Below are 87,309 nucleotides of genomic sequence, written 5' to 3' on the forward strand. Positions count from 1 at the left end.
GCGGGCGGCCGGGCGATTCCCCCGCAGGCGTGCTCCGCCCCTCCCCCGCGCGGGGGAGCGAGATCGGCGCTGCGGGGTGATCCGCGCCGGTCCCCGGAGCGGACAGGCTCGTCGGCATGACTGCTTCCCTCCTCCGGCGGCCGCGCCGCCGGGTCCCGACCGGATCGTCATCGTGATCCAGGTCCGCGGCCTCACCAAGAAGTACGGTGCGGTCTCCGCGGTCGACGACCTCACCTTCGACGTCCAGCCGGGGAAGGTGACCGGCTTCCTCGGCCCCAACGGCGCGGGCAAGTCCACCACGATGCGCATGGTCCTCGGCCTCGACCGGCCGACCTCCGGGAAGGCGCTGGTCTCGGGCCGGCCGTTCGCGGGGCTCGCCGAGCCGCTCCGGGTGGCCGGTGCGCTGCTCGACGCCGGGGCCACCCACCCCGGGCGCAGCGGCCGCAACCACCTGCGGGTCGCCGCCCGGTCCAACGGCATCCCACTGAGCCGGGTGGACGCCGTGATCGACCAGGTGGGCCTGGGCTCCGCGGCCGGGCGGCGGATGAAGGGCTACTCGCTGGGCATGCGCCAGCGGCTGGGCATCGCCACCGCGCTGCTCGGCGACCCGGAGATCCTGCTGTTCGACGAGCCGATGAACGGGCTGGATCTGGACGGGGTGCGGTGGATCCGGGGGCTGGTGCGCGACCTGGCCGCCGACGGGCGCACGGTGCTGCTGTCCAGCCACCTGATGAGCGAGATGGAGCAGACCGCCGACCACCTGGTCATCATCGGCCGCGGCCGGCTGATCGCCGACGCCCCGATCGCCGAGGTGCTGCGCGGGGCGCGCGCCGGCGGCACGGTGCGGGTGCGGACGCCGGCCACGGACGACCTGGCAGGGGCGCTGCTGCGCCGGGGCCTGCGCGTGCACCCCGCCGCCGACGGCGAGCTGCTGGTCGAGGGGACGACCGCCGAGACCGTCGGCGACGTCGCGCTCGAGCTCGGGGTGGCCGTGCACCGGCTGGCCGAGGAGCAGCACTCGCTCGAGGAGGTCTACCTCGACCTCACCGGTGACAGCGTGCAGTACAAGGTCTCCCCCGCCGCGGAGCTCACCGGGCAGGGTGCGCGATGAGCGCCGTGGACGCCCGCCCGGTGCCCGCTGCTGCCGCGACGGGCCGGCCGGGTACCGGCGCGGTGCTCGCGCGAGCGGCCGGGGCGGAATGGCTGCGGCTGCGCACCGTGCGGACGACGTGGTGGTGCCTGCTGGCCGCCGCGGTGACGATCGTGGGCATCGGGGTCACCGCGGCCATCGACGAGGCCAGCGGACCGGCCGACCCGCTGGCCGGCCTGCCCGCGACCTTCGCCGGCGAGTTCGGCGTGCTGCTCGGCCAGTTCGCGCTGCTGGTGCTGGCGCTGCTGGCGGTGACGCAGGAGTACGCCAGCGGGGGCATCGGGCCGACGCTGCAGTGGACCCCGCGGCGCGGGGTGCTGTTCGCCGCCCGGGTCGCCGTGCCGGTCGTCGTCGCCACGGCCGCCGGGGTGCTGCTCGCGCTGGGCGCGGACGTCGCCGCATGGGGCATCGCGGCGGACCTCACGCTGCCGGCCGGAGACCTGGCCGACAGCCTCGGCCGGGTCGCGGCGGTGCTGGCCTCCGGCAGCGCGCTGGCCGTGGGCCTGGGGTTCCTGCTGCGCAGCATCGCCGGGGCGCTGGCCGCCGTCTTCCTGCTGCAGCTCATCCTGCCCTTCCTGCTGCAGGGCATCGGCGTGGAGTGGATGCGTGACCTCGCCGAGCTGCTCCCCGGCTCGGCCGCGATCTGGACGCTGATCGGCGAGCCGGACATGACCGCCGGCCAGGCGACGGCGCTGCTGGTGGGCTGGCCGGTGGCGGCGCTGGCCGCCGGCGGCTGGTCCCTGCTGCGCCGGGACGCCGGATAGCCCGCACACGACAGCGCCCCCTCACCCGGAGATCCGGGGAGGGGGCGCCGGCGTGCGGTGCGCGGGTCAGCGCGTGCGGCTCTTGCCGCCGCCGCTGTTCTTGTTCTGGAAGTCCGAGATGAACTTCTTGATCTTCGCCTGGTTCTGCGGCTTCTTGGCCTCCTGGAAGACCTTCGCCGCGACGCCGGACGCGATGAGCTTGCGCATCATTCCCATGTTCGCCTCCTGGTTGTCGGTTCCGGATTCCCTGCCCAGCCGGGGGCCGCGCCAATCACGACGGTGCCGCGGCCGGTCCGACCGGCCGCGGCACCGTGTGTGCGGAGGGATCAGGGCGCCGCGCTGAACGCCCCGGACCCGACGCGCTGGACCTCACCGGCGCTCGGCATGCCGAGGAACCCGGCCAGGCTCCACGCCGAGGCGTAGAGGTGCCCGTGCGTCCACTCCAGGCCGGTCGGCATCGTCACCTGGGCGGTGGCCCGTTCGCCGTCGGGCGAGATGCGGGTGACCTCCCCGACCGTGGACGGGTCGAAGTCGTCCGGCGGCGGGCCCATGGGGAAGCCCTCGATGACGTTGGAGACGTAGACGTTCCCGTACGGGTCGACGTCCACGCCGGTCACCGAGTCCAGCCCGGTGATGACGTCGACGACGTCGCCGTGCCGGTCGAGGACGTACACCCGGCCGGCCCCCGGCGCCTCGGCGCCGAGCGTGCCGACGTAGATCAGCCCGTTGCGGCCCTCGGCGATCTCCGTGGGCACCGGGTCGCAGCCGACCGTCCCGGGGTTGTTCTCCGCCTCCGCGCACTCCGGGGTGTCGGTGACCACCGGCGGGACGAAGAAGGTGCTGATCTTCCCGGTCTGCAGGTCGATGGCGAGGACGGCGTTGGCGCCGGCGTCGCTGACCAGCAGGCGGTTGCCCTGGGCGAGCACCGCGTACGGGTTGGACAGCGTCTCGACCGGCACCTCCTCGCCGTCCACCTCCATGAACTGCTGCTGGCCGTCGGGGTTGTTCTCCAGCTCGTACTCCAGGAGGTCCCACGTGCGCAGCAGCTGCCCGTTCGGCTTGGCCTCGATGACGACCTGGGTGGGCGTGCCGGGCGGGGGCGGCGGAGCGCCGTCCTCGGCCGGCGGGGCCTCCCCGACCGCGACGAACAGGCCGCCGTACTTGTAGTCGACGCCCTGCGCGTTGCCGAGGCCGCTGAGCAGCGTCCGGACCCGGCCGTCGCGCAGGTCCACCGACGACACCTCTCCGGTGTCGGACTCGGCCACGACGAGCTGGTGGGCCTTGAACTCGCTCAGCTGACGCGGCCCGTCCAGGCCCGTCGCGACGGTGGTGATCCCGTCCTCGCCGCCGTCGTCGGCCAGCGCCGTCACCGGCGACACCGCCACCAGCGCCATCGCCGCGGCCGCACCCACGGCCGCCCTGCTACGCCTCATCTTCTTCCCCTCGTATCGGTATCCCCCGTGGACGCCGGGGAAGCTGCCAGGGATGCCACCGCGGGAGGGACACCTTCATCGCGCCGTGATCGGCACCGTCGCGTGCCGCTACCGGATGTAGTGACTACACCGAGGATTCGCGCACCGACGTCGTGGCCGGTCGGCCGGCGACCGTGACGACTCGGGCGCGGTGCGTGCTGGCCCGCCGACCGGCGGGAAGTAGTCGGCCGCTGACGCCGCGTCATGCGAGGGCACCCGGCGCTCGATGGCCGCCGCGCGTCCGCTCAGGTCGCACCGCGAGTCGCCGGCGCGCCGCTCCCCCGAGGCCCTGCTCCCGCCGGGTCGTTCCCGCGCGTGTCGGCCGTTCGGTGGAGCAGCGGGTGCCGACCTAGCGTCGGCGCCGTCCGGACGGGATCCCCCTCGTCACCGCTCCCGGTGACACCCGACCGGCGCCGCCGAACCGGGCTGCGGATCCCTCCGCTGCCCGGGCCGGGGACCCAGGGCAGTACTGGGGTGAAGCGCGGCCGGCAGGCCGGTCGCGCCGGGCGAGTTCCCCGCCCGAACCCGTCAGCTAACCCGGTAGGCGGTCGATGGAGAACAGGAGAACCGTCGTCCATGACGACCTTGCGCACGTCCACCCGCCACCGTTCCCTCCGCGCGGCGGGGCTCGCCGTCCTCACCGGCGCCGGCATCGCGCTGAGCCCGCTGACCGCGTCGGCCAGCACCACGACGCCGCCGATCACCGACCCGACCGTCGTGGCCCCGCTCCCCGCGCCGACCGCCGCCGCGCAGGTCGCCGTCGACACCGCCCTGGCGCAGCTCGGCGACTCCTACGGCTGGGGCGCCACCGGCCCCGACGTGTTCGACTGCTCGGGCCTCACCACGTTCGCCTACCAGGCCGCGGGCGTGCAGCTCCCCCGGACCTCGCGTGCGCAGTCGACGGCGGGCGTCCACGTCGACCGCGCGAACCTGCAGCCCGGTGACCTGGTCTTCTTCTACGACCCGGTGGGCCACGTCGGCATGTACATCGGCAACGGGCAGATGGTGCACTCCTCGACCTACGGCCAGCCGGTCGCGGTCGTGCCGGTGGATGCGGTGTGGGGGTACAACACCGCGCGCCGGGTCGTCTGACGCCTCAGGCGCAGCGTCCGGGGGGCCGGCGGCCGCCGACGAGGTCGTCGGTCAGCACCCAGGCCGGGGGGACGACGAGGTCCCCCTGCCACCGGGTCACCAGGACGTCGCGCTGGGGGTGCCGCCGGATCAGCGCACGCCGGTAGACGGTGGCCAGGCGGTCGACGTACTCGACCGTCCGGAGCACCCGCGACCGGTACGCGTGCGAGCGCTCCCGGCGCCGGTCCTCGAGCCACGCCTCCTCGGCGAGAGCCGCGTCGAGGGCGCGGCGGGCGCTGCGCCGCTCCGCCTGGGCGGCCGCGGCGGCCCGCCGGTGCTCGCGGGCGCGGCGGGCGCGGACCAGCACCGCCGGCAGGTGCCGCTCCCCCGGCCGCCGCCGGCCGAGCTCCTCCTCGGTCGGCGGCAGGGCGGCGCGCAGCGCCTCGTCGGTGCGCCGGACCACGGCGCGCTGCAGCTCCCCGAGACGGGCGTCGATCTCGGCCAGCCGGGCGTCGATGGCCGCGATGTCGGCGTCGCGCCGGCTGCGTTCGGCCTCGCACGCCTCGTCGCGGCCGGCGAGCAGGGAGTGCAGGACCGGGGTGGTGTCGGCGGAGAGCCCGCGCGGCAGCCCGGCCCGGCGGTCGGAGCGGGCGAGCCACCGCAGCCGCCAGCGGACGAGCCAGGTGACGGGCAGCGAGCGGTAGGACCCGCCCGGCCGCCCGGCCGTCCCCGTGCCTGCCGTCACCGCTCCACCCCCGTGGCGGGCCGCACCCCCGCCGGTTCTCCGTAGGGGCGCACGCGACGGTCGTGCCGCATCGCCGATCCCCGTGGACGCCCCCGTCGTGCGACTGATCCGACGCCTGCCGGAGCGGGTGCCGGTTACGGTGAGCAACGAAAGGCTAGGTCGATCGGGCGGGCGGATCGGTTCTTCGTCACGGAAAGTGCTGATCTCCCCCTCGTCGGGGTGAGAACGGGGGACGTCGGTCACCCTTACGCGCGACGCCCGCTCCCCCGTTCGGGCACGTGCCGCGGGCGGTCACACGAGCCGGAGGACCGCCCGCTTCAGGCGGATCATGAGCCGCATGCCGCCGGAGCGGGTCAGCTCGCGCTGCCGGTCCTCGAGCTGGCGACCGAGCTCCTCCAGGCGCTCCGCGCCGAGGGCGTGCGACTGGGGGAACATGCGCTGCTCCTCCTCCATCGTGTGGTGGCGCAGCGTCTTCTCCAGCATGCGGACCTCGACGACGAACTCGGGGTCGTCGGGCGCCGTCCGCATGACGGTGGCCAGCTGGTCGTCGATCTGCCGGTGCTCGGCGTGCGCGAGGGAGAGCAGCGGCGAGACGTCGACGACCGCCGGGTAGAAGAGCTCGTCCTCGATCTGGGTGTGGATCTCCAGCTCGCGCAGCAGCCGGTCGCGGAGCTGCTCCCGCCGCTCGAGCTCGTCCGCCGTGGTCTCGGCCAGGTCGCGGAGCAGGCCGCGCAGCACGTCGTGGTGGGCGGTCAGGACCTCGTCGGCCTTCACCGGGATGCCTCCTGGATCGCGGTGACCGCGGTGGGGGTGCGCCAGTCGGCCCGGCGGCGGACCTCGACCCGGCCGTCGCGGATGCGGGCGTCGAAGCAGGGCAGCGGCGCGGTGGAGGGGCCCTGCGTGGGCTCACCGGTCGCCAGGTCGAAGCGCGAGCCGTGCCAGGGGCAGACCAGCTCTCCGCGGTGCAGCCAGCCCTCGCCGAGGGGACCGGCCTGGTGGGGGCAGCGGCCGCCCACCGCGTGCACCGTGTCCCCCGATGCCACGAGCACGACGGGCATCCCGTCGACGTCGACCGGCAGCGGATCGCCGTCGCGGAGGTCGGCCGCCGCGGCGACGTCGGTGAAGCGCCGGGGCTCGTAGCTGCGTGCGGCGTGGTCGGTGCCCATCCCGTGCCGGTAGGTCAGGGCGCCGCCGAGCCAGGCGCTGCCGAGGGTGATGGCGTAACCGGTGGCCGCGGTGACGCGGGCGCGGGCGGCCCGGCCGCGGGCCCGGTCGGCCAGCGACCAGGTGTAGAGCGCGAGGGCGCCGCTGTTGAGGCCCGCGTGCACGAGCCCGACCCGGCGGGCCTGGTCGTGGGCGTGCTGCCAGTCGGTGAGCCCGGTGGCGGCCGAGGCGACGGCACCGGCGACGCCGACCCGGACGGCGGTGCGGGCGGCCGGCCGGGCGCCGGCTCCGCCGCGGCCCGTGGCATCGAGGACGTCGAGGACGAGCGCGGTCGTCCACGACCCGATCGGCACGGTGACCAGCGCGGGGTGCAGCGGGTGCCCGAGCCAGACCCCGTGCAGCACGTCCTGCAGCGGCCGGGCGTACCGGCCGGTGAGGAGGAAGGTCAGGGAGACGCCGTGCTCGACCGGATAGCTCGGCGCGTCGAGCACCTCCCAGCGCTCGACGGCCCGCAGGACCCGTTCGAACACCGCTCGCACGGTCACCGGCGCACGTCTCGTCGACCCATTCCATGCCGGTTCCCCACCCGCGCCGGGAGGAAACGGCAGGTGGCGGCCTCGGGCGCCCGGCGACTCAGCAGGGCTGCGGGGTGCCGATCAGGATCTCGGTGCCGTCGGGCCGGTAGGTGCGCCATCGGCCGCCCGGATCTCGCTCCACCCGGAATCCGTGGTGCACCAACGCGCGAGTGCCGCTCGCACAGCAGCGCGGAGTTCTCCAGCGAGGTCGCCCCACCGAAGAGCCAGTGGATCACGTGGTGGACGTCGCACCAGTGCCGCGGCGCTCCGCAGCCGGCGAAGACGCAGGCCTGGTCACGGAGTTCGACGGCCCGGCGGATGTGCGGTGGGACGACCCGCCTGGTGCGCCCCACGTCCAGCGGTAACCCACGGTCGTCGACCAGGACCGGGACGACACTGCCGTCGCAGGCGAGCTGGCGTGCCTTCGCGGCGGACAGGAGGGCATCGAACGCGGTGGTCGCGGCGGCCGGACCGGTCGCCGGGTCGAGCACCCCCTCGGCCGGGATGGTGACGACGACCGTCGGCTTCACCGTGCGCAGGACCGGCAGGTCCCCGGAGGCCAGCTGGTTGTCGGCGACCTGGACCAGCGCATCGGCGAGCTGCTGGGCGCGGGTCCGCCGATCGCCTCTCGGCCGATCGGCCTGCGCGACGGCCTCCAGTGCCGCGCGCAGCTTCTCCCCGCCGACCGCGTCCAGCTGCCCGCGGATCGCCACCGTGCCGTCGGCGAAGGAGGAGAGGGTCAGCGACCGCTCCTCGGTGGGGTCGGGCTCGGGGCCGTCGGGATCCAGCCGCGACAGGTAGTGCTGCACCGCGCGGGTCAGCTGCCGGATGTCGCGTTCGGCGGCGAGGCCGGCGAAGAGCCGGTCCAGCTCGGGGAGGTCGAGGCCCTGGCGGAGGGCGGCCGCGCGCCGCTCCTCCGACGCGATCGGCGCGACGACGGCCACCTGCTCCGCGGTGACGGCGCCGGAGGCGAAGGCGCCGGCGAGCGCGGGCAGGTGGTCCAGCGCCCGGCCGCTGCGCACCAGCTGCCCGGCGGCCGAGGCGCTCAGTCGGCCGCGCCCGCGGAGCCACGACCGCATGGTGGCCATGCCATCGTCCTCGGAGGCCTGCTGCAGGTCCGCCGCCCGCACCCGGCGGGCGAGCTGCGCGTCGATGCGGTTGCGGGCCTCGAGCAGCTCGGTGATCTCGTCCAGCTGACGTCGGGGCGGAAGGGTGGCGACGGTCGTCGGCGGCGAGCGCGTCGAGTGCCGACTGCAGCTCGCTCACCAGGCCTCCCATCCGTCGAACGCTTGTACGAACGATACCGCCGGACAGTGACAGCCCGGAGCGCGAATCCACAGGTCAGGCGCCCGTCCACAACGAGTCGTCGGGAAGCTGGAAAGGCCGTAGCGTCCGCCTCATGGCGACGCGATCGTTCCGGACGGTGCTGGAAGGCGGTTCGTACTTCGAGGGGCCGCGGTGGCACGACGGCGCCTGGTGGGCGTCCGACTTCTACCGGCACACGGTCAGCCGAGTGGCACCCGGCGGCGGCGAGACCGTGGTCGTCGAGGTGGAGAACCAGCCGTCGGGGCTGGGCTGGCTGCCCGACGGCTCGCTGCTGGTCGTGTCGATGAAGGACCACCGGCTGCTGCGGGTGACCGACGGGGAGGTGGCCACGCACGCCGACCTGTCCGGCGTCTGCGGCGGGCACCTCAACGACATGGTCGTCGACGGGTCGGGGCGGGCGTTCGTCGGCGACTTCGGCTTCGACCTCATGGGCGGCGGCGCACCGGCGTCCGCCTCGGTGAAGCGGGTCGACCCCGACGGCTCGGTCACCGTGGTGGCCGAGGACCTGCGCTTCCCCAACGGCTCGGTCATCACCCCGGACGGCACGCTGATCGTCGGCGAGACGTGGGGCAACCGGTTCACGGCCTTCGACATCGCCGCCGACGGCTCGCTGGGCAACCGGCGGGTGTGGGCGGCGTTCGGGCCCGAGCCGGTGGGCGGTTCGGTCGAGGAGCTGCTGGGTCAGGTCGTGGTCGCGCCGGACGGCTGCGCCCTGGACGCCGAGGGGCACGTCTGGGTCGCCGACGGGCTCGGGTCGCGGGTGCTGCGGGTCGCGGCCGGCGGCGGGATCGTCGACGAGATCGCCGCGCCGGACGGGATGGGCGTCTTCGCCTGCGCCCTCGGCGGCGACGACGGCCGCCAGCTGCTGCTGTGCTGCGCGCCGGACTTCTACGAGCACACCCGCGCGCCGGTGCGCGAGGCGGTGCTGGTGAGCACGGAGGTCGCCGTACCGCACGCCGGGCTGCCCTGATCCCACCGCCGGTCCCCTGGCGGCTGCCGCCGGACCGTGATCACATCAGGCCGTCGGGGACCCACCGCCCCGACCCGGTTCCGGAATCGAGATCCACGTGATCATCCTGCACGCGAGCATCGCCATCCTGGGCGTCCTGCTCCTGATCATCGCGCTCAAGGTCGAACCGGTCATCGCGCTGGTGCTGGGCTCGCTGTACCTCGGCATCGCCGGCGGCATCGGCCTGGCCGGGACGGTGGAGACCATCGCCGTCGGCTTCGGCGAGATCATGGCCGAGGTCGGGCTGCTGATCGGCTTCGGCGTGCTGCTCGGGGCGCTGCTCTACGCGCTCGGCGCGCTGCAGAAGTTCGTCGCCCTGCTGCTGCGGCTGCTCGGGGCGAAACGGCTGCCGTACGCGATGAGCGCCGCGCTGACCACGCTGTTCCCCTCGATCTACGTCGACGTGCAGCTGGTGCTGGCCTCGCCGCTGGCCCGCTCGGCGGCCCCGCACATCGGCCGGGGCGGGCTGCCGCTGCTCGCCGGGTCGCTCACCGCGGGGATCCTCGTCGGCTACGTGTTCGTCGTCCCCGGGCTGGGCACGCTGTCGATCGCCGGCCTGCTGGACATCCCGCTCGGCACGATGCTGATCTTCGGCCTGGTCGTCGGGCCGGTGACCGCGGTGGTCACCACCTTCCTGTTCAGCCTGGTGCTCAAGCGCGGCTTCTGGACGCCGGCGAACGACGAGCACGAGACCCAGGCCCTCCAGGACGCCGAGCAGGCAGCCGACGAGAAGGACGCCGAGCACGAGGCGGCGATGCCCCCGCTGGCCGTCTCGCTGCTGCCGGTCATCGTGCCGCTGCTGCTCATCGCGAGCGGGGCGATCGCCTCGGCCGCCGGGGTCGAGAACTCGGTCATCGCGTTCGTCAGCAACCCGGTCTTCGCCCTCTTCCTCGGCATGGTCGGCGCCTACGTGCTGGCCCGGCGCACCCTGGGCCGCGAGCGCACCGACGACGCCGTCACCACCGGGCTGAGCACCACCGGGCAGATCCTGCTCATCACCGGCATCGGCGGCTCGCTGGGCGCGGTGATCGGCGAGACGACGCTGGACCAGGTGCTCGGCGACCTGTTCTCGGCCTCGACCGGTACCTCGGTGATCCTCACCCTGCTGCTCGCCTGGCTGATCGCCGCGCTGCTGCACTTCGCGATCGGCTCGATCTCGGTGGCCGCGATCGCGGCCGCCGGCATCCTCGCGCCGGTGCTCGGCTCGCTCGACGTCGCGCCGGTGGTCGTCGGCCTGGCCATCGGCGCCGGCGCGCTGTTCGCGCTGCAGGTGAACAGCAACTTCTTCTGGATGTTCCAGAGCCTGCTGGGCATCTCCACCCAGGGCGCGCTCAAGGCGCTGACCTTCGTCACCGCGCTGGCCTCGGTCGTGGCGATGCCGATCATCATCGTGCTCGGCTTCCTGGTGCCGGCGTGACGGCGCTGCTGCTCGACGGCGTCCGGGTCCTCGACCTCTCCACGATGATCGCCGCGCCCACCACCGCGACGATCCTCGGCGACTACGGCGCCGACGTCGTCAAGGTCGAGATGCCCGGGACGGGCGACTTCGTCCGCCGCTTCGGCCGGCAGGTGGACGGGCAGGGCCTGTACTGGAAGACGCTGTCCCGAGGCAAGCGGTCGGTGGCGCTGGACCTCCGCCGGCCCGAGGGCCGCGACCTGGTGCTGCGCTGGATCGGGCAGTTCGACGTCCTGGTGGAGAACTTCCGCCCGGGCACGCTGGAGCGGTGGGGGCTGGCCCCGGCCGACCTGCGGGCGGTGAACCCGCGGCTGGTCGTGCTGCGGGTGACGGCCTACGGGCAGGACGGCCCGTACCGGGACCGGCCCGGCTTCGGCACGCTCGCCGAGGCGCTCGCCGGGCTGGCGTCGGTCGCCGGGTACGACGACCGGCCACCGCTCCTGCCGGCCTATCCGCTCGCCGACATCATGGCCGGCAACCTCGGCGCGACCGCCGTCCTTGCCGCGCTGATGCGCCGGCAGGCCACCGGCACCGGCGACACGATCGACCTGGCGATCTACGAGGCCGCGCTGAAGCTCGTGGAGATCAACGTGCTGGAGTACCAGCAGACCGGCGCGGAGCACGGCCGCACCGGCAACCGGTACGGCCCGGCCGCACCGCGCGGGAGCTACCAGTGCCGCGACGGGCTGTGGATCGCGCTGTCGGGCAGCACCCAGCCGATGGCCCAGCACGTGCTGCGGACCATCGGCGGCGAGGAGCTGGTGGTCGACCCGCGGTTCGCCACCAACGCCGACCGCGTGCAGCACGTGCAGGAGCTGGACGACCTGATCGCCGCGTGGTGCCGGACCCGCGACCGGGACGACGCGATCGCCGAGCTCACCGCGGGCGGCTGCGCGGTCGGGCCGCTGGAGAGCGTCGCGACGATGCTGGACAACCCGCAGGTGCGGCACCGCGGCTCCATCGTGACCGTCGACGACCCCGACCTCGGCCCGCTGGCGATGACCGGCGCCTACCCGTCGTTCTCCGACGGCGGCACGCGGATCGGCCGCCCCGGCCCCGCCGACGTGGGCGCGGACACCGACGCGGTGCTCGCCGCCGACCTGGGGCTCGCGGCCGACGAGCTCGCGGCGTTGCGCGCCGCCGGGGTCACGGCCGGGCCGGCCGCCGTCCCACCGGAGGAGCCGCAGGACGCGCTGTGACCTGCGGCGGCGTGCCTCGCCGCCAGGTCACCAGGCCGCCCGGTCACCAGGCCGCCCGGTCACCAGGCCGCCGGAGCGCTCCCGGGAACCGCGCCGCCGGAACCGGCGCCGCCGACGAGCTCCGCCCGGCCGCGGCCGAGGACCTTGGCGTCGTAGAGCGCGCGGTCGGCGCTGCGCATGAGCTGCGAGGCGCTCTCGCCGAACGAGTAGCCGGCCACCCCGCAGGACAGCGAGATGTCGGGGTGCAGCGTGCAGACGGAGCGCACGAGGGCGAGCGCCTCGGGAGGGTCGATCCCCGGGAGGAGGAGGGAGAACTCGTCGCCGCCGTGCCGGGCCAGCACCGACCCGTGCGGCAGCGCCTCGCCCCACACCTCGGCGACCCGGCACAGCACCCGGTCGCCGGCCTCGTGCCCGTGGGAGTCGTTGACGGACTTGAAGTGGTCGACGTCGATCAGCACGGCCGAGAGGGGCTCCCGGGTGCGGGACGCCTCGCCCATCAGCTCGCGCATGGCCTCGTCGAAGCCGCGCCGGTTGCGCAGCCCGGTCAGCGGGTCGCGGCTGGCACCCGACGCCCGGATCACCAGCCGGCGGATGACCATTCCGAGGCCGATCAGCACCAGGTCGACGCCGAGCGCGGTCCCCAGGGGGACGCCGGACAGCAGCAGGGCCCCCGTGACGGCCACGACGGCGCCGACCAGGTGCGCGAGCGCCTGGCGCCCGGAGAAGAACAGGTGCGCATCGACGACCACGAAGGCGATCAGCACGCTGGCGCCCAGCGCGGTGAGGGAGTCGGGGCTGATCGCCACCGCGGTGGCGATCAGGACGGTCGCCACGCCCACCGTTCCGTGGAACACCGGCCGCGGCCAGCGGGCGCCCCAGCGCGCGACGACGGCGGCCGCCGCCAGCGCGACCAGCGAGAGGACGACGAGCGCCGACCGGCGCGCACCCGCCGGAGCGCCGGCGCAGATGCACAACCCTGCCGCCCCGCCGAACGCGTAGAAGGTGGCCAGCGTGCGCGCCATGACGCGGACCGTGGCCACCTCGGGCGCTCGGGAACGGCTCACCTGCTGGACGTCGGCCGATCCGGCGCCGTCCTTGAGGGTCGGCCGGGCATCTCCGTCCGGATTTCCCCCGCGTGGGGGACGCCCGCGGCGGACGGTGGGCGGTGTGCTGGGTGGTGTGGGGGCGGGGTCCTCACAGGTTGCCCCCCCTACCCTGGCGACCTGACGCCGACCAGAGGAGCACCGCTTCATGGCCAACGTCCCGCCCGATTCCCGGACCACGCGGTGGCTGCGCCGGGGCCCCGCGCAGCCGCGGCAGCAGGACGAACCGGCCCGCCGTCCCCGGTTCGACCGCCCGCCGCCCGCGGGCAACGACTGGTACGGCGCGCCCCCGGCCGCCGGGAGCCCGCCGCCCTACGGGCAGCCGGAGCCTCCCTGGCCCGGCGAGGACGCCCGCTACCCCGGCCCGTCGGCCCGCCCGGCGGATCCGTTCCCGCCGCCGCCTCCCGGGCGCCCGTTCCCGCCGGCGCCGCCCGGGCGCCCGCTCCCACCGGAGCGCGGTCGCCGGGGCTTCCGGAGCCGCCGGCCACGGCGGAGCCGCAGGCTGCTCGGCCGGATCTTCCGGGTGCTGGCGGCGCTGGCCATCGTGCAGGCGCTGGTCGTGCTCTCGCTGCGCTGGGTGGACCCGCCGACGACGGCGTTCATGGCGGCCAACCCCGAGGGCGCGATCCAGGAGTCGGTGCCGGTCGAGCACGTCTCCCGGAACGTCCTCGCCGCGGTCATCGCGCACGAGGACGCCGAACTCCCCTACCGCTCGGGCGCGTTCGACTGGGATGCGCTGTGGAGCCGCGCGACCGCCCATCTCTCCGGCGAGGAGGACCCGTCGGGGTCGACGATCCCGCAGCAGGTCGCGAAGAACATGTTCCTGAACCAGGAGCTCAGCGCCTGGCGGAAGGCGGTGGAGGCCGCGCTGTCGGTCGAGCTCGCCGCGTTCGTCGACGACCGCCGGATGCTCGAGCTGTACGTCAACTACGCGCAGTTCGGGCCGACGATCTACGGCGTCTGCGCGGCCGGCTGGTACTACTTCGACTCCTCGCCGGCGGAGCTGACCGCCGAGCAGGCCGTGATGCTGGTCGGCCTGCTGCCCTCCCCCGGGCACGTCCGCCGCGCACCCGGCGGTGGCATGGACTTCGAGGTCGAGGACGGCCTGGGCTGGCTGTCCCGCTCGCACGTGCTGAACGCCCAGGCCCGGGTGCCCCGCCACCTCGACCAGCTCGGCTTCACGCCGGTCGAGGATGCCGGCGTCGAGGGCCTGGCGTCGGAGCAGGAGCCCTCGGGCGACGACTGCTCGACGGCGCCGGAGGAGGTCACCGACCTGATCGCCGAGGAGGGCACCGCCTGACGGTGCGCCCGGCGATCAGGCCGGTACCGCTCAGCGGGCCTCGGGGTAGCGGCTGCGCTGCGGGTTCGGCACGGGGCGCTGGGTCGAGAACCCGGCGTCGAAGCGCTGGGTCATCTCCAGCTCGTCGGTGTCCGGAGCGGCGTGCCGGCCGATCCGGGGCATCTTGAACTCGGCCGTCTCGTCGAGGAGGTGCTTGGTCACGGGAGGAATCTTGCGTGCTCGCGCGTCCTGATCGCGGATTGCGCCCGGCCTGTCGCCGGCGCGGCGGAAAAGTGCAGTTCGCCTGGGACCGGCGTGACGAATGTGGCGGAAACGGTCAGCCGGCGAGGTGCGCGGCCAGCCGGTCGAGGAAGGGCAGCTGCGCCTTCACGAGCTTGGTGCGGGCGGTGCCCACGTCGAACCAGGCGGCGCGGTCGATCTCCGGAAACTCCTGCACCCGGCCCGAGCGCGGCGGCCACTCCAGCGCGAAGGTGTTGCTGGTGATCGCATCGGCGTCCAGGTCGCCCTCGGCCGCCCAGACGGCGAGCAGCTTGCGCCCCCTCACCTCGCCGAGCGGGTGCAGCGTCGCGGCCGGCACCGGGCAGCCCAGCTCCTCGGCGAACTCCCGGCGCGCGGCGGCCTCGCCGTCCTCGTCCGGATCGTGCTCGCCCTTGGGGACCGTCCAGGCGCCGTCGTCCTTCCTCGCCCAGAACGGCCCGCCCATGTGGCCCAGCAGCACCTGCGGCTCGCCGTCGGCGAAGCGGTACAGCAGGACGCCGGAGCTGCGGACGGGCGGCACCCGGTCAGCCTGGCAGGCGCGATCAGCCTCCGGACGGGCGGGCGCCGAGGGGCTCGACGAGCTCGGCCAGGCCGACCGGGCCGTCGTCCCCGTCGTACAGGTAGTCCAGCCGGCCGTCGGTGAGCACCGGCCGCCCGAGGATCGGGCGGATGCGGCGCGGGGCGGCCATCGCCGAGGCCACGTCGGGGTGGGCGGTGAGGTCGCGCAGGGTGGCCGCGGTGGCGTTCATCATGGTCAGCGAGCCGTCGCGGAAGCCCTCGAACGCCTCGGCGACCGGCAGCCAGGCGACCCGGTCGGCCTCGCCGCCGACGTCTCGGGTGCGCTGACCGGCCGGGAGCGCGGCGAGGAAGAACCGGGTGTCGAACCGGCGGGTCTGCCACTCCGGCGTGATCCAATGCGCCCAGGCGCGGAGCAGGTCGGCGCGCAGCACGAGGCCGCGCGCCTCGAGGAAGTCGGCCAAGGCGAGCTCGCCGGCGATCAGCGCCAGCCGGTCGCGCTCCCAGTCCTCCCCCGTCGTGTCGGTGACCGGAGTGCCGTCGGCGCGCGCGGCGAGCAGGACGCCGGACTCCTCGAAGGTCTCGCGGACGGCGGCCGCGACGAGCTCGGTGGCCAACTCGGTGTCGCAGGAGAAGGCCGCGGCCCACGCGGCGGGCGGCGGGCCGGCCCAGTGCGCGGCGGCCTCCCGGTCGCGGGGGTCGACCGAGCCGCCCGGGTAGACGTGCATCCCGGCGGCGAACGCCATCGTCGGGCGACGGCGGAGCAGGTAGACCTCCGGACCGGCCGCGCCGTCGCGGAGCAGGACGATGCTGGCGGCGTCCCGAGGCGGCACGACGTCGGTCTCCCCGCGCAGGTACCGCTCGACGAGCTCCTTCTGGTCGGCACGCATGGCGGTCATGCTTCTTCAGCCGAGCAGCAGCCGCCAGGTGGCGTAGCCGTCGTCGGCGGCGGAGCCGAGCCGGCGCCACTCGGGAGCGTCCGGATCGCCGAGCACCTCGTCGAGGCGCTGCAGCCGCTTGCGGTCGCTCCCGGCGAACCGGTCACGCTCGGCGAGCGGATCGGATATCAGACCGGCCAGGAACGCGGCGTCGCCGCTGTGCCGTTCCCGGTCGCGGGTATCGGTCGCCCAGGCCGCGGACTTGAGCACCAGGGCGCCGAGCGGGTCCGGCACCGGGACGAGCGCCGTCCGCTCCCCCTTGGTCACGTGCACCGGCATGGCCCGCCGGAGCGCCTGCGTGCCGCCCTCGATGCGGATCGTGTCCCCGCCGACCGTGCGCAGCCGCCGCCGCGGAGGCGTGTGGTCGGGGGCGAGGACGTCGGCGCGGGCCTGGTCCCTGGCGCGGACGAATCGGTACACCTTCCCGGCGGCGTCGGGCTGCGGTTCCAGGTCGAGCTCCCGCACCGCGCGGACGCAGCGCACCAGCCCGGCGTCGTCGGTGAGCAAGTCGGCGAGGACGTCGACGTCCTGGCTGGCCCGGGTGGCCACCCGGCCGGCGAGCAGGCCGTGCAGCATCACCATCTGGCCGCCGACGAGCACCCAGCCGGTGGGCGGGAGCTGCTCGGCGAGCTCGAGGACGAGGTCCCACAGCGTGTCCAGCGGGCCGGTCAGCGGCGGCAGCTCGACGCGCGGCTCCGCTCCCCCGGCCGCGGTCACCGCGGCAGGTCGCCCAGCGCGGCGGCGAGCAGGTCGAGGCCGGCCCGCCGGGTGCGCACGTCGGGTGACTCGGCGAGGTCGACGGCGACGACCGCGGCCGGCATGTGCGCGCGGCCGGTCAGCGTCAGCTCGTCGTAGCGGGGCACGCGCACGACCAGATTGGGCTCCCCACGGTCGGAGACGCCCAGATCGCCGCGCAGCCCGTCCAGCGTGTCCTGGCTGCTGTACACCTCCACCGCCGCCTCCCGAGCGACGATGTCGGCGCCGACGGCGGCCGCCGCGGTCAGCCCGGAGGGGACGACGCCGTCGGTGTCGAGCAGCCGCTGCCGGTAGGCGGGCAGGACCCGCAGCTCGTGGCGCTCCGCCCGGTCCCGGCAGGCGGCGACCAGCTGGTCGGGGTCATAGCCGCGCAGCCGGGCCAGCAGCCGGGAACGGTCCGCCGGCGGCAGCCAGGCAACGTCCTCCCCGGAGAGCTGCCAGAGGGCAGCCCACGCAGTGTGCGGGGCGAGGGCCCGCCCGGCGGTGATCGGCAGCCGAGCCCGGCTCTCCACGGCGTCCTCGTCGAGCACCAGCGTCCGGCCGACCCGGCGGGCGGCCAGCTTTCCGGCGCGAATCAGTCGGCGGACCTGTTCCGGCTCGACACCGAGACGCTCGGCGGCCTGGTCGACGGTCAGCATGCCGGTCCCCTCGTTGGCACAAACAGGCGTATTACACGCCCTATTGTGCAAAGGGTCGGTGGCAACCGTCCATGCCACGCCGGACGACGACGGCATTCGATGCCGTCGACCGGCTGGTCTGCCCGGCGCTACCCAACCGGGGAGCCCCCTGGTGAACGCCGATGGCGACGGGGCGACACATCCGGCCACCACGACCCCGGGCACGTCGCCCGACCACGCGCCGGGGTATCGCATGCGATTTGCATGTAAGCTCGGTCGGGTGAGCAAGATGCTGCAGGTGCGGCACGTTCCTGACGCCGTCCACGCCGAACTGGTTCGCCGCGCGGCGGTAGCCGGCGTCTCGCTGTCCGAGTACGTGCTGCGGGAGCTCGAGCGGGTCGCCGCCCGGCCGCCGGTAGAGGAGGTGCTCGCCCGCTCGGCCTCTCGACGGCTCGATCTGTCGGTGGCCGAGGTGGTGGACACCATCCGTGCCGAGCGCCCGGACAGGTGATCGTCCTCGACGCCTCGGTCGTCGTGACCGGGCTCCTGATCGGCGACCCGGTGGGGAACGCAGCCCGGGAAGTGCTGCGCTTGGGGCCGCTGCACGCGCCCCACCTCCTCGACGTGGAGGCGACGTCCGCGATCCGACGCTGGGTCCTGTCCGGCCGGCTGACCGCCGAGGACGCCCGGATGTCCCTGCGGGATCTCCAGGACCTGGCCGTCGACCGGCACGCGCACGAGCCGTTGCTCGACCGGGTGCTGGAACTCCGAGACGCCGTCAGCGCCTACGACGCCGTCTACGTGGCGCTGGCGGAACTCCTCGGAGCCCGCCTCGTCACCGGCGACCACCGACTGGCACGGGCGTCCGGGGTCCGCTGCCCGATCGATCTGGTCGGCTGACGTCCGAGGCCGACACCGCATGGTGCGACGTCGGGGTGCCCCGATTCGCCGGTATTCTCCGCGACCCATGCAGCACTACGACGTCCTCTCCTGGGTCTACGAGTACGGCACCGAACTGCTGCACGGCGGGCACCGACGCGAGGCGATCGACCTGCTGCGCCTGGAGCCCGGCGCGACCGTCCTCGACGTGGCGGCCGGAACCGGCGCGAACTTCCCGCTGCTGATCGAGCGCATCGGCGCCTCCGGGCGGATCTGCGCCATCGACTACTCCCCCGGCATGCTCGCCCGCGCGGCTGCGAAGGTGCGGAAGACCGGCTGGGACAACGTCGACCTGATCGAGGCGGACGCCCGCACCCTCGACGCCGAACTGGTGGGGCTGCCCCAGGTCGATGCCGCGATCTGCGTGTTGGGCCTCAGCGTCGTGCCGGATTGGCGCGAGGTGTTCGAGCGCATGTTCGGCCTGGTCCGCTCCGGCGGTCGCGTCGTCGTGATGGATCTCAATCTTGACGGCAAGCGCACCAGCGGCGTCGCGAACGCCTACTACCGCCGGCTGGCGCAGGCCGATTCCCGACGTCGCTTCTGGGAGCCGCTGCAGTCGCAGGCGGACGACGTCGAGCTGATCGACCACACGTGGTTCGGCGGCGTCGCGAGGATCGCCGGGGGGACGAAGCCGCCTCGGGTGGTATCACCTGCGGTATCGTCGCCGCATGGCCATGACCCTGCGCCTTGACGACCAGGAGACGGAAGCTCTGCGACGCAGGGCGGAACTCGAGGGGCGCTCGATGCAGGAGGTCGCTCGGCAGGCGGTGCGTGACTACATCGAGCGGACCAGCAAGCGCGAACTGCTGGGCCGGGTTCTCGACGAGGAGTTGCCTCGGTACGCGGAAGCTCTCGAGCGCCTCGGCCGGTGATCCACCTCGACCTGGACGACCTGCTGCACGTGGCCACCCGCACGCTGGGTGAGGTACAGGTGCGGGATGCCGGGTTGCTCGAGTCCGTGCTGGCCCGGCCACGCGCCACCGCCTTCGGCGAGGACGCCTACCCGTCGATCCACGACAAGGCTGCGGCCCTGCTGCACTCGTTGGCCCGCAGCCATGCCCTCGTGGACGGCAACAAGCGACTGGCGCTGGCGGGGACGATCGCCTTCTACGGTCTCAACGGCCTCCGGCTGACCCTCTCGAACGACGAGGCGTACGACCTCGTGATCGCCGTGTCCGCGGGAGATCTCGACGAGATTGCGCCGATCGCCGCGCGCCTGGCCGCAGGCACCCGCCCCTGGGCCTGACGTCCGCGCCGCGGTGGGCGACCACGTCGGCGCTCCCGCGCTGGCGCCGCTGCCTTGATCAGCCGGCCGACTGGTGGAAGCGACGGAGCAGATCGGCCGGTATCCGGCCGCGGTCGCTGACGTCGATGCCCTGCGTCCGGGCCCAGGCGCGGATCTCGGCGGGTGACGCGGGACGGGGCGGCACCGGCCGGCCGGGAGCGAAGGAGTCCTCGACGGCCTCCGTGGCACGCTGGGCACCCAGTTCGGCGAGGCAGGCGCCGAGCCAGCGGTAGGTCCACTCCTGGGCCAGGGGCCGGGTCTCGCAGAAGACCACCGGCACGGAGGGGAACCGGGCCTGGGCTTCGGCCAGGGCCTCGGCGACCCGGGCGCCGGGCGTGTGCGGCAGCTTGAAGAGCCGGCTGTAGCGGTCCTCGACCACCACGGCGGCGCGCGGCAGCGCCGTCAGCTCGGCGAGGGCGTAGGTGAGCTTGCCGGACATCAGGCTGCCGGCCAGGTCCTCCAGGGTCTTGCGCTCGACGGCGGCGACCACCTCGCCGTCGAGCTCGACGGCATAGTCGCCGGCGGAGAGCCGCTGCCGCCGGGGGGTGGCCTGCTGGGCCCCGAACGCGTAGGGGTACTTCTCGCCGGTGTCGACGAGGATGTCGAGCACCTGGCCGTGCGCGCGGGCGGTGGGCAGGTGCACCCCGGGCCGCGCCTGCTTCGTCGTCCGCGGGGACTGCCAGAAGATCATCTCGCGGCCGCGCGCCTGGGTGATGACCAGTTGAGAGCGGTTCTCCCTGGCGCGGGCCAGCACGAGGTCGATCGCCGGGCCACGCCGGGAGCAGGAGCGGACGGCGTGCCGTCCGATGATCTCCGCGTCGGCCGGCCACTCCTCGGCCCGGTGGCAGTACACCTTGGCCGCCCGCGGCCACGGTTCCTTCGCCTTGACGACGACGCCGGCCGCACCGAGCGGGATGCGCACCAGGTAGGGCAGCGTCGAGCCGGGGTCGGGGTTGCGCGCCACGAGCAGGTCGTCGACCACGGCTCCAGCCTGGCACGGCCCCATCACGCGGACGGCCACTCCTCCCGGTCGGCGTAGGCCGACACGCACCGTTCGCACGAGCCCTGGGAGGCGACGAACGACTCCGGCGCGGTGGCCCGGCGGCAGGTGCGGCACCAGCGGATCGAGCGGCGCCGCCGGGAGGCGATGTCCTCGGCGACCTGGCTGACGTACCAGGGGTCGTGCAGCAGCTCGTCGCGGGTGAACCGCCCGCCGTCGGTCAGGAGCGGACCGGGCCGGCGATCTCCCGGCGAGGTTCGCGGGCGGTCGAGCACGAACCACGGGCCCTGGACGCCGACCGCGAGCTGCACCGGCTCGCCGCTGACGAACCACCGCACGCCGTCCGCCCCGTCGGCGGCGCTCTCCCGCCGCCAGCCGGCGCCGAGTGCCCGGACGAGGTCGCCGAATCCGACGTCGAGCAGCCCGGCCAGCTCGGCCTCGCCGGCGGTGGGGTCGGCCTCGCTTCCCCACTCCAGGCCGCACGTGCGGCAGCGGAACGCCGCCTCCTCCCCCGGCATGATGCAGCCGCCGAGGACGACGTGCCCGTGCTCGGCCTGCTCGAAGGCCTCGGCACCCGGCAGCCCGTAGAGCACCGGCACCGAGTCCTCCTTACCGCAGTCCGGGCACACCCGCCCCGCCTGCACACCGACCGATCCGCCCATGCCGCTCCCCTGGTCCGTGCCGTCCCCGTGACGGCAGGGGCGGACGATGGCAGGCACCACCGACAGCGAGCGGCGGCCCGGGCGGGCATCGGCCGCAGCGCCACCCGTACGGGCGACGGCAGGTCCGCCCGGTGGCCGACCGACCGCCTCGGCCAGACTGCGACGCATGGAGTTCGAGGCCTTCTACCTGCCGCTGGGCGACAACCGGTTCGAGCCCACCCGGGCCACCGAGAGCCCGTGGGACCACAGCGCCCAGCACGGCGGGCCGCCGTCCGCGCTGCTCGCCTCCCTCGCCGCCGATACCGCCCGGGCCTCCGGGGTGGCGTCCCGCCCGGCCCGGATCAGCGTCGACTTCTTCGGCGCCATCCCCCGCCGCGAGCTGGCCGTCGAGGTGTCCCCCCTGCGCCCGGGGCGGCGGATCGACCTGACCGAGGCGGTGATGACCGTGGAGGGGCGCACCGTCGCCGTCGCCCGCGTGTGGTCGCTCGCCACCGGCCCGACGCCGCCGGTGGTCACCGAGCTCAGCCCGCCGCCCGCCGTCCCCGACTCCTCGCCCGTGGAGCTGTTCGGCCTGCCCGACTGGGGCTACGGGCAGGCGATCGAGTGGCGGTACACCGCCGGGTCGCCGCAGGAGCCGGGGCCGGCCGACGTCTGGACCCGGGTCCGCGTCCCCCTGGTCGACGGCCGGCCGCTCACCGGTCTCGCCCGCGCACTCGTCGCCGCCGACGCCGCCAACGGCATCTCCGTGGAGTTGCCCATCGACAGCTGGTGGTCCATCCCGCCGGGCATGACCACCCACCTGACCCGCGAGCCGGACGGCGAGTGGGTGCACCTGGCCTGCCGCACCCGGATCGCCGCCGACGGCATCGGGCTGTGCCACGGCGAGCTGTCCGACGAACGGGGTTCGATCGGCGAGGTCGCCCAGCCGCTGCTCGTGCAGGCCCGCTGACGCAGCCGGCGGCGTCGCCCGCACGGGCGTTCCCGCCGTCGGCCAGGATGCCGGGGTGACCACGCGCATGCACCGCTCCCACCGCGTGGCCGGCGCGCTCGTCGGCTCCGCCGTCGGCGACGCCCTCGGCGCCCCGTTCGAGTTCGGACCGCCCGGGCAGTTCTCGAAGCGCTTCCCGGTGCCGGCACGCGGGTCGAGGACGGAGATGTGCGGCGGCGGCTCGCTGGGCTGGGAGCCGGGCGAGTTCACCGACGACACCCAGATGGCGCTCCTGTTGGCCGGGTCGCTGGCGGAGCGCGGCGGGCTCGACGAGGCCGACGTCTTCGAGCGGTTCCGCACCTGGGCGGCGGCCGGGCCACCGGACATCGGTAACCAGACGCGCGCCGTCCTCGGCTCCGGCCGGCCGTGGGACGTCGCCGCGGCCGAGCACTTCGCCCTCTCCGGGCACGCGGCGGGCAACGGCTCGCTGATGCGGACGACGCCCGCCGCGATCCGGTTCTCCCGCGAGGGGCGGGAGGTGACCATGGACGCCGCCCGGCGCATCTCGGCGCTCACCCACGGCGACCCGTCGGCCGGCGAGGGCTGCGCGATCCATCACGAGCTGATGCGGGTAGCCCTCGACGGCGAGGACCCGCTGGCGGCCATTCCCCCCGCGCTGGAGGCGGTGGCACCCGAGCACCGGGAGCGGTGGGCGACGGTGCTGGCCCCGGACTGGACGCCTGAGGACGCCACCGAGTCGAACGGCGCGGTGTGGCCGACGCTCGGCCAGGCGGTGTGGGCGCTGCGGCACGGGCACGACTTCGCCGAGGTATTGCGGCTGGTCATCGACCTCGGTGGCGACACCGACACGGTGGCGTGCGTCGCCGGCGGCCTGGCCGGGGCCGTGTACGGGATGGGCGGGATCCCGAGCCGGTGGGCGTCGGTGGTGCAGGGCCGGGTGCCCGGCCACGGTGACAAAGTGTGGCGGCTGCCCGACCTGCAGCAGCTGGCGGCAGCGCTCGACGGCGGGGTGCAGCAGAACTACGACCCCGGCGTGATCCCGCGGATCGGCCCGACCGAGGTCCTGCCCGGCATCTGGGCCGGGAACCTCGACGGCGCCCGGTACAGCGACGAGGACTTCGCCGTCATCTCACTGTGCCGGCTGGGCGAGCCGTTCGCGCACCCGGTGCACCGGATGGCCTACATCGCCGACAACGAGCACAACGCCGACCTCGACGTCATGCTCGCCGACGTCCTGGACGACATGGTGGCGCTGCAGGCGGAGGGGCACCGGCTGCTGGTGCACTGCCACGGCGGCGCCTCGCGCACGGGGCTGGTACTGCGGGGCTATCTCATCCGCGAGCAGGGCATGTCGGTCGAGGAGGCGACGGCACACGTCGCCGAGCGCTGGCCGCACCTCGGCCTGTGGAACGACAGCTTCACGACCGCGCTCGAGCGCCTCGCCGGGCGGTCCGATGACAACGGAGGAAAGCGATGACTGCCATGGACGTCGACGAGATCCGCCGGCGCGTGACTCGGCGGTCGTGACGTGTGACGACGAGGATCCGCGGCGGTGAGCTGCGCAGCGTCGGGCTCGTCGGCGGCCGCGACCGCGACGGACGTCATCCCCGCGACCGCGGCCGCCCGGGCGATGCGGAGGGCGATCTCCCCCGATCGCCGATCAGCAGGCGGTGAGGATCCAGCCGCCCGGCGATGCTCGCACGCGAGCCCGCACGGCCCGCGACGGCTGTCACCCGGCGTCGGGCCGCCGCGGGCCTCGGGCGGGCGGGCCTATCCGAGCCGCAGCCAGCCCGCCCGCGAAGGAACCCCCCCGTCGTCCACAGCGAAGACCATGTACCAGCCGGGTGGCGCCAGGGCGGGGTCGTCCGGGAGGACGACGGCGAGCTGCCCGCCGGCCTGCGCGGTGAACGTGAGATCGACGAGCCGCTGCTCGTTGTCCGACGAGTGGGTGGTGGCGCCCGGGCGCATCAGGCACAGAGAGCCCAGCGCCCGCTCCCCCTCGACGGTGGCGGTCACGGTCGCGCCGTAACCGGCCGTGTCCGTGGCGAGGCTGAGCACCGGCCGGGCGCCGCGGAACAGGTAGGGCGGCCGGTAGACCTCGATGCGGAGCTCCTCGACCCCGCGCGCCGGGTTGGCCCCCGTGGTGAGCACCGTGCCGTCGGGGGCGAGCAGCGCCACGGAGTGGTAGAGGCGGGGCACCCGCGACCGGGCGACGACCGTCCAGGTCTCGGTGACCGGGTCGAACACCTCGGCGTCGAGCGCGGCCATCGCGGCGTCCTCCTCCATGGCCGCTCCGCCGTTCACCAGGACGGTGCGGTCGGGCAGCAGCGTGGCGCACAGGTGCATGCGGGCGGAGTGCATGGGAGCCACCGGCCGGAAGGCCGGGGCCGCCTCCGTCAGGTCGGCCACCGCGGCGGCCGCCACCGCAGGCGCGTGGCTGTGCACGTCCCATGCGCCGCCGCCGGCGATCAGCACGCGCTGCGCCTGGGCGGGCGGCAGCAGCACACTGGCCGACTGGTTGCGGCTCTCCGGCGCGTTGAGCCCGGGCACCTCGATCGTCGCCCCCGAGGCGATATCCCACACGGTCGGCCGGACGCCGTTGTCGCCGCCATACCGGCCGCCGGTGAAGAAGATCCGGCCGCCGTCGAGCAGGACCAGGTGGGCGTACATCGGCCACGGCCCGGGGGACGCCACCACGGTCCAGTCGCCGGTGTCCGGGGACCAGACCTCGGGGACGAGGTTGAGCAGGCCGTCCTGCCCGAGCCCCGAGACAGCCAGGACCCGGCCGTCGGGGAGCGTCAGGAGGGCGGGGTACCAGCGGCCGCCGGCCATCGGCTGCACCGCCGTCCACGCCGAGGTTGCCGGATCGAACACCAAGGCGTCGCGCAGGCCGTGGAAGGGGTCGTACTGCTCGGTGCCGCCGGCGATGAGCAAGCGACCGTCGGGCAGGAACGCCTGCCCGCAGCAGAACAGGTCGATCGGGGTGTCCGGGGCGTCGAGGACGGGCGAGGGGTGGCGCCACACCCGGGTGCGGTAGTCGCGTGCGGTGAAGCGCACGTCGTCGTTGCCGGAGCCGGCGAACAGCAGGACGTCCCCGGTGTGCAGGAGAGCGGCGTGCACGGGGTTGACCTCGGCGTCGAAGTCCAGCAGCCGCCACGCGCCCTGCTCGGCCGCGGTCTCGAGGCCGGTCTCCAGGTCGGTGACGTGGAGGTAGCCTGCGTTGGGCCCCTCCGGGGCGTCCACGAGGACGACGGCGAGCCGGGGGGGTCCACCGTCCGCACCGGGCAGAACCGCCACGGAAACTCCCGCGTTCTCCCAGAACGGCCAGTCAGCCAGCCGGGTCCACGGGCCCCAGCCGTCGACGGCCCGTCCCGATCCGTCGAGGCCCCAGCCGATGGTGCAGAGGCCCGCGTTGTTCCCGGCCGGGTTGTCGACGGAGAAGACGACGAGCTCGGGGCGGCCGTCGCCGTCCAGGTCGGTGACGGCCAGGCCGGCGCCCTGGTTCTCCCAGACGTTCCACTCCGGGATCGCGATCCACGGCCCCCAGGCGTCCACCGCGCCGTCGGCGGCCAGCCCGCGGCCGACACGGTAGTAGCCGATGTTGGGCCCCTCCGGGGCGTCGACCATGATCAGGACCAGGTCGAGGGAGCCGTCGCCGCCGATGTCGGCCACCGCGACGTCGGCGCCCTGGCTCTCCCAGACGTCCCAGCCCGGCACCTGGACCCACGGGTCCCAGCCGCCGGTCACCGTGCCGTCGGCACCCAGCCGGTGACCGATCCGGTACCAGCCCGCGTTCGGTCCGGGCGGTGCGTCCACCATGAGGACGACGAGGTCGGGCTGCCCGTCGCCGTCGACGTCCGCCACGGCCACCCCGACGTCCGCGGTGGACTCGGAGAACCAGTCCGGAACCTGCTGCCACGGTCCCCAGCCGCCGGTGACCGTGTTGTCGACGAGCCCGCGGCCGACCCGGTAGAAGCCGGCGTTCAGCCCCGCGGGGGCGTCGACGGTCAGGACCACCAGGTCGGGCACGCCGCTGCCGTCGAGGTCGGCGACCGCCACCCCCGCGCCGGCGTTCTCCCACCAGGACCAGTCCGGGATGCTGCTGAACCCTTCCGGCATCGCGCGCTCCCCCCGCCGCCGCGGTCGCATTGCGCTCGCCGGGGCGTGGGCTGGACGTCCGGTCGCCCCCAGCGGGCGCTGTCTGGCGTGCGGAGCGTCCCACCGCGGGCGGGCGGGCGGGAAGGGGCGGCGGCGTGTCGGAGCCGCGCCTCGCGTACGCCCGGTCGGCTGGCACGGATCGCTGGCCGGGGCTCTCGGTGGGCCGAGGCGAGGCGGCGGTCGCCCCCCTTGGTGCCGTGCCTGGAAGATCGGGCCGGTGAAGAGCTCCGGGCCCGACGAAGCCTCATGCGCCAGGGGCAGGATTCTTCGGGCTCCGGCGGTCGCGGAGCAGACAGTCGTGGAGCAGCTCGCCGCTTCGCTCGACGGCGGGGTGTGGCAGAACTACGACCTTGGGGCCATTCCGCGGATCGGCCCCACCGAAGTCCTGCCCGGCATCTGGGCTGGGAACTTGGATGGCGCCCGCTACAGCGAGGAGGACTTCGCCGTCACCTCGCTGTGCCGGCTGGGCGAGCCGTTCCCGCACCCGGTGCACCGGATGGCCTACATCGCCGACAACGAGCACAACGCCGATCTCGACGTGATGCTCGCCGACGTCCTCGACGACATGAAGGCGCTCCAGGACGAGGGCCACCGGCTGCTGGTGCACTGCCACGGCGGCGCCTCCCGAACCGGGCTGGTGCTGCGCGGCTACCTAATCCGCGAGCACGGGATGTCGGTCGAGGAGGCGACGGCCCACGTCGCCGAGCGTTGGCCCCACCTGGGTCTGTGGAACGACAGCTTCGCCGCCGCGCTCGAGCGCCTTGCTCGACGACCGTGATCCGCCGTCCCGTAGACGTTTCCGCTGGTGACCATGCAATGGGCCGTGCGCCGCAACACCGGGCGACCCCCACGACAGCAGCCTCCATTGTCTCGGTAGCACGCCTGGCCCCATGTGCCGACCTACCGGGTTGGTGTCACTGCGTAGTTGCGCTTTGTGACTACCCTCGCCTCGACGCACCTACGGAAGGGGGCTCGTGGTGACAGCCGCGGGGGTCACGCAAGAGCAGGTAGACGAGCTGTACCAGGTCTTTCAAAAGATCACACAGTCGATGACGCCGCACGAGGCCGTGAAGAACCTGCAGCTGTTCGGGGCGAACGACGGGATGATCCGCGCGGTCCGGGCACGTCACGAGACGGAGAGCCTGCGCATCCGGAATCTGGATGAGCCCGCATCGGTGTACCTCGACGGGCGTCAGACCTGGTACACGGGCCCCGACATGGAGAACGACCGCAACTGGCCTGCGCTGGTGGCGTCGATGAGGCGTAAGGACTTCGGCGAGGACAACATCACCTCGATCGACAAGTCCTCCACCAAGATCGTGTCCTTGCTGGACCATCCGAAGCAGGACCGGTACCGGACCCGGGGCCTCGTCGTGGGCTACGTCCAGTCAGGCAAGACGACCAACTTCACGGCCGTCATGGCGAAGGCCGCCGACAAGGGCTTCAAGCTCTTCATCGTTCTCTCCGGCATTCACAACACCCTTCGCCGGCAGACCCAGATCCGACTGGTCAAGGACCTCGTCGACACGAACCCCAGTCAGTGGCACCAGGTCACCAACGAGGTCCACGACTTCACACCCCCGCCGAACCCGAAGGCCTTCTTCGCCGCCAAGGACCAGCACCTGCTCCTGGTCGTGAAGAAGAACGCCGCAGTGCTGCGAAAACTGCGCAACTGGCTCGCCTCGGCCGGGGAGTACCTGGACCAGTGCCCGACCTTGATCATCGACGATGAGGCCGACCAGTCCACGGTTGCGACCGCGAAGATAAACCCGTTGCTCTTCGAGGTCCTCGACAAGTTCCCCAAGGTCGGCTACGTGGGATATACGGCGACCCCGTTCGCCAATCTGTTGATCGACCCGTCAGCGGACGAGAACTTCTATCCGCGAGACTTCATCGTCAACCTTCCGAGACCAACCGGGTATCACGGTACCGAGATTCTCTTCGGCCGCGACCTGTTGGACGGTGAGGATCCGGCGGATCTGCCGGGCGGCTACGACATGGTGCGGCTGGTGCCGGACGACGAGGTCGACGACCTCAAGCCGCGGAACAAGAAGGAGGCCGCCACCTTCCAGCCGGCATTAACCCGATCGCTGCAGGCAGCGGTGGAGTGGTTCTGGCTGGCGACCGCGGCACGCCGCGCGCGGGGAGGCGGTAACCCCCATTCGACGATGCTCGTCCACACGACGACCGAGACCGCCGTGCACGAGGCCTTCAAGGAGCCTCTGGAGCACCTGCGGCAGTCACTGCTCGAACGGCTGCACCTTTCGGAGTCCCGCACCGTGGAACGGCTACGGACGACGTGGGAACGCGAGACCAACCTGGTGCCGGCTGCCGATCTCGGCGAGGCGAAGGTCCCGTTCGAGACGGTGATGACTCATCTCCCGAAGGTCGTTCGCGAGACCAGGGTCGTCATCGACAATTACCGCAGCAGCGACCGGCTGAACTATGAGTCGGGGCCCGTCACCGCCATTGCGGTGGGCGGCAACACCCTGTCTCGCGGGCTGACGCTGGAAGGTTTGGTGTCCAGCCTCTTCGTGAGAGCCGTGTCCGCGTACGACACGTTGCTGCAGATGGGTCGCTGGTTCGGGTACCGCAACGGCTACGCCGACCTCCCTCGAATCTGGATGACCGAAGAGCTGGGCATGTGGTTCAGCCACCTGGCGACGGTTGAGGCGGACATGCGTCGCGACATCGATCGCTACATGCACAACCCTGCAGAGACGCCGCTGACGTTCGCCGTGAGACTCCGGTCTCACCCGCAGATGGCCATCACGTCCAAGGCCAAGATGAAGTCGGCGGTCCTCGCGCACGCGAAGTATGGGGGAACGCTCGTCGAGTCCCGGTTCTTTGACGTGACCGAGCGCGGCCGCGGCGTCCTCGAGGCGAACGCGAGTGCTGCGCGGGATTTGATTCGTGCAGCACGTCAGCACGGCATCGTGGGGCCAGCTCCGCGACCAGAGACGGCCCTGTTCACGGCGGTGCCCACCGACGACGTGGTTGCCTTCCTGCAGACGTATGCGTTCCACGAACGCTCGGAGGAAGGGAACCGAGATCGGCTGGTCGACTACATCACGAAGCGGGCGCGCGATGGCGGGCTCAACCGGTGGACCGTCGCGGTTATCGGGAACTCGCAGGCAACCTCGGACACTCCTTCTTGCGATCTCGGCTCGGGCGTCGACGTGCGCATGGTCAAGCGCGCCCGGCTGGGCCAGCCGTCGGAGACCGCTTTCGACGGCGTCGCCGACATCAAGACGCTGTCCAGCCGCAGGGACGAACACGTCGACCTGAACACTGACGGCGCCGACACCAGCTCCCGGCAGCGCATCCTCGATCTCCGTCAGGAGCAGCGGCCGGGTGAGGGGCTTGTCCTGGTGTATCCGATCGAACCCGAGTCCGACACGGGCAAGGGTGGCCGGCTACCGCTGCGCGCACCGACCGAGGACGTCGTAATCGGCGTGGCCCTGCTGTTCCCCACCCCGCCCTCCGGCGGCCGCGACTCCGAGGTCGAGTACTACAGCGCCGACCTGTCCAAGGTGAACGTGGAGGTGGAGGACACGTCCATCCTCGACTACGACGACGAGGCCGCGTGACCGTCAGCACCCGGGACCTCGATCTCATCTGGAACGCCGCAGCCGGTCGCCCAGCGGTCACCAGCTTCCGCACGGCTCCCGTCGGAGTCGAGACGCCGCAGGGGCCGGTCCAGGCGGGCCTCGACGCCCAGGGGCACCGACACCTGCTCGTGCCCCTTGCGGCGAGGCACACGCTGCAGGAGGTCCTCGACGGTGACGCCGTCGTCCTCCGACGGCGAGCTCTGGAGGACGAGAACAGGTATCAGCCCTACGCCTCCCTGGAGCTCGTCGACGAGGGACTCGGGGACCTCTTCAAGGCGCTGTGCGTGGAAGTGGTCGAACGCATCGCCGCGACCCCCGACCGGGCCGTCGCTGCACTTCGCGAGGTGCTGAAGGAGTGGCGTGCGCTGCTTGCCGGCAACAGCCGTCCTCTCAGCGCGACGGCACTGGCCGGCCTCTTCGGGGAGCTTCATCTACTTCGGACCGCGCTCCGTCGTGACCCCGGCGCCGTCGCCTTCTGGACCGGTCCCAGTGGTTCCGCCCAGGACTTCCACCACGGCCGCCACGCCGTGGAGGTCAAGACGACGACTGCTCCCGAGGGCCGGTCGATCCGCGTCCACGGGGCGGACCAGCTCGACGTGGAGGCACCGGGCCGACTCCTGCTTCGCTGGCTGAGAGTCCGATCCGATCAAGGCACGTCCGTCCCGGACCTGGTGACGGAGATCCTCGGCCTGACGGACGACAGCACCGCCTTTCGTCTGCTGCTGCACAAGGTCGGCTATCGCGAGGCGGATCGGCAGGTCTACGACCGCACGCGATTCGAGGTGCTCGAGGAGCGGGTGTACGAGGTGGGCCCCGGTTTCCCACGTATCACGCCGTCGGGGCTCACCGGCGACGCCGCGGCTCCGGGCCTCGGCCCCATCGACTACACACTCGACCTGGACGCCCCCTCTGCGGACGCGAAGCGCGTAGATGTGGACCCTGCGGACTTTCTCTTGGCGGGCCCGTGATCACACCGCGCTGGTGGTCCCAGCCGTTCCCTCCCACCGGCGCAATTGCGTCGGAGGGCATTCGTAACCAGCTCGGCCGGCCACCGGTCGATCCCCTGACGGTTTTCGTCCGAGAGACCGCACAGAATTCCTGGGACGCCCGACTGCCGGACGTGGAGACGGTTTACCGCCTTGAGTTGACGACGGTCGCGCCTACCCACCGTCCGACATGGGAGCGACTGCTCACCCCGCCAGCCGGCGTGCAGGAACACCTGGGCGTCGGACGTGCCGTACGGACGCCCAACCTGCGACTCCTGTCGGTGGTCGACCGGGGCACGAAGGGGCTTGGTGGCCCGACCAGGGCGGACCAGCTCGCGGACGGGCGACGCGACTGGATCTCGTTCGTGCTCAACGTCGGCGAGAAGCGAGACACCACCCAGGGCGGCGGCACGTACGGCTACGGCAAGGCCGTCCTCTATCGGCTCTCCCGTGTGGGCACCATCCTCGTCTACACCCGCACGGCAGACGAGCACGGAGGACTCTCCTCCCGTCTCATCGGGATCGCGCTCGGCAGCTCCTTCGACAACCGCGGCCGCGTCGACACCGAGAGCCGGCCTTTCACCGGGCGGCACTGGTGGGGGGACGTCCGTGACGACCACGTGGAACCGCTCCTCGGAGAGGACGCCGACGAGGTCGCCCGGTCGCTGGGACTCACCCCCTTCGGCCCCGGGGAGTCCGGTACGACCCTGGTCGTCATCGACCCCGACCTGGACGAGTTCGACGACATGGACCACGCGGCACGCCACCTGGCCGACACGATCGCGTGGCAGCTCTGGCCGATCATGCTTCCCGAGCGCGGTGCTCAGCGCCTGACCCCGGAGGTCGTGTCCTCCGGGGTTCCTCACCCGGTCCCCGACCCGGCCCGTACCTATCCGCTGCGAATGTTCGTCGCGGCGTATCGCGGCCTGAAGTCGGACGCCGCGACGACTCTCGAGAGCGGCAACCCCAGGAAGCGCCTCGGCCGCTTCGCGCTCGAGCGCGCGGTGGTCGTGCCGATGACTGCCGGGGCCGCGTCGATGGCCGCCGGATTCGCCGGGGTGGAGGGCGATCCGCACCACGTGTGCCTGATGCGTTCTCCCGAGCTCGTCGTCCGCTACTACGAGGGACCGACCACCAGCTCGGTGCACAGCGTCTATGCGGGCGTCTTCCGCGCCGACGACGACCTGGACGAGGTCTACGCCGCCTCTGAACCCCCAACGCACGACAACTGGGTCTACGAGCAGTTGACCGGCCCCGACCGGACTTTCGTCCGGGTCACCTTCACCCGCCTCCGGGAGCAGCTCACCGTCTTCCGGGCGCCGGTACAGGCGGCAGTCTCCACCAGGTCGCGCACCGCTCTGGGCGCCGCCAGCAGCTACCTGGGAGGCCTCGTCGCGGCAGCGTTCGCAGCAGCGCCGGAGAACTCGACCGCTTCGGCTGGCGTCCGCCGTTCCCAGGGCGCTGCGACGGCCGGAGGCACACGGCCCGAGTCCTCCGGTGCGGTCGACGACCGACGGCCGGCCGCCGCTGGCAGGGCGCGGGTGACGACACTCGTGGAGCCCCACCTCGAAGAAATTGAAGGAGCACTCGTGGTGGTCGCTCGGTACGGCATCGACGCCCTCGGCTCTGTCCGGTTGGAGGCCCGCCTGGCCGTCGCGACGTGGGAGGGGCGTGAGGACGAGCCCCCGGCAGGAGCCGAGCGGCCCCGCGTCAGGCACTGGAGCACCCCCGACGGCGTCGTCGCGGGGGACTCGTGCACGCTCGTCGGGCCGGCCGAGGTGGACCTCGTGGTGACTCCCGTGCCGGACACCGCGACCGAGATCGGTCTGGTCGCGACGCCCGCGACCGAAACCCTTCCTGCGAGTGCCACGTGACGCGCGTCTTCCCGTTCCTGCGTCCGCCCGGCGACGTCGTGACCGTGGGCCCGTGGTCACGCCTCACCCCCGACGGAGGGGAACCGCTGCCCGAAACGCTCACCGACTGGGACTACAGCACCACCCTGTCCCTGCACCGACCGCTGAAGGTCGACGGTCTTCGCCTGCGCCGGCTCAGCGGCCTGCCGGAGGACGCGGCCGTCGACCTGAGCGTCCAGTGGTTGGCCACCAGCTCGGCGCTGCGCGGGCGGGCCTGGCACGCGGAGCTTCCTGCCGATGACGGCTCGGACGTCACCATCGACTTCTCGCTCCCCGGGGACGACCTCGGGGGGACCCTCGAACTCATCACCAGCATCACGCTCCGGCGTCCAACTCCAGGGGCATCCATGGCGGCGGCAACGCGGCCGGGCAGTGTGCTCTGGGCGGACCGGCAGCGCGTGCTCCTCGAAGGCGAGAACACCCTCTTCCCCATTGCGACCGCCGACTTCCACGACCTGCCGTATCCCACCGGCGCAGGCTGGTACCTCCACATCGAGGAGGACCTCGAGGCAGCCGCCCTCGGTTCGATCCTGCTGGTGGTGAACGAGCGTCACGAAGTCGTCATCCGCGCGGTGGAGGCGGCCTCCTCGCCCACGGAGGCCGATATGAGGGTTCTGTCCGCGCTGCGTTCCGACGTCCTCCGAGTCCTCGTCGAACGTGCCCTCACGAGCGAGGACCTGACCGAGGAGAGCGACTACCCGATCGGCTCGCTCGGCGCCCTGCTCGTCACCGTGGTCCGTAACGCCTTCCCCGCCTTCTCCATGGAGGCACTACGGCGAGAGCGACAGGCAGCGCCCGCGCTGTTCAGCAGCCGGATCCAGGAGACCTCCCAGGTGATGGTGGGCCCGTGAGCGTCCTGTACCCCCGGCTCCTGGGCGATGCCGCGAAGAGGCTCCACCAGGAACACCTGCAGTCCTCGATATCCGCGCTGAGCGCCCGACACGCGCTCCGCCATCCTGCGGCCGTCTTCGCTGCCACGGGCGGCCGACGCATCACCCAGGACGAGCTTCAGCAGCTGCGCGACGACGTCCTCGAGGTCGCCCGCCGCGCCGGCTTCCCCGACGAAGGCCGGCGGCAGGACAGGGTGTCGTTCGACCTCGAGATCGCCCGACTCCTGCACGAGAGGTGCGGCCTCGTCGCCGGCGAGGCCGCCGTGCGACCGATCTGGGCGTTCCTGGCCCTTGTACTGCTGCCCGACGTCTCCTACTGGCGCTACCCGCGGCCTCCCGGGGACCGCGTCCTCGGCACGGACATCACGCGCCACGTCTGGGGACGACTGTGGTGGCGCGCCCACCTACTGGCCCTTCCACGGGAGTACGACCGGTATCAACTGCTCGAAACCTTCGGCGAGGCCGCCTTCGACCAGATCTTCGCCCGCCGGCGTTCGATCGGCGGCAGCCGAGCACTCGTCCGCACGATCGCCGAGATCTGGCCTGCGGTGGACCACGGTCGAGTGCCCGAGCGAGAGGTGCTCATCGACGTGCTGAAGCGCCTGTCCCGTTGGGGGGCCGTCGTGGAGTTCGAGTCGCTGGACGACGACGAACTGCGACGTCAGGTACTGGACGCCGCGATCGAGTCGGCCGCGCGCCTGCGCGCACAAGCACCAGACGCAGGCCCACGGCACGCCGGCGTCTGATCAGCGGCACGGGGCTCTCCGCACCGCGAGTTCGATGACGTCGACTGCAGCACCTGGGTCCTCGTGTTCCCAGAAGCGGAGCACAGTCCACCCCAGGGCTCCGAGGTGCTCGTCGGTGTGCCGATCGCGCTGCTCGTTCCGCTGCAGCTTGGCGACCCACCATTCGCGGTTGGCGGTCGGAGTAGTGGCGTGCACCGGACAGGAGTGCCAGAAGCACCCGTCGACGAACACGGCGACCTTCCGGCCGAGGAAGACCATGTCGGCCCGCCGTCGTGGCAGTCCGGGAAGCGCGGCATCGACCCGGTACCGCAGGCCCCGCCGGTAGGCCTCACGACGGATGGCGACCTCGGGAGCCGTGTCCCGACGTCGGGCCCTACTCATGCGGGCGGCCACCTCAGGGCTGGATGCCGGCGGCCTATCGGTCACGCTGCCCACCCCCGTCCCGGCTCACCGCTCGATCTTCCGCCAGCTTGGTGCCGCGAAGCACGCGTGAACGTATGTTCGACGCAGGAACTGTCAGTCGGCGCGCTTAACGTCACCTCCGAGTTGCGATCGATAGGGTCGAGCGAAGGTACGCGGGCGCCATGGCACGGCGGTCGCGCCGGCTGAACGGTGGGGGCAACGTCGGTGCACGAAGCTGATCGCGGAGCAGGTCCCGAACCCTCAGAGGCTCGACCGTTACGGGTGATCGACCTCTTCGCCGGCTGCGGAGGCCTCACGGCCGGTTTCGCGTCGACGGGTCGATACACCCCCGTGGCCGCTGTCGAACACGACCTCGCAGCAGCGTCCACGTACGCCGCCAACTTCGGCGAGGACCACGTGTACTGGGGCAAGATCGAGGACTGGGTGACGGGTGACCTGCCCGAGGCGGACGTCGTCGTCGGCGGGCCTCCATGTCAGGGTTTCTCAAACCTCGGCAAGCGAAGCCCTTTGGATCCGCGCAACGAACTGTGGCGCCACTACATGGAGACGCTAATCGCCGTCCGCCCGAAGGCGTTCCTTATTGAGAATGTCGATCGCTTCGGTGCGAGCGATCAGTTCCAGATGCTTCGGCAGGAGACCCTCTCTGGGGGCCTGCTCGAGGACTATCAGATCGACGCGCGAGTCGTTCGCGCCACCGACTTTGGGGCTGCACAGCTCCGACGCCGGTTCATTGTTATCGGAACCCATCGGGATCTCACCAAGATCCCAGTTCCCACCGGATCGGTGCCGAAGGACGAGTGGAAGACGGTGCGACGGGCCCTGGAAGGGCTCGCGCCGGACGTGGACCCTAGGGATCAGCTGCTGCCGTCAGCGACGACGCAATACTTTGGGAGAATCGTTCCGGGCGTCTTCAAGTCGCCCGACCTGCACATCACCCGCAACTACACGGACAAGTCGCTGGAGCGCTTTGGGCACATCCGCCCTGGGGGTAACCGGCTCGATCTACCGGACCGCCTCAAGGCACCCTGTTGGATCACCCACGACAAGGGCTCGATGGACGTCATGGGCCGAATGCACTGGGACCGCCCCTCGGTCACCATCCGCACGGAGTTCTTCAAGCCCGAGAAAGGCCGCTACCTGCACCCCGATAGGCACCGTGCGATCACGCACCATGAAGCGGCACGCCTTCAAGGGTTTCCTGACGAGTTCCAATGGTGCGGCTCAAAACTCGACATCGCACGACAGATCGGTAATGCCGTACCGGTCGAGCTTGCGCGCGAGCTGGGAGCACATTTCGCGGCAGCGCTGGGGCGATAACAAACCTACTCCGGATACGACCTTATCCCCGAGCATTTTCAACCGCGACGCACTCCCCCTATTTCACAGCGGCGAACGAGTCATGGCCTGGGTGCACGGAGCTGTCCGAACCGGAAAGGGAGGCGTAGATCTTGCCTTCGTTGGCAGGGGGCGCCGCCGGGCCCTTGCCGGCCGAGATCAGCGTCGAGACGTCGCCGCCCGCGCAGACTTGCAGACGCCGCGAACGACGAGCGCTCCGACTCCCGGCTTGGCGTCCACCTCGTCGAAGGTGGCGATCAGCTCCTCTGCCATCCCTAAGGTCAGCGCGTTGCGCCGGGCCGGCGCGTTGAGCGTCAACGATCGCCACGCCACCGGCCACCTCGAGCAGAACCGCACCGGAGCCAGCCACCAGCCCACCTTCCTGCCGAACGGGCCGACTCCGATGACAGCCACGACCACCTGACAGGCATCAGGCCACGACCGACTCCAGGTTGAGCCGGCACCCTGATGAGGCGAGCGCTCAGTCCAGCCACCCGCAGAATGAGTTGTGCTCCGCGAGCGCCTCGCGCAGCGGCACATGCCCCGCATCGATCGGCCGTCTGATCTGCCGCTCGTCGAACTCCTCGTACTCACTCCCGCGGAGATCCGGCGCGACCCGCACCGTCCCGTAAGGCAACACAGTGACCAGGCCCAGGTCGAACAGCGTGTGCAGATCCGCCCGCAGCAGCACCCGTTCCCGGCCACTTGCGAGCCGGTCCCCCGGTACGGGCGGATGTGCGCCGCCTCCAAGGTCGCCTCCACCCGGGACCCGGAGATGCAGCAGGTCCGGTCGAAAGCCCGCAGCAGGCCCTGCCGGAATGCCTGCTGCCCGCGACGGACCGCGATCAGCCGCTGGGCGTAGTCGCGTTCATCGCCCGTCGGCGGCACGTCGATGCCCGCGGCGCGCAGGAAGTCGGCGAGCGCCTGCTCCACAGTGCTGGCCGGCGGGCCGAAGACATCAGCGACCGCCGCCGTCGACACGTCGTCCAGAGCCGGGAACTGCCCGAGCCGGATGGTCGACCGCCGTCCAAGACCGGCCAGCTCTGCAGCGTCCGCTCCAGCCATCACGACGGGCGTGGGCGGCTCGTTCAGCACGGCGACTGCGAAGAGATAGCGGTACCGCTCTGGATCCGGCCACGGCACCTCGTCGACACTGCGCGGCGCCCACGCGTCTGTCGTCGCCCGGCAGTGCGCCAGCCAGCCTTCGCCGCTCTTCCAGAGGAACAGGTCGTCGCCGCGCCGCACTCGGGCGCCGCTACCGGACGGCGTGCCCCACAGCGCATTCGCCTTGGCGATGTCCCAGTTCGATTCCGTACCCACGGCGATAGCGCCGATCCAGCCCGTCAACGGTCATGACCTCACCCGTGATCACCGGGGTGAAGGCATGTCCTGGCCGGAAGCCTGTTGGGCCGCGGTTCGCTACCGCCGAACGGCGGCCCAGCCATAGTGCGGAACGGTCACCGCCGATCAGGCGCGACACCCCGATGGCCATCAACAGGGAAGCGGGACTCGTTCGTCGCGAGCTTCTTCGTCGCCTCGGCGCCGAGGTCGACTCCGACAACGTCCGCCAGCCGCACGAGATACAGCAGGACGTCGGCCAACTCGTCCCCCAGCCGCTCGCGCAGCCGGGCATCGATGTCCCCCTCCGCGGCCGAAGCTGGCAGCCACTGCACCAGCTCCGCCACCTCCCCGACCTCCCCGGTCAACGCCAGGGTCAGCGACTTGAGGTCGTGAAATCGTCGCCAGTCACGCTCCTCGGTGAAGGTCCGCATGCGCGCCGTCAGCTCCGCCAGGTCGTTCACCGGTCGAGTATCGATGTCGGGATATCGAGCCTGCCCCGGCTAGGGTGACCGGAAAGCGGACCGACTGGCTTCCGGACCTTGGACATGCCCCCACCGCACGTTGATTCGTGCTGCCCGGGGACAGGTTCGTGCCACTCCTTCGTACGTCCGGCAAGGGTCTCGCCGACTTCGCGCGAGCCGGCCGCATCGGCTCCACACTGGCCACCCAGATGGCACACCGGATGAGCCGCTCGCCGTCTGCCGCCGAGGTTCGCTCCTGGGACGCCAGCCTCGCCGCGCTCGCCGCCGATCTCGAGCAGGCCGGCCTCCACGGTGTCGAAGTGCTTGCCGAGTACCAGCTGCCGCTGTCCAGCAAGCGCATCGACGTCGTCCTGGCCGGCGAGCACCCCCGCCGCGGTGGCCCCTCGTACGTCGTCGTCGAGCTGAAGCAGTGGACGAAGGCCTCGTTGTTCGAGGACGAGCCGGAACTCGTGCTCCAGCCCAGCTACGGCAACCGGCCGGTGCTGCACCCGGTGGCCCAGGTTCGCGGCTACGGCGAGTACCTGCTCGACTTCCTCGGCGTCCTCGAAGGAGCGCAGGACGTCCTCGCCGGCGCCGCCTACCTGCACAACGCCACCGACGATGGCGTCGCCGCCCTACGCGGCTACCCGCAGGACGAGCTCGGCCGCTTCTTCACCGCCCAGGACCGCGGAGACTTCCACGCCTTCCTCCGCAGCCGCCTCTCCCCCACCAACGCGTCCGTCCACGCCGACCGACTGCTGCGGTCCTCCGTCGCTCCCAGCAAGCAGCTGCTCGCGGTCGCCGCCGAGGAGCTGCGTACCCGGGAGCAGTTCGTGCTCCTCGACGAGCAGCGCGTCGCCTTCGACCTGGTGCTACACGAGGTGGAGAAGGCCCGCAGGGGCGACCACAAGAGCGTCGTCATCGTCTCCGGCGGGCCCGGGAGCGGTAAGAGCGTCATCGCGCTGTCCCTTCTCGGTGAACTCGGGCGCCGCGGAATCCGCGCCGCGCACGCCACCGGGTCCCGGTCATTCACCCAGACACTGCGTCGGGTGGCCGGCCATCGCGCGCCTCGCACGGCCGCGCTGTTCCGCTACTTCAACCAGTTCATGGACGCCGACCGCAACGGCCTCGACGTCCTCATCGCTGACGAGGCGCACCGACTGCGCGAGACGTCGGCCAACCGGTGGACCAAGACCGAGCACCGCACCGGCAAGCGTCAGATCGACGAACTGATCGACGCCGCACGGGTGCCGGTCTTCCTGCTCGACCAGAACCAGGTCGTGCGCCCGGGCGAGATGGGCACCGTCGAGGACATCGAGAAGCACGCCCGCGGACGCGGCCTCGACGTCCACCAGATCGACCTATCGACCCAGTACCGCAGTGGCGGCAGCGGCCAGTACATCGAGTGGGTCGAGCGGCTCCTCGGCCTGACACCCGGCGGCCCGGCCTCCTGGACCGGTGACGAACGGTTCGAGGTCCGCACGGCACCCTCACCGTCCGCCATGGAGACCCTGCTGGCCGAGAAGCTCGCCGATCACCAGAACGCACGTATGGCGGCGGGCTACTGCTGGACCTGGAGCGACCCCCGCGCCGACGGCTCACTCGTGCCCGACGTACGGATCGGCGACTGGTCGCGCCCGTGGAACCTCAAGGGCGATCGCTCCGTCGGCGGTGCGCCACCCGCCGCACTGTGGGCCAGCGACGACCGCGGCTTCGGCCAGGTCGGGTGCGTCTACACCGCGCAGGGGTTCGAGTACGAGTGGAACGGTGTCCTGATCGGCCCCGACCTGGTGTGGCGCGGCGACCGGTGGGTCGCCGTCCGTAGCGCCAACCGCGACCCCGACTTCCGCAACACCAAGAAGGTCAGCGACGCCGACTTCGACCTGCTGGTGCGCAACGTCTACAAGGTGCTACTCACCCGCGGGCTGCGCGGCGTGTACCTGCATTCAACTGATCCGGAGACGCAGCGGTTTCTGGAGCGCCTCGTCGGCTGACACAGTCGGCCGCGCTTGTCCTCAGCACGAGGCCACATGAGGACATGCATCGGCCCGGCGCTCGTTCACTGAACGACCTCCGGGCCGATGGAGCAAACGCCTGGTCTACCGGCTACTCGCAGCCGACGCCGTCCCCATCCCGGTCGAGGTGACCGGCGTAGCCCGGGTCTCCCGTGCGCACCGGAGCTGCACCGGCGGCTCGCGCGGCGTCACAGTTCTTGTAGTAAGTACTCGTTGCCTGCGGCGCCGGTGCTACCGGCGCGGGTGCGGGCGCCGTCGACCGCGGGGCAGCCTGGGGAGCGGGCGCGGCCGGGACAGCCGCCGACTCACGGGCCACCAGGGCGCGCTCCCGCTCATCGAGCTGCGTGGTGCGCTGGGCCAACTCGGCCGCCTGTGCGGCGAGGCGCGACTCACCCTCGGCCGTGGCCTGCCGGATCCTGTTCTCGGCGTCCGCGACTTCGGCCTCGAGGTCGGCCGCCTCCTCCTGGGTGTCCGTCAGCTCGCTCTTGAGCGTCATGTACGCGGGAGAGGCCTGGACATCGGTGTCCTTGCCGGCACCCCCAACACCGACGCCGATCAGGAAGGCCAGGAGCGGGATCGCCCACTTCAGCCAACGCTTCGGGCTCTTGCCGGACTCGGCCGGCACAGCAGCGGAAGCACCAGACAGGACAGCGGTATCAGACACGATCGTTCTCCATTCCCCGTAGTGGCACGGGACGGTATCGCTACCTCTGCCGAGCCGGTGGGGAAAGGGAGCACGCTGCTTCCTGGGTGATCGCTGTTACGAACGAGGCGCAGAAATGCGCAAGGTCCCGCATGACGAGCATTCGGAAGCCGAGTAGCGACGAGTTCCGCCGCCAGCACCACAGGTCAGCCACCGAGGTTGCAGCGCCGGGCAACCGACAGCCCGGCGCGTGAGCGTCGCGGTGGCGACGCCGTCGACCCCGCGCTCGTGGTCGCCGCCGCCGTGGCGTACACGGTCTCCGCCCGCGCCACGGCAGCACGCGAGGTCCAGACGAACGCCCCCCTGGAGCTCGCCGCGCCCTGAGGCGGTTTCGCTCCCCTGCGCACCAGGGCAGTGCCACACCCATGGCCGCACATGACGTCGTGATCATCGGCAGCGGGATCAACTCCCTCGTCGCCGGCGCCACCCTCGCCAAGGCCGGCCGGGACGTCGGCATCTACGAGCGCGCACCCCGCCTGGGTGGCGCGATCCGCACCGAGGCCGACACCCCGGCGCCCGGCTTCACCACCGACCTCTTCTCCTGCTGGCACCCGCTGTTCGTCGGCGGCCCCGCCTACCCCTCGCTCGCCGACGACCTCGCCGCCCGCGGCGTCGTCTACCGCAACACCGACCTCCCCGCCGCCGCCGCGCTGCGCGACGGGTCGACGGCGGTGCTCTCCACCGACGCCGACGTCACCGCCGCCGACTTCGACCGGCTCTCCCCCGGCGACGGCGAGGCCTGGCGCACCTTCCTCGAGGAGTTCGGCAGCAGGGCCGGCATCGCGTTCGGCGCGCTGGGCACCGAGCTGCTGTCGCTGGACGGGCTGAAGCTCGCCGGCCAGGCCTTCCGGCAGCTCGGCCCCCGCGGGCTGCAGCAGTTCGGCGCCGAGGGGCTGGAGTCCGCCCGCAGCTGGCTGTCGGGCACGTTCACCTCCCCCACCGTGCACGGCCTGCTCTCCCCGTGGGTCGGGCACGAGGGGCTGGGGCCGGACGACGCGTTCAGCGGCTTCATCAACAAGGTGATCGCGCTGGCGCTGGCCCAGGGCGGCTGCCCGGTGCCCGAGGGCGGCGGCGTGCGGCTCGTCGAGGCGCTGGCCGGCATCGTCACCGACGCCAGCGGCACCACCCGCACCGATGCCGACGTCGTCGCCGTCGAGACCTCCGGCGGGCGGGCCACCGGCGTCCGGCTGGCCGACGGCGAGGTGGTCACCGCCCGCGAGGCGGTGCTGGCCAGCGTCACCCCGCAGCAGCTGTACCTGGACCTGCTCGACGGCGTCGCGACGGTGCCCGACCGGGTGCGGCAGGCGGCCCGCGGCTACCGCTACGGCCGCGGCGACATGCAGATCCACCTGGCGCTCTCCGAGCCACCTCGCTGGGCCGAGGACCACGACCGGATGTCCCAGGCGGCGATCGTGCACGTCAGCGACGGGCTGGACGGCGTCAGCCGCGCGGTCAACGAGGCCCAGCGGCACCTGCTGCCGGTGCACCCGACGATCGTCGCGGGGCAGCCCGCGGCGCTGGACCCCACCCGGGTGCCGGACGGCGCCGGGGTGCTCTGGCTGCAGCTGCAGGAGACCCCGGGCCGACCGCAGGGGGACGCCGCCGGGAGCATCGACGTCGGCGACGGCACCTGGACCGAGGATCTCCGCGAGCGGTACGCCGACCGGGTGGTGCACGAGCTCTCCCGGCACGTGACCAACCTGGACTCCGCGCTGACCGCGCGCCGGGTGCTCTCCCCGGCCGACCTGCAGTCCTGGAACCGCAACCTGGTCGGCGGCGACCCCTACGCCGGCGCCTGCACCATCGACCAGTTCCTGCTCTGGCGGCCCACCCCGCAGACCCGCGGGCACCGCACCGCCGTCGACGGGCTGTGGCACATCGGCGCCTCCACCCACCCCGGCCCCGGCCTGGGCGGGGCGAGCGGGCTGCTGGCCGCGCAGCAGGTGATCCGGGCGGCGCAGCCCGGCCTGCTCGCGGCCGGCCGGCGGGCGCTGGGCGGCTGAGCGGCGGCCCCGACGACGGCGACCTCAGGCCCGCACGGAGCCCCGGTACGTGCCGCCCGCGCCGGCGCTCGCCTCGACCCGCAGCAGCCCGTGCGCGTCGCCGTGCAGCGCCATCAGCCCGCGCACCTGCCCGCCGGCCCGCGTGACGCCGCTGTAGACCAGCCGCGCGCCGGCCTCCTCCCCCGCCACGGTGCCGGTGAACGTCCCGGTGAAGAGGAAGGCGTCGGCGTAGGTGCCGGGCGGAACGGCGAACGCGACGTCGCACGCCGCATCGACGGCGACCCGGATCGTGCCGGGGGCCGTCCCCTCGAGCGTGCCCGCGAAGCCGAGGGTGACCGGAAGGGTCGCCAGGCACCGGCCGCCCGGCAGCGGCTGGAGCGCCGGTGCCCCGGTGACGGCGACCGTGAACGTCCCGTCCGCGGCGACCCGGGCGGACGCGGCGGCCGGAGTGGCCCCGACCCCGACGAGCCCGGCACAGAGCAGCACGGCGAGCAGCAACCTGCGCATGGCGGAACGGTAGGAGCGGTTCGCTCCGCACCCCAGGGGCCTTGGACCCGCCGGTGTCCGCCGGGCCCTTCCGGCGGACGGCTGCTAGGCATACCGGCATGCCCTTCATCCAGATCACCATGATCGCCGGCCGCACCGAGCAGCAGAAGCGCGACCTGCTCGCCGCCGTCAGCCAGGCCACCACCGACAGCATCGGTGCGCCGCCGGAGACGGTCCGGGCGTGGATCGTCGAGGTGCCGCCGACCGAGATCTCGGTCGCCGGCGAGACCGTCGCCGACCGTCGCGCGAAGGCCGACCAGGGCTGAGCCGCGGCGGGCTGCCCGCATCCGCCCGACGACGTACCGTTCCCAGTGACCGTCGTCACACGGGGGCGCCATGACACTGCTCCGCCGGCTCGCCCGGGCCGGCAGCACCGCCCACGCAGCCGCGCGCGAGGCCACCTCCCTGGCGACCGGCGTCGCCGCGCTGGCCACCGTTCCGGTGGTGTTCGGCGCCGGCCTGCTGGGCGGCACCGCCTCGGGCACCACCCGCGTCGCGGCGGCCGGGATCAGGACCGGGGCGCACCTCGCCAAGAACGCGGCCACGCAAACCACCCGCGCGGTCGGCACGCTGGTCACCGGCGCCGACCCGCTCCCCGGTGGGCACCTGCACGACCTGGTCGACGCCGCCAAGGGCATGCTCGAACCTCCGCTGGCCCGCCACACGCGCCGCGTCTGGGGCGACCGCGACCGCCTGCAGATCGAGGTCGAGGCCCCCACCGACGACGACGCCCCCGCCGCCCGCTCCGCCCTCCGCAGCCGGCTCGAACGGCTCGAGGGCGTCGAGTGGGCCACGGTCAACGACGTCGTCGGTCGGGTGATGGTCGCCGTCGACGCCCGCCGGGTCGGGGTCGAGGACGTCGTCGGCGTGGTCACCGAGATCGAGCAGGCCCGCGGCGGCACCGGCGTCTACCCGCAGCGCCCCGACCACCCGGCCGACCTCGAGCCCCTCCTGGCCGCGGTGCTCGCCGCCGCCGTCGACACCGCCGCGTTCGGCGTCGCCACCGCCGCGAAGTACCTGCCGATCCCCGCGGTGCACCGGCACGCCACCCTGCTCATGGCGCTGCTCGACACCCAGCAGTGGCTCAAGAACGCGATCTCCGGCCGCATCGGCCCGGTCGGCACCGACCTCGTCTTCGAGGGCACCAGCGCCCTGCTGCACGCCCTCACCCAGAGCCCCACCGTGCCGGCGCTCAACGCCGCCGCCGCGACCCAGCGGGCCGTGGAGATGCGCGCCCGCCGCCAGGTCTGGCGCCACCGGGAGCGCGAGCTCTGCCGCCCCGGGCCCGAGGACGACGAGGCCACGCCGGAGCAGCCGCCCGGCCCGCGACCGGCGCCGCTGCGCAACGGCCCGGTCGAGACCTACCGCGACCGCCTCGCCCCCAGCGAGCTCGCCGCGGCGCTCACCGTCCTCGCGCTCACCCGCAGCCCCGGCCGCGGCGCCGACCTGCTCAAGGCGCTCACCCCCAAGGCCGCGGTCCAGGGCCGGGAGTCGTTCGCCGCCACCCTCGACCTGCTGCTGTGCCGCCGCGGCATCCTCCCGCTCGACGGCTCGGCCTACCGACGGCTCGACCGGATCGACACCGTCGTCGTCGACTCCGCCGCGCTCTGCACCGGCCCGCCGGTGGTCGTCGAGGCCACCGGCGAAGCCGATGGCTGGGACGACGCCGCCGTCTGGTCGGCGGCGACCCGGCTGCTCACCGGAGGGGAGGACGACGACGGCGCCCGCATCCGCCTCGGCCCGCCCCGCAGCAGCGACGACGCCCCCGGCGGCGAGGTGCGCAGCCTCCTCCGGGGCCGCCGCAGGGTCGGCACCGTCACGATCGCCGCCGAGCTCGACCCGCACGCCGAGGCGCTGCTCAGCACCGCCACCGACGCCGGCCTACGGCTGGTGCTCACCCCGCACGTCGGCGCCCGCGAGATCACCGGCCTCGCCGACGACGTCATCGACGCGCCCCTGGTCGACACCGTCCGGGACCTGCAGGACGACGGCCGCGGCGTGCTGCTCGTCTCTCCGGTGAACGGCCCCGCACTGCTGGCCGCCGACATCGCGGTCATCCCCGTGCTCGACGGGCGGGCTCCGGCGTGGGGCGCGGACCTGGTCACCTCCCCCGGCCTCGCCGACGCCTGCCGGATCGTCGCCGCCGTCCCGGTCGCGAAGGCGGTCAGCCGGAGGTCGGCCGGCACCGCGCTCACCGGCAACGTGCTCGGCGGGCTGCTCGCTGCCGTCGGCAGCCCCCGCTACGGCCAGCGCCGGGCGACGACGCCGGGCAAGTGGGCGACCGTCAGCACCATGACCGCCGGCACCTGGGCCGCCGCCCGGATCGCGAGCCGACCCGTTCCGGCGCCCACCGTGCACACCCCCTGGCACGCGCTGGAGCCCGACGACGTCCTGCGCCGGCTGGCCGACCGGCCGGACGAGGCCGAGCAGCGGCCGCACCGGGTGGCGGCCATGACCCGGCGGGCGGCCGCGCTCCCGCCCGCCCGCTTCGCCCGCACCGTCGCCGCCGAGCTCGCCGATCCGCTCACCCCGATCCTGGTCACCGGAGCCGGCGCCACCGCGGTGCTGGGCGAGGTGACCGACGCGGTGCTGGTCGGCAGCGTCACCGCGATCAACGCCGTGGTCAGCGGGCTGCAGCGGCTGCGCGCCGAGACCGCGCTGGAGTCGCTGCTGCTGGAGCAGGACACCTGCGTCCGCCGGGAGACCGACGGCGGCACCGAGGAGGTGCCGGGCAGCGCGCTGCGGGCCGGGGACGTCGTGGTCGTCGAGGCCGGCGACGTGCTCGCCGCCGACGCCCGGCTGCTGGACGCCGAGGACCTGGAGGTCGACGAGTCCGGCCTCACCGGCGAATCGCTGTCGGTCGGCAAGTCGGTGACCGCGACGCCGGGCGCCGAGGTCGGCGACCGCACCTGCATGCTCTTCGACGGCACCACGGTGGTCGCCGGGCGCGGGCGGGCGGTCGTCGTCGCCGTCGGCGCCGCCACCCAGGCCGGGCGGGCCGCCCGCGCCGCCGGGGGCGCCGCTCCCCCGGCCGGCGTGCAGGCGCGGCTGGCCGAGCTCACCCGCTCGGTGCTGCCGATCACCCTCGTCGGCGGCGGCGCGGTCACGCTGCTCTCGGTGCTCTGGGGTCGGCCGCTTCGCGAGTCGGTGTCGGCGGGAGTGGCGATCGCGGTCGCCGCCGTCCCCGAGGGGCTGCCGCTGGTGGCCACGGTCGCCCAGCAGGCGGCGGCCCGGCGGCTGTCCCGGCGCGGCGCGGTGGTGCGCAGCGCCCGGGTGCTGGAGGCCCTCGGCCGGGTCGACACCGTCTGCTTCGACAAGACCGGCACGCTGACCGAGAACCGGCTCCGGGTCACCCGGCTGGTCCCGCTCGACGGCACCGACGACGACCTGCTCCGGCTGGCCGCCGCCGGCATGGGCAACGGCGACGACACCGCGCACGAGACCGACCGCGCCGTGCTCGACGCCGCCGGCGACGCCTGGGACGACGCCCCCGACGCGAGCCTCGCCTTCGCCGCCGGCCGCGGCTTCTCCGCCGCCGTCCGCGACGGCCGGCTGGTGGTCAAGGGCGCCCCGGAGACCGTCCTCCGCCGCTGCGCCGACGCGCCAGACGTCCGCGACCGCATTCGAGCCCTGGCCGGCGAGGGGCTGCGGGTCCTCGCCGTCGCCGACCGCGCCGTCGACGGCGTCCCCGACGACCTCGACGAGGCCGCCACCGGTCTCGGCCTGCGCGGGCTGATCGGGCTGGCCGACACGCTGCGCGGGTCGTCGGTGCGCGCGGTCGAGCAGCTGCGGGCCGCCGGGGTGCGCGTCGTCGTCGCCACCGGCGACCACCCGGAGACCGCGAGCGCCATCGCCGCCGAGGCCGGCATCCCCGACGCCGACCGGGTGGTCACCGGCGCGACGCTGGCCCGGGCGTCGGACAGCGAGCGCGCCCGCATGGTCGCGGAGACAGCGGTGTTCGCCCGCCTCTCCCCCGAGCAGAAGGTCACCCTGGTCGCCGCGCTGCGCAAGGCCGGCGCGACCCTGGCGATGACCGGCGACGGGGTGAACGACGCGGCGGCGATCCGGCTGGCCGACGTCGGCGTGGGCGTCGAGGGCGCCGAGTCACCGGCCGCCCGCACCGCCGCCGACCTGGTGCTCACCGACCTCGATCTCACCCGGCTGGTCGACGCCATCGCCGAGGGGCGGGCCATGTGGTCCCGGGTCCGCGACGCCGTCTCCATCCTGGTGGGCGGCAACGCCGGCGAGGTCACGTTCACCGTGCTCGGCACCGCCGTCGGCGGCCGGGCACCGCTGGGCACCCGTCAGCTGCTGCTGGTCAACCTGCTCACCGACATGTTCCCGGCGCTCGCGGTCGCCGTGGCGGCGCCGCGGCAGGTGCAGCCGACCGACGACGACGGCCCGCTCGCCGGCCACCCGCTCGCCGCCGTGCTGTGCGCCGGCCCGCACCGCGGCTTCGCGCGGGAGGTGAAGCGCATGGTGCTGGTGCGGGGCGCCGCGACGACCGCCGGCGCCACCGGCGCCTGGGCGATCGGCCGGGCCACCCCCGTCCTCCCCGGCCGGGCCAGCACGATGGGCCTGGCCGCGCTGATCAGCACCCAGCTGGCGCAGACCGCGTGGTCGGGACGGCGCAGCCCGCTGGTGCTCGCGACCGTGGCCGGGTCGCTGGCCGCCCTCGTCGCGATCGTGCAGACTCCCGGCGTCAGCCGCTTCTTCGGGTGCACGCCGCTGGACCCGGTCTCCTGGTCGGTCGTGCTCGGCTCGGCCGCGGCCGGCGCCGCGGGCGCCGAGCTGGTTCCGCGGCTGGTCGGCCGACGGCCGGCGTCAGGGAGTGGCTCGCCGGCTCCCGCGTGAGCGGCACCCGGCGCGGCTCAGCTCCCGGTGCGCAGGGCGGCGAGGCCCGGCCAGTCGGCCCCCGGCCGGAACGTCCCGCGGCGCAGCGGCGCGGGCCGGGGCACCTCGACCGGAGCGGGCACGACGCGCAGCGCGGTCCGCACCGGGCGGCGGGGCAGGGTGTCCCGGCACCAGCGCTCGCAGTCGGCCAGCAGGTTGCCCGTCGACATCGGACGCAAGATGGCATCGGGCGACATGCCGGACAACGCTGCTGAGCTCCCTGGATCGGACCGGATGGACGCCTTCCCCAGGGCTCACGGGCGCGGACAGCAAGGCCCACGACGGCCGGGGAACGACCGTGGAACCAGTGCGCCGGGAGCCGGGGAAGCGCGCGATGCCGACCGTAGGCGACGCCCGCGCCGCGGTCCGCGAGCGGCACGCCCGCCGACCGGCCGGGGTAACGGAGAACACCGCGACCGCATCGTGATGAGCCGCCGCGTGCTCCGGTCGGCGGCTGCGGTTACCTTCCAGTGGAGTGACGCCGGTCACTCCCCCGCCGACTCTGCGACAGGCAGGCCGATGCTCTACACCGCCTACGAGATCAACCGCCGAGCCGGTGCACCCGTCGTCGCGGCGTCCGAGCTGACCGCGCGAGCACTGCACGCCCTCCCCGCCCCGTTGGCGAGGACGCCCGGCGTCCGGCACGTGCGGGCCGCCTGCGACATCCTCGCCAGGGCCCGGCCCACGCACCACCGCCCGGCGTACGACATCGACGTCGTCCCGGTCGACGGCCGGGACGCCGAGGTCGTCGAGCACCCGACGCTGCGCACGCCGTTCGCCACCCTGCTGCACTTCGCCAAGCCGTCGGCCCCGCCCCAGCCCCGGGTGCTCGTCGTCGGCCCGATGTCCGGCCACTTCACCACGCTCATCCAGCCGACGATCCGCACCCTGCTGTCCGACCACGACGTACACGTCGTCGACTGGCACAACGCCCGCGACATCCCGGCCGAGCACGGCCCCTTCGGGCTCGACGAGTACATCGAGCACGTGATGCAGGCGCTGCGCTTCCTCGGCCCGGACACCCACGTCGTCGCCGTCTGCCAGCCCGCCGTCCCGGTGCTCTCCGCCGTGGCGCTGCTCGCGGAGGCCGACGACCCCGCGCAGCCGCGCAGCGTCACGCTCATGGCCGGCCCGGTCGACACCCGCGTCAACCCGAACCGGGTCAACACCTCGGCCGCCACCAGGTCGATCTCCTGGTTCGAGCGCCGCGTCGTCGACACCGTGCCGAGGTGGTACCCCGGCCACGGGCGGCGGGTGTACCCCGGCGTCGTCCAGCTCACCGCCTTCATGTCGATGAACCCGACCCGCCACCTCACCGCCCACGCCCGGCTCTACCGCGACCTGGTGGCCGGCAACACGGCCGCGGCCGCCACCACCCGCGCCTTCTACGACGAGTACGGCGCGGTGATGGACGTCCCCGCCGAGTTCTACCTGGAGACGGTGGCCCGCATCTTCCAGCAGCACGACTTCGCCCGCGGCCGCTTCACCTGGCGCGGCCGGCGGGTCGACCCCGGCGCCATCCGGAACACCGCGCTGCTCACCGTGGAGGGCGCGAACGACGACATCTGCTCCCCCGGCCAGACCGAGGCGGCGCACGCGCTGTGCACCGGTATCCCGGCGGAGCACAAGCGGCACCACCTGCAGGCGGGCGTGGGCCACTACGGCGTCTTCAGCGGCTCCCGCTGGGAGGCCGAGGTCCACCCCGTGCTGCGCGACTTCATCGCGTCGGCCGGCTCCGGCGAGCGGACGGCGTCGACCGGCTGATCCACGGGTGGCCGCGGCCGTCGGACCGCGCCGCGCGCGCAGCCGTTGACACCGGACGGCAGCCGGGAACCATGACGTCCGTCGGCGACGCCGCAGGGGCGCCGCGCGCCTGTCCCCCGGAAGGGAGGGCGTCATGCACGCCCGCAGCACCACTCTGATGGCCGATCCCGACCACCTGGACGCCGGGATCACCGACGTCCGCGACTCCGTGCTGCCCGCCGTGAGCGAGATGGACGGCTGCGTCGGCCTGTCCATGCTGTGCGACCGCGACTCCGGCCGCTGCATCGTCACCACCGCCTGGGAGTCCGAGGCGGCGATGGCCGCGACCTCCGAGGCGATCCGCCGGATGCGCGAGCGCGCGGCGGAGGAGTTCGGCGCGACCGCACCCGAGGTGCGGGAGTGGGAGATCGCCGCCATGCACCGGCTGCACGCCCCGGGCGACGCCGCCTGCGCCCGGGTCACCTGGTCCCGCGTCGACCCGGCCACCATCGACCGCGTCCTCGACGTCTTCCGCACCGACCTCATCCCGCGGATGGACGAGATGCCCGGCTTCCGCAGCCTCAGCCTGCTGCTCGACCGGCAGACCGGCGACAACTCCCTCACCGCCGTCTACGCCGACCGCCGGGCCATGGAGGCCTCCCGCCAGCGGGCCATGTACATCCGCGACGAGTTCCGCCGGCGGCTGCACATGTCGGCCACCGAGGTGGCCGAGTTCGACGTCGCCCTGCACCACCTGCGGGTGCCCGAACTGGTCTGACCACCGGTCAGCCGCCGGGCCGCACCAGGCCCGTCTCGTAGGCCAGCACCACCGCCTGCGCCCGGTCGCGCAGACCGAGCTTGGCGAACACCCGGCTGACGTGCGTCTTCGCCGTCTGCTCGACCACGAACAGCGCATCGGCGATCTCCCGGTTGGACAGGCCCCGGCCCACCAGCGTCAGCACCTCGGTCTCCCGTGGGGTGAGCGCGGCCAGCTTCGCCGGGCGCCGCTCGTCGGCCGGCGTGGGGCCGGTGGCCAGGTAGTGCGCGATCAGCCGCCGGGTGACCTCCGGCGCGAGCAGCGAGTCTCCCGCCGCCACCACCCGCACCGCGTGCAGCAGCTCCGCCGCCGGCGCGTGCTTGAGCAGGAAGCCGCTCGCCCCCGCGCGCAGCGCCGCGTGGACGTGGTCGTCCAGGTCGAAGGTGGTCAGCACCAGCACGCGCGGCGCCGGCTCCACCCCACCGCCGAGCAGCGCCCGGGTCGCCTCGATGCCGTCCAGCCGCGGCATGCGCACGTCCATCAGCACGACGTCCGGTCCGCGGCCCTCCGCGGCCAGCGCCGCGGCCAGCTCCACGCCGGCCTGCCCGTCACCGGCCGTTCCCAGCACCTCGATGTCCGGCTGCGCGGACAGGAGTGCGGCGAACCCCTCGCGCACCATCGACTGGTCGTCGACGACGAGGACGCCGATCACCGGCCGGCCACCGGCAGCTCGGCGGCCAGGCGGAAACTCCCGTCGGGCAGCGGGCCGGCGTCGACCGTTCCGCCGTGCAGCGCCGCGCGTTCCCGCATGCCGGGCAGCCCGTTCCCGCCGCCCGAGGCGGCGGAGGGCGCCGTGCCCGGACCGTTGACCACCTCGATCCGCAGCACCCCGTCCTCCCCGGTGACCCGCACCTCCACCGGCGCGCCCGGCGCGTGCTGGGCGGCGTTGGCGAGCCCCTGCTGGACGATCCGGTATGCCGACAGTCCCAGCGCCGCCGGGGCCTCGGGCAGGTCCAGCTCCCACTCCAGCGGGGCACCGGCGGCCCGCGCCGAACGCAGCAGCTCCTCCAGGTCGCCGAGACCCGGCTGCGGAGCCCGGTCGGCGCCGTCCTCGGAGCGCAGCACGCCCAGGAGGCCCTGCATCTCCGCCAGCGACCGGCGGGCCGCCGTCGCCACCTCGGCGAACTCGGTCCGCACCGGCGGCGGCACGTCCGGGAGCCGGTAGGGCGCGGTCTCCGCACGGACGGCGATCATCGACATGTGGTGCGCGACGACGTCGTGCATCTCCCGGGCGATCCGCGCCCGCTCCGCCAGCGCACCCTGCCGGGCCAGCGCCTCCTCGGCCCGCTCCTGCTCGTCGACCAGCGCGGAGCGGGCCCGCTGCCGGGCGCCGAGCGCGCTCCCGAGCACCAGGGGGGCGCCGAGCCACACCAGCGCGGTCGACCAGGAGCCGGCGTCGACGGCCAGGGGGTCGACGATCGCGCACGCGATCAGGGCGGCCAGCGAGATCAGGGCGACGCCGAGCAGGGCCCGGCCACGGGCGGCCCAGGCGGCGAGCAGCAGGACCGGCAGCCAGAGCAGCCAGTGCCAGGTCTCCATCACCGGGAGCTGCTCGGGCGCCGCGGGGACGAGCAGCCGCAGCACGACGAGCCAGCAGGTGACGGCGAGCCAGCCGTCGAGCGGACGACGCGGCGCGACGGCGAGGCCGAGGACCGCCGGTAGCAGGTAGAGGAACGCCACCCCGCCGAGCAGCCCGCCGCGCCCGTTGAGCACCGCGCTCGCGGTCGCGATCGCCACCACCAGCCCGTACAGCCCGAACAGCGCCGGGACGACCGTCGAGGCCCGCGGCAGCCTCGACCATGGCGCCGACCACGCCTGGTGCTCCGGCCGGACCGCCGCGAGCACCGCCGACCACGCACCGGAGGCGCCGGTGGCGGACATGCTGCGCAGGGTGGTCGGCTTCATGGCGGAGCGAGCCTAGCCACGCGGGACGACGACCGGCGTCCCTCCGGAAGGGCAGATCCGCCCCCTACCGCAGTAGCACGGCGCCCGACGGACGACGCCGGTAGCGCCCGAGAACGGCTCCGCGGCGTGACGACCGGCGGGCGGCTCCGGGCTTCGATCGATCGGCATGCGCACCCCGCAGTTCGCCTTCCTCGTCGGCCTGTTGTCCCTGGCCGGCAGCCTGACCCTGGCCGCCCAGCCGCAGGTCTCCTCCCCCGCACCGCCGCTTCCGTTCGATGCCGGTTGCGCCGCCGAGCTCGTCGCCCGGCTGACGCACGGTTCCGACGACGCCGTCCACGTGCTCGGCTGCGACCCGGCCGGACGGGGCCGTGCGGTGGTGGCGGTCGGCGATCCGGCCACCGCCGACCACGTCGCGGTCCTGGTGCCGGGCTCCGGCATCGACCTGACCACCCTCGACGACGCCCCCGACCCGCAGCACCGGCCGTGGGTCTGGGCCCGGTCGCTGGCGTCCGCGGCGGGGCCGGCGACCTCCGTCGTGCTGTGGGTCGGCTACGAGACGCCGCACGGTCCGGGCGTCGACGTGGCCACCGGCCGGCTCGCGCGGGCGGCCGCGCCCGCCCTCGTCGACACCGTCGCCGGGCTCCGCTCCCGGCCGGGGACGCCGCCGCACCTCACGGTGATCGGGCACAGCTACGGCGCCGTCGTCGTCTCGCTGGCGGCACCGGAGCTGGCTGCCGAGGACCTGGTGCTGCTGGCCAGCCCCGGCGCGCGGGCCTCCGACGTCACCGACCTGCGCACCTCGGCACGGGTGTTCGCGGCCCGCGGCCCCGGGGACTGGATCCGGTTCGTCCCGCACCTCGCGGTCGGCGACCTGGGGCACGGCGCCGATCCGGCGTCGCCCGGCTTCGGGGCGCGGCTGCTGCCCGGCGACGACGTCCGGGGGCACGACGGCTACTTCCGCCCCGGCTCGGCGGCGCTGGCGGGGCTCGCCGGCGTGGTCACCGGCGCACCGTCCGGGGGAACGGCGTGAGGCGGCACCCGGTGGCGGCGGTGCTCGCGACGTCCGCCGCCGTCGTCTGCGTGGTCACGCCGTGGCTGGTCGAGCCGCCGCTGGAGGTGCGGCTGCTCGCCGGGCTGCTCACCGGCCTCACCTGGTGGGCCGCCGCGCGGCTGGCCGGCGCCGCGGCCGCCGGCGTGCGGGAGGTGCTGCGCGGGCGGGCCCGGCCGGCCGGGCTGGCGGCCGGGATGGCGGCGGTGCTGGTGCTGGCCGGATGCGGCGGGGCGCCCGCGAGCCCACCGGCCGCGGCGCCCGCATGGCGGCCGGTCGTCGGCGCGGCGCCCGAGCTGCCGGGCGGCACGCCCGTCCGGGTGCGGATCGGCCTGGGCGACGCGCCGACCGACGAGGCGCGGGCCCGGCGAGCCGTCGAGGAGCTGGTGCGCGGCGGTGGGCTCACCCGCTCGACGCTGCTGATCGCCGTGCCCACCGGCTCCGGCTGGCTGGACGACGACGCCGTCGCGGCGCTGGAGGAGCTCACCGGCGGCGACCTGGCCACGGTGACGGTGCAGTACGCGCAGCACCCGAGCTGGGTGGAGTACCTGCGCGGCACCGACCGGGCGGCGCGGTCGGCGACCACCCTCCTGGGGGCGGTCCGCGCCCAGCTGGCGACCCTGCCGGCCGCGGAGCGCCCCCGGCTGCTGATCTTCGGCGAGAGCCTGGGGGCGACGGCGGCAGCGGCCGCGGTGACCGCGGTCGGCGACGTCGACGGCTGCCTGCTGGCCGGACGGCCGGGCTCGGCCGGCGCGGCGCCCGTCCCGGGGTGCACCGACGTCGGCAACGACGACGACCCCGTCACCCGGTGGCGGCCCGGGCTGGTGGTCGCGCCGCGCGGCGGCCTGCCCTGGCTGCCGGCGGTCACGTTCTGGCAGGTGACCGGAGCGCTCGTCGGCGCCCTCGACCAGCCGGAGGGTTCAGGACACCGCTACGGCGCGACCCTGGCCGACGACTGGGCGCGGCTCGGTGCGGAACCGCCCGGAGGCGGGCCCGCACCCGGGCCCGTGGGACCGCTCCGCGCGCACAGCCGTTGACACCGGACGGCAGCCGGGAACCATGACGTCCGCCGGCGACGCCGCCCGGGCGCCGCGCGCCTGTCCCCGGAGGGGAGGGCGTCATGCACGCCCGCAGCACCACTCCGATGGCCGCGGCCGGCGGGCCGTCGCCGGTGCCGTGGGAGGCTCGACCCACCTGGCCGGCGTCCTCGACGGCGAGGCGCACGAGACCGCGTTGCTCGTGTGCGGAGACGACGGAAGAACGAGGACCTGTGATGGCGCTGATCGCCTGCCCGAACTGCTCGAGTGAAGACATCAACGGCACGCCTCAGGCCGACAGCCGGCTGCTCATCCACTGCAACGACTGCGGCACCGAATGGCTGCGCGGCGATGCCCGCCGCGACCCCGGTCGCCCCGCCCTGCAGACGATCGACTCGCTGCACGCCGATTTCCCCACGCCGGCCGCCGTCCGCCACGAGATCCGCGAACGGGTCGCCGCGCTGCAGGCCGAGTTCCTGCTCGACCGGCCCGAGCCCGACCCCGAGGTCGCGGGGTACCGCGCCCGCTACCAGGAGCTGTTCACCCGGGACGGTCTCGCGACCGCGCCGGCCGAGGACCTCCTGCACTTCGCCACCTCGAGCACCCTCGCCTCGCCCGGCAACATGTCCGGCCTCAACCGGGCCTGGAAGACCCTGGGCGCGGACGAGGCGGCGGACAAGGTCCGCGAGTCCATCGGCCACCTGCTGCACGGCCCGGAGACCCTGCGCCTGGAGGACCGGCTCACCCAGCTGATCGGTGGCCGGGCCATCGGCCTCCCGTCGTTCAACAAGGAGCCGCTGCTGACCAAGGTGCTCTGCGTCGTCGAGCCCGACCGCTGGCTGCCGCTGCTGACGTACTCGGCCGCGACCGACGGCAAGAAGGAGATCGCCAAGCTGGTCTTCGACCTCGACCTGCCCCCGGTCGCGAAGACCACGTGGACGATCGGCCGCCTGGCCACCTGGAGCAACGACCTGCTCCGCTCCCTCGTCGGCAACGACATCCCCGACCTGCAGGAGGCGGCGAGGTTCCTGCTGTGGGCCCGGAGCCAGCCGGCCGCATCCCGGACCTGATCGCCGGTCCGCCGCCGGCGGACCGCTACGCCCGGACGGCGGCCGTCGTCCGGGCGAGCTCGGCGACCAGCTCCGCCACCGGCGCCGGCCGGCCGTACAGGTAGCCCTGCGCCAGCGGGCAGCCCAGCTCCCGCAGCGCCCGGGCCTGCTCCGGCGTCTCGACGCCCTCGGCGACCAGCACCAGCTCCAGGGCGTCGGCCAGCGCGACGACGCTGCGCAGCAGCCGGGCCCGCCGGCTGGACGTGGTGATGGTGGCGACGAAGGAGTTGTCCAGCTTCAGGTAGTCGGTGGGGAGGGTGTCCAGCCGGGACAGCGCCGAGTAGCCGGTGCCGAAGTCGTCGATCGCCACCCGCAGCCCGTGCTCGCGCAGCACGTGCAGCGCCGCCACCGACCGGGCGGTCTCGGCCTCGACCAGGCTCTCGGTCACCTCGACCACGGTCCGCGCGGCCGGCCAGCCGGCGGCCTCCAGGGCGGCGAGCACCCGGTCGGGGAAGCCGGGGTCGTACAGCTCGAGGCCGGAGACGTTGACCGTGAGGAACAGCGCCCGGCCGGTCGCCTCGGACAGGGTCCGGGCGTCCCGGCAGGCCGTCGCCCACACGAATGCACCGAGGGCGCCGACCAGCCCCTCCTGCTCGGCGACCGGCACGAACTCCGCCGGTGGCACGGCACCGCGCCCGGGGGAGGTCCAGCGCACCAGCGCCTCCACGCCCGCGAGCCCGCCGTCGTGCGTGGTCACGATCGGCTGCAGGTGCACCGCGAGGCCACCACCGGGGCCGGCAGCGAGCGCGGCGGCCAGGTCACGGGCGAGCGGGCTCTGCCCTCCGGCGTCCAGCTCACTGCGCCCCCGGCCGAGGGTCTTGCCCCGGTACAGCGCCGCGTCGGCCCGCCGCATGAGGTCCGAGGGCGCGTCACCGACCTCGAGCTGGGTGACGCCGACCGACGTGCCGATGCCCGGCAGCGCCGCGCGGAGCTCCTCGGCGCAGCGCAGCGCCCGGTCCCCGTCGAACCCGGGCAGCAGCAGGGAGAACTCGTCCCCGCCGTGCCGCGCGAGGACGGCGCCCCGTGGCAGCCGCGGCCGCCAGGCGTCGGCGACCGAGCGCAGCAGCTGGTCGCCGGCGGCGTGGCCCGAGGTGTCGTTGACGGCCTTGAAGTGGTCGAGGTCGAACAGCGCAGCCGACAGCGGCTCCCCGCGGTACAGCGCCGTCCGGACGGCGGCGTCCAGCGCCTCGTCGAAGCCGCGCCGGTTCACCAGGCCGGTCAGCGCGTCCTCCTCGGCGCTGGCCGCTCGCCGGCCGAGCACCCCGATGGCGCCCGCGGACCCCAGGACGAGCACCGCGAGCACTCCGGCGGTACCGGCCGCGATGTCGCCGCGGAGGACGACCACGACCGCGCCGATGACCAGCAGCTCGGCGAGGAACCCCAGCCCCCAGGCGAGGGAGAAGAACAGGAACGCGGCCATGGCGGCGAACACCGCCAGCGCCAGCACCGCCACCGCGCCGCTCACCGTGGGCGAGTGGTGGGCGAAGACCCCGATGCCCATGACGCCGACGGCGAGCAGCACCTGGAAGAACCCGCGCGGCACGAGGTGCCCCCAGCGGATCACCGCCAGGCCCAGCAGCGTGGTGAGCGGCCCGAGGACGGCGACGCCCGGGTGCACGTGGTCCAGCCCGCCCGGCGTCCCGAGCACCAGCGCGACGGCGGCCAGTCCGCCCATCGCGGTGAGCAGACCGGTGATCCGGGCGACGACCCGGGGGGTGGCCAGGTCCGGGGCCGTCCGACTCATCCGCACCCACAGGTGATCGGTTGCGCGCGATCGGTTCTGGAGCCCACCTCACCCGTCAGGACGGGAAACGCGTCCGCAGCTCGCTCAGCGCCGACGGCCGGGAGAACAGCCAGCCCTGCGCGTACCGGCAGCCGATGGCCCGCAGCGCCTCCCGGTGCTCGTCGGTCTCGACGCCCTCCGCGGTGACCACCAGGCCGGCGCCCTCGGCGAAGTCGACCAGCAGCTGCACCAGCGCGCGGTCCCGGTCGTCGGTGAGGATGCCCTGGACGTAGGAGCGGTCGATCTTCAGCCCGTCGGCGCGTACCTCGCGCAGGTGGCGCAGCGACGTGCCACCGGCGCCGACGTCGTCGAAGGTGACCTTGTAGCCCGCGGCGCGCAGCTCCTCCAGCGGCTCGGTGGCGGCGTGCAGCTGGTCGACGAGCAGCGACTCCGGCACCTCCACCCGCACCAGCGCCGGGTCGAGGCCGGCCGCGCGGGTGGCCTCGACCAGCACGGCGCCCAGGCCCGGCGTGAGCAGCCGGTCGGTGCTGACGTTGACGTTCAGCGCGACGTCCGCCGCCTCCGGTCCGCCCGCGCGCTGCCAGGCGGCGAACTCCCGGGTCGCCGCGCGCAGTACCCAGTCGTCGAGCTCGCTGAGCTGGCCGGCCCGGGCGGCGGAGGCCAGGAAGGTGTCGGGGGTCAGCAGGCCCAGCCGCGGGTGCTGCCAGCGGACCAGCGCCTCCACGCTGCCGAGCCGGCCGTCGGCCAGCCGCACGATGGGCTGGTACAGCAGCTGGAACTCCCCGCGCGCCACCGCCTCGCCCACGCTGGTGCCGACCAGCGGGTCGGCGTCCACCGCCGTCGTCACCAGCACGGGGCCGGTCACCTGGTCCCCGCCGTCCCGCTTGCCGGTGTACATCGCCAGGTCCGCCGCCCGCACCAGCTCGCCGGGGTCGACGCAGCCTCCCACGCTGACGGCGATCCCGGCGCTCACCCGCACCCGCTGGGCCACCCCGTCGGTCCGGCTGATCGTGGCCACCGCCTCGTGCATGCGGGCGGCGATGGAGCGGGCGATGTCGGTGTCGGGCGCCCCGTCGCGGCGGGCCAGGGCGGCGTCGATGTCGAGGCACACGGCGAACTCGTCGCCGCCGAGCCGCGCGACCAGGTCGGCCGGCCGCGCCGCCTCGGTCAGCGCGGCCGCGACCTCGCGCAGCAGGGCGTCGCCGCGGTCGTGCCCGAGGTCGTCGTTGACCAGCTTGAAGCCGTCGAGGTCGAAGTAGACGACGGCGGTCTGGTGGCCCGGCTGGGTCGCGCTGCGCCGGCAGGACTCCTCGACCCGACCGAAGAACGCGTGCCGGTTGGCCAGCCCCGTGAGCGGGTCGCGCAGCGCCTGGCCGGCGAGCGCGCGGGCCAGCGCGGAGAGCAGGACCGGCATCGGGACGGCGCGGAAGCCGCCGGCACCGTGCACCAGCACGTGGTCCTGCACGTGCTCCGGTGCGCGGGTGATCGCCCGGCTGGCGGCCTCGACCACCGTCGTCCCCGAGGGCAGCGTCAGCGCGTCCCACTGGGCGACGTCGGCCAGCCCGCGCCGCCCGTACAGCGAGCGGCCGTAGCCGTAGGGCCCGCTCATCAGCGCCTCGAAGCGGCCGCGCTCGACCAGCCCCACGAGGCCCTCGACGTCGGGGTGGGTGACGACGGCGCAGCCCGTGTCGTGCGAACGTCCGAAGACGCGGTCGAGGTCCTCGCAGCTGCTGCTGCCCGACAGCACCGGCACCGACCGGGCGAGGCCGTCGAGCGTGAACGCCGCGCCCGCCTCGCCGTCGGGGTGCAGGGCGCCCAGCTTGTCCTCGACCGTCGTCAGGTCAGTGATCACGGGATCACGTTCGGCACCGGCCGGGCCGGACCCGAGTTCCGACCGCCCGGACTCACCCCGCCGGGTGGGCTGACCTGCGCATTTCCCCCGCGAACCGAAGTCCGGCGGTCAGACGCCCAGGTGCGCCAGCGCCTGCAGCAGCAGCGTGCTCTGCCCGTTCATCAGCTCGGCCAGCACGGCCGGGTCCCGCGCCTCGAGCGGGGAGAACCAGGTGAGCTCCAGCGCGTCCTGCTGCGGCTCGCAGTCGCCCTCGACGGGGACGACGTAGGCCAGGGACACCGCGTGCTGGCGCGGGTCGTGGAACGGCGTCACCCCGGGGGTCGGGAAGTACTCCGCCACGGTGAACGGCTGCGGCGCCGGGGGGATCCGCGGCAGCGCGAGCGGGCCGAGGTCCTTCTCCACGTGCCGCAGCAGCGCCGCGCGCACCCGCTCGTGGTACAGCACCCGCCCCGACACGAGCGCCCGCTTGATCTGCCCGTCCTCACCGGCCCGGAGCAGCAGCCCGACCGAGGTCACCGTGCCGGTGTCGTCGACCCGCACGGGCACCACGTCGACGTACAGGATCGGCAGCCGCTCGCGCGCGGCGTCCATGTCCTCGCGGGAGAGCCAGCCGGCACCGGTCGCCGTCGTCACGTCCGTCATGGGCACTGTCTATCCGACGCACCTCGCGAACACGACGCGAGCCCCACTTCCGGGGTGGATGCGAGGCTCGCGGCGGACCGGGAGATCAGTCGCCGACGTAGGCGCCGATGCCGAACTGCTGCTCGCCGTCCTCGTCCACCTGGACCAGCACGGTGTAGGCCTGGCCGCCGATGATCGCCGCGCAGGTGTCGCCGTCGCACTCGACGCTCTGCACCTCGCCGCCCTGCCCCGCGATCGCCTCGACCACCGCCGCCTCGGTGGCGCGGTTGTCGTCGTCGATGCCGCCGCGCCACAGGATGAGCCCGGCGATCGCGATCGCCACCACCACGACCGCGATCATCGCCGCGACCAGCAGCCCGCTGTTCTGCTTCGCCCAGCCCGGGTCGCCGCTCGGCGCGCCGGCGACCACACCCGGCTGCATCCCGTAGCCCACGCCGTCGGTCGGCGTGGCGGCCGGGAACACCGGGGGGACGACGGGCTGCCCGGGGGCCGGCTCGCCGGAGCCGCTCGCGCTGCTGCCGGCCGGGTTCGGGCTGTCGGTGCTCATGACGGTGCGTCCTTCGGTTCGGTTCGGGCGGTCGTTCGCGCAGCGGGCGGGGCCCGGCGGTCAGCGCGACAGTGCCACAGCGCCGGCGGGCCCCGGACCGGCAAGCCTCGGGCCGGCAAGCCTCGGGCCGGGCAAGCCTCGGTCCGGCAAGGCCCGGTCCGGCAAGGCCCGGTCCGGCAAGGCCCGGTCCGGCAAGGCCCGGTCCGGCAAGCCTCAGACCGGGGTGGGTTCCCGGTCGGTCGGCCGGCGGCGCACCGAGCGCACCGTGCGGACGGCGGCGCTGCGGGCCAGCTCGCGGATCGGGCCGGTGTCCCACATCTGCCGGGCCTGCTCCGCCTGCACCTCGGCCGCCACCTCCGGCTCGGCCCGGAGGGCCTCCGCGCGGGCGGCGACCTCGGCCAGCGCCGCCCGGCGCCGGGCCAGGATGGCCTCCTTCTGCCGGTCGACCCGCTCGCGCTCGGCGAGCACCAGCAGCTCCTCCCGGGCCTGGGCCACGGTGCGCCGCGACTCCTGCGCCATCTCCTCGAGGTCCACGTCGCCGGAGTCGCGCAGCGCGGCCAGCCGGTCGTAGGCGGTCGGGGGGCTGAAGTTCAGCAGCAGCTTCATGAGCACGGGCAGCACCTCGACGCACATGAACAGCAGCGAGAGCATGAACTGCGCGGCGGCCAGGGTGGCGTTCCCGTCCCCCAGCCGGTCCAGCGCCTCCAGGCGCAGCAGGATGCCGCCGGAGCCCTCGTTCTGCTCGTCGAAGGCGGCCTGCAGCCGGTCCTGCTCGGCGGTGAGGCGGGCCAGCTCCGCGCGGTCGCCGTCCAGCGACGACGCGGCCAGCGAGGCGCTGCGCCCTTCGGCGGCGCCGACCGCGGCGACGGCGGCGGCGAGGTCGGCCCGCGCCGTCTCCACCACCGCGGCCTGGGCGTCGGCCGCGGCCCGGGCCTGGGCGTAGGCCTCCCCGGTTCCGGCGTCACCGGTGCCGCAGGTGCCGTCCAGCTCGCACTGCGCCTTGGCCTCCAGCTCGCGGGCGGTGGCGACGGCGGCGTCGAAGGTCACCTGCTTCCCGGCGACCGCGTCGCGCACGACGGCGAGGCCGGCGTCGGCCGCTCCCCCGCTGGCGATGATCGCCTCCTGGGCGGCGATCTCCTCGGTCAGCTCCGGCAGGTGGGCGAACCGCGAGTCGGTGGCGAGCGTGGCCTGGTAGGCGTCGGCGGCCTCGGCCTGCATGGTCACGATCTCGGCGTCGATCTCCTTGTGGAAGACCTGCAGCGTCAGGGGCGTCGCGACGACGACGCCCAGCACCAGCGCCAGCCCGACCCGCGGCACCGCCATCACCAGGTTCCGCTTCAGCGAGGCGTCGTGCGCCATGCCGACCAGCAGCATCCGGTCCAGGTTCACCACGACCGTGCCCCAGCCCAGCCCGACCAGCACCGCCAGCGGCCACCAGACGCCCAGGGCCATGGCGACGGCGAAGGCCGCCGAGACGGCGGCCAGCGCGCCGGTGCTCAGCAGCACACCGCCCAGCGCGACGAACCGCTGCCGGGCTCCCGGTGCGGCCGCCAGCACGTCCGGACGGGCGCCGGCCAGGACCGTCAGCGCGTCGCCGATCCGCCGTCGTCGCTCGCTCATGCAGTGCACCCCCGGGCGACGGGGATCGCGAAGGACCGTCACCCACGAGTGCTCATCGGCAGCTGGCGGCCACCCCGGCACCGTGACCGATCTCGCGGACTACGCCGGGGTGTCGGCGCGTCAGTCGACGGCGCCGTCCTGGTCGACGTCGTCCGCGTCGCTGCCGCCGACGACGTCGTCGTCGTCGTCGATGCCACCGGTGCCCGGGTCGACGCCGTCCGCGTCCTCGTCGCCGCCGTCGACGCGGTCGGGGCCGCCGACCTCCTCGCTCTGGAAGACCTCCGGGACACCGGTGCCGTCGAGGTCGGCCTCGTCGCTGCCGAAGGCGCAGCCGCCGAGGCCCAGGCCGGCGGCGAGCAGCGCGCCGGCGAACGTCCGTGTGGTCGTGCGCATGACTCTCCTCGGGTCGTCGCGATGTCCTGTTCCGCGTGCCCGGCGGGGTCGCCGGGCACGCGGTGCGGGCCGGAGTTGACACGGCTTCGACATCTGCCCGCCGGGTGGTGCGGACCGTCCCGCCTGCCGGCGAGCGCGGCTACCGTGCGAGGGTGGCCACCGCGCGCGACGCCGAGCTGGTCCTGGACAGCGCCGGGCCCGGGCCCATCGCCGTCGGCACCGCGCTGGCCGCCGTCGTCGGGTACGCGCGGGGCCGGCGGCCGCTGCACTTCCGCGCCCCCAACGCCCGGACCGGCCGGTGGGTGGAGATCCCCGCGTTCGGCTACGAGCGGTTCGACGCCCGGCTCCCGGCGACCGGCCCGCTCGGCGAGGCGGACATCCTCACCGCCGAAGGTCTGCACGGCCGGCTCGACCCGGCCGCGTGGTCGGCGATGAAGGCGGTGCTGGCCGACGTCGAGCCGCTCGCCGCGGCCGCGGTCGGCCGCGCGGCGGGCCGCCCGCTCTGGGAGCTGCCGGAGGAGGAGTTCTCGGTGCTCGCCGAGCCGGGCACCGTCGGCGCCGCCCTCCGGCGGATCGACGAGCTCACCGCCGGGACGGTCCCCGCCGCGCACGTCACCGCCGCCCTGCACCACCGCCACCCCGAGCTGGTCCCGCTGCTGGTGCGCGTCACCCGCTGGCAGCTGCTGCCGCACGTCCGCGAGGGCGACAGCGGCGTCGAGGCCGTGGTGCACCGCGAGCTGCGCGCGAACGCGGCGGCCTTCTCGGAGCTGGGGGCCGGGCTGGCGCGGCACGGCTTCGCGCTCACCCGGCTACGCGTGCACGACGTCCTGCTGTGGCTCAGCAGCACGCTGCGGCTGAGCCACGCCGTCGTCCTGGGTCAGGCCCTCCTGGAGACGGCGGCCCACTCGGGATCCCGGCCGGTCTGACCGAGCAGCCGGTCCAGCTCCGGGGCGTCGCCCCGTACCGGCACCACCGGACCGAACAGGCCGTCGGGTTCGGCGGAGGTATCGGCGCGCTCGCCGACGAACTCCCGGCAGGCCCGCACGGCGGCGGGATCGGGGCGGTAGGGCTGCCCGGTGGCGACGGCGAGGTCCCAGCCGTGGACCAGCACCTCGTCGAGCGCGACCAGCGCCATCGCCGACGCCGGCATCCGGACGTCGGCGACCTCCGCCACGCCCTCGTGGGCGGCCGGGTTCCGCCAGGCGGCGGCCAGGGCCGCCAGCCGCTCGGGCAGCAGGGTCCGCCAGTCCGCCGGCAGGTTCGCCGCGTCCGCCGACGGGCCGCCGGCGAACGGCGTCTTCTCCGCGCCGTGCCGGAAGGCCAGGGCCAGCCCGGCGAGGTGGTCGAGCAGGGCTGCCACCGGCATCCCGTCGCAGGGGGCCGGATCGCCCAGCTGGTCGTCCCGCACGCCGGCCACCACCCGCGCCGTCTCCGCGGTCGTGGGGCCCAGATCCACAGCAGTCGTCTCCATGCATCTGGAGACGGGTTCGCGGTGTGGAACTCATCGCCTGGGGCAGGCTGCGGGGGTGAGCGATCCCCATGACCTCCGCCGGTTCGTCGATGCCCAGGCCCACACCTACGACCAGGCGCTGGCCGAGCTGCGCGCCGGCGCCAAGCGCACCCACTGGATGTGGTTCGTGTTCCCGCAGATCGCGGGGCTGGGCCGCAGCGGCATGGCGCAGCGCTTCGCCATCGCCGACCTCGACGAGGCCCGCGCGTACCTGGCCCACCCGGTGCTCGGCCGGCGGCTGGTCGAGTGCGCCCGCGCGCTCACCGCGCTGGACACCGACGACGCCGGCGCCGTGATGGGCGGCATCGACGCGCAGAAGCTGCGCTCGTCGATGACGCTGTTCGCCCACGCCGACCCGGCCCAGCCGGTGTTCCGCGAGGTGCTCGAGCACTACTTCGGCGGGGCCGAGGACGAGGCGACGACGAGCCGGCTCTGAGGCGGCCCCCGTGACGCCATCTCGCGCGCCCGCCCCAGGTCCGGGAAAGTTGAGAGGTGAGTGAGAACAAGAGCGGCAGCGGCTACGTCGAAGCAGAATTCACGCGCGACTCCAAGTACATCTCCGACCGGATCACCTCCGACGGCTCCGGCCGCTGGCCGGTCGAGCGGGGGCGGTACCGGCTGGTGGTCGCCCGCGCCTGCCCGTGGGCCAACCGCTCGGTGATCGTGCGCCGGCTGCTGGGGCTGGAGCCGGTGATCTCGATGGGGATGACCGGGCCGACCCACGACGAGCGCAGCTGGACCTTCGACCTCGACCCCGGCGGCCGCGACCCGGTGCTCGGCTACGAGCGGCTGCAGGAGGCCTTCTTCGCCCGCGACCCGGACTACTCCCGCGGCATCACCGTACCGGCGATGGTCGACGTCCCGAGCGGCGCCGTCGTCACCAACGACTTCCCGCAGATGACGCTGGACTTCTCCACCCAGTGGACCGCCCACCACCGGGCCGGTGCGCCCGAGCTCTACCCCGAGCACCTGCGGGACGAGATGGACGAGGTGATGGAGCGGGTCTACACCGAGGTCAACAACGGCGTGTACCGGTGCGGGTTCTCCGGCTCGCAGCGGGCCTACGACAAGGCCTACGACCGGCTGTTCGGCACGCTGGACTGGCTCAGCGAGCGGCTGGAGAGCCAGCGCTTCCTGATGGGCGGGCAGATCACCGAGGCCGACGTCCGGCTGTTCACGACGCTGGCCCGGTTCGACACCGTCTACCACGGCCACTTCAAGTGCAACCGGCAGAAGCTCGCCGAGATGCCGGTGCTGTGGGCCTACGCGCGCGACCTGTTCCAGACCCCCGGGTTCGGCGACACGATCGACTTCCCGCAGATCAAGGAGCACTACTACGTGGTGCACGCCGACATCAACCCGACGCAGATCATCCCGAAGGGCCCTGACACCTCCGGCTGGCTGCTCCCCCACTTCCGCGAGCAGCTCGGCGAGCGGCCGTTCGGCGACGGGACGCCGCCCGGGCCGCCGCCGGCCGGCGAGCAGGTGCCGGCCGACCACGGCCCCGGGGGCATCGGCCACCGCCTCTGACCAGCCGTCGGCCGGACGGCGGGCGCACCAGACCTGGCACGGAGCGCGGGAGTGACGGGATGCTCCTCCCCTCGACTCCCCCTCCCCCAGGAGCGCGCCATGCCGGTCGCCCGTCCGTCCGCCGCCGATCTGTCCCGGATCGCCGAGCAGTTCCACTTCACGCTCGACGCCGACCAGCTGCAAGCCTTCGGCGACCTCCTGGAGGCCGGGCCGTGGGTCGGCTACGACGCGCTCGACGAGATGGAGACCCCGGCCCCGGAGGTGCGCTACGCGCGCGGCCCGGCCGAGCGGCCCGACGACGCCGACAACCCCTACGGCGCCTGGTACGTGAAGAGCCGGATCGAGGGCGCCGCCGAGGGCCCGCTCGCCGGGCGGACGCTCGCGATCAAGGACAACGTCTGCGTCGCCGGCGTCCCGATGATGAACGGCACCGTGACGCTCGAGGGGTACGTGCCCGAGCTCGACGCCACCGTGGTCGAGCGGGTGCTCGCCGCCGGCGGCACGATCCTGGGCAAGTCGGTCTGCGAGGCGCTGTGCTTCTCCGGCGGCAGCCACACCTCCGACACCGGGCCGGTGCGCAACCCCTACGACCTGACCCGCTCCGCCGGGGGCTCCTCCAGCGGCTCGGCCGCGTTGGTGGCCGCCGGGGAGGTCGACATGGCCATCGGCGGCGACCAGGGCGGCTCGGTGCGCATGCCCGCCGGCTGGACCGGCATCTACGGGCTCAAGCCCACCTGGGGCCTGGTGCCCTACACCGGCGCGATGCCGATCGAGCCGACCGTCGACCACCTCGGCCCGATGGCCCGCACCACCGCCGACGTCGCCCTGCTCCTGGAGGTGATCGCCGGCCCCGACGGGATGGACCCGCGGCAGGGCGGCCCGCAGTCGGCGCCGCCCCGGCAGGCCTCGTACGCCGACGCGCTGACCGGGGACGTCGCGGGCCTGCGGCTCGCCGTCGTCCGCGAGGGGTTCGCCATCGAGGGCCTCTCCGAGCCGGAGGTCGACGCCCTCGTGCGGGCGGCGGTCGCCCGGTTCACCGAGCTCGGCGCCGTCGTGGAGGAGGTCTCCATCCCGTGGCACGAGGCCGCCATGCCGGTGTGGAGCGCGGTCGCCAGCGAAGGCATGGCGAACACGATGATCCGGGGCAACGGCATGGGCACCGGGTGGCGCGGCCGGTACACGACCGGCCTGCTGGAGCACTTCGCCCAGGGCCGGCGGGAGAAGGCCGACCAGCTCTCCGCCACCGTGAAGCTGACCCTGCTCGCCGGCCAGTGGATGCTCGAGACCTACGGCGGCGCCTACTACGCCAAGGCGATGAACCTGGTACCCGTGGCGACCGCCGCCTACGACGCGGTCCTCGCCGACGTCGACCTGCTGGTGATGCCGACCCTGCCGATGGTGGCCACCGCGCTCCCCCCGGCGGACGCGCCCGCTGCCGACGTCGTCGCCCGCGCGCTGGAGATGATCGTCAACACCGCGCCGTTCGACGTCACCGGGCACCCGGCCATGAACGTGCCCTGTGCGATGTCCGAGGCCGGTCTCCCGGTCGGGATGATGCTCGTCGGCCGGCACGGGGACGAGCGGACCATCCTGCGCGCCTCGCACGCGTTCGAGCAGCAGGTCTTCGCCCCGCCGCCGCCGCCCGCGCGGGGCTGACCGGGCGGCGGACGGGCCACGCCGGTCCCGTCCGCCGCCTGTGGACAGCGCGCCGGCCGACCGGCCGGAGCTGCCACGGTGTCGGGCATGACGACGCCGCTCGACGCCGCCCCGATCCGGTCCGCCGCCGACCTCGCCGACCGATGGCGGTCGCTGCTCCATCCGCTCGCGTTCGCCGGGCGCAGCCTGTGGCTGACCTGGATCGGGCGCGACGGCCGCCGGCTGCCGGTGGTGGTGCCGGTCGACGACCTCCCCCGCACGCCGGATCCGGTGCTGCTGGTCAGGCTGTGCGACGTGCACGCCGGGGTGCTGCACGGCCAGCTCGGGGGCGCCGGCCACCTCGCGCTGGCGCTGTGCCGGCCGGGGCCGGCGGAGGTCACCGGGGACGACGACGCGTGGACCGAGGCGCTGCGGTCGGTGCTGGACGGCGACGCGTGGAGCCTGCACCTGGCCGCGGCCGGCCGGGTGCTGCCCGTGGTGGACGGGCGGTGGTGACGACGCCCGGGATCAGTCCATGCCCTTGAGGTCCTCGATGGCGCGCACCCGGTCGGCGTGCTCGGCGGCCAGCGGCACCACGTTGAGCGTGGTCACCCCGGCGTCGCGGAAGGCGGCCAGCCGTTCGGCCACGTGCCCGCGCGGCCCGACCAGCGCGACGCCGCGCACGAAGTCCTCGGGCAGCGCCGCGGCGGCCTCGTCCTTCTTCCCGTCGAGGTAGAGGTCCTGCACCCGGGCGGCGTCCTCGGCGTAGCCGTAGCGCACCGCCAGGTCGTTGTAGAAGTTCTTGCCGCGGGCGCCCATGCCGCCGATGTAGAGCGCGAGCTTGGCCCGCACCTGGTCCAGCGCCGCGGCCTGCTCGGCGGCGTCCTCGGTGATCAGCAGCTGGGTGTCGGCGGAGATGTCCAGCGGCCCGAGCTCCGGGTCGCGGCGGGCCTTCCCCTCGGCGAGGGCGTCGCCGAAGGCCGCGTCACTGCCCTCGGGCAGGAAGAACGCCGGCTGCCACGCCTCGAACAGCTCCGCGGCGAGGGCGACGTTCTTCGGCCCGATCGCGGCCAGCAGCATCGGGATCCGCGGCCGCACCGGCTGGTTGATCAGCTTCAGCGGCTTGCCGAGGCCGGTTCCGCCGCGCTCGGGGGTGAGCGGGACGTCGACGTGCTTCCCGTGGTGGTCGACCTTCTCCCGGCGCCACACCGCGCGGCAGACCTCGACGACTTCGCGGGTGGTGGCCAGCGGGGCGGTGTAGGGCACGCCGTGGAAGCCCTCGACCACCTGCGGGCCGGAGGCGCCGATGCCCAGGGTGAACCGGCCGCCGGAGAGGAAGTCCAGGCCGGCGGCGGTCATGGCCAGCAGCGTCGGCGTCCGGGAGTAGATGTTGAGGATGCCGGAGGCGATCTCGACCGTCGTCGTCCGCGCGGCCAGGAAGCCCAGGTGGCTGACCGCGTCGAAGGAGTAGGCCTCGGCGACGTAGACGGTGTCCAGCCCCGCGCGCTCGTAGTCGGCGATGACCGCCGTGGTGCGGTCGAAGCCGCCGCTGTACGAGATGGGCATGCCGATGCGCACGGGGGCTCCTGTCGCCGGGGACGCGGTCACCGGCAACGTAGCCCTACCGCGGGACGGCGACCCAGCCCTCGGCGTCCCGGAGCGGGGCCTTCAGCACCTTGCCCCCGGCGTTGCGCGGCAGCGGCCCGTCGATGACCCGGACGAACTGCGGGCACTTGAAGTCGGCCAGCCGCTCGCGGGCGAAGCCGCACAGCGCCGGCACCAGCTGCTCGGCGGTCACGCCCGGCCGCGGCAGGACGACCGCGCCGACCTTCTCCCCCATCACCGGGTCGGGCACGCCGACGACCGCGACCTCGAGCACGTCGGGGTGCTCGGCCAGGGCGTTCTCCACCTCGACGCTGTACACGTTCTCGCCGCCGCGGTTGATCATGTCCTTGGCCCGGTCGACGATCCGGACGATGCCGTCGGTGATGGTCGCGAGGTCACCGGTGTGCAGCCAGCCGTCGACGAACGTCCCCGCCGTCCGCGCGGGGTCGCCCCAGTACCCGGCGACGACGTTGGGGCCGCGCACCAGCAGCTCGCCGACGCCGGTGACCGGATCGGGCCGGTCGAGCCGGACGTCGTTCACCGGCGTCGGGAAGCCGACGGCGTCGGCGTGTGTCCCGGCGTACTCGTGCGGGAGGAAGGTGGCCAGCGCGGAGGTCTCGCTCAGGCCGAAGCCGTTGCCGAGCCGGGCGTTGGGGAAGGCGGGGCCCAGCCGCTGCACGAGCTCGGGGGCGATGGGCGCGCCGCCGTAGCTGAGCGTGCGGACGGTGCTGACGTCGGTGGTGGCCAGTGCCGAGTGGCGCAGCACCAGCTCGTAGATGGTCGGGACGCTGGTGAGCAGCGTGATGCCGTGCTCGGGGATGGCGGCCAGGAAGGCCGTGGCGTCGAAGCGCGGCATGAGCACTGACGTGCCGCCGAGGGCGACCTGGGTGAGGAACTGGGAGTTGCAGCCGGTGACGTGGAACAGCGGCACCGAGATGAGGGTGGCGTGGCGGACGGCCCGGTCGCGGCTGAGCTCGCGGCAGCGGAGCACCGACTCGATGTTGCTGAGGAAGTTCTCGTGCGTGGTCATCGCGCCCTTGGGGCGGCCGGTCGTGCCGCTCGTGTAGAACAGCGCGGCGACGTCGGTGTGCGCCGGGTCGGGCAGCTCGCCGGGCTCGCCGTCGGGCAGCGGCTCCCCCGGGCGGACGACGTGGGCGGCGCCGCAGTCGGCGAGGATGAAGTCCGCCTCCGCGGGGGCCAGCCGGGTGTTCATCGGGACGACGATCGCTCCGGCGAGCTGGGCGCCCCAGAAGGCGAGCACCCAGTCGACGCCGTTGGGCAGCTGCACGGCGACCCGGTCGCCGGTGCCGACTCCGGCGTCCCGCAGACCGCCGGCGACGCGCATGGCGCGCTCCCACAGCTGGCCGTAGGTCAGCTCACCGCCGCCGAGCTCCACGATCGCGGTGCTCTCGGCGCGCGTGGCTGCCTGGGCGAGGAGGACGCGGACGAGGTTGACCGGGAGGTCGGTGTAGCGCCGGATTCCGTCCGCGCCGGCCGCGATGCCACTGGTGTCGAAGGGGTACTGCTCTGCCGTTGTCTGCGTGCCCATGCGCTCCCCCATCTCCGGTGCTGCCGGGTCCGGATTCTGCGCTCGTGAGCCAGGTCTCGGTGGCGGTGGGCGGTCACCCGATCCGTGGCTGTCCACAGTTACGGAACCGGATACGTCCCCACCCTGCGTAGTCTCCCGCTGTGCGTGATCTCCGTGGGGGCCTGGTCCGGACGTCGCTGGCTCTCGCACTGGGGGCGCTCGCGCTCACCGGCTGCTCGGAGAAGCAGGAGGCCAGCACCTCGCTGCCCACCCCCTCGGCCAGCGAGACCACGCCGGAGCTGCCGCCGCTCGGGCCCGAGGACATGCCCATGCCCGACGAGGCCCGCACCCAGGACGCAGCGGGGGCGGAGGCCTTTGTTCGGTACTACGTCGATCTCATCAACCGGACGTCCAGGGTCATGGACGCCGAACCGCTCCGCCAGTTCAGCGATGGCTGCCGCGACTGCAATCGCATTGCCGACAACACCGAAGAAGCAAGCGCGGCCGGTCGCGCCTACCGCGACGGCCAGATCACAATCACCGAGTTCGCACCACCACTTCTCAACGGAACAGTCGCGTCAGTGGCGATCACCTTTGACCAGGCAGAACTGACAGTCGTCGACTCAGCCAGCAATCGCGTTGAAGATGGCAGCTCGGAAGCTTATCCCGGTCTACCAGGCGGTATCGGGCTGCGGTGGGATGACCGCCTTCAATCATGGCTGATCACTGACTTCACCGTCGGATGAACGTGATGAGAGCGTTTGGGCTGCTTGCTCCGGTCAGCCTCATTGCCTTGGTGTCAGCAGCGTCTCCAGCTGCGGCTGCCGATTGCGGCGCCCGGTTCTGTCCAGATGTCACCACGGGCGAGGGAAACCTGACTGCTACGTACCTGGAGCAGGCGCCGGGTGGGTCCGGGCTCGCCTCCAACAACGCTCCGATCCATCACCCCTATACCTACCGCCTGTCGCACCCGTGCGTCATAGACGACCGGGAGAACGGCGGTTGCCGGCCCAGCGACTTCCGCGAGTGCCCCGCACCACCGGGCCGCGTCGTCGAAGACCTGGTTCCCGAGCAGCGACGTCTTGTTATTCCTGGCCCTGACAACACGACCACCACCATCGACGGGTACCCCCCAAGGGATGCTCCGGTAGGCGCTCCCGTCGGCGAGTGGATCGTTGGCGAACGCGGGTGCATCGACATCACGGCACTCAACCCACCGCCGTCGCCGGCCGAGGTGTTCCGCTACTTCGAGACGCTCCCCCTGCCGGAGCTGACCACCCGGCACCAACCCCCCGGCGATGGCCTGACCGGTCTGCCGGTCATCTTCTACACCGACTCCCTCACCACCCAGACCTTCACCGTCGACATCCGCGGCTTCCAGGTCGTCATCCAAGCCACCGCCGAACAGTTCACCTGGCACACCGGCGACCCCACCGGTCAGATCACCACCACTGACCCCGGCCGGCCGTACCCCGACCAGACCATCGAGCACGACTACCGAACTGGCACCTACACGGCGTCCTTGACCGTCACCTGGAGCGCCACCTTCACCGTCAACGGCAGCACCCCAGCCGACGTCCCCGGCACCACCACCACCGACGGACCACCCGTCACCTTCGACGTCCGCCAAGCCCGCATCGTCCTCACCAACCCCTACGACTGAGGCCATGCGTGACCATCGGAACGGCCTGATCCATGCAGCACTCGGCTGCATCCTCCTCGCGACGGTGACCCTCACCGGGTGCTCGGAGCAACACGAGACCCGCATCACCAGCCCGACGTCATCAGCCGGCGAGACGCCGCCGGAGCTGCCGCCGATCGGGCCCGAGGACATTCTGATGCCCGAGGAAGCCCGCGAGAAGACCCCCGACGGTGCGGAGAGCTTCGTCCGCTACTACTTCGATCTGGTCAACCGCATGTCGACGACGTTGGACGCTCGGCCGCTCCGTCAACTGAGCGCCGACTGCCAGGGCTGCGACCGCATCGCGTCCAACGCGGAGCTGAGCGCCCGATCGGGATACCGGTACGAGGGCGGCGAGATCACGCTCACCGAGGTGGCACCGCCACTGGTTACCGGCGACCAGGCGGAAGTGACCCTCCGCCTCGACCAGACAGCCCTGGCGGTGCTGGATGCCTCGGGTGCTCGCCTGGAGAGGGGGAGTTCCGACGCGTTCGTCGGCGTCCCAGCCGACGTCACCCTCGCCTGGGATCCCACCTCCACGTCGTGGCGGATGACCTCCCTGACGTTCGGCTGATGCAGCACCGCCATCTCGCGATCCAGCGTTGACGTTCGACGCGCTCCGGGCCGGGCGCGGTCTTCGCCATCTGGCCGGCGAGAACGTGGGCCGGTCACCCGATCCGGCGGCGAATCGCTGTCTGTCCACAGTTACGGAACCGGATACGTCCCCACCGTGCGTAGTCTCCCGCTGTGCGTGATCTCCGTGGGGGCCTGGTCCGGACGTCGCTCGCCCTGGCCGTGGGGGCGCTCGCGCTCACCGGCTGCTCGGAGAAGCAGGAGGCCAGCACCACCCTCCCGACGCCTTCGGCAACCGAGACCACGCCGGAGCTCCCGCCGCTCGGGCCGGCTGACTTCCCGGTTCCTCAAGAAGCGCGTGCGGAGACGCCCGATGGTGCTGTTGAGTTCGTTCGTTACTACGTCGCTCTCACCAAGCACCTGGCACTCAACTCCGCAGATCCGACGCCCCTGGTGGATTTGAGCCAGGACTGTCGCACGTGCATCCGTATCGCTCAGTCGTTCGAAGCGGACCTCGCTGCCCAGTACAGCTACCGGGACTACGAGTACGAGTTCGACGAGTACGGCCCGGCCCTGATCAACGGCGATACGGCCGAAGTTGGGTTCGCGTACGTGCAAGGCCCGATCACCGCGGTGGACCCTGCCGGGCAGGTCGTCCCGGACCGATCAGCGGCGACACCCCAAGAGCTGCGGTCGGGAGCGACCCTTCTCTGGAAGGACGACGTCCAGAGCTGGGTGATGACCGGTCTGACGGTGGGCTGAGATGCGAAGGCTGGCCATCACCCTGTGTGTCTTGGCAGCGTGGATCGTGGTCAATGCATCGGTCGCTCAGGCCTGCGTAGGACTCGACTGCGACGACCCCGTCGTGACGACGGGCCAGGGCGCGCTCACGGCGGCCTACCTGGAGCAGGGGCCGGGCGGATCCGGGGTTGCCTCGAACAGCCCTCCGCCCAACCACCCCTACACCTACCGGCTGTCGCACCCGTGTGTCGTCGATGACCGGGAAAACGGCGGTTGCCGGGCCAGCGACTTCCGCGAATGCCCCGCGCCACCGGACCGCGTCGTCGAGGATCTCGTTCCCGAGCAGCGACGCCTGGCGCTACCTGGCCCGGACGTCGACGGCGACGGAAACCCGGACGGCGGCACCGTGACGACCGACGGCTTCCCCACCGACGGCGCGCCGGTGGGGACGCCCGTCGGACCGTGGATCGTCGGAGCGCGAGGGTGCATCGACATCACGGCACTGAACCCACCGCCGTCACCGGCCGAGGTGTTCCGCTACTTCCAGACCCTGCCGCTACCTGAACTGGTCACCCAGCACCAGCCACCCGGCGACGGGCTGACCGGCCTGCCGGTCATCTTCTACACCGACTCCCCCACCACCCAGACCTTCACCGTCGACATCCGCGGCTTCCAAGTCGTCATCCAGGCCACCGCCGAACAGTTCACCTGGCACACCGGCGACCCCACCGGCCAGATCGTGACCACCGACCCCGGCCAGCCCTATCCGGATCAGACGATCGAGCACGACTACCGAACCGGCACCTACACGGCTCACCTCACGGTCACCTGGGGCGCCACCTTCACCGTCAACGGCAGCACCGCAGCCGACGTCCCCGGAACCACCACCACCGACGGACCGCCCGTCACCTTCGACGTCCGCCAAGCCCGCACCGTCCTCACCAACCCTTACGACTGACCTGCGAAAACTGTCAGAGGTCGGTCCTACGGTGCAGGTGTGTTGGACCTGGGGCCCCCTCGCGAGCCGGATGACGGCGACCGCATCCAGGTCGTGCCCGACCCGGCTCCGATGTCGAGCGACCTGGAGCTCGTCGCCGACATCTGGGCCGCCGACGCCCGCGAGTCGCGGCACGCGGCCCAGCGCGCGGAGGCCATCGCGGCCCTCGCCCGACGCCGCTCGATCGAACGTGACCGCGAGTTCGGTCGGGTCGGCGGCCCCGGCCTGGACAGCCGCCTCCGGCAGAACCCGGTGCTGACCCAGGTCAGCGACACCTTCGTCTCCGAGCTCGCGCTCATCCGCGGCTGCACCGAGACGGAGGCCGAGTTCCTGGCCGTCGAGTCGATCCTGCTCACCACCACTCTCGTCGGCACGTGGAACGCCTTGTACGCCGGCGAGATCGACGTGCGGAAGATGCGGGCCCTGGTCGACCTCCTCGGCAGGGTCAAGCCCGCGGTGGTGGAGGAGGTGGAGCGGCGAGTACTTCCGGACGCCGGCCGGCTCACCGTGCCGCAGCTCCGCTACCGCATCCGCCGCGCGCTCACCGAACTCGACGCCGAGGCGCTCGAGCGGCGCCGGCGCGAGGCGGCCCGCCGGGCCAACGTCACGGCGCGTCCCACGGGCGACGGCATGAGCCAGGTCGTCGTCGACCTCCCGGTCCCGCAGGCCGCCGCCTGCGTCGACGCCATCGACCAGTACGCCCAGCTGCTGCGTGCCGACGGCGACCAGCGGCCCATCGGCGTCATCCGCGCAGCCGTTGCCGCCGACCTCATCCTGCGGCCCTGGGACACCTCCCGGCCACCGGTCACCGCCCAGCTCACGATCCATGCGCCGCTAGCCGCGCTGGCCGACCAGGAGCCGGCCGACCCCTCGCCTCAGCCGGCCGCCGAGATCGCCGGGGAGGTCGTCACCGCGGCGCAGTGCCGGGAACTCCTCCGGGAGCTCGGCATGCTCGGGATCGGGGCCGCGCCCGCCGGCGGCTGCGTCCGGGTGGCCGTTGAGGACCCGGTCACCGGCCGGCTCGTCGCCGTGGCCACCCGCAGAGAGCTGCAGCGGGCCGGCGGAAGCCGGCGTCGGCGCAGGCGTCGCGGCGGGCCCGGCGAACCGGCCACCGACGGCCCGCCGACCGACGACGCGACCACCGACGGACCGACCACCGACGGCCCCGGCATTCGCCCACCCCCGGGCGTCTCTGCCTACCGGCCCGCCGCCGGCCAACAACGGTTCGTCCGCACGCGTGACCGGCACTGCCGGATGCCGGGATGCCGTCGCCGGGCCGGTCGCTGCGACATCGACCACGGCATCGCACACGCCGATGGTGGGCCGACGGACTGCTGGAACCTCTGCTGCCTTTGCCGCCGGCACCACCGCATCAAGACCTTCGCCCGCGGCTGGCACTTCGAGCTGCTCGACGACGGGCGGCTGGTCGTCCGCACGCCGAGCGGCGTCTCCCGGGTCACCCGGCCACCGGGCTGGTGCCACGATCCGGAGCCCGACCCACCCTGGCTCGACGAGCAGCACCCGCCCGACCCGCAGTACTGCTGACCGAGGGAACGGCTGAGCCACGGCCTGCTGAGTGACGGACCTGCCGAGTGACGGCGCTCCCGAGCGACGGAACCAGCGCGTCCGGAACCGGTGACAACGAGTGGCCGAGCGAGGAGAGTGAGCGGGGCGGCGATGCCGTCCGGGGCTCGCCTGCTCGCGAGAGGAACCGTCGCATGTACGCGCGCTCCACCACCATCACCGGCGACCCGGCGAACGTCGACCGCGGCATCGTCTTCGTCCGGGACAAGGTCCTGCCCGCCGTCATGGGCATGGACGGATTCGTCGGCCTAAGCATGCTCGCCGACCGGCACTCGGGCAGATGCGTCACCACCAGCGCCTGGGAGGACCGCGCCGCCCTGCACCGCAGCGCCAACGAGGTGAAGGGCATGCGCGCCCGGGCCGCCGACATCCTGGCCGGCACCGCCGTGCACGAGGAGTGGACCATCGCCGTGCTGCACCGGCTGCACCCGGCACCGGAGGGGGCCTGCACCCGAGTCACGTGGACGCGCGGCCGCCCCGACCGCCTGGACCACATGGTCGACGCGTTCGGGGTGAGCATGGTGCCCCGCCTCCAGGACATTCCTGGCTTCTGCTCGGTCAGCATGCTCGTCGACCCGCCCCAGGGCCGCAGCTCCACCGCCGTCACCTACGACAGCCGGGAATCCATGCAGGCCGCCCTCGACCGCGCCACCGAGCTGCGCCAGGAGTTCAGCCGGCTCATGGGCGCCCAGCTGGTCGAGGTCGCCACCTTCGAGCTGGTCGTCGCCCACCTGCACGTCCCCGAGACCGTCTGACGGCAAAGCTCAGCTCCCGAGCTGCAGCACCGGCGCGGTCACCGACCGGGAGCCACCCATCCACGTCGGCAGCAGCAGCATCTTCACGCCCGCTCCCCCGGTCACGACCACGTGCACGTCCGCCGCCGACGCGGCCACCCGCAGCCCGGGCGCCGCGTACGCCGGCACCCCGGCCCGGAAGGCCAGCGACGACGACGCCACCTCCAGCAACGCGCTGGCCTGCTCGAACAGGAACGCAGCGATCCGCTCGTGGCCCCAGCCGTGCATCGCCAGCAGCTCCGCCGGCTCCGGCGGAAGCAGCAGGAACTGCTCACCGAGCGCGCCGCGCGCGGGATCACCCATCGCCAGCACCACCCCGGCCATCGCCGCCGCGGCCGGGCCCAGCACCGACGGCGGCTCCCGGTAGCCCTCCCCCGGCAGCACCTCCACGGTGGCTCCCGCCCCGAGCACCGTCACCGCGTCGACGTCCACCCCCAGCCCCCGGCGCTGCGCCAGCGACGGCAGCGGGCGCGAGTGCTCCGCCGTGCAGCAGGTGTACTTCGCCGGCTGGCCGATCGTCGCCATGTCGGTGAGCCCCGTGGTCGCGCCGCCGATCCCGGCCAGCGCCATCGACACCGCCCGCCCGATGCAGGCGTTCGCCCGGTTCCCCGTGCCGAGCCCGCCCGCGCCCGCCGTCATGCCCAGCCGGCGCGCGACCGGCCCGTGCACCAGCACCGCCACCGCCGGCGCACCGGTCGTCGTCGAGAGCCCCAGCAGGTTGACCGAGTCGTCCAGCGCCGCCCGGCACGCCGCCACCACCACCGGCAGCTCCGCGGGCACGCACCCGGCCAGCACCGCGTACCAGCCCACCGCCCGCACGGTGAGTGCCCCGAACAGCGGCGGCACCTGCCCCAGCTCCACGTCCGGCGCCGCCACCCCGGCCAGCATCGCCTCGAGCCGGCCGGGCGTCGGCGGCACCACCGGCAGCCCGTCCCCGTGCCCGGCCGCCAGCAGCTCGCCCAGCACCGCTGCCGGGTCGGCGTCGTCGGGGACGAGCGGCAGCTCTGCCGCGGTCACCGGCCGACCGGCACCGCGCGCGACACCGCCGCCGTCGCCCCGAACGACGGGATCCACGCCGAGTGCTTCCCCGCTCCGCCGGCCACGAGCACGTGCAGCATCTCCGACCCGGTGCTCACCGTGTACTGGTCCCCGTCGGGCTTCACGCCCCAGTCCTCGAACTGCCGGCGGTTCTCCTCGGAGAACTGCGCCACCGGGATCCGCGCCCGCTCCCACAGCCAGTCGCGGATCGCCTCGACCGTCCACCCGTCGCGGTGCAGCGTCGCCGCGTGCTCCGGCCCCAGCACGAGGAAGTGCGGGCCCTTCACGTACACGTTGTTCGACCCGGCGGCGGTCATCGTCCCGGCGATGGTCATGAGCAGGCCGAGCCCCGTCGTCGACCCGTGGTCGTTGATGTTGTGCGGCCCCTCGCACGCCGCCACCGTCACCGCCGACTCCCCCGGCGCGAACCCGCGGCGCACCGAGAACGGCTCGAACGGGCTCTCCTCCTCGTTCTCCCCGAAGCACCACGAGTACTTCGCCGGCGTCCCCTGGGTCGACCGGTCCATCGAACCCGGCCGGGCGCCACCGATGTGCGTGGTGACCAGCTGCACCGCCCGGCCGATGACGGCGTTGGCCCGCGTCCCCTGCCCGAAGCAGTTGCCCCCGGAGTTCAGCCCGACGGCCGCCCGCACCGGTCCACCGACGACCACCAGCGGCGCGCACGGGTGCGTCGTCGCCAGCACGCCGTGCAGGTTGTACTCCGGCGCGAGCAGCGCCCGCACCGCCGCCAGCACCACCGGCAGGTCGCCCGGCCGGCACCCGGCCATCACCGCGTTCGCCGCGAAGCTCTCCGGGGTCGGCACCAGCCCCGAAGGCGGCACCGGCCCCAGCTCCAGGTCGATCCCCTCGAGCGCCGCCAGCGCCGCCGCCACCCGCGCCGGCGTGGGCGGCACCGTCGGCAGCCCGTCGCCCCAGCCACGCTCCCAGGCCAGCTCGTGCCAGTTCTCCTCGGTGACGCCCGGGAGCTCGATCACCTCGCTCATGCGCTCCCCCGCGCCTCGTCGGCCAGCGGCAGCAGCGCACCGGCCGCGGCCTCGATCCGCTCCGCCAGCTCCGCCTCGTTCAGCCCGCCGACCGGATGCGGCACGACGACGACCCGCGGCGTCACCCGCCGGGCCTTCGCCTGCGCCTCCACCAGGGGCAGGAAGGTCGAGGTCACCAGCAGCGGTGCCACGACGCCACGCTTCTCCAGTTCCACCGAGTCGTGGAGACTCCACGACGAGCACGAGCCCTAATCACCGACCGCCACCAGCACCATCTTGTAGCGCTGCGAGAGCCAGTCGATGACGTCCTTGTCGGCCGCCGCCGACGCGTTCGGCTTGCTGGCGAACCCGATCTCCGGCAGCTCCCAGTGCGCCTGCAACCGCTCCCCCACCCCGCGCAGCAGCTCGGTGGCGTTGGGCTTGGAGTTGGAGAACAGCGCGACCTCGGTCCACTCCGCCGTCCCCCCGGACAGGATCTCGGCCGCGGAGCCGGCCGGCTGCACACCGAACGTCGGGTCGACGATCCGCAGTCCGCGGCCGGCCGCCGGACGCAGCGCCGCCACCGCCGCCGCACCGGCGGCCGCCCCGTCGGCCTCCGCCGACGGCACCGAGTCGGGAGCGCCGGAGCGCGCGTCGCCCGCCACGAACACCGTCGGGACGGCGGTGCGCACGCCGTCGTCGGTGCGCACCCGGCCCGACTCGTCCGTCGCCACCCCGTCGACCAGCGCGCCCGGCCCCCGCCGCCCGACATAGGGGAACAGCCCGTCGACGGCCAGCTCCCGCTCCCCTCCCGACGTCGCGACGACGACGCCGGAGAGCACCCCCTCGCCGCGCAGCGCCGTCACCGTCGCACCGGTCAGCACCTCGATCCGCCCGGAAGCCGCCAGCCGCGCGGCCCGCTCAGCCGACCAGCCCGGCCGCCCCGGCACCAGCACCGTCACCGCGGCGGCCACCTCGGCCAGCTCCAGCGCCTCCTCGGCGGTCCAGTCGTCGTCGCCGACGACCGCCACCGCCCGCCCGCGGAACAGCGGCCCGTCGCAGCCGGCGCAGGTGGAGATCCCCCGGCCGACCAGCAGCTCCTCGCCGGGCAGCCCCAGCCGCCCGGCGCTCAGCCCGGTCGCCACCACCACGGCACCGGCGCCGACCTCCCCCTCGGAGGTCTCCAGCCGCGGTGAGGCCCCGGCGTGCACCCGGGTGACCTCGGCGAACGACATCGTCACCCCGGCCGCCTCGGCCGCGGCCACCAGCCGGCCCAGCAGCTCGGCCGACGGCGTGACCTCCCCCGGACCCGGCACGTCGTGCAGCGCGGTCAGGTTGACCAGCTGCCCGCCCGGCGCCATCCGGTCGTAGGCCACCACCCGCAGCCCGGCCTGCGCCGCCACCCGCGCCGCGGTCAGCCCCGCCACACCGGCGCCGACGACGGCCACGTCCCAGTCGCTGCTCATGTCTCTCCCAGTCCCGTCGAGATCCGCGGCCACAGCCGGTCGGGGCCGTCGGCGGCCAGCCGCCGGCCGAGCTGCCGGTTCCAGTACCGCTCGCTGCCGAACTCGTCCCGCCACGACCACAGCCGACGGGTGAGCTGGCCCAGCTCGTACTCCTTCGTCATGCCGATCGCGCCGTGCGCCTGGTGCGACGCCCGGGCGGCGACGGTCGCCGCCTCGCCGGTCACCGCCTTGGCCGCCGCGACGTCGAAGAACCCGGGCTCCGGCCGCGCGTTGCCCGCGGCCACCTGCACGGCGAGGCCTGCCAGCTGGGCCTCCTCGGCGATGGTCACCAGGTGCGCCTGCACCGCCTGGAAGCGGGCGATCGGCCGGCCGAACTGCTCCCGCTCCCCGGTGTAGCGCACGGTCAGCTCGGCCACCCGGGCCAGCGCGCCCGAGATCAGCGCCGCCCGGCCGAGCGCGCCGCGCAGCCGCAGCGCCAGGTCGTCCACGCCCGCCGGTGCCGGCGCGACGGTGCCGGCGGCCAGCGGCACGTCGTCCCAGGCGAGGTCGTCCCGCGGCTCCGCGGCGAGGTTGCGGCCGGGAGTCACCCGGGCCGCGGCGGTCGGCGCCGAGACGACGTAGGACGTCCCGCCGCCGGTGGCCAGCAGCGCCACCCGGGTGCTGCGGCCGCCCCACGGCACCCGCGTCAGCCGCCCGGTCAGCCGCCACGCCCCGGGGCCGCCGGAGAGCGCCGCCACGTCGCCGGGCCGACCGGCCGGCACCGTCAGCGGGCCGTCCGGGAGCTCCAGGCCGGCCGACGCCAGCAGCCACCCGCCGGTCAGCCCCGCCTCGGCGAGCGGCACCGGCGCGGCGAACCGGCCGGCCACGGCGAGCAGGGCGCAGGCGTCGGCGACGTCGCCACCCGAGCCGCCGGCCGCCTCGGGCACCGAGACGTACGGGAAGCCCGAGGCCTCCAGCGCGCCCCACAGCCGGTCGCTCCAGCCGGTCGCCTCGGCGGCGACGACGTCCTCGGGGGTGCACAGGTCGCGCAGGATCCCGGTGGCGACCTCGGTGAGCATGGCGCGGTCGGTGCCGGCGTCGGTGGCGCTCACGAGCCCAGTCCCTTCGCGGCCACGGACCGCAGGATCTCCGTCGTCCCGCCCTGCAGCGTGACCTTGGGCGAGGTCAGCACCGCCTCGGCGAGCAGTCGCTGGAACAGCGTGCCGGTGCCCTGGTCCAGTTCGGTCTCGGCGGCGACCCGCAGCGCCTCGACGAGGTCCTGCTCGAACCGGGTGCCGACCTCCTTGACCAGCGCTGCCTCGACCGCCGGCGCCTGCCCGGCGTCCAGGGCGCGGGCCACCGACAGCGACATCTGCCGGATCGCCCAGAACCGCGCGGCGAACCGGCCGATCACGGCGGCCGCGTCGTCGCGCACCGCCGGGCCGGCGTGCTCGCGGACGAACTCGCGCAGCACCGGGAACGTCGACAGCCAGCGGTCGGGGCCGCTGCGCTCGTAGGCCAGCTCGCTGGTCACCTGCTGCCAGCCCGAGCCGATCTCGCCGAGCACCATGTCGTCGGGCACGAAGACGTCCTCCAGCGCCACCTCGTTGAAGTGGTGCGAGCCGTCCAGGAACGGGATCGGCGAGACGGTGACGCCCTCGGCGTGCAGGTCGACGATCAGCTGGGAGAGCCCGGCGTGCTTGCGCCCCTCCTCCATCGGGGAGGTGCGGCAGAGGACGGCGAACCAGTGGTTGCGGTGCGCCTCGCTGGTCCACACCTTGGTGCCGGTGACCGTCCAGCCGCCGTCGACCTTCGTCGCCCGGGTGCGCACCGACGCCAGGTCGGAGCCGGAGTCGGGCTCGCTCATGCCGAGGGAGAAGTAGACCTCCCCGGCCGCGATACCTGGCAGGAACCGGCGCCGCTGCTCTTCCGTGCCGTAGTGCAGCAGGGCCGGCCCGGTCTGCCGGTCGGCGACGAAGTGCGCGCCGATCGGTGCGCCGGCGGCCAGCAGCTCCTCGGCGACGACGAACCGGTCCACCGCGCTGCGGCCGTGGCCGCCGTACTCGGGCGGGATCGCCATGCCCACCCAGCCGCGGGCGGCCAGCGTGCGGGAGAAGGCCGGGTCGTGCCGACCGGCGAACCCGAGCGCGGGCCGGTGGTCCGGCGGCAGCTGCTCGGCGAGGAAGTCGCGCACCTCGGCGCGCAACTTCTCCTCGGCGGGGCTGAGCGTGGTGGCGCTGAACTGCATCGCCGGACCTCCTTCGGTCGGGAGCCCGCCGGGCCGCCGGGACTCGGCGACCCGGCGGGGGCTCGTCAGGCGGTCTCGCGCCGCCGCTGGGACCACATCTGGGTGGCCCGCTCGAAGTGCAGCGCGGCCTCCCAGCCGATCCCGGGCGGACCGGCCTCCGTGCGGAAGGAGCGGGCGGCCTCGCGGGCCAGCTCCGGGTCCTTCGCGGCCCGGCCGGCCAGCTCGAACGCGAGCTCCTCGACCTGGTCGTCCGGCACGGCCTTCCACGCCATGCCGATCTCCGCGGCGCGCACGCCGTCGATCTCCTCGCCGAACAGCCCCATCGCGGCGGTGGCCTCGCGGCCCGCCGTCCGGGAGCTGATCGTGAAGTACCCGCCACCGGGGTGCAGGCCGATGCGCAGGAAGCCGGCCATCAGCCGCGCCGTCTCCGAGACGATCCGCAGGTCGGTGGAGAGCGCCAGGTTGATGCCGGCGCCCACCGCCGCGCCGCGGACGGCGGCGATCGTCGGCACCTGCAGCAGGCCGACCCGGCGGAACGCCTGGTAGACCGCGCCGAGCTCCTTGTAGGTCTTGTCCTCGGCCTGGTCGGCGCCGGCCGTCCAGCGCCGGCGGTCGGCGCCGGAGCAGAACGTGCCGCCCTTGCCCAGGACGACGGCGGCGCCCATGGCCGGGTCGCGGTCGATGTCGTCGCACAGCTCCGACAGCTGCATCCCCATCTCGGGCGTCAGCCCGTTCTTCACCTCGACGTTGTCGACGGTGAGGACGGCGACGCCGCCCCTCTTCTCCAGCTGTACCTGTCCCACGGGGGAAGCCCTGCCTCTCTGTTGTCGGACGTGCTGTGCCCGGTCCTGCTACTCACCGAGCGGGGCGCGGTGCCCGGTCGTGCGTACCAGTACGTCGACAGCGGTCGCCCCACCGCCCCTGGCCCCGACGATCAGGGGGTTGATCTCGAACTCGGCGAGCCGCTCGCCACCGGCGACGGCGGCCTGCGACAGCCGCACCACCGCGTCGACGGCAGCGGCGACGTCGGCCGGCGGGGCACCGCGGAAGCCGGCCAGCAGCGGCCAGGCGCGCAGGCCACGCAGCATCGACCAGGCGCGCTCCGGGGTCACCGGGGCCAGCCCGGAGGCGATGTCGCGGTACAGCTCGGTGGTGATCCCCCCGAGGCCGACGGTGATCACCGGTGGGAAGCCGTCCCGGCCGGCGGTCGCGGCCAGGATCAGTTCGGTGCCCGGCGGGATGAGTTCCTGCACCAGCACGCCCTCGACGTCCGGGACGTGGTGCCGGCGGGCCGCCTCGACCAGCTCGGTGAAGACCGCCGCGGCGTCGTCGGCCGGCACGCCGACCCGCACGCCGCCGACCTCGCTCTTGTGCGCCAGGTCGCCGGCGGCCAGCTTGAGCACCCCCGGCCCCGGCAGCGCCGCCACCGCGTCGCGGGCAGCCTCCGGTGTGGTGACCAGCGTCGACGACGGCTGCGCGATGCCGATCGCGCGCAGCAGCTCCGGCCCGTCGACGACATCGGCGGCCAGCAGCTCGCGGACCCGGCCGGCCGGCACCTCGGGCGGCGACGGCAGGGCCGGCGCGCTGCCCCGGTGGGCCGGTGGTGCCATGCGGGCGGCGGCCCGGGCGACGTCGCCGACCGAGCCGAACACCGGGATGCCCGCCTCGCGGAACACCCGCCGGCCCTCGACGGTCAGCTCCTGGCCGGCGATCCAGCCGACCAGCAGCGGCACCGGCAGCTTGGCCGCCGTCACCACCAGGTCCTCGGCCAGCCGGGCGCCCGCGTCGCCGACCACCATCGTCACGAAGACCGCGATCGCGTCCACCGACGGGTCGTCGGCGACGATCCGGCAGACGTCGCCGAACGCGTGCGCACCCCGGTTGAACAGCTGGGCGGTGACGTCGACAGGGTTGGCGAGCGCGCCGAACGCCGGGATCAGCGGGCGCAGCCGGTCCTGGGTGTCGGCCGACAGCTCGGGCATCTCCAGGCCGAGGTCCTCGCACTGGTCGGCCGCCAGGCTGCCGGCGCCCCCGGAGGTGGTGACGACGGCGACCCGCCGCCCCTCCGACCGCCGGCCGGTGGACAGCAGCGCGGCCACCGACAGCAGCTCGTCGATGTCGTTCACCAGCACCACGCCGGAGTCCTCGGACGTCAGCACGAAGGCGACGTCGTCGCCCAGCATGGAGCCGGTGTGGCTGGCCACCGCGCGGCGACCGGCGCTCGACCGCCCGGAGCGGAGCACCACCAGCTGGGTGCCGGTCTCGCGCGCCCGGCGGGTGAGCGCGGCGTAGGCCTGCCCGTCGTCGGTGGCCTCGACGTAGAGCATGAGCACCCGGACGGCCGGGTCGTCGAGCAGCTCCGAAGAGACGGCCACCAGGTCGAGGTCGGCCTGGTTGCCGGTGCTAGCCCAGAACGAGAGGCCCAGGCCCATGTCGGTGGCCAGGTCGAGCACCGAGCCACCGACGGCGCCGCTCTGGCCGACGTAGGCGACTCCGCTGTCGGAGGTGAGCGGCCGGTCGGCCGCCGCGGTGAAGGTGGCCACCACCCCGGTCGGCGCGTAGAGGAAGCCCTGGCAGTTGGGGCCGAGCACCCGGACGCCGGTCTCCCGGGCCACCGCCGCCAGGCGGTGCTGCAGGGCCAGCCCCTCCGGGCCCACCTCGGCGAAGCCGGAGGCGTAGACGACCGCGGCCGACGCCCCGACCGCGGCCGCCTGCCGGATCGCGTCCTCGACGCGGTCGGCGGCCACCAGCACGAGCACCAGGTCGACCGGCCCGGGGACGTCGGCCAGCGTCGGGTAGCAGCGCTGCCCGACCAGCTCCTCGTAGTTCGGGTTCACCGGGTAGATGCCACCGGTGTAGCCGTGCTCGACCAGGTAGCGCAGCGGCCGCGACATGAGGTTCTCGGCGCGGCCGGAGATGCCCAGCAGCGCGATCCCCCGCGGACGCAGCAGCGCGCCGAGCCCCTCGGGGCGGGCACCGGGCGGCCCGCTCACCACGACGGCACGGTCACGGGGAACCGCCTTCCGGGCGGGCGACGGGTGGACACCAGCAGCTAAGTTGACGTCGATGTCAGTGTCAACAGCGACCCGGCGACCGAGGAGGCGTACCCGTGGTCCAGCAGCCGCGCACGACTGACCCGGCGGCCCCGGCCGTCGAGGGCGCGTCCACCGAGCGGGCCCGCGCGATGCGCGCCCGGCTGCTCGCCGCCGCCCGCGAGGTGTTCGAGCGGGACGGCTTCCTCGACGCCCGGGTCACCGACATCTCCGCGGCCGCCGGGGTCGCCCACGGCAGCTTCTACACCTACTACCGGTCCAAGACCGACGTCTTCCGGGCGCTCGTCGCGGCGACCATGGACGAGCTCTACGCCTCCCTGGGCAGCGCTGCGGAGACCGATCGCGGCGTCCGCGACCGGCCCGCGGACCCCCTTCCCGCCATCGAACGGGCCAACCGCCGGTTCGTGGCGATGTACCGGGAGAACACCGCGCTCATGGCCCTGTTCGAGCAGGTGACCACCTTCGACGCCGAGGTGCGCGCCCTCCGGCAGGCGGCCCGCGAGCGCATGGTCGGCCGGGTGCGGCACAGCATCGAGGGGTTCCAGGCCGCCGGGCTGGTCGCCGCCGACCTGGACGCCGAGTACAGCGCGCACGCGCTGGTCGCCATGGTCAACGCCCTGGTGCACTACTGGCTGGTGCTCGGCGGGAACTTCGACGAGGAGCGCCTGGTGCGGGCGATGACCCGGCTCTGGGCGCAGTCGCTGGGGCTGCCGGCTCCTCGCTGACCCGGCCGCAGCCGGCCGGGTCAGCGAGGGTGCGGCTCAGCCGGTGATGCGGGTGCTCAGCGTGCCGATGCCCTCGATCGTCACCGCGATCTCGTCGCCGCGCTGCAGCGAGCCCACCCCGGCCGGGGTACCGGTCAGCACCACGTCGCCGGGCAGCAGCGTCATCGCCTGGCTGACCCAGGAGACGCACGCCGCGACGTCGCGGAGCATGTCGGCGGTCGTGCCGTCCTGCCGCAGCTCGCCGTTGACGGTCGACTTCAGCGACAGCGCCGAGGGGTCGATCTCGGTCTCCACCCACGGGCCGAGCGGGCACGAGCCGTCGAAGCCCTTGCCGCGGGTCCACTGCCCCTCGGACTTCTGGATGTCCCGCATGGTCAGGTCGTTGGCCACCGTGTAGCCGAGGACGACGCCGGTGACGTCCTCCTCCGCGACGGCGACGCACCGCTTCCCGATGACGACGGCCAGCTCGCCCTCGTAGTGCAGGTCGGAGGTGAGCGCCGGGTACGGGACGTCGGCGTCCGGCCCGACCACGGCGGTGGAGGGCTTGAGGAACACGATCGGGATCGCGGGCACCTCGTTGCCGAGCTCCTTGGCGTGCTCGGCGTAGTTCCGCCCGAGGGCGACGACCTTGCTCGGCTCGACCGGCGCCAGCAGGGTGACCTCGGCCAGCGGCGTGCGCTCGCCGGTGCGCCGGGCACCGTCGAAGGGCGTCCCCTCGAGCCGGTCGACGGTGGCGGCGTCACCCTCGCCCTCGACCGCGCCGTAGGCGGGCGTGCTGTTGTCCGGAGTGGTGTATCGGACGATGCGCATCAGATGGCCCGAACCAGTCCGCCGTCGACGAGCAGGTTCTGCCCGGTGAGGTAGGTGTTGGCGCCGGAGACGAGGAAGGCGGCGACCCGGCCGA

The 87,309-nt window shown here is 73.9% G+C and carries 83 protein-coding genes, 1 pseudogene and 1 riboswitch; of the genes and pseudogenes, 44 read left to right on the top strand and 40 right to left on the bottom strand.

Annotated features, from left to right (window positions below; all coding sequences use genetic code 11):
- Positions 1-172 precede the first annotated feature (172 nt).
- Together BD833_RS02395 and BD833_RS02400 are read left to right on the top strand one after the other, a co-directional pair.
- On the top strand, positions 173-1,111 hold the full coding sequence (locus tag BD833_RS02395; protein ID WP_166531499.1) for an ATP-binding cassette domain-containing protein: 939 nt from the start codon (positions 173-175) through the stop codon (positions 1,109-1,111).
- Positions 1,108-1,914, top strand: a complete 807-nt coding sequence (locus BD833_RS02400) for a hypothetical protein (RefSeq protein ID WP_166531500.1) — start codon at positions 1,108-1,110, stop codon at positions 1,912-1,914. The genes BD833_RS02395 and BD833_RS02400 overlap by 4 nt, the downstream gene beginning before the upstream one ends.
- Before the next feature lie 66 nt (positions 1,915-1,980).
- Here the strand turns inward: BD833_RS02400 and BD833_RS02405 are convergent, their stop codons facing one another.
- Together BD833_RS02405 and BD833_RS02410 are read right to left on the bottom strand one after the other, a co-directional pair.
- Positions 1,981-2,130: a hypothetical protein gene (locus tag BD833_RS02405; RefSeq protein WP_166531501.1), complete on the bottom strand. Its 150-nt coding sequence runs from the start codon at positions 2,128-2,130 to the stop codon at positions 1,981-1,983.
- 110 nt (positions 2,131-2,240) lie between these two features.
- The gene (locus BD833_RS02410; protein WP_166531502.1) at positions 2,241-3,347 is read right to left on the bottom strand and encodes a ScyD/ScyE family protein; all 1,107 of its coding nucleotides are present in this window, start codon (positions 3,345-3,347) and stop codon (positions 2,241-2,243) included.
- Between the two features lie 443 nt (positions 3,348-3,790).
- Positions 3,791-3,948, top strand: a riboswitch (cyclic di-AMP (ydaO/yuaA leader).
- Between the two features lie 14 nt (positions 3,949-3,962).
- Here BD833_RS02410 and BD833_RS22855 point away from each other — a divergent pair.
- Positions 3,963-4,478 carry a C40 family peptidase gene (locus tag BD833_RS22855; protein ID WP_341770577.1) on the top strand — a complete coding sequence of 172 codons (516 nt, stop codon included), beginning with the start codon at positions 3,963-3,965 and terminating at the stop codon, positions 4,476-4,478.
- 4 nt (positions 4,479-4,482) lie between these two features.
- On the opposite strand, the gene BD833_RS02420 is transcribed toward BD833_RS22855, so the two are convergent.
- From BD833_RS02420 to BD833_RS02435, 4 genes are all read right to left on the bottom strand, one after another.
- Complete coding sequence (locus BD833_RS02420) at positions 4,483-5,202, bottom strand: hypothetical protein (protein WP_166531504.1); 720 nt, start codon at positions 5,200-5,202, stop codon at positions 4,483-4,485.
- Between the two features lie 291 nt (positions 5,203-5,493).
- Positions 5,494-5,976 carry a hemerythrin domain-containing protein gene (locus tag BD833_RS02425; RefSeq protein ID WP_166531505.1) on the bottom strand — a complete coding sequence of 161 codons (483 nt, stop codon included), beginning with the start codon at positions 5,974-5,976 and terminating at the stop codon, positions 5,494-5,496.
- Positions 5,973-6,896 (bottom strand): Rieske (2Fe-2S) protein, encoded by a 924-nt coding sequence (locus tag BD833_RS02430; RefSeq protein WP_166531506.1) that lies wholly within the window; start codon positions 6,894-6,896, stop codon positions 5,973-5,975. The genes BD833_RS02425 and BD833_RS02430 overlap by 4 nt, the downstream gene beginning before the upstream one ends.
- Positions 6,897-6,907: 11 nt before the next feature.
- The gene (locus BD833_RS02435; RefSeq protein WP_243737394.1) at positions 6,908-8,071 is read right to left on the bottom strand and encodes an HNH endonuclease signature motif containing protein; all 1,164 of its coding nucleotides are present in this window, start codon (positions 8,069-8,071) and stop codon (positions 6,908-6,910) included.
- Between the two features lie 269 nt (positions 8,072-8,340).
- On the opposite strand from BD833_RS02435, the gene BD833_RS02440 reads away from it, so the two are divergent.
- The 3 genes from BD833_RS02440 (at position 8,341) to BD833_RS02450 (ending at position 11,931) form a co-directional block, all read left to right on the top strand.
- A complete protein-coding gene (locus BD833_RS02440; protein WP_166531507.1) occupies positions 8,341-9,237 on the top strand; it encodes an SMP-30/gluconolactonase/LRE family protein in 897 nt (298 codons plus the stop codon).
- 97 nt (positions 9,238-9,334) lie between these two features.
- Positions 9,335-10,693, top strand: a complete 1,359-nt coding sequence (locus BD833_RS02445) for a GntP family permease (protein ID WP_166531508.1) — start codon at positions 9,335-9,337, stop codon at positions 10,691-10,693.
- Positions 10,690-11,931, top strand: a complete 1,242-nt coding sequence (locus BD833_RS02450) for a CaiB/BaiF CoA transferase family protein (protein WP_166531509.1) — start codon at positions 10,690-10,692, stop codon at positions 11,929-11,931. The genes BD833_RS02445 and BD833_RS02450 overlap by 4 nt, the downstream gene beginning before the upstream one ends.
- A 59-nt stretch (positions 11,932-11,990) precedes the next feature.
- Here the strand turns inward: BD833_RS02450 and BD833_RS02455 are convergent, their stop codons facing one another.
- Positions 11,991-12,995 carry a GGDEF domain-containing protein gene (locus BD833_RS02455; protein ID WP_166531510.1) on the bottom strand — a complete coding sequence of 335 codons (1,005 nt, stop codon included), beginning with the start codon at positions 12,993-12,995 and terminating at the stop codon, positions 11,991-11,993.
- Positions 12,996-13,182: 187 nt separating this feature from the next.
- On the opposite strand from BD833_RS02455, the gene BD833_RS02460 reads away from it, so the two are divergent.
- Positions 13,183-14,334 carry a biosynthetic peptidoglycan transglycosylase gene (locus BD833_RS02460; protein ID WP_166531511.1) on the top strand — a complete coding sequence of 384 codons (1,152 nt, stop codon included), beginning with the start codon at positions 13,183-13,185 and terminating at the stop codon, positions 14,332-14,334.
- A gap of 30 nt (positions 14,335-14,364) precedes the next feature.
- On the opposite strand, the gene BD833_RS02465 is transcribed toward BD833_RS02460, so the two are convergent.
- From BD833_RS02465 to BD833_RS02485, 5 genes are all read right to left on the bottom strand, one after another.
- Positions 14,365-14,535 (bottom strand): hypothetical protein, encoded by a 171-nt coding sequence (locus BD833_RS02465; RefSeq protein ID WP_166531512.1) that lies wholly within the window; start codon positions 14,533-14,535, stop codon positions 14,365-14,367.
- Between the two features lie 115 nt (positions 14,536-14,650).
- Positions 14,651-15,112 carry an NUDIX hydrolase gene (locus BD833_RS02470; RefSeq protein WP_166531513.1) on the bottom strand — a complete coding sequence of 154 codons (462 nt, stop codon included), beginning with the start codon at positions 15,110-15,112 and terminating at the stop codon, positions 14,651-14,653.
- Between the two features lie 22 nt (positions 15,113-15,134).
- The gene (locus tag BD833_RS02475; protein ID WP_243737395.1) at positions 15,135-16,007 is read right to left on the bottom strand and encodes an NUDIX hydrolase; all 873 of its coding nucleotides are present in this window, start codon (positions 16,005-16,007) and stop codon (positions 15,135-15,137) included.
- A 6-nt stretch (positions 16,008-16,013) separates the two neighbouring features.
- Positions 16,014-16,763 (bottom strand): hypothetical protein, encoded by a 750-nt coding sequence (locus BD833_RS02480; protein ID WP_166531514.1) that lies wholly within the window; start codon positions 16,761-16,763, stop codon positions 16,014-16,016.
- Complete coding sequence (locus BD833_RS02485) at positions 16,760-17,440, bottom strand: helix-turn-helix domain-containing protein (RefSeq protein ID WP_166531515.1); 681 nt, start codon at positions 17,438-17,440, stop codon at positions 16,760-16,762. The genes BD833_RS02480 and BD833_RS02485 overlap by 4 nt, the downstream gene beginning before the upstream one ends.
- Before the next feature lie 259 nt (positions 17,441-17,699).
- Between BD833_RS02485 and BD833_RS02490 the strand changes: the two genes are divergently transcribed.
- From BD833_RS02490 to BD833_RS02510, 5 genes are all read left to right on the top strand, one after another.
- The gene (locus BD833_RS02490; protein WP_424945164.1) at positions 17,700-17,930 is read left to right on the top strand and encodes a FitA-like ribbon-helix-helix domain-containing protein; all 231 of its coding nucleotides are present in this window, start codon (positions 17,700-17,702) and stop codon (positions 17,928-17,930) included.
- Positions 17,927-18,319 carry a type II toxin-antitoxin system VapC family toxin gene (locus tag BD833_RS02495; RefSeq protein WP_166531516.1) on the top strand — a complete coding sequence of 131 codons (393 nt, stop codon included), beginning with the start codon at positions 17,927-17,929 and terminating at the stop codon, positions 18,317-18,319. Before BD833_RS02490 ends, BD833_RS02495 begins: the two co-directional genes overlap by 4 nt.
- 67 nt (positions 18,320-18,386) lie before the next feature.
- Complete coding sequence (locus BD833_RS02500; RefSeq protein ID WP_166531517.1) at positions 18,387-19,049, top strand: class I SAM-dependent methyltransferase; 663 nt, start codon at positions 18,387-18,389, stop codon at positions 19,047-19,049.
- Entirely contained in the window at positions 19,027-19,230 is a 204-nt protein-coding gene (locus BD833_RS02505; RefSeq protein WP_208092291.1) for a DUF6290 family protein, read from the top strand. Before BD833_RS02500 ends, BD833_RS02505 begins: the two co-directional genes overlap by 23 nt.
- Entirely contained in the window at positions 19,227-19,604 is a 378-nt protein-coding gene (locus tag BD833_RS02510) for a type II toxin-antitoxin system death-on-curing family toxin (protein ID WP_166531518.1), read from the top strand. The genes BD833_RS02505 and BD833_RS02510 overlap by 4 nt, the downstream gene beginning before the upstream one ends.
- Before the next feature lie 58 nt (positions 19,605-19,662).
- Here the strand turns inward: BD833_RS02510 and BD833_RS02515 are convergent, their stop codons facing one another.
- Together BD833_RS02515 and BD833_RS02520 are read right to left on the bottom strand one after the other, a co-directional pair.
- The gene (locus BD833_RS02515; protein ID WP_166531519.1) at positions 19,663-20,625 is read right to left on the bottom strand and encodes an Lsr2 family DNA-binding protein; all 963 of its coding nucleotides are present in this window, start codon (positions 20,623-20,625) and stop codon (positions 19,663-19,665) included.
- A 23-nt stretch (positions 20,626-20,648) separates the two neighbouring features.
- A complete protein-coding gene (locus BD833_RS02520; protein WP_243737396.1) occupies positions 20,649-21,242 on the bottom strand; it encodes a hypothetical protein in 594 nt (197 codons plus the stop codon).
- 229 nt (positions 21,243-21,471) lie between these two features.
- Here BD833_RS02520 and BD833_RS02525 point away from each other — a divergent pair, with 229 nt between their 5' ends.
- Complete coding sequence (locus tag BD833_RS02525) at positions 21,472-22,254, top strand: thioesterase family protein (protein WP_166531521.1); 783 nt, start codon at positions 21,472-21,474, stop codon at positions 22,252-22,254.
- Positions 22,255-22,309: 55 nt separating this feature from the next.
- Complete coding sequence (locus tag BD833_RS02530) at positions 22,310-23,731, top strand: ADP-ribosylglycohydrolase family protein (RefSeq protein ID WP_208092292.1); 1,422 nt, start codon at positions 22,310-22,312, stop codon at positions 23,729-23,731.
- Positions 23,732-24,024: 293 nt separating this feature from the next.
- Here the strand turns inward: BD833_RS02530 and BD833_RS02535 are convergent, their stop codons facing one another.
- The gene (locus BD833_RS02535; protein ID WP_166531522.1) at positions 24,025-26,373 is read right to left on the bottom strand and encodes a galactose oxidase-like domain-containing protein; all 2,349 of its coding nucleotides are present in this window, start codon (positions 26,371-26,373) and stop codon (positions 24,025-24,027) included.
- A 337-nt stretch (positions 26,374-26,710) separates the two neighbouring features.
- On the opposite strand from BD833_RS02535, the gene BD833_RS02540 reads away from it, so the two are divergent.
- From BD833_RS02540 to BD833_RS02565, 6 genes are all read left to right on the top strand, one after another.
- Entirely contained in the window at positions 26,711-27,190 is a 480-nt protein-coding gene (locus BD833_RS02540; protein WP_243737397.1) for a protein-tyrosine phosphatase family protein, read from the top strand.
- 199 nt (positions 27,191-27,389) lie between these two features.
- Entirely contained in the window at positions 27,390-30,002 is a 2,613-nt protein-coding gene (locus BD833_RS02545; protein ID WP_208092293.1) for a Z1 domain-containing protein, read from the top strand.
- On the top strand, positions 29,999-30,991 hold the full coding sequence (locus BD833_RS02550) for a PD-(D/E)XK motif protein (RefSeq protein ID WP_166531523.1): 993 nt from the start codon (positions 29,999-30,001) through the stop codon (positions 30,989-30,991). The genes BD833_RS02545 and BD833_RS02550 overlap by 4 nt, the downstream gene beginning before the upstream one ends.
- Entirely contained in the window at positions 30,988-32,883 is a 1,896-nt protein-coding gene (locus BD833_RS02555) for a hypothetical protein (RefSeq protein WP_166531524.1), read from the top strand. Before BD833_RS02550 ends, BD833_RS02555 begins: the two co-directional genes overlap by 4 nt.
- Positions 32,880-33,773, top strand: coding sequence for a hypothetical protein (locus BD833_RS02560; protein WP_166531525.1), 894 nt, complete (start codon positions 32,880-32,882; stop codon positions 33,771-33,773). The genes BD833_RS02555 and BD833_RS02560 overlap by 4 nt, the downstream gene beginning before the upstream one ends.
- Positions 33,770-34,558, top strand: a complete 789-nt coding sequence (locus BD833_RS02565; protein WP_166531526.1) for a DUF6339 family protein — start codon at positions 33,770-33,772, stop codon at positions 34,556-34,558. Before BD833_RS02560 ends, BD833_RS02565 begins: the two co-directional genes overlap by 4 nt.
- On the opposite strand, the gene BD833_RS02570 is transcribed toward BD833_RS02565, so the two are convergent.
- Positions 34,559-34,984 (bottom strand): very short patch repair endonuclease, encoded by a 426-nt coding sequence (locus BD833_RS02570; RefSeq protein WP_243737398.1) that lies wholly within the window; start codon positions 34,982-34,984, stop codon positions 34,559-34,561.
- A 258-nt stretch (positions 34,985-35,242) separates the two neighbouring features.
- Here BD833_RS02570 and BD833_RS02575 point away from each other — a divergent pair, with 258 nt between their 5' ends.
- A complete protein-coding gene (locus BD833_RS02575) occupies positions 35,243-36,298 on the top strand; it encodes a DNA cytosine methyltransferase (protein WP_243737399.1) in 1,056 nt (351 codons plus the stop codon).
- Positions 36,299-36,475: 177 nt separating this feature from the next.
- Here the strand turns inward: BD833_RS02575 and BD833_RS02580 are convergent, their stop codons facing one another.
- Positions 36,476-37,663: a hypothetical protein gene (locus BD833_RS02580; RefSeq protein ID WP_166531528.1), complete on the bottom strand. Its 1,188-nt coding sequence runs from the start codon at positions 37,661-37,663 to the stop codon at positions 36,476-36,478.
- 110 nt (positions 37,664-37,773) lie between these two features.
- Positions 37,774-38,118 (bottom strand): nucleotide pyrophosphohydrolase, encoded by a 345-nt coding sequence (locus BD833_RS02585; protein ID WP_243737400.1) that lies wholly within the window; start codon positions 38,116-38,118, stop codon positions 37,774-37,776.
- A 128-nt stretch (positions 38,119-38,246) separates the two neighbouring features.
- Between BD833_RS02585 and BD833_RS02590 the strand changes: the two genes are divergently transcribed.
- Positions 38,247-40,112, top strand: a complete 1,866-nt coding sequence (locus BD833_RS02590; RefSeq protein WP_208092294.1) for a DUF2075 domain-containing protein — start codon at positions 38,247-38,249, stop codon at positions 40,110-40,112.
- 112 nt (positions 40,113-40,224) lie between these two features.
- On the opposite strand, the gene BD833_RS22860 is transcribed toward BD833_RS02590, so the two are convergent.
- Entirely contained in the window at positions 40,225-40,797 is a 573-nt protein-coding gene (locus tag BD833_RS22860) for an excalibur calcium-binding domain-containing protein (protein WP_243737401.1), read from the bottom strand.
- Positions 40,798-40,995: 198 nt separating this feature from the next.
- Here BD833_RS22860 and BD833_RS02600 point away from each other — a divergent pair, with 198 nt between their 5' ends.
- Together BD833_RS02600 and BD833_RS02605 are read left to right on the top strand one after the other, a co-directional pair.
- The gene (locus BD833_RS02600) at positions 40,996-41,160 is read left to right on the top strand and encodes a hypothetical protein (RefSeq protein WP_166531529.1); all 165 of its coding nucleotides are present in this window, start codon (positions 40,996-40,998) and stop codon (positions 41,158-41,160) included.
- 41 nt (positions 41,161-41,201) lie between these two features.
- The gene (locus BD833_RS02605) at positions 41,202-42,839 is read left to right on the top strand and encodes a phytoene desaturase family protein (protein ID WP_166531530.1); all 1,638 of its coding nucleotides are present in this window, start codon (positions 41,202-41,204) and stop codon (positions 42,837-42,839) included.
- A 24-nt stretch (positions 42,840-42,863) separates the two neighbouring features.
- On the opposite strand, the gene BD833_RS02610 is transcribed toward BD833_RS02605, so the two are convergent.
- Positions 42,864-43,346, bottom strand: a complete 483-nt coding sequence (locus tag BD833_RS02610; RefSeq protein WP_166531531.1) for a hypothetical protein — start codon at positions 43,344-43,346, stop codon at positions 42,864-42,866.
- Between the two features lie 53 nt (positions 43,347-43,399).
- Here BD833_RS02610 and BD833_RS02615 point away from each other — a divergent pair, with 53 nt between their 5' ends.
- Together BD833_RS02615 and BD833_RS02620 are read left to right on the top strand one after the other, a co-directional pair.
- Complete coding sequence (locus BD833_RS02615; protein ID WP_279535987.1) at positions 43,400-43,651, top strand: tautomerase family protein; 252 nt, start codon at positions 43,400-43,402, stop codon at positions 43,649-43,651.
- A gap of 70 nt (positions 43,652-43,721) precedes the next feature.
- Positions 43,722-48,239, top strand: a complete 4,518-nt coding sequence (locus BD833_RS02620; protein ID WP_166531533.1) for a cation-translocating P-type ATPase — start codon at positions 43,722-43,724, stop codon at positions 48,237-48,239.
- A 17-nt stretch (positions 48,240-48,256) separates the two neighbouring features.
- Here BD833_RS02620 and BD833_RS02625 read toward each other — a convergent pair whose 3' ends face one another.
- Positions 48,257-48,448: a hypothetical protein gene (locus tag BD833_RS02625; RefSeq protein WP_166531534.1), complete on the bottom strand. Its 192-nt coding sequence runs from the start codon at positions 48,446-48,448 to the stop codon at positions 48,257-48,259.
- Positions 48,449-48,797: 349 nt separating this feature from the next.
- Here BD833_RS02625 and BD833_RS02630 point away from each other — a divergent pair, with 349 nt between their 5' ends.
- Positions 48,798-50,042, top strand: a complete 1,245-nt coding sequence (locus BD833_RS02630) for a polyhydroxyalkanoate depolymerase (protein ID WP_166531535.1) — start codon at positions 48,798-48,800, stop codon at positions 50,040-50,042.
- A 133-nt stretch (positions 50,043-50,175) separates the two neighbouring features.
- On the top strand, positions 50,176-50,799 hold the full coding sequence (locus BD833_RS02635; RefSeq protein ID WP_166531536.1) for an antibiotic biosynthesis monooxygenase: 624 nt from the start codon (positions 50,176-50,178) through the stop codon (positions 50,797-50,799).
- A gap of 7 nt (positions 50,800-50,806) precedes the next feature.
- On the opposite strand, the gene BD833_RS02640 is transcribed toward BD833_RS02635, so the two are convergent.
- On the bottom strand, positions 50,807-51,490 hold the full coding sequence (locus tag BD833_RS02640) for a response regulator (RefSeq protein ID WP_166531537.1): 684 nt from the start codon (positions 51,488-51,490) through the stop codon (positions 50,807-50,809).
- On the bottom strand, positions 51,487-52,743 hold the full coding sequence (locus BD833_RS02645; protein WP_166531538.1) for a sensor histidine kinase: 1,257 nt from the start codon (positions 52,741-52,743) through the stop codon (positions 51,487-51,489). Before BD833_RS02645 ends, BD833_RS02640 begins: the two co-directional genes overlap by 4 nt.
- 166 nt (positions 52,744-52,909) lie before the next feature.
- Between BD833_RS02645 and BD833_RS02650 the strand changes: the two genes are divergently transcribed.
- The 3 genes from BD833_RS02650 (at position 52,910) to BD833_RS02660 (ending at position 55,898) form a co-directional block, all read left to right on the top strand.
- Positions 52,910-53,773, top strand: a complete 864-nt coding sequence (locus tag BD833_RS02650) for an alpha/beta hydrolase (RefSeq protein WP_166531539.1) — start codon at positions 52,910-52,912, stop codon at positions 53,771-53,773.
- Positions 53,770-54,828 (top strand): alpha/beta-hydrolase family protein, encoded by a 1,059-nt coding sequence (locus BD833_RS02655; protein WP_166531540.1) that lies wholly within the window; start codon positions 53,770-53,772, stop codon positions 54,826-54,828. The genes BD833_RS02650 and BD833_RS02655 overlap by 4 nt, the downstream gene beginning before the upstream one ends.
- A gap of 236 nt (positions 54,829-55,064) precedes the next feature.
- On the top strand, positions 55,065-55,898 hold the full coding sequence (locus tag BD833_RS02660) for a hypothetical protein (RefSeq protein ID WP_166531541.1): 834 nt from the start codon (positions 55,065-55,067) through the stop codon (positions 55,896-55,898).
- Positions 55,899-55,923: 25 nt separating this feature from the next.
- On the opposite strand, the gene BD833_RS02665 is transcribed toward BD833_RS02660, so the two are convergent.
- The 6 genes from BD833_RS02665 to BD833_RS02690 form a co-directional block, all read right to left on the bottom strand.
- The gene (locus BD833_RS02665; RefSeq protein WP_166531542.1) at positions 55,924-57,681 is read right to left on the bottom strand and encodes a putative bifunctional diguanylate cyclase/phosphodiesterase; all 1,758 of its coding nucleotides are present in this window, start codon (positions 57,679-57,681) and stop codon (positions 55,924-55,926) included.
- Between the two features lie 55 nt (positions 57,682-57,736).
- On the bottom strand, positions 57,737-59,533 hold the full coding sequence (locus tag BD833_RS02670; RefSeq protein ID WP_166531543.1) for an EAL domain-containing protein: 1,797 nt from the start codon (positions 59,531-59,533) through the stop codon (positions 57,737-57,739).
- A gap of 108 nt (positions 59,534-59,641) precedes the next feature.
- Positions 59,642-60,175 (bottom strand): NUDIX hydrolase family protein, encoded by a 534-nt coding sequence (locus BD833_RS02675; RefSeq protein ID WP_166531544.1) that lies wholly within the window; start codon positions 60,173-60,175, stop codon positions 59,642-59,644.
- 85 nt (positions 60,176-60,260) lie between these two features.
- Positions 60,261-60,722, bottom strand: coding sequence for a hypothetical protein (locus BD833_RS02680; RefSeq protein WP_166531545.1), 462 nt, complete (start codon positions 60,720-60,722; stop codon positions 60,261-60,263).
- Between the two features lie 213 nt (positions 60,723-60,935).
- Entirely contained in the window at positions 60,936-62,342 is a 1,407-nt protein-coding gene (locus BD833_RS02685) for a DUF4407 domain-containing protein (protein WP_166531546.1), read from the bottom strand.
- Between the two features lie 120 nt (positions 62,343-62,462).
- Positions 62,463-62,735, bottom strand: a complete 273-nt coding sequence (locus tag BD833_RS02690) for a hypothetical protein (protein WP_166531547.1) — start codon at positions 62,733-62,735, stop codon at positions 62,463-62,465.
- 152 nt (positions 62,736-62,887) lie between these two features.
- On the opposite strand from BD833_RS02690, the gene BD833_RS02695 reads away from it, so the two are divergent.
- Positions 62,888-63,661: a hypothetical protein gene (locus BD833_RS02695; RefSeq protein ID WP_243737402.1), complete on the top strand. Its 774-nt coding sequence runs from the start codon at positions 62,888-62,890 to the stop codon at positions 63,659-63,661.
- Here BD833_RS02695 and BD833_RS02700 read toward each other — a convergent pair.
- Positions 63,613-64,191 carry a TIGR03086 family metal-binding protein gene (locus BD833_RS02700; protein WP_243737403.1) on the bottom strand — a complete coding sequence of 193 codons (579 nt, stop codon included), beginning with the start codon at positions 64,189-64,191 and terminating at the stop codon, positions 63,613-63,615. The genes BD833_RS02695 and BD833_RS02700 overlap by 49 nt on opposite strands.
- Before the next feature lie 70 nt (positions 64,192-64,261).
- On the opposite strand from BD833_RS02700, the gene BD833_RS02705 reads away from it, so the two are divergent.
- The 4 genes from BD833_RS02705 (at position 64,262) to BD833_RS02720 (ending at position 67,926) form a co-directional block, all read left to right on the top strand.
- Positions 64,262-64,681 carry a DUF1810 domain-containing protein gene (locus BD833_RS02705; RefSeq protein WP_166531549.1) on the top strand — a complete coding sequence of 140 codons (420 nt, stop codon included), beginning with the start codon at positions 64,262-64,264 and terminating at the stop codon, positions 64,679-64,681.
- Between the two features lie 56 nt (positions 64,682-64,737).
- Entirely contained in the window at positions 64,738-65,775 is a 1,038-nt protein-coding gene (locus BD833_RS02710) for a glutathione S-transferase family protein (RefSeq protein ID WP_166531550.1), read from the top strand.
- Between the two features lie 99 nt (positions 65,776-65,874).
- Complete coding sequence (locus tag BD833_RS02715; protein WP_166531551.1) at positions 65,875-67,431, top strand: amidase; 1,557 nt, start codon at positions 65,875-65,877, stop codon at positions 67,429-67,431.
- An 87-nt stretch (positions 67,432-67,518) separates the two neighbouring features.
- The gene (locus tag BD833_RS02720) at positions 67,519-67,926 is read left to right on the top strand and encodes a hypothetical protein (protein ID WP_166531552.1); all 408 of its coding nucleotides are present in this window, start codon (positions 67,519-67,521) and stop codon (positions 67,924-67,926) included.
- Positions 67,927-67,938: 12 nt separating this feature from the next.
- On the opposite strand, the gene BD833_RS02725 is transcribed toward BD833_RS02720, so the two are convergent.
- Both BD833_RS02725 and BD833_RS02730 read right to left on the bottom strand, forming a co-directional pair.
- Positions 67,939-68,988, bottom strand: coding sequence for an LLM class F420-dependent oxidoreductase (locus BD833_RS02725; RefSeq protein WP_166531553.1), 1,050 nt, complete (start codon positions 68,986-68,988; stop codon positions 67,939-67,941).
- 43 nt (positions 68,989-69,031) lie between these two features.
- A complete protein-coding gene (locus tag BD833_RS02730) occupies positions 69,032-70,564 on the bottom strand; it encodes a class I adenylate-forming enzyme family protein (RefSeq protein ID WP_166531554.1) in 1,533 nt (510 codons plus the stop codon).
- Positions 70,565-70,704: 140 nt separating this feature from the next.
- Here BD833_RS02730 and BD833_RS02735 point away from each other — a divergent pair, with 140 nt between their 5' ends.
- The 7 genes from BD833_RS02735 to BD833_RS02765 all read left to right on the top strand — a co-directional run bounded on the left by BD833_RS02735 (position 70,705) and on the right by BD833_RS02765 (position 76,874).
- On the top strand, positions 70,705-71,289 hold the full coding sequence (locus tag BD833_RS02735) for a DUF6318 family protein (protein ID WP_166531555.1): 585 nt from the start codon (positions 70,705-70,707) through the stop codon (positions 71,287-71,289).
- Entirely contained in the window at positions 71,286-72,206 is a 921-nt protein-coding gene (locus tag BD833_RS02740; RefSeq protein ID WP_243737404.1) for a hypothetical protein, read from the top strand. The genes BD833_RS02735 and BD833_RS02740 overlap by 4 nt, the downstream gene beginning before the upstream one ends.
- 4 nt (positions 72,207-72,210) lie before the next feature.
- A complete protein-coding gene (locus tag BD833_RS02745) occupies positions 72,211-72,798 on the top strand; it encodes a DUF6318 family protein (RefSeq protein ID WP_166531556.1) in 588 nt (195 codons plus the stop codon).
- 173 nt (positions 72,799-72,971) lie between these two features.
- The gene (locus tag BD833_RS02750; RefSeq protein ID WP_166531557.1) at positions 72,972-73,559 is read left to right on the top strand and encodes a DUF6318 family protein; all 588 of its coding nucleotides are present in this window, start codon (positions 72,972-72,974) and stop codon (positions 73,557-73,559) included.
- Between the two features lies 1 nt (position 73,560).
- On the top strand, positions 73,561-74,496 hold the full coding sequence (locus BD833_RS02755) for a hypothetical protein (RefSeq protein ID WP_166531558.1): 936 nt from the start codon (positions 73,561-73,563) through the stop codon (positions 74,494-74,496).
- Between the two features lie 39 nt (positions 74,497-74,535).
- Positions 74,536-76,080: an HNH endonuclease signature motif containing protein gene (locus tag BD833_RS02760; protein ID WP_166531559.1), complete on the top strand. Its 1,545-nt coding sequence runs from the start codon at positions 74,536-74,538 to the stop codon at positions 76,078-76,080.
- A gap of 173 nt (positions 76,081-76,253) precedes the next feature.
- Positions 76,254-76,874: a hypothetical protein gene (locus BD833_RS02765; RefSeq protein WP_166531560.1), complete on the top strand. Its 621-nt coding sequence runs from the start codon at positions 76,254-76,256 to the stop codon at positions 76,872-76,874.
- A 9-nt stretch (positions 76,875-76,883) separates the two neighbouring features.
- On the opposite strand, the gene BD833_RS02770 is transcribed toward BD833_RS02765, so the two are convergent.
- The 7 genes and pseudogenes from BD833_RS02770 to BD833_RS02805 form a co-directional block, all read right to left on the bottom strand.
- On the bottom strand, positions 76,884-77,930 hold the full coding sequence (locus BD833_RS02770) for a hypothetical protein (protein ID WP_166531561.1): 1,047 nt from the start codon (positions 77,928-77,930) through the stop codon (positions 76,884-76,886).
- Positions 77,927-78,955, bottom strand: coding sequence for a hypothetical protein (locus BD833_RS02775; RefSeq protein WP_166531562.1), 1,029 nt, complete (start codon positions 78,953-78,955; stop codon positions 77,927-77,929). Before BD833_RS02775 ends, BD833_RS02770 begins: the two co-directional genes overlap by 4 nt.
- Positions 78,952-80,400 (bottom strand): annotated as a pseudogene (locus tag BD833_RS02785) (UGSC family (seleno)protein). The gene BD833_RS02775 and the pseudogene BD833_RS02785 overlap by 4 nt, the downstream one beginning before the upstream one ends.
- Positions 80,397-81,491 (bottom strand): acyl-CoA dehydrogenase family protein, encoded by a 1,095-nt coding sequence (locus tag BD833_RS02790; RefSeq protein ID WP_243737405.1) that lies wholly within the window; start codon positions 81,489-81,491, stop codon positions 80,397-80,399. Before BD833_RS02790 ends, BD833_RS02785 begins: the two are co-directional and overlap by 4 nt.
- Positions 81,488-82,627 (bottom strand): acyl-CoA dehydrogenase family protein, encoded by a 1,140-nt coding sequence (locus BD833_RS02795; protein WP_166531565.1) that lies wholly within the window; start codon positions 82,625-82,627, stop codon positions 81,488-81,490. Before BD833_RS02795 ends, BD833_RS02790 begins: the two co-directional genes overlap by 4 nt.
- Positions 82,628-82,692: 65 nt before the next feature.
- Positions 82,693-83,430, bottom strand: a complete 738-nt coding sequence (locus BD833_RS02800) for an enoyl-CoA hydratase-related protein (protein ID WP_166531566.1) — start codon at positions 83,428-83,430, stop codon at positions 82,693-82,695.
- Positions 83,431-83,478: 48 nt separating this feature from the next.
- Positions 83,479-85,620: an acetate--CoA ligase family protein gene (locus tag BD833_RS02805; protein ID WP_243737406.1), complete on the bottom strand. Its 2,142-nt coding sequence runs from the start codon at positions 85,618-85,620 to the stop codon at positions 83,479-83,481.
- A 116-nt stretch (positions 85,621-85,736) separates the two neighbouring features.
- Between BD833_RS02805 and BD833_RS02810 the strand changes: the two genes are divergently transcribed.
- On the top strand, positions 85,737-86,405 hold the full coding sequence (locus BD833_RS02810) for a TetR/AcrR family transcriptional regulator (RefSeq protein ID WP_166531568.1): 669 nt from the start codon (positions 85,737-85,739) through the stop codon (positions 86,403-86,405).
- Positions 86,406-86,441: 36 nt separating this feature from the next.
- On the opposite strand, the gene BD833_RS02815 is transcribed toward BD833_RS02810, so the two are convergent.
- Positions 86,442-87,215, bottom strand: coding sequence for a fumarylacetoacetate hydrolase family protein (locus tag BD833_RS02815; protein WP_166531569.1), 774 nt, complete (start codon positions 87,213-87,215; stop codon positions 86,442-86,444).
- Positions 87,216-87,309 lie beyond the last annotated feature (94 nt).

Origin of the sequence: Blastococcus xanthinilyticus (genome assembly GCF_008124835.1) — a bacterium.
Taxonomy (GTDB): Bacteria; Actinomycetota; Actinomycetes; order Mycobacteriales; family Geodermatophilaceae; genus Blastococcus; species Blastococcus xanthinilyticus.

Excerpts from the sequence above, each read along its gene's own strand:
- BD833_RS02400 (WP_166531500.1), top strand. The coding sequence starts at position 1,108 with ATGAGCGCCGTGGACGCCCGCCCGGTGCCCGCTGCTGCCGCGACGGGC.
- BD833_RS02405 (WP_166531501.1), bottom strand. The coding sequence starts at position 2,130 with ATGGGAATGATGCGCAAGCTCATCGCGTCCGGCGTCGCGGCGAAGGTC.
- BD833_RS02410 (WP_166531502.1), bottom strand. The coding sequence starts at position 3,347 with ATGAGGCGTAGCAGGGCGGCCGTGGGTGCGGCCGCGGCGATGGCGCTG.
- BD833_RS22855 (WP_341770577.1), top strand. The coding sequence starts at position 3,963 with ATGACGACCTTGCGCACGTCCACCCGCCACCGTTCCCTCCGCGCGGCG.
- BD833_RS02440 (WP_166531507.1), top strand. The coding sequence starts at position 8,341 with ATGGCGACGCGATCGTTCCGGACGGTGCTGGAAGGCGGTTCGTACTTC.
- BD833_RS02460 (WP_166531511.1), top strand. The coding sequence starts at position 13,183 with ATGGCCAACGTCCCGCCCGATTCCCGGACCACGCGGTGGCTGCGCCGG.
- BD833_RS02475 (WP_243737395.1), bottom strand. The coding sequence starts at position 16,007 with ATGACCGCCATGCGTGCCGACCAGAAGGAGCTCGTCGAGCGGTACCTG.
- BD833_RS02485 (WP_166531515.1), bottom strand. The coding sequence starts at position 17,440 with ATGCTGACCGTCGACCAGGCCGCCGAGCGTCTCGGTGTCGAGCCGGAA.
- BD833_RS02500 (WP_166531517.1), top strand. The coding sequence starts at position 18,387 with ATGCAGCACTACGACGTCCTCTCCTGGGTCTACGAGTACGGCACCGAA.
- BD833_RS02505 (WP_208092291.1), top strand. The coding sequence starts at position 19,027 with ATGGCCATGACCCTGCGCCTTGACGACCAGGAGACGGAAGCTCTGCGA.
- BD833_RS02525 (WP_166531521.1), top strand. The coding sequence starts at position 21,472 with ATGGAGTTCGAGGCCTTCTACCTGCCGCTGGGCGACAACCGGTTCGAG.
- BD833_RS02535 (WP_166531522.1), bottom strand. The coding sequence starts at position 26,373 with ATGCCGGAAGGGTTCAGCAGCATCCCGGACTGGTCCTGGTGGGAGAAC.
- BD833_RS02605 (WP_166531530.1), top strand. The coding sequence starts at position 41,202 with ATGGCCGCACATGACGTCGTGATCATCGGCAGCGGGATCAACTCCCTC.
- BD833_RS02610 (WP_166531531.1), bottom strand. The coding sequence starts at position 43,346 with ATGCGCAGGTTGCTGCTCGCCGTGCTGCTCTGTGCCGGGCTCGTCGGG.
- BD833_RS02620 (WP_166531533.1), top strand. The coding sequence starts at position 43,722 with ATGACACTGCTCCGCCGGCTCGCCCGGGCCGGCAGCACCGCCCACGCA.
- BD833_RS02625 (WP_166531534.1), bottom strand. The coding sequence starts at position 48,448 with ATGTCGACGGGCAACCTGCTGGCCGACTGCGAGCGCTGGTGCCGGGAC.
- BD833_RS02630 (WP_166531535.1), top strand. The coding sequence starts at position 48,798 with ATGCTCTACACCGCCTACGAGATCAACCGCCGAGCCGGTGCACCCGTC.
- BD833_RS02635 (WP_166531536.1), top strand. The coding sequence starts at position 50,176 with ATGCACGCCCGCAGCACCACTCTGATGGCCGATCCCGACCACCTGGAC.
- BD833_RS02645 (WP_166531538.1), bottom strand. The coding sequence starts at position 52,743 with ATGAAGCCGACCACCCTGCGCAGCATGTCCGCCACCGGCGCCTCCGGT.
- BD833_RS02650 (WP_166531539.1), top strand. The coding sequence starts at position 52,910 with ATGCGCACCCCGCAGTTCGCCTTCCTCGTCGGCCTGTTGTCCCTGGCC.
- BD833_RS02660 (WP_166531541.1), top strand. The coding sequence starts at position 55,065 with ATGGCGCTGATCGCCTGCCCGAACTGCTCGAGTGAAGACATCAACGGC.
- BD833_RS02665 (WP_166531542.1), bottom strand. The coding sequence starts at position 57,681 with ATGAGTCGGACGGCCCCGGACCTGGCCACCCCCCGGGTCGTCGCCCGG.
- BD833_RS02675 (WP_166531544.1), bottom strand. The coding sequence starts at position 60,175 with ATGACGGACGTGACGACGGCGACCGGTGCCGGCTGGCTCTCCCGCGAG.
- BD833_RS02680 (WP_166531545.1), bottom strand. The coding sequence starts at position 60,722 with ATGAGCACCGACAGCCCGAACCCGGCCGGCAGCAGCGCGAGCGGCTCC.
- BD833_RS02685 (WP_166531546.1), bottom strand. The coding sequence starts at position 62,342 with ATGAGCGAGCGACGACGGCGGATCGGCGACGCGCTGACGGTCCTGGCC.
- BD833_RS02690 (WP_166531547.1), bottom strand. The coding sequence starts at position 62,735 with ATGCGCACGACCACACGGACGTTCGCCGGCGCGCTGCTCGCCGCCGGC.
- BD833_RS02715 (WP_166531551.1), top strand. The coding sequence starts at position 65,875 with ATGCCGGTCGCCCGTCCGTCCGCCGCCGATCTGTCCCGGATCGCCGAG.
- BD833_RS02720 (WP_166531552.1), top strand. The coding sequence starts at position 67,519 with ATGACGACGCCGCTCGACGCCGCCCCGATCCGGTCCGCCGCCGACCTC.
- BD833_RS02730 (WP_166531554.1), bottom strand. The coding sequence starts at position 70,564 with ATGGGCACGCAGACAACGGCAGAGCAGTACCCCTTCGACACCAGTGGC.
- BD833_RS02740 (WP_243737404.1), top strand. The coding sequence starts at position 71,286 with ATGAACGTGATGAGAGCGTTTGGGCTGCTTGCTCCGGTCAGCCTCATT.
- BD833_RS02745 (WP_166531556.1), top strand. The coding sequence starts at position 72,211 with ATGCGTGACCATCGGAACGGCCTGATCCATGCAGCACTCGGCTGCATC.
- BD833_RS02755 (WP_166531558.1), top strand. The coding sequence starts at position 73,561 with ATGCGAAGGCTGGCCATCACCCTGTGTGTCTTGGCAGCGTGGATCGTG.
- BD833_RS02765 (WP_166531560.1), top strand. The coding sequence starts at position 76,254 with ATGTACGCGCGCTCCACCACCATCACCGGCGACCCGGCGAACGTCGAC.
- BD833_RS02775 (WP_166531562.1), bottom strand. The coding sequence starts at position 78,955 with ATGAGCGAGGTGATCGAGCTCCCGGGCGTCACCGAGGAGAACTGGCAC.
- BD833_RS02795 (WP_166531565.1), bottom strand. The coding sequence starts at position 82,627 with ATGCAGTTCAGCGCCACCACGCTCAGCCCCGCCGAGGAGAAGTTGCGC.
- BD833_RS02815 (WP_166531569.1), bottom strand. The coding sequence starts at position 87,215 with ATGCGCATCGTCCGATACACCACTCCGGACAACAGCACGCCCGCCTAC.